At 65.6% G+C, this 115,343-nt stretch carries 80 protein-coding genes, 1 tRNA gene, 1 pseudogene and 1 riboswitch (1 of these 83 running past the window's edge); of the genes and pseudogenes, 38 read left to right on the top strand and 44 right to left on the bottom strand.

The features are described 5' to 3' along the window. The first annotated feature begins 131 nt into the window (after positions 1-131). The 3 genes from hisB (at position 132) to AB0T83_RS04850 (ending at position 2,263) form a co-directional block, all read left to right on the top strand. Entirely contained in the window at positions 132-719 is a 588-nt protein-coding gene (hisB, locus tag AB0T83_RS04840) for an imidazoleglycerol-phosphate dehydratase HisB (protein ID WP_366191921.1), read from the top strand. Positions 720-723: 4 nt separating this feature from the next. Continuing rightward, positions 724-1,362: an imidazole glycerol phosphate synthase subunit HisH gene (hisH, locus tag AB0T83_RS04845; protein ID WP_366191922.1), complete on the top strand. Its 639-nt coding sequence runs from the start codon at positions 724-726 to the stop codon at positions 1,360-1,362. A gap of 382 nt (positions 1,363-1,744) precedes the next feature. After that, on the top strand, positions 1,745-2,263 hold the full coding sequence (locus AB0T83_RS04850) for a VPLPA-CTERM sorting domain-containing protein (RefSeq protein WP_366191923.1): 519 nt from the start codon (positions 1,745-1,747) through the stop codon (positions 2,261-2,263). A gap of 52 nt (positions 2,264-2,315) precedes the next feature. Here the strand turns inward: AB0T83_RS04850 and AB0T83_RS04855 are convergent, their stop codons facing one another. Beyond that, positions 2,316-2,702: a DUF2147 domain-containing protein gene (locus AB0T83_RS04855; protein ID WP_366191924.1), complete on the bottom strand. Its 387-nt coding sequence runs from the start codon at positions 2,700-2,702 to the stop codon at positions 2,316-2,318. Between the two features lie 140 nt (positions 2,703-2,842). Here AB0T83_RS04855 and hisA point away from each other — a divergent pair, with 140 nt between their 5' ends. After that, positions 2,843-3,562, top strand: coding sequence for a 1-(5-phosphoribosyl)-5-[(5-phosphoribosylamino)methylideneamino]imidazole-4-carboxamide isomerase (hisA, locus tag AB0T83_RS04860; RefSeq protein WP_366191925.1), 720 nt, complete (start codon positions 2,843-2,845; stop codon positions 3,560-3,562). A 51-nt stretch (positions 3,563-3,613) separates the two neighbouring features. Next, positions 3,614-4,366 carry a hypothetical protein gene (locus tag AB0T83_RS04865; protein ID WP_366191926.1) on the top strand — a complete coding sequence of 251 codons (753 nt, stop codon included), beginning with the start codon at positions 3,614-3,616 and terminating at the stop codon, positions 4,364-4,366. 3 nt (positions 4,367-4,369) lie between these two features. Here the strand turns inward: AB0T83_RS04865 and ychF are convergent, their stop codons facing one another. Further along, the gene (ychF, locus tag AB0T83_RS04870; protein WP_366191927.1) at positions 4,370-5,467 is read right to left on the bottom strand and encodes a redox-regulated ATPase YchF; all 1,098 of its coding nucleotides are present in this window, start codon (positions 5,465-5,467) and stop codon (positions 4,370-4,372) included. A gap of 205 nt (positions 5,468-5,672) precedes the next feature. Here ychF and trpA point away from each other — a divergent pair, with 205 nt between their 5' ends. Next, the gene (gene trpA, locus AB0T83_RS04875) at positions 5,673-6,464 is read left to right on the top strand and encodes a tryptophan synthase subunit alpha (protein WP_366191928.1); all 792 of its coding nucleotides are present in this window, start codon (positions 5,673-5,675) and stop codon (positions 6,462-6,464) included. Between the two features lie 28 nt (positions 6,465-6,492). Here trpA and AB0T83_RS04880 read toward each other — a convergent pair whose 3' ends face one another. Then, a complete protein-coding gene (locus AB0T83_RS04880) occupies positions 6,493-7,296 on the bottom strand; it encodes an ABC transporter permease (RefSeq protein WP_366191929.1) in 804 nt (267 codons plus the stop codon). Between the two features lie 178 nt (positions 7,297-7,474). On the opposite strand from AB0T83_RS04880, the gene AB0T83_RS04885 reads away from it, so the two are divergent. The 4 genes from AB0T83_RS04885 to cutA all read left to right on the top strand — a co-directional run bounded on the left by AB0T83_RS04885 (position 7,475) and on the right by cutA (position 10,735). Beyond that, positions 7,475-8,068, top strand: coding sequence for a GcrA family cell cycle regulator (locus AB0T83_RS04885; protein WP_366191930.1), 594 nt, complete (start codon positions 7,475-7,477; stop codon positions 8,066-8,068). Positions 8,069-8,379: 311 nt separating this feature from the next. Then, entirely contained in the window at positions 8,380-8,856 is a 477-nt protein-coding gene (locus AB0T83_RS04890; RefSeq protein ID WP_366191931.1) for a hypothetical protein, read from the top strand. Between the two features lie 140 nt (positions 8,857-8,996). Continuing rightward, a complete protein-coding gene (gene rimO / locus AB0T83_RS04895; RefSeq protein ID WP_366191932.1) occupies positions 8,997-10,406 on the top strand; it encodes a 30S ribosomal protein S12 methylthiotransferase RimO in 1,410 nt (469 codons plus the stop codon). Further along, positions 10,406-10,735, top strand: coding sequence for a divalent-cation tolerance protein CutA (cutA, locus tag AB0T83_RS04900; RefSeq protein WP_366191933.1), 330 nt, complete (start codon positions 10,406-10,408; stop codon positions 10,733-10,735). The genes rimO and cutA overlap by 1 nt, the downstream gene beginning before the upstream one ends. Here cutA and AB0T83_RS04905 read toward each other — a convergent pair. Beyond that, complete coding sequence (locus AB0T83_RS04905; RefSeq protein ID WP_366191934.1) at positions 10,717-11,064, bottom strand: YigZ family protein; 348 nt, start codon at positions 11,062-11,064, stop codon at positions 10,717-10,719. The two genes, cutA and AB0T83_RS04905, sit on opposite strands and share 19 nt — an antisense overlap. A gap of 42 nt (positions 11,065-11,106) precedes the next feature. After that, positions 11,107-11,400, bottom strand: a complete 294-nt coding sequence (locus AB0T83_RS04910) for a DUF6455 family protein (RefSeq protein ID WP_366191935.1) — start codon at positions 11,398-11,400, stop codon at positions 11,107-11,109. A 184-nt stretch (positions 11,401-11,584) separates the two neighbouring features. On the opposite strand from AB0T83_RS04910, the gene AB0T83_RS04915 reads away from it, so the two are divergent. Next, positions 11,585-11,872 carry a CBU_0592 family membrane protein gene (locus tag AB0T83_RS04915; RefSeq protein WP_366191936.1) on the top strand — a complete coding sequence of 96 codons (288 nt, stop codon included), beginning with the start codon at positions 11,585-11,587 and terminating at the stop codon, positions 11,870-11,872. 50 nt (positions 11,873-11,922) lie between these two features. Here the strand turns inward: AB0T83_RS04915 and AB0T83_RS04920 are convergent, their stop codons facing one another. Beyond that, complete coding sequence (locus tag AB0T83_RS04920; RefSeq protein ID WP_366191937.1) at positions 11,923-12,636, bottom strand: M48 family metalloprotease; 714 nt, start codon at positions 12,634-12,636, stop codon at positions 11,923-11,925. 158 nt (positions 12,637-12,794) lie between these two features. On the opposite strand from AB0T83_RS04920, the gene AB0T83_RS04925 reads away from it, so the two are divergent. Beyond that, positions 12,795-13,040, top strand: a complete 246-nt coding sequence (locus AB0T83_RS04925) for a DUF8831 family protein (RefSeq protein WP_366191938.1) — start codon at positions 12,795-12,797, stop codon at positions 13,038-13,040. Positions 13,041-13,094: 54 nt separating this feature from the next. On the opposite strand, the gene AB0T83_RS04930 is transcribed toward AB0T83_RS04925, so the two are convergent. Beyond that, the gene (locus tag AB0T83_RS04930; protein ID WP_366191939.1) at positions 13,095-13,325 is read right to left on the bottom strand and encodes a DUF167 domain-containing protein; all 231 of its coding nucleotides are present in this window, start codon (positions 13,323-13,325) and stop codon (positions 13,095-13,097) included. Between the two features lie 115 nt (positions 13,326-13,440). Here AB0T83_RS04930 and AB0T83_RS04935 point away from each other — a divergent pair, with 115 nt between their 5' ends. After that, entirely contained in the window at positions 13,441-14,019 is a 579-nt protein-coding gene (locus AB0T83_RS04935; protein ID WP_366191940.1) for a nitroreductase family protein, read from the top strand. After that, a complete protein-coding gene (locus tag AB0T83_RS04940) occupies positions 14,016-14,714 on the top strand; it encodes an EI24 domain-containing protein (RefSeq protein WP_366191941.1) in 699 nt (232 codons plus the stop codon). The genes AB0T83_RS04935 and AB0T83_RS04940 overlap by 4 nt, the downstream gene beginning before the upstream one ends. 2 nt (positions 14,715-14,716) lie before the next feature. On the opposite strand, the gene AB0T83_RS04945 is transcribed toward AB0T83_RS04940, so the two are convergent. From AB0T83_RS04945 to mce, 3 genes are all read right to left on the bottom strand, one after another. After that, on the bottom strand, positions 14,717-15,469 hold the full coding sequence (locus tag AB0T83_RS04945) for a VPLPA-CTERM sorting domain-containing protein (protein WP_366191942.1): 753 nt from the start codon (positions 15,467-15,469) through the stop codon (positions 14,717-14,719). A gap of 61 nt (positions 15,470-15,530) precedes the next feature. After that, a complete protein-coding gene (locus AB0T83_RS04950; protein WP_366191943.1) occupies positions 15,531-15,815 on the bottom strand; it encodes a DUF1467 family protein in 285 nt (94 codons plus the stop codon). Between the two features lie 30 nt (positions 15,816-15,845). Next, a complete protein-coding gene (gene mce / locus AB0T83_RS04955; protein ID WP_366191944.1) occupies positions 15,846-16,250 on the bottom strand; it encodes a methylmalonyl-CoA epimerase in 405 nt (134 codons plus the stop codon). A gap of 138 nt (positions 16,251-16,388) precedes the next feature. On the opposite strand from mce, the gene AB0T83_RS04960 reads away from it, so the two are divergent. The 4 genes from AB0T83_RS04960 (at position 16,389) to gph (ending at position 19,266) form a co-directional block, all read left to right on the top strand. Then, entirely contained in the window at positions 16,389-17,087 is a 699-nt protein-coding gene (locus AB0T83_RS04960; RefSeq protein ID WP_366191945.1) for a response regulator, read from the top strand. Between the two features lie 233 nt (positions 17,088-17,320). Next, positions 17,321-18,016 carry a ribulose-phosphate 3-epimerase gene (rpe, locus tag AB0T83_RS04965; RefSeq protein ID WP_366191946.1) on the top strand — a complete coding sequence of 232 codons (696 nt, stop codon included), beginning with the start codon at positions 17,321-17,323 and terminating at the stop codon, positions 18,014-18,016. Positions 18,017-18,043: 27 nt separating this feature from the next. Further along, positions 18,044-18,601 (top strand): thioredoxin family protein, encoded by a 558-nt coding sequence (locus AB0T83_RS04970; RefSeq protein WP_366191947.1) that lies wholly within the window; start codon positions 18,044-18,046, stop codon positions 18,599-18,601. Further along, positions 18,598-19,266 carry a phosphoglycolate phosphatase gene (gene gph / locus AB0T83_RS04975; RefSeq protein ID WP_435891140.1) on the top strand — a complete coding sequence of 223 codons (669 nt, stop codon included), beginning with the start codon at positions 18,598-18,600 and terminating at the stop codon, positions 19,264-19,266. The genes AB0T83_RS04970 and gph overlap by 4 nt, the downstream gene beginning before the upstream one ends. A 34-nt stretch (positions 19,267-19,300) precedes the next feature. On the opposite strand, the gene AB0T83_RS04980 is transcribed toward gph, so the two are convergent. After that, a complete protein-coding gene (locus AB0T83_RS04980) occupies positions 19,301-21,259 on the bottom strand; it encodes a bifunctional 2',3'-cyclic-nucleotide 2'-phosphodiesterase/3'-nucleotidase (RefSeq protein ID WP_366191949.1) in 1,959 nt (652 codons plus the stop codon). 247 nt (positions 21,260-21,506) lie between these two features. Here AB0T83_RS04980 and AB0T83_RS04985 point away from each other — a divergent pair, with 247 nt between their 5' ends. After that, complete coding sequence (locus AB0T83_RS04985; protein WP_366191950.1) at positions 21,507-23,054, top strand: tryptophan halogenase family protein; 1,548 nt, start codon at positions 21,507-21,509, stop codon at positions 23,052-23,054. Between the two features lie 3 nt (positions 23,055-23,057). Here AB0T83_RS04985 and AB0T83_RS04990 read toward each other — a convergent pair whose 3' ends face one another. The 10 genes and pseudogenes from AB0T83_RS04990 to AB0T83_RS05035 form a co-directional block, all read right to left on the bottom strand. Continuing rightward, entirely contained in the window at positions 23,058-23,843 is a 786-nt protein-coding gene (locus tag AB0T83_RS04990; protein WP_366191951.1) for a SapC family protein, read from the bottom strand. Between the two features lie 71 nt (positions 23,844-23,914). Further along, positions 23,915-24,727: a hypothetical protein gene (locus AB0T83_RS04995; protein WP_366191952.1), complete on the bottom strand. Its 813-nt coding sequence runs from the start codon at positions 24,725-24,727 to the stop codon at positions 23,915-23,917. Continuing rightward, a complete protein-coding gene (locus AB0T83_RS05000; protein WP_366191953.1) occupies positions 24,717-25,517 on the bottom strand; it encodes an efflux RND transporter periplasmic adaptor subunit in 801 nt (266 codons plus the stop codon). The genes AB0T83_RS04995 and AB0T83_RS05000 overlap by 11 nt, the downstream gene beginning before the upstream one ends. 4 nt (positions 25,518-25,521) lie before the next feature. Then, positions 25,522-27,501, bottom strand: coding sequence for a preprotein translocase subunit SecA (locus AB0T83_RS05005; RefSeq protein WP_366191954.1), 1,980 nt, complete (start codon positions 27,499-27,501; stop codon positions 25,522-25,524). Then, on the bottom strand, positions 27,494-29,641 hold the full coding sequence (locus AB0T83_RS05010; RefSeq protein WP_366191955.1) for a peptidase M50: 2,148 nt from the start codon (positions 29,639-29,641) through the stop codon (positions 27,494-27,496). The genes AB0T83_RS05005 and AB0T83_RS05010 overlap by 8 nt, the downstream gene beginning before the upstream one ends. Before the next feature lie 4 nt (positions 29,642-29,645). After that, entirely contained in the window at positions 29,646-31,502 is a 1,857-nt protein-coding gene (locus AB0T83_RS05015) for a GAF domain-containing protein (RefSeq protein ID WP_366191956.1), read from the bottom strand. A 15-nt stretch (positions 31,503-31,517) separates the two neighbouring features. Then, positions 31,518-31,817 (bottom strand): DUF3467 domain-containing protein, encoded by a 300-nt coding sequence (locus AB0T83_RS05020; protein ID WP_366191957.1) that lies wholly within the window; start codon positions 31,815-31,817, stop codon positions 31,518-31,520. 65 nt (positions 31,818-31,882) lie between these two features. Next, complete coding sequence (locus AB0T83_RS05025; protein WP_366192071.1) at positions 31,883-70,870, bottom strand: hypothetical protein; 38,988 nt, start codon at positions 70,868-70,870, stop codon at positions 31,883-31,885. 57 nt (positions 70,871-70,927) lie between these two features. Beyond that, positions 70,928-71,101, bottom strand: a pseudogene (locus tag AB0T83_RS05030) (LEPR-XLL domain-containing protein); the annotation flags it as partial. A gap of 608 nt (positions 71,102-71,709) precedes the next feature. Continuing rightward, positions 71,710-71,785, bottom strand: a tRNA-Lys gene (locus AB0T83_RS05035). Positions 71,786-71,893: 108 nt separating this feature from the next. Between AB0T83_RS05035 and dapF the strand changes: the two genes are divergently transcribed. From dapF to AB0T83_RS05050, 3 genes are all read left to right on the top strand, one after another. Beyond that, the gene (dapF, locus tag AB0T83_RS05040; protein WP_366191958.1) at positions 71,894-72,736 is read left to right on the top strand and encodes a diaminopimelate epimerase; all 843 of its coding nucleotides are present in this window, start codon (positions 71,894-71,896) and stop codon (positions 72,734-72,736) included. Beyond that, entirely contained in the window at positions 72,733-73,995 is a 1,263-nt protein-coding gene (mtaB, locus tag AB0T83_RS05045) for a tRNA (N(6)-L-threonylcarbamoyladenosine(37)-C(2))-methylthiotransferase MtaB (RefSeq protein ID WP_366191959.1), read from the top strand. The genes dapF and mtaB overlap by 4 nt, the downstream gene beginning before the upstream one ends. A gap of 62 nt (positions 73,996-74,057) precedes the next feature. Next, positions 74,058-74,669, top strand: a complete 612-nt coding sequence (locus AB0T83_RS05050; RefSeq protein WP_366191960.1) for a glutathione S-transferase — start codon at positions 74,058-74,060, stop codon at positions 74,667-74,669. 58 nt (positions 74,670-74,727) lie between these two features. Here AB0T83_RS05050 and AB0T83_RS05055 read toward each other — a convergent pair whose 3' ends face one another. Beyond that, complete coding sequence (locus tag AB0T83_RS05055) at positions 74,728-75,396, bottom strand: outer membrane protein (RefSeq protein WP_366191961.1); 669 nt, start codon at positions 75,394-75,396, stop codon at positions 74,728-74,730. 287 nt (positions 75,397-75,683) lie between these two features. Here AB0T83_RS05055 and petA point away from each other — a divergent pair, with 287 nt between their 5' ends. The 4 genes from petA (at position 75,684) to aroC (ending at position 79,671) form a co-directional block, all read left to right on the top strand. Beyond that, entirely contained in the window at positions 75,684-76,247 is a 564-nt protein-coding gene (gene petA / locus AB0T83_RS05060) for a ubiquinol-cytochrome c reductase iron-sulfur subunit (RefSeq protein WP_366191962.1), read from the top strand. 12 nt (positions 76,248-76,259) lie between these two features. After that, complete coding sequence (gene petB / locus AB0T83_RS05065) at positions 76,260-77,603, top strand: cytochrome b (RefSeq protein ID WP_366191963.1); 1,344 nt, start codon at positions 76,260-76,262, stop codon at positions 77,601-77,603. A gap of 16 nt (positions 77,604-77,619) precedes the next feature. Beyond that, a complete protein-coding gene (locus AB0T83_RS05070; protein WP_366191964.1) occupies positions 77,620-78,411 on the top strand; it encodes a cytochrome c1 in 792 nt (263 codons plus the stop codon). A 153-nt stretch (positions 78,412-78,564) separates the two neighbouring features. Then, positions 78,565-79,671 (top strand): chorismate synthase, encoded by a 1,107-nt coding sequence (gene aroC / locus AB0T83_RS05075; RefSeq protein WP_366191965.1) that lies wholly within the window; start codon positions 78,565-78,567, stop codon positions 79,669-79,671. Positions 79,672-79,806: 135 nt separating this feature from the next. Here the strand turns inward: aroC and AB0T83_RS05080 are convergent, their stop codons facing one another. The 4 genes from AB0T83_RS05080 to ade form a co-directional block, all read right to left on the bottom strand. Further along, positions 79,807-80,685 (bottom strand): DMT family transporter, encoded by an 879-nt coding sequence (locus AB0T83_RS05080; RefSeq protein ID WP_366191966.1) that lies wholly within the window; start codon positions 80,683-80,685, stop codon positions 79,807-79,809. Positions 80,686-80,766: 81 nt separating this feature from the next. After that, positions 80,767-81,054, bottom strand: a complete 288-nt coding sequence (locus tag AB0T83_RS05085; RefSeq protein ID WP_193139446.1) for an HU family DNA-binding protein — start codon at positions 81,052-81,054, stop codon at positions 80,767-80,769. A gap of 122 nt (positions 81,055-81,176) precedes the next feature. Further along, positions 81,177-82,640 (bottom strand): AMP nucleosidase, encoded by a 1,464-nt coding sequence (locus AB0T83_RS05090; RefSeq protein ID WP_366191967.1) that lies wholly within the window; start codon positions 82,638-82,640, stop codon positions 81,177-81,179. 7 nt (positions 82,641-82,647) lie between these two features. After that, entirely contained in the window at positions 82,648-84,444 is a 1,797-nt protein-coding gene (gene ade, locus AB0T83_RS05095; protein ID WP_366191968.1) for an adenine deaminase, read from the bottom strand. 656 nt (positions 84,445-85,100) lie between these two features. Further along, positions 85,101-85,191: riboswitch (TPP riboswitch) on the top strand. Positions 85,192-85,239: 48 nt separating this feature from the next. Between ade and thiM the strand changes: the two genes are divergently transcribed. The 7 genes from thiM to AB0T83_RS05130 all read left to right on the top strand — a co-directional run bounded on the left by thiM (position 85,240) and on the right by AB0T83_RS05130 (position 90,655). Further along, positions 85,240-86,031, top strand: coding sequence for a hydroxyethylthiazole kinase (gene thiM, locus AB0T83_RS05100; RefSeq protein WP_366191969.1), 792 nt, complete (start codon positions 85,240-85,242; stop codon positions 86,029-86,031). Further along, a complete protein-coding gene (gene thiE, locus AB0T83_RS05105) occupies positions 86,028-86,675 on the top strand; it encodes a thiamine phosphate synthase (protein ID WP_366191970.1) in 648 nt (215 codons plus the stop codon). Before thiM ends, thiE begins: the two co-directional genes overlap by 4 nt. Then, the gene (gene thiD / locus AB0T83_RS05110) at positions 86,672-87,505 is read left to right on the top strand and encodes a bifunctional hydroxymethylpyrimidine kinase/phosphomethylpyrimidine kinase (RefSeq protein ID WP_366191971.1); all 834 of its coding nucleotides are present in this window, start codon (positions 86,672-86,674) and stop codon (positions 87,503-87,505) included. The genes thiE and thiD overlap by 4 nt, the downstream gene beginning before the upstream one ends. Next, positions 87,502-88,440 carry an ABC transporter substrate-binding protein gene (locus AB0T83_RS05115; RefSeq protein ID WP_366191972.1) on the top strand — a complete coding sequence of 313 codons (939 nt, stop codon included), beginning with the start codon at positions 87,502-87,504 and terminating at the stop codon, positions 88,438-88,440. The genes thiD and AB0T83_RS05115 overlap by 4 nt, the downstream gene beginning before the upstream one ends. Beyond that, positions 88,437-89,120, top strand: coding sequence for a thiaminase II (gene tenA, locus AB0T83_RS05120; RefSeq protein ID WP_366191973.1), 684 nt, complete (start codon positions 88,437-88,439; stop codon positions 89,118-89,120). The genes AB0T83_RS05115 and tenA overlap by 4 nt, the downstream gene beginning before the upstream one ends. A 70-nt stretch (positions 89,121-89,190) precedes the next feature. Next, positions 89,191-89,913, top strand: a complete 723-nt coding sequence (locus tag AB0T83_RS05125) for an ABC transporter ATP-binding protein (protein ID WP_366191974.1) — start codon at positions 89,191-89,193, stop codon at positions 89,911-89,913. 1 nt (position 89,914) lies between these two features. Continuing rightward, complete coding sequence (locus tag AB0T83_RS05130) at positions 89,915-90,655, top strand: ABC transporter permease (RefSeq protein WP_366191975.1); 741 nt, start codon at positions 89,915-89,917, stop codon at positions 90,653-90,655. On the opposite strand, the gene AB0T83_RS05135 is transcribed toward AB0T83_RS05130, so the two are convergent. The 7 genes from AB0T83_RS05135 to AB0T83_RS05165 form a co-directional block, all read right to left on the bottom strand. Continuing rightward, positions 90,652-92,142 carry a mechanosensitive ion channel family protein gene (locus AB0T83_RS05135; protein ID WP_366191976.1) on the bottom strand — a complete coding sequence of 497 codons (1,491 nt, stop codon included), beginning with the start codon at positions 92,140-92,142 and terminating at the stop codon, positions 90,652-90,654. The two genes, AB0T83_RS05130 and AB0T83_RS05135, sit on opposite strands and share 4 nt — an antisense overlap. A 140-nt stretch (positions 92,143-92,282) precedes the next feature. After that, complete coding sequence (locus AB0T83_RS05140) at positions 92,283-92,678, bottom strand: F0F1 ATP synthase subunit epsilon (protein WP_366191977.1); 396 nt, start codon at positions 92,676-92,678, stop codon at positions 92,283-92,285. A 12-nt stretch (positions 92,679-92,690) separates the two neighbouring features. Then, on the bottom strand, positions 92,691-94,109 hold the full coding sequence (atpD, locus tag AB0T83_RS05145; RefSeq protein ID WP_366191978.1) for a F0F1 ATP synthase subunit beta: 1,419 nt from the start codon (positions 94,107-94,109) through the stop codon (positions 92,691-92,693). Between the two features lie 18 nt (positions 94,110-94,127). Further along, positions 94,128-94,997 (bottom strand): F0F1 ATP synthase subunit gamma, encoded by an 870-nt coding sequence (locus tag AB0T83_RS05150; RefSeq protein WP_366191979.1) that lies wholly within the window; start codon positions 94,995-94,997, stop codon positions 94,128-94,130. Between the two features lie 21 nt (positions 94,998-95,018). Next, positions 95,019-96,557 (bottom strand): F0F1 ATP synthase subunit alpha, encoded by a 1,539-nt coding sequence (gene atpA / locus AB0T83_RS05155; RefSeq protein WP_366191980.1) that lies wholly within the window; start codon positions 96,555-96,557, stop codon positions 95,019-95,021. Further along, positions 96,557-97,117, bottom strand: coding sequence for a F0F1 ATP synthase subunit delta (locus AB0T83_RS05160; RefSeq protein ID WP_366191981.1), 561 nt, complete (start codon positions 97,115-97,117; stop codon positions 96,557-96,559). Before AB0T83_RS05160 ends, atpA begins: the two co-directional genes overlap by 1 nt. A gap of 307 nt (positions 97,118-97,424) precedes the next feature. Next, positions 97,425-98,186: a class I SAM-dependent methyltransferase gene (locus tag AB0T83_RS05165; protein WP_366191982.1), complete on the bottom strand. Its 762-nt coding sequence runs from the start codon at positions 98,184-98,186 to the stop codon at positions 97,425-97,427. A 63-nt stretch (positions 98,187-98,249) separates the two neighbouring features. Between AB0T83_RS05165 and gloB the strand changes: the two genes are divergently transcribed. Next, on the top strand, positions 98,250-99,017 hold the full coding sequence (gene gloB, locus AB0T83_RS05170) for a hydroxyacylglutathione hydrolase (protein ID WP_366191983.1): 768 nt from the start codon (positions 98,250-98,252) through the stop codon (positions 99,015-99,017). A gap of 161 nt (positions 99,018-99,178) precedes the next feature. Then, entirely contained in the window at positions 99,179-101,506 is a 2,328-nt protein-coding gene (clpA, locus tag AB0T83_RS05175) for an ATP-dependent Clp protease ATP-binding subunit ClpA (protein ID WP_366191984.1), read from the top strand. 115 nt (positions 101,507-101,621) lie between these two features. Here the strand turns inward: clpA and AB0T83_RS05180 are convergent, their stop codons facing one another. The 3 genes from AB0T83_RS05180 to AB0T83_RS05190 all read right to left on the bottom strand — a co-directional run bounded on the left by AB0T83_RS05180 (position 101,622) and on the right by AB0T83_RS05190 (position 105,317). Continuing rightward, positions 101,622-103,472, bottom strand: coding sequence for a peptidoglycan -binding protein (locus tag AB0T83_RS05180; protein ID WP_366191985.1), 1,851 nt, complete (start codon positions 103,470-103,472; stop codon positions 101,622-101,624). 3 nt (positions 103,473-103,475) lie between these two features. Beyond that, entirely contained in the window at positions 103,476-104,672 is a 1,197-nt protein-coding gene (locus AB0T83_RS05185; protein WP_366191986.1) for a biopolymer transporter ExbB, read from the bottom strand. A 63-nt stretch (positions 104,673-104,735) separates the two neighbouring features. Next, a complete protein-coding gene (locus AB0T83_RS05190; RefSeq protein ID WP_366191987.1) occupies positions 104,736-105,317 on the bottom strand; it encodes a gamma-glutamylcyclotransferase in 582 nt (193 codons plus the stop codon). A 64-nt stretch (positions 105,318-105,381) separates the two neighbouring features. Here AB0T83_RS05190 and AB0T83_RS05195 point away from each other — a divergent pair, with 64 nt between their 5' ends. Further along, a complete protein-coding gene (locus tag AB0T83_RS05195; RefSeq protein WP_366191988.1) occupies positions 105,382-106,386 on the top strand; it encodes a DUF2125 domain-containing protein in 1,005 nt (334 codons plus the stop codon). A gap of 1 nt (position 106,387) precedes the next feature. Here AB0T83_RS05195 and AB0T83_RS05200 read toward each other — a convergent pair whose 3' ends face one another. From AB0T83_RS05200 to AB0T83_RS05220, 5 genes are all read right to left on the bottom strand, one after another. Next, positions 106,388-107,095 (bottom strand): extensin-like domain-containing protein, encoded by a 708-nt coding sequence (locus tag AB0T83_RS05200; RefSeq protein ID WP_366191989.1) that lies wholly within the window; start codon positions 107,093-107,095, stop codon positions 106,388-106,390. Further along, the gene (locus AB0T83_RS05205; protein ID WP_366191990.1) at positions 107,092-108,009 is read right to left on the bottom strand and encodes a prephenate/arogenate dehydrogenase family protein; all 918 of its coding nucleotides are present in this window, start codon (positions 108,007-108,009) and stop codon (positions 107,092-107,094) included. The genes AB0T83_RS05200 and AB0T83_RS05205 overlap by 4 nt, the downstream gene beginning before the upstream one ends. Continuing rightward, on the bottom strand, positions 108,006-109,094 hold the full coding sequence (hisC, locus tag AB0T83_RS05210; protein ID WP_366191991.1) for a histidinol-phosphate transaminase: 1,089 nt from the start codon (positions 109,092-109,094) through the stop codon (positions 108,006-108,008). Before hisC ends, AB0T83_RS05205 begins: the two co-directional genes overlap by 4 nt. A gap of 140 nt (positions 109,095-109,234) precedes the next feature. Then, positions 109,235-109,855 (bottom strand): 30S ribosomal protein S4, encoded by a 621-nt coding sequence (gene rpsD / locus AB0T83_RS05215; RefSeq protein WP_366191992.1) that lies wholly within the window; start codon positions 109,853-109,855, stop codon positions 109,235-109,237. Between the two features lie 169 nt (positions 109,856-110,024). Beyond that, the gene (locus tag AB0T83_RS05220) at positions 110,025-110,879 is read right to left on the bottom strand and encodes a flagellar motor protein MotB (protein WP_435891141.1); all 855 of its coding nucleotides are present in this window, start codon (positions 110,877-110,879) and stop codon (positions 110,025-110,027) included. An 82-nt stretch (positions 110,880-110,961) separates the two neighbouring features. On the opposite strand from AB0T83_RS05220, the gene AB0T83_RS05225 reads away from it, so the two are divergent. Next, entirely contained in the window at positions 110,962-111,528 is a 567-nt protein-coding gene (locus tag AB0T83_RS05225) for a gamma-glutamylcyclotransferase family protein (protein ID WP_366191994.1), read from the top strand. A gap of 15 nt (positions 111,529-111,543) precedes the next feature. On the opposite strand, the gene AB0T83_RS05230 is transcribed toward AB0T83_RS05225, so the two are convergent. The 3 genes from AB0T83_RS05230 to AB0T83_RS05240 form a co-directional block, all read right to left on the bottom strand. Then, a complete protein-coding gene (locus tag AB0T83_RS05230) occupies positions 111,544-112,884 on the bottom strand; it encodes an MATE family efflux transporter (RefSeq protein WP_366192072.1) in 1,341 nt (446 codons plus the stop codon). A 165-nt stretch (positions 112,885-113,049) separates the two neighbouring features. After that, complete coding sequence (gene gltX, locus AB0T83_RS05235; RefSeq protein ID WP_366191995.1) at positions 113,050-114,369, bottom strand: glutamate--tRNA ligase; 1,320 nt, start codon at positions 114,367-114,369, stop codon at positions 113,050-113,052. Positions 114,370-114,430: 61 nt separating this feature from the next. Beyond that, a complete protein-coding gene (locus AB0T83_RS05240; RefSeq protein ID WP_366191996.1) occupies positions 114,431-114,847 on the bottom strand; it encodes a DUF1801 domain-containing protein in 417 nt (138 codons plus the stop codon). A gap of 87 nt (positions 114,848-114,934) precedes the next feature. Between AB0T83_RS05240 and AB0T83_RS05245 the strand changes: the two genes are divergently transcribed. Beyond that, positions 114,935-115,343, top strand: partial view of a metallopeptidase family protein gene (locus tag AB0T83_RS05245; protein ID WP_366191997.1) — the 5' portion only. The gene runs 2 nt beyond the window's last position; 409 of the gene's 411 nt are visible here — the first part of the coding sequence; the start codon lies at positions 114,935-114,937; only part of the stop codon is in view: it crosses the right edge, with 1 base visible at position 115,343.

Here is a 115,343-nt window from a genome sequence, read left to right on the forward strand (position 1 = left end):
GTTCGATCCGCTGCCCTTCGGGCCACACGCGCAACGCCATTGCGCCCGGTCCAATGCACCCGGTCTGTCGCAAGCCCTTCTCATCCCGTGCCAACCCCCCTAAAAGGCAGGTGAAACGGATGGAGACCCGCATGCGCAAGGCCAGCATCACCCGCAAGACCGCGGAAACCAGCATCACCGTCGAGATCGATCTCGATGGCAGCGGCAGCTACGACATCCAGACCGGTGTCGGCTTCTTCGATCACATGCTGGACCAGTTGGCCCGCCACGCACTGATCGACATGGTGATTCGGGCCGACGGCGATCTGCACATCGACGATCACCACACCGTGGAAGACACCGGCATCACCCTGGGCCAGGCGCTGAGCGCGGCACTGGGCGACAAGCGCGGCATCACCCGGTACGGTGACTGCCTGCTGCCGATGGATGACGCGCTGTTGCGCGCGGCGCTGGATCTGTCCGGGCGGCCCTTCCTTATCTGGAATGTGGATATGCCGACCCAGAAGATCGGCACGTTCGACACCGAACTGGTGCGCGAGTTCTTCCAGGCGTTCTCGACCCACGGCGGCATCACCCTGCATGTGGACGCGCTGCACGGGGTGAACAGCCACCACATTGCCGAGGCCGCCTTCAAAGCCGTGGCCCGCGCCCTGCGCGATGCGCTGGAAACCGATCCGCGCAAGGCCGGCGATGTGCCCTCGACCAAGGGAACGCTGTAGGCCGATGACCACGGTTCTGATCGACTATGAATCCGGCAACCTGCATTCCGCCGAAAAGGCCTTCCAGCGCATGGCGCGGGATGCGGGCACCGGCGAGGTCATCGTCTCGGCCCGCCCCGAGGATGTCGCCCGCGCCGACCGCGTTGTGCTGCCCGGTGACGGCGCTTTCCCGGCCTGCCTGCGGGGCCTGAAAGCCTGCGACGGGCTGTTCGAGGCGCTGGACGAGGCGGTCCGGCACCGCGCCGTGCCCTTCATGGGGATCTGCATCGGCATGCAGATGCTGGCCACCACCGGCCATGAGTACGAGGAAACCCCCGGTTTCGACTGGATCGGCGGCGACGTGGAACGGATCGTGCCCGCGGACCCCAGCCTGAAGGTGCCACACATGGGCTGGAACGATCTGGTCATCGACCATCCCCACCCGGTGCTGGAGGGCGTTGCCACCGGCGATCACGCCTATTTCGTGCACTCCTTCCAGTTCCACGTCTCGGACCCGGCCAGCCGTCTGGCCTATGTGGATTACGGCGGCGAGGTCACGGCCATGATCGCGCGCGACAACATGGTCGGCCTCCAGTTCCACCCGGAAAAAAGCCAGGCGGCGGGCCTGCGGATGATTGGCAACTTCCTGGGCTGGGCCCCCTGAGATCACGCCGGGTCGGGGTCTGGTCCGGGCCTGCAACTCCGCGCCGGAAGCGGATGGGCGCACCCCTTGATGCCCGCGCTTGCGGGGCGCCTCAGCAACCGGACCGCCAGAGTTCGCCCCAAGGTTAACGCAACGTGGATGCGCGGAGCCGTCCGGAACCACCCCGGCCTGAAACGCCAAGCACATGATATTTAGTCAAATTTATCAAAGCCCGCGAAACGGCCGATAGGCTTTCGGGGAATCGAGGCCCCAGGGCACTGCTCCCGCGCCGTCAGGTCTTAACCATCGCCCTCAACTCCGTTGGATTTGAGACAATTCCTTCCGCATCCTTGGATCATGACGCGCCAGATGCGGCGCTGAAGTTGTTTCAAGGAGTTGAAAAGTGAACCTGAAAACCATTGCCCTGGCCGCCATCGTCGCCCTGACGCCTGCCGCCACTCTTGCCGCGACGATCTCGCCCAGTTCCAACATCAGCAACGGCGGCAGCTATGACATCGCCAACGGGCCGTTCTTCTGGGACGCCACTTTTTCCAGAGGCGACGGCGCCGGGTCGGCCTCTTTCACCTTCACCAATTCCACGCTGGGCCGGTTCACGGCGGGGGTCGCGCAGGGCACCGTCCTGCAGTTTTCCGGCAGCTTCAACGGCGTGACCATCGGGTGGGGCAATGGCCAGTCGCAGACGATTGCCCCCGGCCAGAACGCCATCATCAACGTGCGGTCCCGGCTGGCATCGGGTGGCTCGGACACGCTGAACGTCGCTTGGGGCGCGGTCACCGGCGATATGGCAAACATCGACCTGGATATCGCGGCGGTGCCCCTGCCCGCAGGCGCGCTGCTGCTGGGCACCGCGCTGGTTGGTGTGTCCGGCTTGCGCCGCACACGGCGGTCCCGCACCGCGTGATCCAAACCGGCCCGCGTCGCCCTGTGGCACGGCGCGGGCTGGGCAGACCCGGTTACGGCACGCGGGTCCAGACCTGTGTGCGGCAGATTCCGATGACGCAGCCCGAGACCTCCAGCGTGTCGCCTTCCAGCGCCATTTTCGAGGCATAGGTCTTGTCCCGGTCCGGCGCCCAGATCTTGCCCTTGCCATAGCGCCCGCCCCCATGCGCAACCATGTCCCAGACCATGCGCTTGCCAAGGGCGGCACTGCTGCGCGAACCACCCCCGGCGTCGAACGCCTGCACCAGCACGCCGCAGACCTTGCCCTCGCAGGGTGACAATTCCACATAGCCATAGACGCCGTCGTCGCCCGGCTGGGTCTTCCAGGTGCCAAGCACGGGATCCGCGCAAGCGGCCGTCCCCAATGCGGTCAATGCTGCCGCCAGAACCAAGGTCTTCATCTTCGTCTCCTCCCAGGATAGAAGGCTCAGGTGATGTGCAGGTCAGCCTTGTGACAAGTGATACGTTGCGTCGCGCGCCCCTTGGCATTGCCGTCTGCCCGTGACAGACAGCGGCCAAGTTCTGCCAAGGAAGGTGCCCCATGATCCTGTACCCCGCCATAGACCTGAAAGACGGCCACTGCGTTCGCCTGCTGAAAGGCGACATGAGCAAAGCCACGGTGTTCAGCGACAGCCCGGCCAAACAGGCCCGCGCCTTTCAGGATGCCGGCTGCGAATGGATCCACCTGGTCGACCTCAACGGCGCCTTCGAAGGCCAGCCGGTCAACGCAGCGGCGGTCGAGGCGATCCTTTCCGAAATCTCGGTCCCGGCACAATTGGGCGGCGGCATCCGCGACATGGCCACCATCGAGATGTGGCTGACCAAGGGCATCTCGCGGGTGATCCTGGGCACCGTGGCGGTCGAGGATCCCGACCTGGTGCGCGCGGCGGCGGCAGCCTTTCCCGGACAGGTGGCCGTCGGGCTGGACGCGCGCAACGGCTTCGTGGCAACGCGCGGCTGGGCCGAGGAAACCGAGATCGAGGTCACCGATCTGGCGCGCAAGTTCGAAGACGCCGGTATCGCCGCCATCATCTACACCGACATCAACCGCGACGGTGCCATGCAGGGGCCCAACACCGACGCCACCGCCGCGCTGGCCCGCGCCACCACGATCCCGGTGATCGCCTCGGGCGGGGTGTCATCCCTGCAGGATCTGATCGACCTGCGCGACTGCGGCGCGCCCCTGAACGGGGCAATCTCAGGCCGCGCGCTCTATGACGGCGCGCTGGACCTCAAGGCGGGGCTTGTCGCCCTGGCCTGACCGTGCGCGAGGCCGTGGACAGATCTGCCGTCTCTCGTCGATACTATCCGCATGCTGGATGCGATACTCATCATTCTGGGCGTTGTGGGTCTGGCGGGCGGTTACGACAAGTTTTGTCCGCCCGACCGGAAAGCCGCGGTGGCGGAGTATGTCTTCGGCGGCGCGCGGACCGATTTCGGCACCTTCGAGCGCGCGGCGATGGAAGACATCCTCCTGCCCTTTGTCGGTGAGGCGTGGGAGGGTCCCTCCTGGCGCGCCGGTTTCGTGCTTTCGGGGCTCTGCATCCTGGTCCTGGCGCTGCTGAACAATGGTGGCCGGGCAGATCCCCGAAGCTTTTACGACCTTGTGGGACTCGTCGGATTCGGTGGACTGATTTCGCTGCCGTTCGTGATGTTCAGCCTGCATGTTTCCAACTGTATTTTCGTGATGCGAGTATGGCCACGACCGCTGCCGGTTCTGATCGCGGTGGACGCCGGTTTGTCCCTGCTGCCGCTCGTCATTCTCGCAAGCCTCGCCATGGCCTTCTTCGGAGTTTTCGATGAGACGCCCGAATGGCTGAAGCAACTGAGCGTCCCGCTCCTGCTGAGCGCCTTCTGGGCCTTGCCCGCCGTGCTGTTCGTCACCGCGGTTCAGATCGCGGTTCTGCTGTTCGGCACGCTGACCCGGATCATCCTTCTGGCGCTCCGGTCCGCCGGGCGCATGGCCGATCCCAAGAAGCTGTATCAGGCACCGTTCACCGCCATCGGCCTTGTGGCGGGGCTTGTCATCGCACTGCTGAAACTGACCGCCGCCACGCTGGGATAACCGTCAGGCGTTGAACAGGAAGTGCAGGACGTCGCCGTCCTTGACTTCATAGGTCTTGCCTTCCGCGCGCAGCTTGCCCGCGTCCCGGGCACCGCTTTCGCCATTGCAGGTGATATAGTCGTCATAGGCCACGGTTTCGGCCCGGATGAACCCGCGCTCGAAGTCGCCATGGATGACGCCCGCGGCCTGCGGCGCCAGCGTGCCCTCGCGGATCGTCCAGGCGCGCGCCTCCTTGGGGCCGACCGTGAAGAAGGTCTCCAGCGACAGCAGATCATAGCCCGCCCGGATCAGCCGATCCAGCCCGGCTTCCTCAAGCCCCAGATCCGACAGGAACACCTCGGCCTCCTCGGCATCCAGCTGGCTGATGTCTTCCTCGATGGCCGCCGAGATCACCACGGTGCCCGCCCCCTGTGCCGCCGCCATCCTGGCAACCTCGTCGGAGAAGGCATTGCCCGTCCCCGCCGAGTCTTCCTCGACGTTGCAGACATAGAGGATCGGCTTGGAGGTCAGAAGCTGAAGCATTTTCCATGCCTTGAGGTCTTCCTCGCTCACCTCGACCGTGCGCGCCGGCTTGCCGTCTTCCAGCACGGCCAGAGCCTGTTTCAGCAGGCGTTCCTGCTGCACTGCCTCCTTGTCGCCGCCGCGCACCTTGCGCGAGAGGTTCTGTAGACGCCGCTCGATGCTCTCCATGTCGGCGATCATCAATTCGGTCTCGATGGTCTCGGCATCGGCCATCGGATCGACCCGCCCGTCCACATGGGTCACATCCTCGTTCACGAAGCAGCGCAGCACATGGGCAATGGCATCGACCTCGCGGATGTTGGCCAGAAACTGGTTGCCCAGCCCTTCGCCCTTGGACGCACCTTTCACCAGCCCGGCGATATCGACAAAGGTGATCCGGGTCGGGATGATCTCTTTCGAGCCGGCAATCCCCGCCAGTTTTTCCAGACGATCATCGGGCACCGCAACATCGCCGACATTCGGCTCGATGGTGCAGAACGGAAAATTCGCCGCCTGCGCCGCCGCCGTCTTCGTCAGCGCGTTGAACAGGGTGGATTTGCCCACATTCGGCAGCCCCACGATCCCCATCTTGAAACCCATGATACGTCCCTCCTTGGCACCGGCATGCTCTTAGGCGCACGGCCCAGCCTGTGCAAGCGCTGACGCCCTTGCGGCCAGGTCACACGCCCCCGCGCGCCCCGCTTTTTCTTGTCATAAATACTCAACTTGCGGCGCGCAGCGCCGCCCGCTTGCCTTTTCCGGCCCCATGGGCGACACCACCCCGACGACATTCAGAGGGCCCGCCATGACTCGTATCGATCGCAAATTCGCCGACCTTCGTGCCGAGGGAAAGAAAGCCTTCGTGGCCTATGTAATGGCGGGCGATCCGGACTACGACAGTTCTCTGGACCTGATCAAGGCGCTGCCCGCCGCAGGGGTCGACATCATCGAACTGGGGCAGCCGTTCACAGACCCGATGGCCGACGGCCCGACCATTCAACTGGCCGGGCAGCGCGCCCTGAAGGCCGGGCAGACCCTGGACAAGACCCTGCAGATGGCCCGCGCCTTCCGCGAGACCGACGACAGCACCCCGATCGTGATGATGGGGTACTACAACCCGATCTACAATCGCGGCGTGGAGCGCTTCCTCGACGATGCCAAAGACGCCGGGATCGACGGGCTGATCGTGGTCGACCTGCCGCCCGAGGAAGATGACGAGCTGTGCATTCCGGCCCAGAACGCCGGGTTGAACTTCATCCGCTTGGCCACCCCCACGACCGATGACAAGCGCCTGCCCAAGGTGCTGCAGAACACCTCGGGCTTCGTCTATTACGTGTCCATCACCGGCATCACCGGCGCGGCCGCCGCCTCGGCAACCGACGTGGCCCCGGAAGTCGCCCGCATCAAGGCCAGCACCGATCTGCCGGTCATCGTCGGCTTCGGCATCCGCTCGCCGGAAACGGCACAAGAGATCGCCTCGGTGGCCGATGGCGCCGTTGTCGGCTCGGCCATCGTCAAGCTGGTGGAAGAGGGCAAGTCGACCTCCGAGATCGTCGCCTTCGTCAAGGGGCTGGCCGAGGGCGCGCACCGCGCCTGACGGCCTCCACCAGACGCGGCACCGGCCCTTACGGCTTCAGCCGGAAGCCGGTGCGGAACCAGCGCAGGCAGACAGCCAACACCGCCGCGGTGGCCAGCAGGCAGACCGGCAGCCCGATCCAGGGCGAGCTGTCCGAGGTGCCCAGCACGCCAAAGCGCACCCCGTCGATCAGATAGAACACCGGGTTCACATGGGTCAGCACCTGCATCGCGGGCGGCAGCCCCTCGACCGAATAGAAGGTGCCGGACAGGAAGCTCAGCGGCGTGATGATGAAATTGGTGATCGCCGCCATCTGGTCGAACTTGTTGGCCAGGATCGCGGCGATGATCCCCAGCCCGCCCAGAAGCGCACTGCCCAGCACCACGAAGACCAGCACCCAGACCGGATGTGCGATCCCCTGGCCCAGGAAAATCGCCGCAACGATCAGGATGGCCGCCGCCACGAACAGACCGCGCCCGACCGACCCGGCCAGATAGCCCGCCACCAGTTCCGCCGGCGACAGCGGCGGCATCAACGTGTCGACGATATTGCCCTGCACCTTGGCAATCATGATCGCCGAGGATGTGTTGGCAAAGGCGTTCTGGATCACCGTCATCATCAGGATGCCCGGCGCCAGGAACTGGGTGAAGGGCACGCCCATGACGTCGCCCCGCCGGGTGCCGATCGCCAGCGAGAAGATGGCCAGGAACAACCCCGCCGTGATCAACGGGGCCATCAGGGTCTGCGACCAGACCGCCAGAAAGCGCCGCACCTCGCGTTCGGCCAGGGTTGCCACGCCCAGCCAGTTGACGCGGCCAAAGCGCCGTTCGCCCATTCCGGTCATTTCCGTCATGTTCCGCCTTCCATGTTTCGCTGCTGTCTCGGCTTCCGGTCCGTCACACCGGACTCAATCCGCAAGGACACCTTGTATCCGGCGGCACGAAGATTAAAATAGGCATCTGCTGAATTTCTCCAAGGCGTCCGGGTCGACGGGCGCCTTCTCGTTTGACCCATGTCTGCAAGGTGGCCTCATGTCCTGGACCGAAGAACGCGTCGAGATCCTGAAGAAAATGTGGGCCGACGGCCAAAGTGCCAGCCAGATCGCGAAGGAACTGGGCGGGGTGACCCGCAATGCCGTGATCGGCAAGGTGCATCGCCTGGGCCTGTCCAACCGCAATACCGGTGCTGCACCGGCCAAACCGGCGGAGCCTGTGGCCAAACCCGCACCGGCCGCCGAAAAACCGGCCGGCCCTGCCGCTGCAGCGAAACCCGCGCCGCAACCGGCCGCCGCGCCTGCGGCTGCGGCCCCTGCCTCTCCGGCACCGAAACCGGCGCTGCCGGCCCGCAAGGCGATCATACCCGCGGGCCAGCCGCTGCCGCCGCAACCTTCGGCCAATGAAATCTCGCCCGAGGCCCTGGCCTCGCAGCGCGAGGTCGAGAAAAAGGCGCGCAAGCTGACCCTGATGGAACTGACCGAGCGCACCTGCAAATGGCCCATCGGTGACCCCGCGACCGAGGATTTCTGGTTCTGTGGCCTGCCCGTGGAACAGGGAAAACCCTATTGCGAGGCGCATGTGGGCGTGGCGTTCCAGCCCATGTCCTCGCGCCGCGACCGCAAGCGGTAAGCCCCGGCCCAAGGGCCAGGACGCGCCAACCCCCGACCCGATCTGTTCGGGCCGGGGCACCCTGTGCCGGGTCCGGGACGACGGCGCGGCGCCCGCGCTGCCAAGGGGGCGCTTCAGCACTGGAAAATAATGGCGCGCGCAATCACGCCGCCCGGCCACTGCGCAGTTCTTCTTGGGAAAAATACTTCATTCCAAGTCACAACGGGCAAAAATCGTGCATACTCGGGAAGGCCCCGCACCAAGAGTGGACCGGCGGGGCCGCGCGATCAGGATGGCCATCGGTCTGCTCCCCCCGAGAGAAAGTCCCCGGAATGAAACAGATCCTGACGACATTCACCGCCATCGCCCTGACAAGTCCGTTGTACGCCGCAGAGATCCTGCCGGCCAACGGTGTCTGGTCCGGCACGTCCGCCTCGGAAGTCCACCAGATCAACGAAAACCACATGGTTCTTCGTTCGAACTCAGCCTACCTGAGTTTCGACCCCGCCAGCGAAGTCAGCGCCATGGTCGGAATGAGCGGCACGTGCTACGGCGCGGTTGAAATGGCCCCGCCCATGGCAAACGGGACCGGGCATTGCGTGTTTTCGCGCGACGATGGCGATGCGATGTTCTCGCATTGGACCATCACCGCGCTGACTGCCGACGGCGCGGCAACCGGGACGTGGTCCGTCCTGGGCGGCAGGGGCACGCTGGAAGGGGCGTCTGGCGGCGGCAGCTTTGCGTCGAAGACCGATCCTGAAACCGGCGTCTTCCAGAACACCGTCACCGGCGCCGTCGTGATCCCCTAGGACCGGACGGCATCAACAGGGGCGGCCCCCATGGCTGGCCCTGTCCGCCGGGACGCGATTAACCCGGCGCTGCGCCCTTGCAGGTCGCGTCCGACACGGCACTCATTGCACCAGACCGCAGGCTTGCCTATAGCGCCCCCATGACCAGCAATCCGCCCAGCCTCCGCCCCGACCTTGCCCCGCGTGCCAGTTTCGATGGCACCGCCCCCCGTGACGGCCAGCCAACCATCGGCATGGTGTCCCTGGGCTGCCCCAAGGCGCTGGTGGACAGCGAACGGATTCTGACCAGGCTGCGGGCCGAAGGTTATGCCATTTCGCCCGATTACGCAGGCGCCGGCGCGGTCATCGTCAACACCTGCGGGTTTCTGGACAGCGCCAAGGCCGAAAGCCTGGAAGCCATCGGCGAGGCCCTCCACGAAAACGGCAAAGTCATCGTCACCGGCTGCCTGGGGGCCGAGCCCGAATACATCACCGGCGCGCATCCCTCGGTCATGGCTGTCACCGGGCCGCATCAGTACGAACAGGTCATGGATGCGGTGCACAAGGCGGTGCCGCCCAGCCCTGATCCCTTCATCGACCTGGTGCCGGGCACCAGCGTGCAACTGACCCCGCGCCACTACGCCTATCTGAAGATCTCGGAAGGCTGCAATCACGCCTGCAAGTTCTGCATTATCCCCGACATGCGCGGCAAACTGGTGTCACGCCCCGCCGCCGCCGTTCTGCGCGAGGCCGAGCGCCTGGTCACCGCCGGGGTACGTGAATTGCTGGTCATCAGCCAGGACACCTCGGCCTATGGCCTTGACCTGCGCCACGCCGCCAGCAGCTGGAAAGACCGCGAGGTCCGGACCCATATCACCGATCTGTCGCGCGAATTGGGGCAGTTGGGCGCCTGGGTGCGGCTGCACTATGTCTACCCCTACCCGCATGTGCGCAACCTGATCCCGCTGATGGCCGAAGGTCTGGACGCCGCCGGCGGCGGCATCCTGCCCTACCTCGACATTCCGTTCCAGCACGCCCACCCGGACACGCTGAAACGCATGGCCCGGCCCGCGGCGGCGGCGGCGGCGAAAACGCTGGACGAGATCGCCGCCTGGCGCGCCACCTGCCCGGACATCACCCTGCGCTCGACCTTCATTGTCGGCTATCCGGGCGAGACCGAGGCCGAATTCCAGACCCTGCTGGACTGGATGGACGAAGCCCAACTCGACCGCGTGGGCTGCTTCCAGTACGAAAACGTGGCCGGCGCGCGCGCCAACGCCCTGCCCGACCATGTGCCCGCCGAGATCAAGCAGGACCGCTGGGACCGCTTCATGGAAAAGGCGCAAGCCATCTCCGAAGCACGGCTCGCCGCCAAGGTCGGCACCCGCCAAAAGGTCATCGTCGACCTGGTGGAAGATGACGCCGCCACTTGCCGGACCATGGCCGATGCCCCCGAGATCGACGGCAACCTGTTCATCGACGAGGGTTTCGAAACCCTCAAACCCGGCGACATCTTCGAGGTCGAGGTGGACGAGGCCGGCGAATACGATCTGTGGGGCAAACTGGTCTGATGCCCACGATCACCCTGATGCGGGTGACCTGCCCGGACGACGACAGCGCCCGCGCCATCACCCGTGCCGCCCTGACCGAGCGCCTGGCAGCCTGCGCCAACCTGGGCGCCATCACGGCGGAATTTCACTGGGACAACGCCCTGAACAGCGCGGCCGAGATCGTCGTCCTGTTCAAGACCCGCCCCGAACTCGCGGAACCGCTGGCCGCGCAGATCCGCAAGGCGCATCCCTACGATCTGCCCGCGATCACCTGGTGGGAGGTGCAGACCGACGCCGCCACCGCCGATTGGGTGGCAAGCGAAACCGGGGCTCACAGCGCCTCAAGATAGACCCGCACCGCTTCCTGCACATGGCGGAAACGATCGCCGCCCAGATGCTTACCGCCATACCAGCGGGTCACCACGATCACATGGTTGCGCAACTGGGCACGCTCCAGCATCCGCAGGATCACCATCCCGGCCCCGGATTCCCCGTCGTCGGACTTGAGCGGCCCGTCGGCCAGCAGCACCCCCCATGAATTGTGGGTGGCCTTGGCATATTTCTTGGCCCGCTTGAGGTCCTTCAGAAAGGCCTCCACCTCGGCCCGCGAGGTCGCAGGTCCGCCCGACACCGCGTATTTCGATCCGCGATCGGTGATGACGTTTTCGATCTGTCGCATGTCCCCCTCGTGCCGCATGGCACCGCCGGGGTCCAGTCCGGATCAGGCTTCGGATGCGGTCGCCTCGGCCAGCGCATCGAATTTCTGCTGGTTCACGCAGGCGCCCGGCACCTCGGCGCTGCCCGCCTCCTGCAAGGACAGCCAGCGGGTGCAACCGCCGTCGCGCTGCCAGTCGCAGTCGCGGCAGCGTTCCACCATTCCGGCCCAGCCGTCGTGGGTCAGCCGCCCCTCGTCCATGGCGGTCACAAGGTCGACACCGGCCGCGCGCGCCATCTCCAGCACCAGCCAATAGTGGGTGATCGGGTCTCCAAGCGGCTTGGGCGTGTGCAGGGTCATGGGCGGGTCCTTCGCGTGGTTGCCCCGAGATGAAGCGGGCCATTCCGCGCCGCCACCTTGATTCAGGTCAAAATCAGGCGGGAATCCCTGACCGGCGCATCCGCTTTGATCAGGATTCCCAGACCATGCTCAAAATTTGGGATCTGTTAACTTTCGTGAAGACCAACGAGCAAGGATCACACCCATGGAAATCGCCGGCATCATGCTGTCCTGGAAAGACCTCCCCGGCCTGCTGGGATTTGCGCTTTATGCCTGCAACTACGTGTCCCTGTGCTCGGGCCGCCTGACCGGGACCGAGTTGCGGTACTTCGCCCGCAACGGGGTGGCCGCCGCCCTGGTGCTGATCGGCCTGCACCTGGATTTCAACCTGGGCGCTGCGATGCTTCAGGTCTTCTACATCCTTGCCAGTGCCTCGGCGATCCTGACCCGCCTGCGCAAGCCCGCGCAGGACGGGGCGCCGGTTAACGGGTAGGGGTCGGCGCGGTGCTCCCCCGCGCCGACCCCGGTGCGTAACGAGTTTCCTCAGTTCAGCTGCGCCGCCACCTGCCGCACCACCCGCTGACGCTCGGCATTGGGCGGGTGGGTGCCCAGGAACTGGTTTCCGGGGTCAGGGATGCGCGTGAAATAGGCCGACCCGCGCACCGGATCATACCCCGCCTGATAGGCAATCACCGTGCCCAGGGCGTCGGCCTCCAGCTCGTAGTTCTTGGAAAACGCCCGCGATCCCGCCAGCGCGCCCAGATCCTGCGCCGCCTCGACCGAGGCAATATCCCCCCCGCCCGCGGCCACGATGGTGCCGGCCAGGATGGCGCCGAGCACCGCGGTGTTGCTGGTGCGGGTCAGATGCCCGCGAATGTGATGCGCGGCCTCATGCCCCAGAATGAAAGCCACTTCGTCGGCATTGCGGGTCTCGGCCAGCAGCGGCTGGGTCACGATCAGCAGGGGCCGTCCCGACTTGTCGACGGTCTGGAAGGCATTGGCCGGCACGCCGGGCCGGGTGTCCACGACGATGCGATAATCGCATTGCGCGACGTTTCCGCTGCGCCGGCAGGTCTCCTCGGCCACCGGCTCCACCCGCCGCACGATGGCGCTGAAATTCACGTCCTGCGACGGGGCGCGCTTCGGGGCGGCGGTCGCGGGCGTGCTGGACGTGCGTGGCCCCTGGGTCGTCGAGGTCGCGCAGCCCGCCAGCATCAACATCAGCCCTGCAAGGCCCAGCTTGTGCCAGTTGTTCATCCCACCCTCCGTTGCAGTCCATCACCGCGCCATTGAAGCCTGAAACGCGCGGGCTTCACAATGGGTTCCCACCCGTCCTTGCGTCACCTAGGCAAACAGGGCTGGCCGCGCCGCCCGGCCCGGCCTAGCCTGCAAAGAAAACCAGCCGGAGCCTTGCCATGTTCTCGATCGAGCACGATTTCGACGCCACTGTCATCACCCTTGTCGACGATCAGGCCGGGCCGACCTCCGAAGACATCTCGGTGCAGGCCTTCGAGGATTGCGTCACGGTCGAGCAATTCGACCCCCGCCGCAACGACATGGTGCGCATCACCTTCACCCTGCGCCAGATCCAGGATCTCGCCGCCGCCCTCGATCTGCCCGAAGGTGTCTACCGGCTGAAACCCCGCACTGCCCCGGATTGATTTTTCTTGGCGCAAATACTCCCGCCGGAGGCGTCCCGCCCTCTCCGCCCGCGCTTAGGTCAGGCGGAAGAGCTTGTCGCGGGACTTGGCGCCGCGCACCAGGTCCAACCGTCCGGGCGCCACGCCCAGATGCTTGGCCAGCAGTTTGCGCACGGCGGCATTGGCCTTGCCGTTCTCGGGGGCCACGGTGACATAGACCCGCAACCCTTCGGCGGTCTCCTCGACCCGCGCCCGCGACGCGCGCGGCGTCACCCGCACCTGCCATTGCTGCTCCACGTCCGCCATCCGGCCCACCTTTTGCCCCGTTCTTCCCGGTTCAGGCCCGGCAAACCGGTCCCGCCCCTTGCAACTGCGGCAAGAATTGCACAGGTCAGGGGCAGACAAAACGCCGGACCCCTTGATGCCTGACCCAAATCCTCCCGTTCTCGACTTTCTTCTCACCCGCCGCTCGCGCCCCGGCAAGCTGCTGGCAGCGCCGTTTCCGACGCCCCAGGACCTGACCCCGATCCTCACCGCCGCCGCCCGCACCCCAGACCATGGCGCACTGGAGCCGTGGCGCTTCATCGTGCTCACCGGCGCCGCCTTGCCCCGCATCGCCGATCTGATCGCAGATCGCGGCCCGGCCTTGGGAAAAACCCCTGAGGACATCGACAAGCTGGCCGCCGTCTATCGTAGCGCGGGCTGCGTGGTGGCGGTGATCGCCAGTCCCAAGCCCTCGCCCAAGATCCCCGAGATCGAACAGACCTATTCGGCCGGGGCCGTCTGCCTGGCGCTGGTCAATGCCGGGCTGGCCGCGGGCTGGGGCGCCAACTGGCTGTCGGGCTGGATCTCGCATGATGCCGAGTTCCGCACCCGCGCCCTGGACCTGGCCGAACACGAACGGATTGCCGGATTCATCCATCTGGGCACCGAACCCGCCGCCCCGCCCGAACGCCCGCGCCCGGACCTTTCGGCCATCACAAGCTGGGTGTCCGCATGATCTTCAGCGATTTCCTCAAGGCGCTCGGCCAGTTGGGCGACCCTCGCTTCCGCCGGGTGCTGCTGCTGGGGCTGGGCCTGACCTTCGGCCTGCTGCTGGCCGCCTATGTGGCGACGGTCTGGCTGGTGGGGGCGCTGGTGCCCGAAACCCTGACGCTGCCCTTTATCGGAGAGGTGAGCCACATCAGCGACATCGCGTCGGGCTTCTCGCTGATCGCGGTCATGGGGCTGTCGGTGTTCCTGATGGTGCCCGTGGCCTCGGCCTTCACCGGGCTGTTCCTGGACGACGTCGCCGATGCGGTCGAAGACCGCCACTATCCGAACCTGGCCACCGCGCCACGGGCCGAGTTCCTCAAGGCGCTGGCCGATTCGCTGAAATTCCTGGGCGTGATCGTGCTGGCCAACCTGCTGGCGCTGGCGCTCTACGCGGTGTTTCCGCCCTTCGCGCCCTTCATTTTCTGGGGATTGAACGGCTTCCTGCTGGGCCGGGAATACTTCCAGATGGTCGCCATGCGGCGGCTGTCACAGGCCGATGCCAAACGCATGCGCCGCCGACATTCGGTGCAGATCTGGCTGGCAGGCGCGCTGATGGCGGTGCCGCTGACCGTGCCGCTGGTCAACCTTCTGGTGCCGATCCTGGGCGCGGCCACCTTCACGCATCTCTATCACCGTCTGCGCGGCGCCGAAGGCGTTTGATTTCAAGCAGCGGTGCTGCGCCGGCCCAGAAACCCCAGTCCGGCCAGTCCAGCCAGCAACAACAGGCCGGTCGCGGGCAGCGGAACGGCCTCCAGTTCCAGGTCGAAGGGCTTGGGCGGGTTGAAGAAGTCGAATGGTCCGGGTCCGTGGAACCCCTCCAGTTCGATCAGCCAGCCCCGATTGGTCACATTGTGGCTGCCTCCAGTGGAAACGTTGTAGAGGGACCTGCCCTCATCCAGCAGGAAATCGACGAAATAGGTGTCGGTGGCCGGGTCGTGCGGCACTGATCCGCCGATGGATTCGATGGTCTCGACCTGCGGATTCCCGGTACCGCCACCGGTCAGATCGTCGAAATAGAACCGGGGCGCGGCGTCCGGGTACAGGTGCTGCGCCCATCCCGACGCGTCCACCTGCCGGTTCCCGCCGCCATTGGTGCTTTGGGTCAACTTCAGGAAGCCCTGCCAATACTGGCCCATCCAGCTCATTGCGACGCTGGTGCCGGGCTGGATCCGGTCCCCCACGAACAACGCCTTCACATGGTTGGGCTCTTCGCACAGATGCACCTCAAGATGAATGGTCGTGCGTTGCTTTTTCGGTGGAACGTCCAGAACGTCCTCGCCGAAACAGGGCGGCAGGGAGGCCGCGTCGAAGACAACAGCCTGAGCCGGCATCACTGGCAGAAGCAGGGAGGCCGCGCTGGCCGCCATCCCAATGAAAAGTGTCCGTAGCGCCCCGGTGTTCCTCGTCGGTTTCATGTGACTCCTCCCCCTATGCGGGAAGTCTATCACAAAACTGACAAAATGTCGCAGCCCTGAGTTAGTCGCTGCCGGCCACTGGCGGCATCCGCCCCATCACGTCGAAATCGCGCACGGTGATGGTTTCGGTGACGATGATCGTGAAGATCACGATCCACAGCCCCACCGCCCAGATCGTGGTGAGCCGCGCCTTGCGGCCGATGGCGGGGTTGGTGGGTGCCGAGGAATGCGTGCCCGGCACCACCTCGCCGCTTTCACCCTGCGTGGTCAGGCGCAGGGGCAACACGACGAAGAACACCATGAACCAGATCACGGCAAACAGGACGATGGCAGAGGTGATGGACATGGGTCCGCGCTCGCTTTCCTAGGGGTCCGGTCAGACCTGTTCCAGTTCGACCAGACAGCCGTTGAAATCCTTGGGATGCAGGAACAGCACCGGTTTGCCATGGGCGCCGATCTTGGGCTCTCCCGATCCCAGCACCCGCGCGCCCGAGGCTTTCAGATGATCGCGGGCGGCCAGGATGTCCTCGACCTCATAGCACACATGGTGGATGCCGCCCGAGGGGTTCTTTTCCAGAAAGCCGTTGATCGGGCTGTCGTCGCCCAGCGGGTACAGAAGTTCGATCTTGGTGTTGGGCAGTTCGATGAACACCACGGTGACGCCGTGATCGGGCTCGTCCTGCGGCGCGCCGACCTTGGCACCCAGCGCATCGCGGTACTGGGCCGAGGCCGCCTCCAGATCCGGAACGGCAATGGCAACATGGTTCAAGCGACCGATCATGGCAGTATCCTCCAATGGGTTTTGCGGCTTATCCCGTGCCGGACCGGGGCAGGCAAGACACGCGAGCGTCGCAGCCGCCTTAACCGCGCGTTCACCATGTAGGGTCTTTTCTGGGAACAGCCAGAATGGAGAAAAAGGATGACACCAGCCCCTGCAAGACTGATCCCAACATCGGCCCGGCCCCTGCTGGGCCTGACCGTCATGGTCGTGGAAGACAGCCGCTTTGCATCCGAAGCCTTGCGGCAGATGTGTCTGCATGGCGGTGCCCGGATCCGGCGTGCCGATTGCATCGCGTCGGCCCGGCGGCACCTGGCGGCCTATTTCCCCTCGGTCTCGATCGTGGACATGGGGTTGCCCGATGGCGACGGGGCCGAGCTGATTGCCGAAATCCGGCAACGTTGCGGCGACCTTGCCCCGGTGATTGCCACCTCGGGCGACCCGGATCGGGAATTGCCGGCGCGGCGCGCCGGGGCGCATGACTTCCTGCCCAAACCGATCGCAAGCCTTGGCCTGTTCGAACAGGTGATCCTGCGCCATCTTCCCGACAGCGCCCGCCCCAAGGGGCCGCGCATCCTGCGCCAGGACCTGCCGATGCCGGACCGGGCTGCGCTGCGCGACGATCTGGATCATGCGGAACGGCTGTGCCGTGGCGAACCGGATACAGAGATGCGGACATATCTGGGCGCCTTCGTGGCCGGGGTGGCCCGCTGTGCCGAGGATGAACCCTTGGCCCGTGCCGCCGACGACTTGCCCGCCACCGCGGGTTCCGGCGCGCTGCGGCAGTTGCAGGCATTGCTGAAAGATCGTTTGCGCAAGGAGACGCGCGCGCCTGTCTGACCCCCCCAAGCAGGAAACCGGCGTTCCAGTCTTGCGCGGCGGATGTCGTCAATCGCAGGGACGCCCGGCCCGCGCCCCTTGGCCAAGGGGCGCAATCGATCCCGACGGGCGGAATTGCGCCTGCCCCCTCTGGTCCTTGCCGCCGCGCGACGGTATCGACACGGGCAGAACCCGGCTGCCATACTGCCGGATGTCCGCGGCCCGCCGCCGCCCCGGCCAGAGGAAGACCGACCATGTCATTCGACCGTTCGATCAAGATCGCCCCGTCGATCCTGTCAGCTGATTTCGCCAATTTCGGCGCCGAGATTCGCGCAATCGAGGATCAGGGCTGCGACTGGGTTCATGTAGACGTCATGGATGGCCATTTCGTGCCCAATCTGACCTTTGGCCCGCCCGCCGTCAAAGCCTTCCGTCCGCATGTGAAAACGGTGATGGATGTGCACCTGATGATCGCGCCGGTCGATCCCTACATCGACGCCTATGCCGAAGCCGGGGCCGACATCCTGACCGCGCATGTGGAAGCCGGCCCGCATATTCATCGCACCCTGCAAGCCATTCGTGGCGCCGGTATGAAGGCGGGCGTGGCCCTGAACCCCGGCACCCCGGCCGAATCCGTCGCCCATGTGCTGGACCTGACCGACCTGATCTGCGTGATGACCGTGAACCCCGGCTTCGGCGGGCAGAAGTTCATCGACATGACCGGCAAGGTCAGCCAGCTGCGTCAGATGGTCGGCGACCGCCCGATCCATATCGAGATCGACGGCGGTGTCACCACCCAGACGGCCCCGCTGGTGGCCGCCGCCGGAGCCGATGTTCTGGTGGCCGGATCCGCCGTCTTCAAGGGTGGTTCGGTCTCGGCCCCAGAGGTCTACGGCAGCAATATCGCCGCGATCCGCAACGCCGCCCGCGCCTCGGCCACCGCGGCCTGATCCCCTCACTGGAACTGGAGACTCGTCATGGCCACAGAAACCCCGGTTTGCGACTTTGGCTGGCCGGCCCCGGATTTTGCCCTGACCGGCACCGATGGCCAGACCCACAAGCTTGCCGATATCGCCGGACCAAACGGGACGCTGGTGATATTCATCTGCAACCATTGCCCCTATGTTCTGGCGGTACTGGATCGCATCATCCGCGACGCGCGCGACCTGCAGGAACTGGGCGTCGGAGTTGCCGCGATCTGCGCCAATGATGCCACTTCGCACCCCGCCGACAGCTTCGAGAATATGCAGAAGATGGCGGATGAGAAGGGCTTTCCCTTCCCCTATCTGCACGACGCCGATCAGACCATCGCGCGCGCCTTCGATGCCGCCTGCACGCCGGATTTCTTCGGCTTCAGCGCCGATCTCAAGCTGCAGTATCGCGGGCGGCTGGATGCCTCGCGCAACACCACCGGCCCCTCCGACCTGCGCCGCGATCTGTTCGAGGCGATGAAACAGATCGCCGAAACCGGTCAGGGGCCGCGCGATCAGATCTCGTCGATGGGCTGCTCGATCAAATGGAAGTCCCAGGTGTGAAAGCGGTCGTCTTCGATCTGGACGGTACCCTTGTTGACAGTGCCCCGGACCTTCATGCCGCAGCCCTTGCCATGCTGGCCGCCGACAGCCTGCCACCGATCACCTTCGCGCAGACCCGCAGCTTCATCGGCAATGGCGTGCCAACCCTGGTGGCGCGGATCATGGCGGCCGTCGGCCTGCCCGAGGATCCCGACCGTCACGCCGACATGGTGACGGCCTTCCTGCGGTCCTACAACGCCGCGCCGGACAATCTGACGACGCTCTACCCCGGCGCCCTGCGCACCCTGCAGCAGCTGGAAGCCCTCGGCTGCCCGATGGCGCTGTGCACCAACAAGCCCGAGGCCCCGGCGCGGGCGATTCTGGACAGTTTCGACCTGTCGCGGTTTCTGCCGGTGGTCATCGGCGGTGATACGCTGGCGGTGAAGAAGCCCGACCCGGCCCCCTTGCGCGCCGCATTGGACGGCTTGGGCGTCGAAAGCTGCCTGTACGTCGGCGACAGCGAAGTGGATGCGGCCACGGCTCAGGCCAGTGGCCAGCCCTTTGCGCTCTATTCCGAGGGCTACCGAAAATCGCCGGTGGAGCAGATCCCGCACCAGCATCTGTTCGACCATTTCGACGCGCTGCCCGGCATCGTCGAAACCGCGCTGCGCCTGCCGGCCGCGTGAAAGGGGGCACAACCACCCCCTCCCGCGATCCCTGTCACAACGAGATGCGGAACCGCGCAAAGCCGGTGTCGGCCATACCCGCTTCCTCGATGGACACACCCGGCACCTCGGCGGCATAGGCCGCGCCGTTCGGCCCGGTCTCGAAGATGACCGTCGCCCCGTCCACCGGCGCAAAGCGCCAGTTGCCATCGGCGCGCGGGCTGACGGTGCCCTTTTCGACGATATAGCGCACGATCACGTCCCGGTTGGTGTCGGGGCCATCGAACACCACAGTGCTGTCGTTGGCACCGGGGAAATTGCCGCCACCCGAGGCCCGGTAGTTGTTGGTTGCGACGATGAACTCCTGCGCCGGATCGATGGGCTGCCCGTCGAACATCAGGTTCACGATACGGTTGGCCTCGGGATTGATCGGGTTGCCCTTGTTGTCGAATTTAGACGGCTGTGACAGGTCGATCTGGTATTCCACGCCGTCGATCACGTCGAAGTTGTAGCTGGGAAAATCGGGGTTCAGCAGCGGGGCATCCTGCGCGCCCACGTCGATCTGGTTGAACATCCCGGCCGAACGTTCCAGCCAGTCCTTGACGGTCGCCCCGGTGATCCGCACCGCCCGCACGGTGTTGGGATAGAGATACAGGTCGGCCACGTTCTTGATGGCAACATCGCCCGCCGCCACGTCGGTGTAATACTCAGGCCCGCCCCGGCCCCCGGCCTTGAACGGTGCCGCCGCCGACAGGATCGGCAGGCCCTCATGCTCGGTGCCCGCCATCATCTGCGCGATGTACCAGACCTGGGCGTTCGACACGATCTGCACCGACGGATCATCGGCCACCAGCGCGAAATAGCTGTGCAGCGGCGCATCGGTCTTGCCCACGGCCCGGCGCACATAGGCCAGGGTTTCGTCATGTTCCATCTGCGCGGCGGCCAGAACCGCCGGCACATCCTCGGCCAGCGCCGTGGTGGTGCGATCCTCGTTGCGCTTGTAGATCGGCCGCGCCTCCGAGACATGGGACAACACCCGCCAGCCCGCGCCGTCACGTTCCAGCATCAGGTCGATCAGCCCCATGTGCGAACCCCAGAACCCGCCCATGGTGGCCGGCGTTCCCATCAGCGTGCCCTTTTCGATGTCGACACCGGCAAGCTCGGCAAAGGCAGAGGACGGGAACACAAGATGGTTGTGCCCGGTCAGGATCGCATCGATCCCCTCGACCGCCGCCAGCGGCACCGAGGCGTTCTCCATCCCGTCCGAGGCGTCCGCAGCCCCGATGCCCGAATGGCTGAGCGCGATGACGATGTCGGCCCCCTCTTCGCGCATCTGCGGCACCCAGGCGCGCGCGGCCTCCAGAATGTCACGGGCCGCGACATTGCCTTCCAGGTGGCGCCGGTCCCAGGTCATCACCTGCGGCGGCACAAAGCCGATGAACCCGATCCGGATCGGATGGCTGTTGCCCGCGCCGTCGACGATCTCGCGCTCGACGATCACATAGGGCGGCAGGAAGGTCTCGTCCTCGCGCGGGCTGGCGCCCAGCGACTTCGCGATATTGGCGCAGACCACCGGGAAATTCGCCCCGGCCAGCGATTTCACCAGGAAGTCGAGCCCGTAGTTGAACTCGTGATTGCCGAGGGTCGAGGCATCGTAGCCAAGGGTGTTCATGGCGGCGATGATCGGATGGGTGTCGCCCTCCTTCATCCCGCGCTCATAGGCGATGTAGTCGCCCATCGGGTTGCCTTGCAGGAAATCGCCGTTGTCGAGCAGCAGCGCATTGGTCGCTTCGGCCCGGATGCCGTTGATCAGATCCGCCGTCCGCGACAGCCCGACCTGATCCGTCGGACGGTCCGCATAATAGTCGTAGGGAAAGACATGCACGTGCAGGTCGGTGGTTTCCATGATGCGCAGATGCGCCTGGTTGGCGGCAGCCCGGACCGAGAACGGATGCAGGGCAATCATGCCAGCCGTACCGGCCAGAAATCCGCGACGGGTGAGAGTCAGTGACATTGGAGGCCCCTATCGTTTGGAATGTTCCGGGGCACGGTAGCACCCTAAGCGAGTCGTGACAGCCTTGTGTTGCCGTCGTCTTTTCAGACCCATGGGCCAGCGGGCCGCGCGCCCACACGGCAAACGGGTGGTTCCCTGCGGCGCGGTTTCGGTATCTACTCGGCATGACCGCAGCCTGGCAGCAAGGCCGAACCGATGCCCGATCTTCACCCCCCGTCCAACGCGGCGCCGTTCCGGACCCCCGCGTATGGATAACGCGCCCATTCGCCGGATCCTGATCGTCGGCGGCGGCAGTTCCGGCTGGCTGACCGCACTCTATCTCAAGCGGTTCCTGAAGGCCGCACCGGTCGAGATCACGCTGCTGGAATCCGATGCCATCGGCACCATCGGAGTCGGCGAGGCCACGATCCCCTCCATGGTGCGCTATATCCGTCAGTTGCGCATCGACGAGGCGGAGTTCATGCGCCGCTGCTCGGCCAGTTACAAGCTCGGCATCCGGTTCGACAACTGGCACGATGGTGATCACAGCTATTTCCACCCGTTCGGCGTCGCCGGCGGGATGATCGACGGGGTCGATCTGTTCCACTTCTGGCTGCGCAGCCAACAGGACGGCGCGCCCGACCGGCCCTATTCCAGCTATTCGCTTCAGGCGCGGGCGTCCGATGCCCATCGGGCGCCGCGATCGATCCGCCAGGGATCCCCCATCATAGACTCCGGGGCCTATGCCTTTCACCTCGATGCCGGCAAGATGGCCGACTATCTTCAGGAGCTTTCGGTTGCCGACGGGGTGCGACACGTCATCGCCCGCGTCGCCGAGACCGAAAAGGACGCCAACGGAAACCTTGCGGCAGTCCTGACCGAGGATGGCCAGCGCATTCCGGCGGATCTGTTCATCGATTGCACCGGATTTGCCAGCCTGCTGATCGAGAAATCCATGGGCGATCCCTGGGTCGATCTGGGCCACCAGTTGCTGTGCGACCGGGCCGTGGTGCTGCCGCGCAAGCGCGACCGGAACATGGCTCCCTACACGATATCCGCGGCGCAACAGGCGGGCTGGATGTGGAAGATCCCCCTGATGCATCGCATGGGGTCGGGGCTGGTCTATTCCTCGCAGCACATGACCGACACAGCCGCGGCCGATTTCCTGCTGCGCGATGCGGGGGACAGCCGTCTGGAGGGGGCCGAGCCGCGGTTCCTGCGCATGCGCGTGGGCCGCCGCAGCGATTTCTGGCGAGGCAACGTCATCGCCATCGGGCTCAGCGCGGGCTTCGTCGAACCGCTGGAATCGACCGGGCTCTATTTCGTGCACCGGGCCCTGGACCTGCTCAGAACCTTCTTTCCGGACCGCAGTTTCGGCGCTGGTTCGCGCCGTGCCTTCAACCGGCACATGCGCGAAAGTTTTGACGAAGTGCGCGACTTCATCGTGCTCCACTACTTACTGAACGGGCGCAACGATACCGATTTCTGGCGCGACGCGCGGTCGGTGCCCTTGCCCGACAGCCTGGCACAGGCGATGGACAGCTACCATGACAACGGGCTTCCGGACCTGCCCACAGAATGGGTGTTTCGCGATACCAGCTATTATTTCATCCTGTCGGGAAACGGCCGGCTTCCGCGCCGGCCGACGCGCCGGGCGGAACTGGCCGATCCAACGCGTTACCTGGATATCCTAGCGAAGATCGACGCCCAGAACGCCCGTGTTCTGGAAGATCTGCCCGGCCATCGCGCTTATCTGGACTGGCTGGAGGCACAGGGGCGACCCGTTGGTGCGGGGACAGGCCCCGCACCGGACTGAGGATCATTCGACTTCGGCGTCTTCCAGGACCGGCGTTTCGCTTTCGGCGCGGGCCTGGCCTTCCGGAACAGCCCCGTCCAGACGGGCCACCAGCCGTTCGAAGTTCCGCATGCTTTGCAGGTGGATGTAGATCAATTCCAGCTCATCCGCGGCGCAAAGCCCCTTCAGAACATCGGCTTCCAGCGCCTTCAGACGATCCCGGTTGACCGCCTGGAACCCGGTCAATTGCACGATGTCCCCCGCCGGGCCGCGGAATTGCGCCTGCATCGGCTCCAGCAGATCATACTCCAGAAGGCGTGCGCAGAACTGCTCGGTCCGCCGGAAATGCTGCTGATAGCTGCGCGAAAACTCGACCATGCCTTTCAGGTATGTGGTCCGCTCGCCGTCGGAATCGAACAGACGCTCACCCCGGCCATCGGTGTTCACGCCGGTGAATTCCTCATCCAGACACAGGGTCAGGGTTTCGCCATCGTTGCTGGAGGCAAAGACGAAAGGATACTGGCGGATGAAGGCCGGCAGATAGGGCGCCTGCCATTTGCCATCGTCGCTCACATAGAGGTTTTCCTCGGCGCGGGCGCCGCAAACGGCAGTCGGCATGACCCGCCCCTCGGTCCCGGCGAAGACAACCGCGAACTCCTGCGCGGCTGTCGAAAATTCGGTCGCCATCAGCGGCACCGCGTTGATCTTGGCGGCAAAAGAGTAATCCTCTCCCGTCTTGACCGAATGATCCTTGTGGCGGGACACCGTGATCGGGGTCGCCCTTTCGTAGATAAGCAGTTGCGTGGCCATATCTTTTCCTCCCAAAGAGCGGTTCGAACGCCAGCCTGTGACGCCTGTGTCACCCTAGCCAGCGGCTTGAATCATGACAACTCCGGATCGCCTGGCGCGCGACGTTCACGGCGCCGAGCATCCGCATAAATTGTCAAGAATGGGTTGCCGTCGCGGTCCAGTCCCCACGACAGGTGCCCCACAGCGGCGGTCGCCGAAAACTCCGGCAGCGCGGGGTCCTGGCCCATGGCGGAAACCGCCCTGGCCAGCGGATCAGCGATATCGGGCAGGTGCAGGCGCGACTCGTAGAAGCTGAAGTTCAGGCTGGCGCGCAGCGTTCCCGCCTCTTCCACGGTCATCAGGGTCAATTCCTCGGGCGGGCAGCTTTTCGCGGCGATGCGCAGGATCTCGAACAGGGGCGCGGCCAGCGCAGGGGCGGTGGTTTCGGCCATCGGCCACTGGCGGTTGCGCAGCACCGCCGCCACCGGCACCCGACGATACAGCGACCGAACCACCGGGCGGCCGGGTGCGACTTTCCAGGCGATGTAGCGCAACTCGGGAAGGTGGGCGGGGGCCTGCGGGAATTCAAGATAGATCTTGCGCACCGCCGATGCGCCCGCCCCTTCCTGGCCCAGAAGCAGCATATGCGCCTCGGCGAACAGAAGGTCGATCTCGTCCTGCCCCGTGTCCGGCACTCCCAGCGCCCGCGCCGCGCCGATCAGCGCCTGTCGCAACCCCGGACGGGCCTCGTCGCGGTGAATGCCCAGAACCATGCGCGCGGACTCGCGGGCATCGGCGCGGAACTTGACCGAAGGCTCAAGGTAGTAGCCGTCGCACAGCGGCAGGATGCTGTCGCGCAGTCCTGGAATGTCGGGCAGCGCATCGCGCCGACGGTCAGGGGGCACCGAAATCGACCTCGCAACGGTGCCCGGCGGGCAGGACCGCGTCAGGGTTGGCCAGCGACAACCGTACGCCGAAGGTGGCGCTGGCCGGATCGAAGACCTGATCCACCACCACGACCTCGGCCTCATATGTTCCGCCGATCGGCGCGTTGGGCCGCACGGTGGCCGTCATGCCGGTGCGCACTTCGGGATACAGCTCGACGGGCAGGAAGGCTTCCACATGCAGCGGATCGAGCTGCGCGATGATCGCCACGTGGGAATCCGGGTCCACGAATTCGCCGCGGAACATCGTCCGCTCCACCACGATGCCGTCGATCGGGCTGCGGATCACGCGCTGTTCGCGGGCGGTGCGGGCCCGGGCAAGCTCCAGCCCCAGCACCCGCTGGCGCAGTTGCGCCAGTTCCAGCTCCTGCTGGGCCACATCAAAGGACGCCCGCGCCTCGTCCATCTGTTCGGCGGTGGCCACGCCGCGTTCAACCAGCTTGGCCACCCGCTCGCGGTGGCTGGTGGCCAGGTCCAGCCGCACCTGGTACAGCGCGATTTCCTGCGCGCTTTCCGCCTGAAGGACGTACAATTCGATCGCGGCGTCTTCCATGTCGGCATCCAGCGTGGCGATGATCTGCTCCCGGCGCACCCGCTGCCCGCGTGAGATGTCCACCGAGTCGATCAGACCGCTGACGGGGCTGCCGACCGAGACGATCACGGCGGGATCCATCACGCAATCGAAGCTCTCTGCCGCCGCCGGCAGGGCCAGCGCGGCCGCGACGACGGCAATTGTCAGTCTGGACGTCATCTTGTCATTCCTGCTTCCCGGCGAAGGCGAGCATATCGCCCAGAGCCGTGTCAATGCGCAGCAACTCGCGCCGCATGGATTGGTGGCGCCGCTCGGCCCGCCGCTGGGCGTAGCTGAACAGCTGGTCGCCCGCCCCCAAAGCCGCCAATGTGCGCTGCGGCACCATTTTCAGTTCGGCCAGAAGATCGTCTTCCAGTGACAGGAAGGTTTCAACCCGCCCCGGTTGACCCTGCCGGGCCGCGCGCCCGGCAAGCTGGCGATCGATCCGGGCGCTGTCGTGACGCTCGGTGGCGATGACGTGCAGACCTCCCAGATCTTCTGCGCCGGGGCCCAGCTTGATGTCGGTGCCGCGTCCGGCCATGTTGGTGGCCACGGTGACCGCGCCGACCTGCCCCGCGGCGGCGACGATGGCGGCTTCCTCCTCGTCCTGATCGGCGTTCAGCACCACATGGGCCACCCCACGGACCGTCAGCACATCCGACGCCGCCAGAGACGCCTCGACCGAGCGCGTGCCGATCAGCACCGGCGCGCCCCGGTCGTGAATGGCGGCGACACGATCGGCGACCGCCTGCCATTTCTCGGCGGCTGTCGGGAACACGCGCGCGGGCACCACGGTGCGCCGGGGGGGCCGGTTGGTCGGGATCGTCGCCACCCGCAGCCCGTAGGAGGCCAGCAATTCGGTTGCGACCGGGCGCGCGGTGCCGGTCATGCCGGCGATCCAGCGGTAGCGCCCGAAATAGCGCTGATAGGTCATCCGGGCCAGCGTGTCGCGGCCCGCCGTCAGTTCGACCCCTTCCTTCAGTTCGACCATCTGGTGCAGCCCCTCGGACCAGGAGCGGTCGGGCATCAGGCGTCCGGTGTATTCATCGACGATCTGCACCTTGCCCTCGCGCAGCACATAGCCCTCGCCCCGGCGCATGACGTGCAGCGCGGTCAGCGCCTTGCGCACCAGTTCCTCGCGGATCAGCGGCACCCGCCACGGACCCTCGACGCCGTCAGCGTCGCCGGCCAGTATCTCGCGCCCCTGCTCGGTGATCTCGGCCACCCCTTCGGCACGGTACAGCCGGTAGTGCGTCCCCTCGGTCATGGCGCGGGCCAGGTCCAGCGCGCGGGTGTAATCGGCGGCGGCGTCCCCGGTCGCCGGTACCGTGCGCGAGATGATCAGGGGGATGCGGGCCTCGTCGATCAGCACGCTGTCAGCCTCGTCGACGATGGCAAAGGGAAGCCCTGCCTGGGTCAGGGACCCGCGCCGGGGGGTGACCCCATACAGGCCCTCGGCCCGCAGATGGATGTTGTCGCCGCGTTCGCGCAGCACCAGCCGGTCGCGCAGATAGTCGAAGGCCGCTTCCTTGTTGCAGCAATAGGTGATGTCGCTGCGATAGGCGGCGCGGCGGGTGGGCGGCTCCACCCCATGCACCACGACCCCGGTCCGCAATCCGAAGAAGGCATAGATCGGTTCCATTTCCTCGGCATCGCGGGCCGCGAGGTAATCGTTCGCGGTGATCACATGCACCGGGATCCCTGCCAGACCGGCGGTCACCGCCGCCAGCGTCGCGGTCAGGGTCTTGCCTTCGCCGGTCGCCATCTCGGCCACCATCCCGGCCACCATGGCGGCGGCGCCCTGCACCTGAACGTCGTAATGCGGCGTGCCGAACAGGCGTCCAGCGGCTTCCCGCACCAGCGCGAAGGCCGCGGCCTGATCGGATTTGCGCGGCGGCCAGGATCCGGCCCGCAGGCGGTCGGACAGGGCGGCGGCGCGGGCGCGCAACTCATCGTCGCTCAGCCCCTTCGGTGGGGCCGCGTTGCGGGTACGGGCCACCACATCGCGAAAGCGATGCGCCCGCCAGCGGCAGCCCCCGGCCTGCAGCTTCGACAACCGCCAGCGCAGCCAGTGATCCAGCGCCGTGTGATGACGGGTGGTCTTTTCGGGATAGACCTCGGGCTGCGGCAGGCGCAGCGGCGGGGCGGCGGTCAGGTCAGACACTGAACTGGCTCAGGAACAACTGGCGCACGGCCCGGTAAAGACGCGGGGCGATGGGTTCGCTACCGTGATCGAAGCGGACCCAGACCCGCTCTCCGACGCGGGGCGGCACCGCTTCGCCCTCGGCCACCAGATCCATCTGGAACGCCGGGATCAGCAGGCGCTTGCCCTCAGGATCGGTGGGATCGACGGCCAGCGTGCCGCCGCCATCCGGCGACAGCGCGCGCGCGGGCAGTTCGCGGCTTTCCGACAGGCCACGCACCACGACGGCGCGATACACGGTTTCCGGGGTGCCGGCATAGCGCAGGGCGATGCCCTGGTTGCGCTGGCGCACCAGCTCCACACGCGTCTGCGGCACGACGGTGCGCACCACCAGACGCTCTGTGCCCAGCAGATAGCCCAGATCGGCTCCTTTCGGCGCCAGGCGGCCCACGTAGTTGCCGTCGATCCGGGTCAGGAACAGGCCCGGCCCCGGCGCCACGACCACAAGATCCCCGGCGCGGCGGGTTTCGCTGGCCAGAACCTCGCGGATCTGGGACAGCTGGGCACGCAGCGCCCCGGCCTGAACCCGGTCGATCACCACCGCCGAGGCCAGCCGAAGCACGATTTCCTCCTCCTGCGCCCGCAGCACGGCGATCCGCGCCTGGAGCGACGGCTCGGCCAGACGGGTCAGGACGGTGCCGGTCTCGACTCTCGTGCTTCCGGCCACCTCGGGCACCGACAGCACGAAGCCTTCGGTGCCGGTACGCACCACCGCCCCCTGCGGCGGCAGCGCCACACCTTCGGCCATGGTGGCATAAGGCAGCGGCACGGTCAGAACGCCCGCCAGCACCGCCAGAACAACGCCTGCGGTGATGGCAATCGCGCGCTTGCGCTGGCGATGCAGGGCACGGTTGGTCAGCACGAACCACAACCCCTTGACCAGCGGGAAGACGAACATGTTCGACAGCGCCCAGATCGCCAGCAGCACCCCCACGAAGAAGAACTTCTGCGCGATGAACAGGGCGATCGAGACGGAAATCCCGACGCGGTAGAAGAAAGACGCGATGGCATAGAACAGGAACCAGCCGCGCTCTCCCGGGGCGGTGACCGGGCTTTCCACCTCCTCCATGTTGAACAGGCGGGTCTGGATCAGATAGGTGAAATACCGGTTGGACCGCTGGCCCAGGTTGGGGATCTCGACCAGGTCGGCCAGCACATAGTAGCCGTCAAAGCGCAGCAACGGGTTGCCGTTGAACAGCAGAGTCGACACGCCGCCGATCAGCATCACGTTGAAAGCGATGGCGCGGGCCAGCCCCGGTTCCGCATAGATCCAGAAGATCATCGCCGCCGAGGCCAGCGCCAGTTCAACGAAGATCCCGGCGGCCCCGACCAGCGCCCGGTGCCACTTGGTCGCAAAGGCCGAGGCGGCGCTGGCGTCCACATAGGGGATCGGCATCAGGACAAGGAACATGATCCCCATCTCGTGCACCTCGCCGCCCGCGGCCTTGGTGGCGAACCCGTGCCCCAGTTCGTGCAACGCCTTGACCGCCGGATAGACCAGCGCCAGCAGCAGCAGGTTCTCGGTGGCCAGCACCCGGTCGGCCACATTGGCCGCCAGCAGGTCGAAATTCATCACCGCCAGCGTTGCGCCGGTGCCCACCAGCGCCAGCCAAAGCAGCGCACCGAACGGGGAGAACAGCCAGCGCACCAGCGGCAGCAGCGTGGTCAGCAGGCGGTCCGGGTCCAGCAGCGGGAAACGCAACGCCAGCGGGTTGCGGATGCGTTGCAGCAGGGCGCGGGTCTCCTGCTTGACCGCGCGGCGCTCGATCTCGACAAAATCGGGCGCGGTTCCGGTCAGAAGCAGGTCGGCCTGATGCAGTTGCGACAGCAGCCGGATGGCTTCGTCCTGGGTTGGCGGATTGTCGGGAAAGCGCTCGCAGGCGTTCAGCCAGAGATCCTGCATGGAGCGGCGCCCGTCCATCAGGCAGATCATCAGGTTGGCGGCGGGCGAAACCCGGAAGAATTTGCCGCTCTGGTGATCCTGCAGGATGTGCCAGGTCTGGCCGCGAAACCGTTGCCGGTGCATTTCGGCCTGGGCCTTCAGGCGTGGCGCCAGGTCAGCCACGCGGTACCAATGGGCACTCAGGAAGGTCTTGGCCATTCCGCTACAACCCCGGCGCCCAGCGCCACAGCGTCAGCCGCGCCCAGTCCACCATGGGCTGGGTCCATATGCCGATCAGGCGGCGCTCTCCCAGGGCGATCTTGGCCACGCCTTCCATGCCGGGGCGCAGCCCGTCGGCGGGCGATGTCAGACGCGCATCGACCCGGAACACGTTGCGCCCGTCCACGGCACTGGCGATCGGAGTGATCTTGGTGACCTCGAAACCGAAATCCGCCTCGGGCAGCGAGGTCAGCACAAGGGTGCCGGTCTGTCCCAGCGCGACCTCGTCGATGCGCCGCTCGTCCACCTCCAGAACCAGCCGGTAGTCGCCCTCGGGCGCGATCTCGAACAGGATCTCGCCCCGGCTGGCGGAGGCGCCAATGCGCTGCGACAGGTCGCCCGAGACCACGAGACCGGCGAATGGCGCGAACAGCCGGGTCCGCGCAAGGCTTTCATCGGTCAGGGCAATCTGGGCGTCATACTGCGCGATCTTGGTGCGCGCCACCTGCGCCGCGGCGCGATCGCGTTCCGCCAGCGCACGTTCGTATTCCAGGGTCTGGCGCTGTTTCTCGGTGGTCCAGCGCAACCGCTCCAGCACCAGTTCACGGTCGTCGAAAGCCAGCATCAGCGCGCCCTCCTCGACCAGGTCGCCGGCGCTGTAGGGGGCTTCGCGGATGTAGCCGTCGAATTGCGCCACCAGTGCCCGCTGAACCGAGCCTTCCAGACGTGCTTCGGCCGGGATGTTGTCGGGCGCGTTGGTGAACCAGAAGAAGGCGCACAGGCCGAGCAGCCCCAGCACCGCCAGCTTGCGCTTCAGATGCACCGGCCCGAACAGCCGCCCCAGATGCGCCATGGCCACATCGGCGGCCTTGGACATCAGCCAGCGATCCTCGCGCCGCCGCGTGTCCAGCACCGGGCCCACAAGGGCCGCCGCCCCGTCGACGAGATCCAGATCCTCCTGCGAGAACGGGCGGTCCGCCGCGCGCTCCAGCACCATGGCGCCGAACAGCCGGTCCTCGGCCAGAAGCGGCACCGTCAGAACGCTGACCCCGCCCGCCGCGCGCGACAGCGCCTCCTGCGCCCGCCGTGCCAACTGCCGGTGGTCGCCTTCGGGCGGCTGCAGGATGGCCGCGCGCTGATCGAGGGCTTCATCCATGGCAGCGGCCAGTTGGCCCACAAGGCTCATCTTCTTGCCGAAAGCCGCGCTGTGCGAGATTGCCACCACGCGGGTGCGGCCCAGCTTGCGGACACCGATGCTGACCCGTTCGGCCCCCAGCTTGTCCGCCATTTCCGAGGCCACCCCCCGGCAGGCCGACTGGAAGCCATCGGCGACAAGGGCCGTGGCCTGCAGCGACAGTGCGGTGCGGGCGGTGGCCAGGGCCATATCGCGTTCTGCCAGCTGCGCCTCGCGCAATTGGTCGCGCAGCCAGCCCAGTCCCCATTGCAACTGCCGCAGGCTGAGCTTGATCCCCGCTTCGCCCGCCGCGCCGATATCGACCAGGACGGCGCCATGCAGGCTGCCATCCATCATCAGCGGATAGCCGACGACCTTGGTGTCCTGCCCGACGGCAACACCGGCCTCGCGCTCCACCACGGTGCGCAGGGCACGCTCCATCGTGGCGGTGCGCGCCTGTTCGCCCGGCCAGAAGGTGACCGGCGACAGTCGGTCCGCCTCTCCCAGGAAGACGCCGCCGCCCATTGCGCCCGAAATCTGCTGACACTGCAACGCCAGCCAGGCCGAGACCGCTTCGGTCAGGTCGTCCGACTGGGTCAGCTTCTGCCAGAAGGCGGGTTCCAGAAACGCGACATCCGCGGGGCTTTGCAGTTCCCTGGTTTCGGGTTCCAGCCCCCGGCTTTCCATTGGCCCGCGTCCGCCCTATCGGTCCAGGTCGAGCGTGCCGTGGCGGGCTTCATGCTCCCGCAGCACCGAATTGAGCATCAGGCTGAGCCGTTTCGCCGCCAGCGGCGACAGCATGATCCGGTGCAGCAGGTCGACCTGCACCGTCGGATCCTCGCGCAGGTTCCATGTCTGATTGACCCCGAAGAACAGGTCGACCTGTTCCCGGGTGCTTTGAACGTTGACGACATTGGCAAAACTGCTTTCCATCTTGTCGTCGTTCCACCGCATCTTCGGCGTGGTCTTCTCCTTGACCGCGCCTGCGTCGGTTTCCGTCATGAGATCCTCCGGGCTATGCCGGATCATCTTGGGCGCCGCCGTGGCGTGGGTCAAGCGCCCGCCAGTCAGGCCGAGGCAGAATTTCCCTTCACTTTCTTACCATTGCCGGTTGGCGCCGTTTCGACCCAGATATCCGGCGCCACCTGTTGCAGAACCGTATCCGTGCTGGACCCGCTCAGGCTGCCGTCCTCTTCTTCCAGGATCAGGACATCATCCGGCAGCGTGTCGCCCCCGGTGTTGTCGTCCCCGACGCTGATGCTCACCTCGTTGGTGTCCAGCAGCGAGATCACCGGGTCGTCGTTCAGACCCAGCGCCGACAGATCGAAGAGGATCGGATCGCCCGAGTACCGCCGGCCGGTCTCGATGACCGGATCCATCAAGGTGTCGCTGCCCGCGGCATCATGTTCCAGACCCAGCGCATGGGCGATTTCGTGCAGCATGGCGGACATCAGGTCGACGCCGCTGTCCGCACCGCTTCCGGCAATGGCATTGCCCGCAGCGTCGAACTCGGCATCGTCCAGCGGCGTCGCGTCGACGAACCACCCGGCGCCCGCGGCGTCGATGTCGATCACGATCCGGTCACCGGTCCAGCGGCTGACCACGGCCCCGCCGAGATCGGCGATTTCATAGACCAGCGTGTCCACCAGGGCCGCCTGTTCCGGGGACAGCCCGGCCTTCAGGCGGCGCTTGGCCTCTGCGAAGATTGGTGCGGCCTGCTCCATGGTCAGGGTCTGGGCGGCGGTGATGGTGTCCAGGCTGCCGGTCGCGAGAACAAGATTGCCGCCATTCGACCCCAGCGCGGCAAGTGCCGGATCGCTTGTGGCCATCGTCACATCGCCGAACCGCGCCCCGGTTTCATAGGCCAGCAGGCCAAAGCCGCCATCCACCGTCACTGCGTTATAGACATGGCCCAGTACCGCCTGGCCATCCACGGTCACACTGGCCGTAGTGCCCTTGAGCGACAGGTCCACGGTATAGCCACTGCCGGACTGCAGGTTGAAGCTGGCGCTGGATTCGATCACCACACCGCTGCGCGCGGTGTAATAGCCGAACAGCACGGCGTCGGCGTTGTAATCGAGCAGGACCATCTTGTAGCGGTCGACATCGGCGGCGTCGAAGATCAGCCCGGCCATGTCCGTCGCCTCGACTGTGGCGCTCAGTTGCAGCAGCGAGTCGCTGGCAATGGTCAGGTCATACAGCCATTGCGCCTGCCCGTTGGACAGGGACATCACTTCGGCCGCGGTATTGGCGCCATTGCCAGTGATCTGGAAGCTGCCGCTGACCGGAGAGATGTCGAAGAAATCGCCGACCCCGTCCGTGAAATCCTCGACATCCGTGAAGGTGGTGTCGGGCCGCAGGATCTGGACTACGAAATTGTCGATCTGCGCCTTGGAATTGTTGCCGGCAACACCGATCCCGCCCGCATTCAGGTTCAACGGCAGGCCCTCGCTGTCCAGCCGCGGGGCGAAGGCATGGCTGAAGTACTGCGTGCCGTCGATCACGACCGTGGCCGTCAGCCCGTTGATCGCGACCAGCATGTCGTAATCCTGGTTCGGCTTCAGCCGCGCATTGGTCTGATCCACCACATGCCAGCCCGCGGCATCGCGATATCCGATTTCCAGCTTGTCGTTGGACACATCGACACCCGCGAACTTGAAGTTCTGTGGATCCACATAGTCGAACACCATATAGGCATTGGCCTTGAAGCCGCCGACCGGCTTGACCGCGTTGATCTTGGCGACAAGCTCGAAATAGCTGGGCAGGTACTGGTCCACATGAACCACCGCCACGGCATCGCCGCCAACCTGCGTCGGAGCAACTTGCAGCGCGCCGTTCTGGACCGACCAATTCCCCGTATCGGGCGAGAATCCGTCCGCCCCGATGGTGCCATCGAAGTTGGCGCTGCTGCCACCGCCACCGCCCTGGACGTTGTTGAAGTTCGACGACCGCAGAACATCGCGCGGCCCGCCGGGAATATTGCCCGGCTGCGGATCGTCCGGCGCGCCGGTCTGATCCTGCCAATCGCGGTCCTTCTGGATCACCATGCCCAGTTCGCCCTCGGGCTCGCCGTTGCGGCCGGCGGTATCGCCGGTGTCGGTATCGCGGGTGAAATCGGCGCCATCGGCTTCGGAAAGATCCAGCAGGAACTGCTGCAATTGCGGGTTGACCCCGCGCGACACCGTGGCCAGGCCGAAGGGCGCGAAGGGCACGATGTACGAGTTGAACTCGCCCGCCCAGTCGATGGTGCGATCACCGCCGGTGTTGGCCATCAGAACGTCGCGGCCGGCCCCGCCATAGGCGCGGTCCTCATAGCCGGCGTCGGGATCGGGCGCGTCGTTGAGCCCGCCGTTGGTCGACAGATCGTCGTCGATGTTCAGCAGGTCGTTGCCATAACCGCCATAGACGTTGTCGCGCCCGGTGCCACCGACGATCCAGTCGTTGCCCAGATCTCCGAAGATCCGGTCGTCGCCATCGGTATATGTGACGATGGACGGATCGACATCCACGACCGAGCGCGCATCCAGCGGCGCGTTCAGGTCGGTCTCGTCAAAGTTCAGCAGGAACTGATGGATGGTGGTGCCGTCGTCCAGCTCGATCCGGCTGCGCGGGTTGTATTCGTCGTAAAGGAAGAACTCCTCCACCCGTGCCGGATCCAGCGCGAAGCCCAGTTCATTTCCGGCGTTCGACGGGCGGTCATAGCCGCTGATCATCAGTTCGCCGACCTGCACCACGCCGTCGCCGTTCGGGTCCAGCCAGGTGGCAACAACCGGCAGCGCTTCGGCCCCCGACATCGCATCATCGCCGGCACCGCCGTGCATGAAGTCGTCGCCGAGGCCGCCATAGAGGATGTCGTCATGCCCCTGCGGGTCCGACAGCGCCAGGCTGGTCACATCGGCACGATCCTGATCCGGGTCGAAGGGAGTCAGATGGGCGTATTTGGTCAGCTCGCCAGTCACGTTGATGGTGGCTTGCTGCACGTTGCCCGGTGTCGAAATGAAGCTCTCGGTGGTGGCGACTAGACCATAAAGATCCTCGGCCGTGCCGTTGCGGGCGGTCAGGATCCGGCCGTCGTCGCCCAGGATGCCGTCGATGCCGGTACCGCCCGAAATCCAGTCGTTGCCGACGCCGCCGATGATGTCGTCGTCCTGCGCTTCGCCGAACACCACGTCGTCGCCCAGCATGGCGTTGATCGTGTCATCCCCGGATTCGCCGTGGATCTCGTCCCCGGCCCCGATATTTTCCGCCACCAGCTCATCATCCCCACGCGCGCCATCGAAATCGATGCCGCCGGCGGTGTAGTCCAGCAATTCCTGCGCCCGCGGCACGATTTTGAGCGCCGGGTCGTAGCTGTCATAGGCGAAGGTCAGATAGGCGCCCGACCCGATGCCGTTCACCCCCACGAGGCGATAGATGTTGCCGTTGTCCCCCATGATCGAATCCGCATCCGCGGCATGGATGGTGGAGGCCAGCGACGCCTCGTCGACGAACTGCGCGTTCGGCACCCCGAAGTTGTTGCGCTCGATCAGTGTGCCCGAGCCGCCGAAGATGGTGTCGGAACCATCCGGACGCTGGGTCCGCAGCAGCAGGCTGAACTGATCGGAACTGCCGCCGATGATGTCGTCCTGGCCCATGTTGCCGAAGATCAGGTCGTCGCCGCCGTTGCCCTCGATATAGTCGTCGCCGTCTGCGGTGGTCGAGAACGACGGGTTGAAGGCGGTCGGATCGATCACGCCGCTGGCGTCGCGGCCAAAGTCCACGTCCGGCAGGCTGGTGCCCGCGAAGACATCCTCGATGGCGCCGTCGCCCTGGATCACGTCATCGCCCAACTGGCCGAAGATCGTGTCATCCTCGGTGCCGCCGGCGATGTAGTCGTCGCCGAAGCGCCCGAAGGTGGCCGGATCGACGATCAGGGTCGGGTCCGTGGCGCTGACGGTCAGGGCCGTGTGATCCTCGATCGTGGGATCATAGGCGGCCCAGTCCGGCGCGGTGCCGGGGGTGTCATAGACGCTTGAGGTGACCAGCACTTCGCCCGCGATGCCCGGTGCGATATTGGCCAGGCTGTAGATCTGCGTCCCGCTGAGCGCCCGGAAGCGCGGGCTGGTCTCATCGCCTGCCACCAGGGTCAGGTCGACGTTGTCCCCGAAGATCAGGTCCTGCTCGCTGCCGCCATCCAGACGGTCGTCCAGGGTACCGCCGACAAGGATGTCGTCGCCGGCCCGGCCGAAGATGATGTCATTGCCGCCGATGTCATTGTCGGTGGTTTCGATCAGGACCGCCACGCCCCCCGAGAAGGTGATCTGGCCGTTGTCGCCATGGCCGAAATCGGGCCCGCTGCCCAGGTCGATGCGGTCGCCGCCGGCGCCGCCGAAGACCCGGTCGCGATTGCCGCCGGTGGTGATGACGTCGCCGCCGCCGATGCCCGGTGCGGTTGTCTCGACGAAGGTGATGACCCCCGCGGTGGTGAACAGGGCCTCGCCGCTGTCGCCCAGCACAAGGTCCATTCCGGTGTCGCTGCCCGCATCGGTGCCTGCGTCGATGATATCGCCCGCCGCCCCGCCGAAGACGATGTCGCCGCCGTCGCCTGTGAAGATCGTGTCGATGCCGCCGATGGCTTCATTGCGGCTGGTCAGCCGAATCAGGATGCCGGTATCGGTGAAATCCGCCTCGCCCTCATCGCCCAGCACGATGTCGGCGAAATTGCCCGCGCCGGTATCGATCCCGTCCGCATCGGTGCCGCCGAAAACGATGTCGCCGCCGCCGCCGGTGGTGATGGTGTCGACCCCGCCCACATCGCTGGCGGTCGTGGTGGCGTAGGTCAGAACCCCGGCCGTGGTGAAGGTCAGCGCACCGCTGTCGCCCAGCACGATATCGCCGGCCACATCCGCCGGACCGGTATCCTCGCCGGCACTGATGATGTCATCCCCGGCGCCGCCCAGGATGATGTCGGCGGAAATCCCGGTCGAGAGGATATCGCCGCCGCCCTCGCCCGCACTGGTCGAGGTGATGGTGTCCGGATGGGTGATATCACCGTCCAGCGTGTTGAAATCGATGACCCCGTGATCGCCCAGCACAATATCCTCGGCATCCGCGGTGGTGACCACGTCCATGCCGATGGTCTCGCTGCCGGTGGACAGGGTGTAGTTGTGACCGGCCAGGATGATGTTGCGTTCGGTCCCGGCGCCCCCGACCAGCACGTCGGAAATCATGTCCGCGCCGCCATCGGTTTCGTTCACCGTGAACACCCGCTGCACCAGATGCTGGTCGATCAGGCGGACCGTGTCGGTCAGCAGTTCGATCACCCCGTCGTCGCCAAGAAGGATGTCGTTGCCGCGCCCGCCGAAGATCATGTCCTCGCCACGGGTTTCACGTCCGACCACCGCCGTCAGCTTGCGCAGACGGGTGTCGAGCGCATAGGGCACGGTGTCGGGATCGAGGCTCTCGTCCAGGGGCGTGCCCGGCGCGATGTCGAAGCCGCCATCGCCGTAGACATGGTCATCGCCATCCTCGGCCATGATGGTGTCATTGCCTTCGCGACCGGCAATCTGGTCGTCGCCCTGGCTGCCGGTGATGATGTCGTCGCCGAAGCCGCCGTCGATGACCACGCCCGCCGTCGACAGGCTGGCGTCGATGATATCGGCGCCGGGGTTCTGGAACTGGACGCCGTTGCCGTTGGGTGCGTCCGAGGCCGCCGAATAGCGCACCCCGTCCGCCGAGGTGTCGCCGAAGATCACCAGCGGCGACAGGTCGCCGCCCGAGGCCGCACCGCCGCTGACGATGATATGATCGTCGCCGCCGCCGCCATGCACCACGGTGATGCCGCCATGGGTAGACCCCAGGGTCGGCGCAAGCGTGCTGGTGATGCTGATATCGTCGTCCCCGCGGCCATTGAGAACCTCGAGGATCTCGATATCGCCATAGGTGATGCCCGCGTCGAAGGTCACCGTCGAAGTGGTGCCATCCGATTGCAATTCCTGGAACACCACCGCGTCGTTCATGCCTTCGAAGAAGACATTGGTGGCGCTGATGGTGACCGTCTCATCGGTCTCGCTGGTATCGTTGTAGATGTTGAGCCGGTCGATGCCGGTGGCCTCATCGAAGCTGGTCGAAACGCCGAACAGGTCGCCGTCTGTCTCGCCGGGCAGCTTGATCGCCGCTTTCAGCGAACGGTCGGCATCGGTCTCGCCGCCGATGATCTCGATCGGGCCGCGGATCTTGTTGACCAGATGCGGTTGCGGCGCGAAGACCTTGCGCGGCTGCGCGTTGGGATCGGGCTGGAACAGCGGGTTGGCTTTCAGGATCACCGTCTGCTCGGTGAACCAGTCGAGGTCGGTGAAGACCAGCGTGGCCACGGCATTGCCGTCGACGAAGCTGGCACCGCCGTCGGTCGAGGCCAGCACCTGACCGTCCGGCGCCACATTCACCGTCACCGTCTCGCCGGTGCCGACCGGCGCGGTCAGGCGGATGGTATAGGTGTCGGTCGAGGTGATATCGATGGCATCGACCACAGTGTCGCCGTTGCTTTCCTGCACCAGCACGCCGGGCGCGTCGTTGTCATACAGCGTGACGTCGATATCGGCGCGTTCCGCGAACAGATAGTTGGCCGGACCCGAAATGACCGAATGCGCGATCAGATCGGTGAACGGGCTTTCCTCGATGCCGTCGTCGATCGCGGCCACGTTGAGGATCACCTCGGCATTGCTGCCGGCCAGGAACGTGATGGTGTTGGTGACCGCATCGAAGCGCAGATCGGCGCTGCTGATGTCGATCTGTGTGGTGTCGAATTCCAGTTCGACGGTCACATCCGACGCCGGCGGCGTGCTCAGCTTCACCGAGTAGCTGTCGGTGATGCCGTGGGTCGCGCCCTCCAGCAACAGCAGGTCGCTCTTCTGGATGACGATGGCCGGGCGTTCGTTGTCGAACAGGGTGATCAGCACGTCCTTCACGTCAACCTGATCGTAGTTGACGAAATCATCCACCAGCGGATCGGGATCGGCATCGAAGATCGACCCGTCCGAGGTGATGACCGAATGGCTGATGGAAATGTCGCGCGTGCCCTCGGCCCGCAGGTCGTCCTCGGCCCGGACCCAGACTTTCTGGATCGCACCGGCCTGGGTGAAGGTCAGCGTTGCCGCGTTCAGCCATTGCACGACGCCAAGCGACGGGTCGGAGGTGGCGATCAGCACACTTGCGCCGGTCACGCCGGCCGCGTTGAAGGCATCTGCCTCGCCATCCCGCTCGCGGACCGGCGACAGCGCCGCCGAAACGGTGACATAGACGGGGGCGCCCAGCAGACCGGCCCCGGCCAGGCTGACGTCATAGCTGACATAGGCATTGGGGGTCGCCTCATCCAGCACCAGGTCTCCGCCGGTGTCGATCTTGACCAGGCCATCGCGGGAATCCGCGATGTTCAGATCCAGCCCCGGCACGAACAGCGTGTCGAAATCCGTATCGCGGTTCGGGTCGTCGGTGTTGATGCCGTGCAGCACATAGGCCGACCGGCCCTCAAGATCCCGCGAGACCACGCCCGCCTCATCCACATCGCCCGAGACCTCGAACAGGTCATGGCCCAGGCCACCGATGATGGTGTAGCCGACGCCCACATGGGTCGACAGGATATAGAAGGTATCGTCGCCTTCCAGACCGTCCACCTCGATGGATTCCTCGCGGCCCGAAAGCTGGACGTTGAGTCCCGCGCCGAAGACGCCGTCCTCGGTGATGACGAAGGCGTCGCCCAGTTCGGTGCCCAGCACGACCACCTCGTCGAAGCCCGAACCGCCGTCGATGTTCACCGGGGCATTGATGTTGTAGCGGATCTCGTCGTTGCCGGCGCCGCCCAGAACCTCGGTGCCCTCGGCGATCGAATTGCCGCTTTGCAGGACGAAGGCGCGGACCACGAAATCGTCGTCGCCATCGTTGCCTTCCAGCCGGACCGCCGACTTGTTGGAATAGATGGTGAAGGTGTCGTTGCCGATATCGCCCTGGATCAGCATGGGCAGGCTGGCCCCGCGCGACAGGTATCCGCGCGTCGTCAGTTCGGTCGCATCCGCGAAATCGTCGAAATCGGCCACCGCGTTATAGTCGCGCTCGGTGCCGTACAGCTGCCCGACCTGGAAGTCGTCATTGCCGGCGCCGCCGTCGATGGTGGTGATGGCGGCATTGTCGTCGACCGCGACCACATCGTCGCCCGCGCGGGTGTTGACCTGCAACCGGCCATTGATCGACCGGTCATAGTTGATGCGCTCCACCGGAGTGCCGGCGGGTTGACCCAGACGGATCGCGTCGACGGTGCCATGCAGCAGCGCCACGAAGGCCGCGCCCGGGCCCTTTTCGGTGCTGTAGGCGGCGGCATTCGGCAGATCGAATTCCGGGTTGTAGGACATGCGCCGCAGCAGGAACACATCCTCGGCACCGGTGCCGTCGATGGTCAGCACATCCTCGCCTTCGTCGGGCAGACCGCTGTCCAGAACGTCGATGGTGTAATTCAGCGCCACATAGCCGACCTGTCCGGTCTCGGCGACACTGCCCGCCGTCTGGATGAAGACGGAATCCGACCCCGCTTGCCCGTCGATCAGCATCGAGTCGCGGGCCGCCTGGCTGGCCAGACGGTCGACGGACATGGTGTCGTCGCCGGTGCCCAGCCGCACCTCGACCGCGCCCGACAGGACCGCGACCGGGGTGACGGTCACAGTGTCATTGTCGGCGCCCGTGTCGAAGACGATCCGCTGGGTGTCGGCCAGATCGGCGCGGCGTGTCGCCGGGGTGGTGTCGGTGTCGTCCGGCGTGGCGGTGGCGGTGATGTCGCCCTCGACCAGCAGCGTGTCATCGCCGGCCCCAGTCTCCACCCGCACCCAGGCCCCGCTGGCGGTCGAGCCGTCCTCGAACTCCACCAGATCCTCGTCCGAGCCGAACAGCAGCGACAGCGAGCCCACCGCGACCAGCGCGGCGCCGGTCTTGACCAGAACGTCGTTGTCGCCGTTGCCGCCGGTGATGTCGATGGTGGTGCCCGCGCTCAACAGGGCGCCGGTCTCCAAGGTGATCGAATCGTTGTCGGCGCCGGTGGTGACGGCGATCTGCCCGCCGGCCTGCAGGGTTGCGTTGGTGTCGAACAGGATCGTCGAGCCGACCCCGGCATCGGGATCCACAAGCTCGCCATCCGCCGTGATCAGGATCGATCCTGTGGCGATCAGCGACGCATCGGCCTGGATCGTGACATCGTCCCCCGCAAGGATCACGATATCCTGCCCGGCCAGCCCGCCGGATCCGGCTTCGACCAGAAGACCGGCCAGCACCACGAAATCATCATCGGCCGTGGCGCCCGCCAGGGTGCCATCGTCCAGCCCGTCATCCGAGGTCACATACAGCACCGACCCCAGTGCATCCACGTCTTCGGTAATCACGATGGGGCTGGAGGCCGTGACCTCGATATCGCCGCCGGCCTGCTGGCCCCCGGCCTGAACGGTCACCGCCGCGGTGGAGTCGATGACCCCCCCGACGGTCAGCGCGCCACTATTGAACACATAGGTGCTGCCCAGTTGCGACCAGCTTTCCAGACCGGCGGTCGCGGCCACGATGCGCGCCGCGCTGGTGCCGATGTTGTCCAGCGCGAACAGCCAGACCTTGCCGGACAGGATGTTCGGCGTGGCCTCATCTGCATCGCCGTCGAAGATCGACCCGTCCGGCGCCCGGATGAAGGCAGTGTCGCCGGACACATCGATGGTGATGGTGTTCAGCAACAGGTCGCCCAGGTTCTCGGTAATCCGCTGGCTGGCCATCGACCGCGTCGTCAGCACCCCGCCCAGATAGGCGCGGCTGTCGATTTCAAGGTATTCCAGCGCCTCGCCGATGGACCCGACGGTGCCGGTCTGCTGCTGGTTGATGTCCAGGAACCCGGCCCAAAGGGTGATGTTGGTGCCGATGATGTCGGTCAGCGGTCCGCCCGGCAGGCTGTCGGACACCGCGTCCACCAGATTGCCGTTCATGACGCCGATGGTCACATCGCCAAAGGCGGACTCCACCCGGTCAACCGCCAGGTTGCCGCCCAGGAAGGTCTCGCGCACATGGATGTCGCCCTGCGCGACGCCGGTGATGGTGCCGTCGTCCAGGCCAAGGCTGTCGACCAGCTGGATATCGAACATCTGCGACGACGAACCCACATCCCCGGCCACGTCGAACACGAAGTCATTGGTGGTCAGCACCGGCGTGGCATCGGCAAACAGCGTGCCCTTCAGCAGGTCGCCCTTGGTCGTGGTCAGCGTCACCACGTTCTGGGTGAAATTGTCCAGGGCCGAGACATCCCGCACCAGCAGGTCGCCCCGGTCGCCGGTTTCGCCGGCCAGCGTGTTTTCCGTGATCCAGATCGACCCGGCGGAACGCGCCGTCAACTCGCCGTCATTGTCCAGATCGATGACCAGCGCATCGGTCGAGGTGCCGATGTCGCCGATGTCCCCTTCGACGATCAGCGATTGGGCCACGACGCTGGCACCGCTGCCCGGCTTGACGTCGTAGACGCCGTTGGAGCTCTTGATCTGGGCTTCCTTGCCGGCAATCAGCGACAGGATGCGCATGCCGAGAGTGCTGTCGGACCCGATGAAGACCTCGCCGTTGATCGCGTGGGCGGTGATATGGCCGCTGGCGGCGATATCCAGATCCTCGGCGGGATCGATGCGCACATAGACCGCCGTGGCATTCGGGTCCTCGCTGTCGATCGGCACCATGTTCGCGTCAAGGAAGAAGATCTCGCTCGGCTCGGCTGCCGCCAACTGCTTGATTAACGCGGCGAATTCGGCATTCAGCACCGGATTCGACGAGCCGCGCTTGGCCTCGATGTCGGCGATGGCGATGTCGATCTGATCCTTGCGCGACCCGATGTCCGCATCGGCGCCATTGGCATAGATTTCGACGTTGTGACCCAGGAAATTGTGCTGTTCGCGGGTCAGAGTCGTGCCCGGAACCGCCTTGGGCCGCAGGATCGAGGCCGAGATGGTATTGTCGAGCTGGCTCTGGGTCCATTCGGCCCGTGCCCCAAGGGCTGCGCCTTCCGACAGGCGATGGCCGGTGCCGGTGCCGATGGTGTCGTCCAGCGTGACGATATTGGCGCCGTCACTGGTCGTGGACAGCGACAGCTTGGTGCTGTCGGCGGGATCGAGGACCACGAAGTAGAACTCCAGGTCAGTTAGGCCACCGATGGCTGTGCCGCCGCCGGCGCTGTATTGCACCTGCCGTCCGGTGACGAAGGTATTGATCCCGAAGTCGATCAGGTTGCCGGTCACATCCGCCGTGCCGAACGGCCCGTGCAGATTGTCGGTCGAGGCCGTTGTCCGGTCGCCGGCGTCATATTGGAAGGTCGCGTCGAACACATCCGCGCTGTAGGGGTTTCCGGTCTGGATATTGCCGACATCGCCGTAAGTTGCGTGCAGCACCGCGAATTCCACGGCGCGGCTGGCTTCCAGAACCGCGATCCGGTTGCTGATCTGCTGCGGCGTCAGCGACCCCGTCAGGCTGTGTTCAACGCCGGTTGCCGCGCTGGGATCCAACACGATGGTCAGCCCGTAGATCACGGTCAGCGCGGCGGTGTCATTGGCAGTGTTGCCATCGGCCAGATCCGCCATCGCCGCATCGAACTGGGCCTTGTCGGCAATGTCGATCAGCTTGACCCGCTCGTTGTTGGTGCCCGCGAGATAGGTCAGATAGGTTCCGCCCTCGACCAGCCCGCCGATGGCGGTCGCCGGAGTGCCGTCGGTGTTCAACCCGGCGCTGTAGACCACCTGGGTGCCATTTTCGAAGCCGTGCCCGCCCAGAGCGATGGAATAATCCAGCGCGTCGCCGTTCACATCGCCGTTGATGTCGGTCGCGGGCGTGAATGTGCTGACGCGATCGGTGCTGTAGAAGGCGGTAAAGGACGCCAGTTCAGCCGCCGACAGCGTCGGGACGAAGGTCGGATCGTAATACAGATGCATGTAGCTGACGGCGGTGCCGCGGGCCAGGCCGCCGCTGAGGATCAGCGAATCCGAGGCATCATCGAAGGCCCCGACCCCCGCTGTGGGATCGAAGGCCGCGATCAGGCTGTTGTCGTCACGATCCGCAGTGGGGACTGCGCTCTGGAAGAACCGGTGCAGCGCCTTGCCGGTCTGGAAGGTGTGCGCATCCGTATCCTGCGCTGCGCCCTGCGCGAGGGCGATCAGGTTGGTGCCCGCCAGCGCGTCGGCATGGGTGGCGGCAAGTTGCAGGGTGGTATCGCCCGATCCAGAGACCACCGCATAGTAGATGCCGCCATCGGTCAGGCCCGAAATCGCGGTCGCCCCGTTCGAGGAATAGACGATCTCCTGCCCCAGATAATAGCTGTCCGCCGCCACCGGAATATATCCGGGGCTGGTTGCCGACAAGATGGAACTGGGCGTGATCGCCGTCACCGTGGGGGCCGCGCGCCCCTGCGAGATGCTCAGATCGACGGCGATGGGAATGAAACGTTCCACATTCTCGACGGAATCCGCGAGCTGCACCCGGTCGCTGCCGATCACATCAAGGCGCATCAGCGCCACAAGGCTGTTGCTGACGTCCATGGACACCAGCGCGTTGCTGCCGTCGCGCAATTGCAGCGCACCATTCGACAGGTCAACCGTGTAGGTTGCGCCGTCCACCAGCCCGCCGGCATTGGCATTCAGCGCGCGCCATTGCGAGATGTCCGAAAAATCTTCGGCGGTCAGATCGACGCCCGTGTCCGGCGAACCGAGCCACCCGTACAGAACGCCGCTGTCCTCGACCACGCTTCCTGTGGACAGGTCCGCATTGGTGTCGGTCGATTGCAGGGCCGTCACCGCGCCCAGCCAGCGCGTTGTATCGGTGAAATCTTCCGCCTTCAGGTCGATGTTCGCACCGCTGGTGTCACCGCCGACATAGGCATAAGCCCCTGTAGTCGCAGCAAGAACCCAATCGGTGTTGTTGCGGAAGGTCTCGCCGCTCAGATCCAGCGTTCCGCCCATCAGATCGGCCCCGGCATAGCGGTAGACGACCCCGCCCACCGACACCAGATCACCCGCGACGACCGCCGCCGCGGCATCACTGCTGTTGAAATCGGACACGATGGAGACCAGGTCTCCGGTGCTGACCGAGACAACGCCATCCTGCGTGGTCATCGGCGTGTCGCTGCTGGTGATCACCGGCGAGAGCGCATGGAACACCACCTGATCGCCCTGTTGCAGCCCGGATGCGGGATCGTAGACCGCCGCATCCGTGGTGGTGACCACCCGCCAGCGGGAGCCGTCGCCGAAGTTCTCGGAGGTCAGATCCACATCGGCATCATCGACCGGGCCGCCATTGTCGTCGGTCTCGCTGACCAGCGTCCAGCGGTTGGTGTCGGTGTAATCCTCCAGCGACAGATCGACGGTCACATTGCTCCAGCGCGAGGTGTCGGACAGATCCTCGCTGGCGAAGTCGAAGCTGACGCGCACCCAGCGGCTGGTGTCGGAATAATCCTCGCCGGCCAGATCGACATCGGCGTCATCCACCAGCGTACCGGTTCCGTCGTCCTCGCTGACCAGCGCCCAGCGATTGGTGTCGCTGAAGTCTTCGCCGCCCAGATCGACGCCGAATTCCTGCCCGATCTGGAAGCTGTAAAGCGCGCCGACCTGCCCGCCGGCCAGATGGCCCGCGGCCACCCGCACCACCATGGTGTTGTCCAGATCCTGCCCAACGCCCACGTCCGAGGCGAGATCCGCCGCGTCCGCGAAGGCATAGATCGCATCGTCGGTGCCGCCGTTGCTGTGGCCGCTGACCACCCGCACCAGGGTGCCGGCGCTCAGATCCTGGTTCGACCCGATATCCGAAGCCACATCCGAGAAATCCTGCAGCGCGTAGAGCTTGTTGAGACTGCCGCCGGCCGGATTGGCCGCGCCCGCGCGCACCAGCGCGCCGACAACCAGATCCTGCGGGCCAAGCGCCGCGAGGGATCCGGTCACGAGATCGGCGATTTCCACCACCTCGTAAACCGCATCGGCGGTGCCATTGCCGCTGTGGCTGGCCGCGACCCGCACCCGCGTGCCCGAAACAAGGTCCGAATTGGGCGCCGCATCCGAAGTCACATCGGCGATGCCAAGGAATTCATAGACCACATTGCCCACGGTGACGCGGGTGCCTTCGGTGATGTCGAACAGGCCCGCGGTCGCGGAATCCAGATCGCCCAGGGCCACGAACCCGTCCCTGGCCAGTTCCACAACGTCGCCGATGGCATAATAGACGCCGCTGTGTTCCAGACCGCCGAGGGACTCGTCCTGCTGGCGGCGCAACTCCCAATAGGCGTTGTATTCCTGGACCCGGGCGGATTCGAACGACTGGATGGTCAGCGCCACCCCCGCATCGTTGTTCAGGTTGCTGCCCAGAAGCCGCTCGAACACCGCCTGCACCTGTGCGTCGGTGCGCGGATCGGTGGTTTCGGCGGTATTGGCGTCGATCAGGTCACCCGACAGGATCCGCAGACGGATGTTGCGGTTGGTGCCCACATCGTCGGTCGACGGATACAGCCCCGGATCCAGCGTCGCCGGATCGATGCCGCCGGCGGTGTCGATGCGTTCAAGGCGCAGATCGCCTGCGATCTCGGTCACATTCACATCGCTGGTGGACGACAGCCGCACAAAGTCGGTGTCATTGTCGCCGCTGTCGATCCGCACGGGGATGTCACCCGCGTAATTGCCGATGCCGCCGGACTGCGCGTCCAGGATGATGCGCGAGCCCTTGATCAGGTTGCCCGCGTCGAACCCGACGATGCCGCGTTCCGCGGTCACGGTGGTGGTGTTGCCGAAGCCCGAAGTGATGCGGTCGAACCGCAAATCGCCATCGACCTCCGTCACCTGGATGTCGCCGCTTGTGGTCACCACGTTCACCAGACCCAGGACGTTGGATCCATTCTGCGTCTGGTCGATGCGCACCGCCTCGGTCGCGCCGATGCCCTCCTGGGCGCGGATTTCCACGCTCTTGCCGGTGACAACGCCGGTGCCCGACTGGATCACCTGGCCCTGTGTGACGATCTGGGTATAGCCAGCCTCGTTGAAGATGCTGCCACCCAGTTGCACATCGCCGACCGAGCGGATTGCCACCAGGGCCCCGGCCGAAGCGGCCGGTTCGGCGGCGATCAGGTCCACGCCGTAGAAATCGACGTCATCGGCCGCCGCGTCATAGCCGATGAAGTTGATGGCGATATTCTTGTCGGCGTCGATCGAATGCGTGTAGATGTTCTTCCGGTACTCGACCTCGGTCTCTTTCATGTAATAGGTCGTGGTGCCGTACCAGGTCGTCTTCTTGCCGTCCTTTTCCTGCTTGTAGAAGTACTTGTTCAAACCCTGAAGCTGACCGGCCTCACCGGCGGGCGCAGGGGTCAGCGAGGTGAACTTGGCGAAGGTGCCGTCGCTCTTCTTGTAGTTCAGTTCGATGATCGTGGTGTCATTGACGGTATCGCGGGTGACCGAACGGACCTTGTATTCGGTGCTGTCCGAGGTGGTGTCATTCGCCACCAGGCCGATGCTGGTACCGCCGCCGGGGACATAGCGCACCTGGTCGCCGGGCTGCACCGCGATCGACGCGCCGTTCAACGTGATGGTGTCATTGGTCGCGTTGATCCCGGTGTGGGGATCGAAACTGAACTGATCGGCGATCCGTTCGTATTCGAACAGGTAATCGGAGTTCGAAGCCTGCTGTTCGAAATAGGAGCCGTCTTCCAGCTGGACCGGCGTGCCGGCAGTGCGGGTGGGACCGGTGACCACATCGTCGGGATCGGGCGCCCAGCTGTCCAGCCCCAGCCAGGACGAGGTACCATAGCGGGTGACCGTCTTGACCGACAGGTCCTGACCCGTGGTCCAGTTGTAGCGGAAGTCGTCGGACCGGGTGTCATAGCCGCCGGTCACCGACCGGTTGCCGACATTCGCGGAATAACCGGTCTGCCCGGTCGGCACCTCGGTCAGATCGGCGCTTGCCGTGCCATTCGCCGTCAACTGGATGGTCGCGCCGCCCAGCGTGGACTTCAGCGAGACATAGGTGACATCGGTCAGAGGATCGCTGCCGGTCGTGCGCACCGAGGCGACGTAATAGACGCCATTATGGGTCAGCCCGCCAACCGGCGCGCTGCCATCCGAGACCTTGTAGAGAACCTTGTCGTTGACCGCATAGTCCAGACCGATGCCCTGCAGGAGGATTTCATCGGTGTTGCTGTCCACATCCGTGGCAGGATCGAATCCGCCCTTGCCGGGGCTTTCAAACAGCGTGACCGTCTTGGCAATCTGGGTGCCGATACGCTCGTAAGTGGTGGTCCAGATGCCGTTCGAGGTCGAATCCGCGCCAAAGTCCGTAATCTTGATGACCCCGGCAATGTCGTTGCCGGTGTTCAGCGTGTCGATGTAGATCGGAATGTCGATCTGGTTGTCGATCAGGATCCGGCCATAGCCGTCCACGGCGCGCAACTCACCATTGCCCGACGACAGGATCTGTCCGGTCAGGGACAGGTAGCCGCCCTTGACCCGCGCGGCCGACACTTCGATCCGGTTTTTCAGGACGTTGTAATAGGCGTTGATCACGTTCTCCGAGATGTCAGCGTATCCGGGAACGGCCTGATCCACGCCCAGTTCCTCGCCGATATCAACCTCGGCCGCCTGGCCCACATCCAGCTTGACCAGAACCTCGTCGGTCGAGCTGCCGAAGGTGTTCTCGGCATTGGCAATGTCCTGCAGCACACCCGCGCCGATGGTCAGCTTCTGATCCGCCAGACCGGATTGGATCACGCCGTTGACATTGATCCGCGACGCGGTGATCTGCACGATATTGCCGGCAATCAGGTTGCCGATCTTGGACGTATCCGCCAGGGCCGCGGTCAGCGCTGCATCCACGGCGGCATTGTTGCCGTAGTAATCCTGGTAGTTCGCTCCGAACAGAATCGCGAGGATCGCCGGCGGAATGTTGGGGAACACCGCGGTCCAGTCGCCGATATCGGCCGCATCGGTTTCCGGCCAGGAGCGGGACGCGCTGGTCGCGATCCCGTCCTGCAGCTGCTTGGCCACCGACGCGAAGCGCGAGGCGCTGCCCGCCGGGTCACCGCCCGAATGCAGGGTCTTGCCAAGCGCGCTCAGCACGAAATCCTGCTTGGCGAGAATGTCCAGCTTGGAGGCGTTGATCGAGGCAAAGGCCAGAATGCTGCCTTCGCTGCGCATCCGCACCGTACCGCCCAGATTGTTGATATCCGCCGTCACCTCGATATTCGGCGACAGGATGAAATCATCATAGGGCGCGCTTGCCGGGTCGTCGGCGTTGAACGTGTTCTCGATGTTGACCAGCGATGTACCGGTCCCCGAGGTCTGAACCGTACCGCCCGAATACTCCCCCGCCAGCAGGTCGGAATTGTTCCACAGGACACGGCCACCCTGACTGTCGGGCACTTCGATCCGGCCCAGGCGCAAGGCCGCCGGCGAGTCGTTCTGGATATCGACCAGCACATCGGCCGGGGAATACAGATGACCGGAGCCCGCCAGACCGGCCCCGTCGATCCGAATCACCCCGGTCTGGGCGTAGATGTCGTCGAGGTTGATAACCGGATAGACCAGTTCGACGAAATCACTCGTGCCAAAGCCGTCGTCGGTCTCAAGCCCGTAATCGCGCAGGGTGCGTTCGATCCGGTCCAGATCGGCGGTATAGGCCGCCACGGATTCATCGTCCCCCTGGTATTCCTCGATCAGGAATTCAAGGCGCGCCTTCTGCTCGAACAGATTGGCGGCCAGAGACTCGTAGGTCACGGTAAAGCCGGTGCCGGAGGTGTTGATCGAATTGTCGATCAGGTCGGATTCGCTGGCCGGGTTCGCCTTGCGGTCGAAGCGGATAGTCTGTTCGCGGAACAGCCCGGTCTGGATGAACCCGTCGACCGTGACGTTGCTCAACGACGATTTGTTGACGGTGCCGCCCACCAGTTCCTCGGCCACCCCGTCTGACCCGAACAGCGCATCGATGCCGTCGGCGACGGCGGTCAGCCAGTTGTGACCGGTGCCATAGGCCAGCTTGTCGCCGCCATCCAGGGTTTCGGCCGCCAGCGTGACATCGCCGCCGGCGTTGATGCCGGTCAGGATGGTGCCCGCGGGTTCCGAACCCGGCGTCTTGCCGGTGTTGTCCGAGGATTCGACGATCACCCGGTTCAGGATATCGAGATTGATTTCCGATTTCAGATCGTCGATCGGGACCGCCGAGGCGTTCAGCGCGTCACCATGCGAGGTCAGGACCAGGTTGTTGACATTGCCGAACCGGTCGCGGCCGGCCAGCAGGTTCACATTGCCCACCGCAACCAGCACCGCATCGGTGCCGACACGGGTGATGTTGACGATGTCCATCGCCACTTCGCTGTCAATGACCGCCCCGGCCGCCAGCCCGTAGGTGTTGACCTGCGGCTCGACTTTCAGATCGGCCGCGGTGCGGGTCTGCAGGTCGATGTTGCCCACCGTGGTCAGTCGGGTGCGAGCCCCGATCTCGACCGTGGCATCGGCCTGGCGCACCTTGATGTTCGAGGTCGCCCCGGCCCCGGAAATCAGCCCGCCTGCGGTCAGATTGGTGTCATCGGTGCCGTAGAACTCGTTGACGGCATCCAGCAGCAGATCGCCCGGATCGAAGACGCTGCCGATCACATCGATGATGGCGGCGTCGCCGATCGCTGCGGTGGTGTCGTAGTAAAGGAAGTGCTCGCTTTCACCGGCGTTGCCGGCAACCACGCCGCCCGAGGCCGCCTCGACGTTGTATTCATTGGCGCCCAGCAGGTTCTTGTCGGCGATGTTCTCGGCATAGATTTCCAGATCGCCGGTCTGCACCGACACGAAATCCCCGATACTGGCCTCGACATCCGCATCGATGTTCGAGGTCAGCCAGGCTCCGGAGCCGCCGACCAGCGCCACATTTGTGGAATTGGTGGCACCGTCGAAATTGCTGGTGTGCGAAGCGCGGATGGTCAGGCTCTCGACCCGAAGATCGCGCACGCCGCCATCGTCCGAGTAGTCGGCGATATAGGCTTTGGTGGTGGAATCGTCCGAGATGTTCACCTGCGAGGCCGCGCCCGAGAAGCCCACCGAGACGCCAAGCGCATTGGCCTTGCCCAGGTTGGTGTCCTGCCCGATGGCCTGCACCGTCACATTGGCCCCGCCCGAGCGGTTGTAGACGACCGCCTGCCCGGACAGCAGGTTGAAATCGGTGGGCACCAGCCGCCAGCGGGTGATGTCCGAGTAATCCTCGCTGCCCAGGACCACCACTTCCGGCACCGTCGGGCGGAATTCGTAAAGCGCCCCGATGGTGCCGCCAGCGCTGTGTCCGGTCAGAACCTCGACGGTTTCACCCTGGCTCAGCGTGCGCGAGCCGTTCGAGGTCGTCCAGTCGCCCGAGAAGTCCAGGCCGTCGCCGAGATTGATGAAATTCGAGGCGACGCTGGCATTGGGATCGAAGTTGAAGCTGCCCGACTGGATCGAGGTCGTGGGTGTCAGCGAATGCACCAGCCCCTGGGTCGCATGCGGCGTCAGGGTCTTCACGGTCGGAGATTCGGTTTCGGTCGCGTCGCGCAGGGTATCCACCAGCCCGACCTGGCGCGGATCCAACAGGCGCAGATCATGGCCACTGGCCGCAACCGATCCGCTGAGCGACACCGTGCCCGCGTTGAAACCGCCGACGCCATTTTCGCGGCGCAGACGGAAGTTGCCGGTCGAAACCTCGACCAGCTTGTAGCTGACGCCGTTTTCCAGCCCACCGATATCGGCGCCCATGGTGGTGTTGCGGTACACGACCACATCGCCGTCACGAACATCAAAGACGGTGCTGAGCGCGACGGTGTTCGCCCCGGTGCTGTAGCTGGAAACATTGACCAGATCCTGCACCACGATGTAATAGACCTGCCCATCGACAAGACCGCCCAGATCGGTGCCGTTCAGGATCGAGACATCGGCGCCGATATAGGCCTCGGTATCGACATCGGACATGGCGGTCACCACATTCGCCCCGATCCCCGCCAGTCCCGCAATCACGGCGCTGTCGGAATCGGCGAATTGGTCGCTCTGCGAATTGGCCCGGATGTTTATTTCGCGCCCCACGTCCAGGGTGGCATTATTGGCAACCCGCGCCGTCACGGCCCCCAGGCTTTTCGAGGTGGTCACGGCGCCGTTGACCCCGATCAGCGAACCGCTGGAAGCGGAAGCAAGGGTCTGTGCCGCCGACTGGCCGTTCAGCAGCAACAACGCGGCATCCACGTTCAGCGCGCCGTTCACGACGACGGTGCCGCCGACATAGGCCTCGACCGTGGGGGTGCTGATCGCCGTGGCGACAGAGGCGCCGACCGCCAGTGCACCGCCTGCCACCCCATAGGCGGTGGCGACGGCCCGCGGCGTGGCTTCGGCCCGGACCTCGAGGTCGCCGCCGACGAAGACGTCGCCGCCCCGGACATAGGCCTTGACCGAGGGCGTGACCGTCGAGGTCGCCGCCGATCCGTTGGCCGCGAACGAGAAGATCCCCCCGGCAATGCTGGCCGATCCGGTCAGGGTCGTTGCCTGGGCCGTGTTGCGCGCGGTCACTTCGGTATCGCCGGTGATCGACACCGACTTGCCGCGGCCGTGCAGATAGGCCTCCACATCCGTGGTGTTGAGGCTGTTGGCCACCGCCGCACCGCCCGAGATCGCAACGCTGCCCAGGCTGAGGCTGGCCGAGATCGACGCCGCCGCCGCAAGCGTGGTGATGCTGGCGTCTTCCAGCGCTTCGATCACCGTGGTCCCGGCGACGTTCAGCGCGACATTGTCCACATGGGCCTTGACCACATTGTCGATGTGGTTCTCCGAAAGCGACTGGCCCATGCTGACTGCAGCCCCGGCGATACCGGCAAACGCGGCGACCGAGGCGGAGACCACATTGGTGTCGATCACCGACTGATCGTCGGCGCGCACCACCAGCGAGCCAAGATCATAAGTGCCCGTACCATCGATGATTTCCGCCGTTGTATCGAACCCGATCAGGTTCACCGCCTCGGCAAAGCTGCCCGACAGGCTGGCGCCGACGCTGCCGGCGGTCAGGGCGACCGAGGCCACCCCCATATCCGCCGAGATTGTGTTGCGGGTGACGGCCTCGACCCGGACCCGACCGCCGGCATCGACATGCGATCCGCTGATCTTCGCGGTCGCCTGCGCCTGCCCCGGCATCCGGAACCCGAGCGGGTTGTAGCCGATGAAGTTCAGCGCCACGCCGCCGCCGATGGATGCGCCCACCGCGTTGCCGAATCCGATCGACAGGGCCGCCGATGCCGAGACCACATCCGCATTGATGGTCGCGGTCTGGTCGGCGTCCACATGTACATTGCCGCCCGCCGAAACCGTGCTGTCCACGATCTGCGCGTCCAGCGTCGTCAGGATCACGTTCTGCGCCAGCGCCCCCGCGCCGGTAAACGCGTAGGACTGTGCACCAAAGGACGCCGCGACCGAGGCCGCTGCCGCCAGGGCATTGATCACAGAGGTTTCTTCCGCCAGGACAACGACATTTCCGCTGACGGTCATCAGGTCCATGTCTTCGATGCTGGCCGCCGTCGCGCTTTCGATCACGTTGAGCGCCGTGTTGACCGCCAGGCTCATCGCGGCGCCGAAACCGCCCAGCCCGGCGGAGACAGCGGCCGTCAGGGCAAGGGCATCGATTGAACTGTCGTCGGTCGCGGCCACGCGCACCGCGCTGGCATCGGCGGTGTCGGTCGCATCGGTGTCACCGCTGGCGGCCGCCCCGTCGATCTTGGCCAGCGTGTCGACCCGGATGTAATTGACCACATTGGACCCGGCACCGGCGCCGCCGGCTCCGGCGCCGCCCACACCGACTCCGACGGCCAGCGATTCCACCAGCGCGTCGATATCCATGTCCGACAGCGCCTCGACCGTGATCTTGCCGGACGCGATCAGGTCGCTGTCCTCGATATAGGCATGGGTCTGGGCCGTGAGCGCGGTGTTCGGATTGCCGATGTTGACGCCATCGCTCTGGTTTACGACGCTGACGCCGAAGCCCACATAGTTGTGCGCCACGGCCACGCCTACCGCCACGCCAACGCCCACGCCGCCACCGCCGACTGCGGCTGCATTGGCCCCGATCAGGGAATTGACGGTGGCGTTATTGGTGGCCAGAACGTCGATGGTGCCTGCGGAATCCAGGTCGCTTGAACTGACGAAGGCCAGCACATCAGAGTTTACGATGTTGACCGACGCCGCCCCGGCACCGGCCACCGCGACACCGACCAGCCCGAAGCTCGCCGCCAGCGAGGCGGCCAGAGCCAGGGAATTGATCGTCGCCGTCGAAGAGGCATCCACCGTGATGCCGCCCACCGTCGAGGCCACTTCGGTCATGTCGGTGATATAGGCGCGGGTCGTCGAGCCCAGGTTGTTCAGCGCCATGGTGCCGGCCAGCGACACCGACACCCCGACCATTCCGGCCGAGAAGGTGATCGCAACCGCGCCGGCCTGCGAATTGATGGTCGACGTGTCCGACGCCGTCAGCGTGACGGATGCCGCCTCGACCCGCTCATCCGCGCCGGAGTTCACATCCGTGCGGTTGTCGTTGGCACTGCCATCGATGAAGGCGGCGGCATCCACGGCGATGTTGTTGATGACCGACACGCCCGAGCCTGCGGCGGCAACGCCGACCTGGCCTGCCGCGATCCCGATCGACGCCGCGTCCACGGCGGAATTGATGGTCTGGTTCGACGTGGAGTCCAGAGTCAGATCGCCGGCGATGGTCAGATCGCTGTCTTCGACATAGGCGTAGACCACAACCGGGTTCAGTGTCGGTATGCCTTCGGGATCCAGGCCCGGCACGAACCCGATATTGTTGATCGCCACCGCGGCGCCCACAGCCACGCCGACCCCGACCTGGCCCCCGGCAATGGCCGCCGAGGCCGCACCGGTGATGGCGTTGATGGTGCTGGTGGAACGGGCGTCGATATCCACGTCGCCCGCGATGGAGCTTGCATCGCTGTTGCGGATGAAGGCCTCGACACTGGACAGGATCACGTTGGTGGTGATCGCGCCCGCGCCCGACACCGCAACCCCGACTTGACCGAATCCGGCCGCCAGCGACGCCGCAGCGCCAATGGCATCGATTGTGCCTGTCTCGGCCGCGCTGATCACCACGTCGGGATTGTCGTCGCCGCCATCGGTGGTGATGTCGGTCACGCCGTCGAACCCTGCGCGGGTGCCACCGGTGATGAGGTTGCGCGCGAAGGCCACGCCGACCGAGACGGCCACCCCGACCTGCCCGACCGCCGCCGCCACGGCCGCCGCACCCGCAAGGGCCATGATCGAGGCGTTGTTGGTGGCCTCCAGCGTGATCGTGTCCGCGCCGACCGTCGTGGTGGTGCCGGTGCTTTTGACCACGGCCTCGACATTGGCGGAAATGTTGTTCTCGACGAACACACCGGACCCGCCGACACCAACGCCGGTTTGGCCGCCCGCGATGGCAACAGCCCCGGCTGCAACCGCAGCATCGATAGACTGATCCGCGTCGGCCTCGACCACCAGATCGCCGTCGGTATCGACCACGCTGTCACTGATTGTCGCCGAAATATCCGCTGTATTCAGCAGCGATGGCCAGGTTTCGAAGGCCGTGTCAAAGCTGATCAGCTCGTACCCGAGGTTGTTCTGGGCGATGGCCGCGCCAATGGCGACGCCAACCCCTGTCTGCCCGGCCCCGACCGCCGCGGCGACCGCCAGCACAAGGGCGTCGATATCCCCGTCCGACAGCGCCCGCACCAGGATATCGCCGTCCGCGTTCACGCCGCCATTCTGGCCCGATCCGGTGATATGGGCGCTCAGATCCGTCAGGATCGTGTTCAGGGCGAAGGCCGCGCCGCCGCTGACCGCGATCCCCTGCGAGCCGATGCCGACCCCGATGGAGGCCGCCGCCACATTGCTGGTGATCGTCGCCCCGTCCCGCGCCGTGACTGAAATATCCGGCAGCAGATCGACATCGGTCGTGGTCACGCGGTCGACATTCAGGATCCCGGCCTCGATCCGGCCATCGATCCGGTTGGTGGAGAACGCCAGCCCGATGGACACCGCGACCCCCGTGGACCCGAGTGCCGCCGCGACCGCCGCCGACCCGGCGTTGGCGGTAATGGTCGAGGTGTTCTCGGCGCTCACCACCACGCGATCCGCATCCACGGTGGCGTCAGAGTTGCCCGTCGCCGTGCTGCCGTCGATCAGGGCTTCCACGTCGGCCCCGATATTGTTCATGGTCAGAACGCCCGATCCGGCCACGCCGACCCCGGTCGATCCGGCGGCCAGCGCCACCGAGGCCGCAACCACATTGGCGTTGATCGTCCGGTCGCTTTCGGCGGAAACCTCGACGATGCCCGTGGCATCGACAGTGCTGTCGGTGATCGCAGCGCGGATACCGCCGCCGCTGCGGGTCACGCCCCAGGAATTCTGATCGGCACTCCAGGTTGCGGGATTGGCGCCCGACCCCCGGACGCCAACGAAGCCCATGTCGTTGATGGCAAGCGCGGCGCCGATGGCCACGCCGACCCCGGTCGAGCCGCCGCCGACCGCAAGCGCGATGGCGACATTGCTGGCGTCGATGGTGGCGGAACTGTCGGCACGCACCCTGATATCGCCGGTCGCATCGACATCGCTGTCGGATATTTCCGCGGTCAGGCTCGACACGACCTGGTTGAGACCGATGGCCCCGCCGCCCGAAACGGCAACACCGGTGGAGCCGATCGCCACCGCGAAGGAGGCCGCCGCCGTGATCGCCGAGATCGTTGCATCCTGAAGGCCTTCGACCAGAACCGTACCGGAGGAATTCAGCAGGTCGTCGACGCCAAGGATTTCCGCCCGCGCGTCGGTGTCGATCTGGTTGACCGCCGTGGCCAGCCCGATGGAAATGCCCACAGCCGTGTTGCCGAAGGCCGCCGCCGCCGCGCCGCCGAAAGAGATGACCTGGATGCTGCCGCTGTCGCTGGCGCGCACGGTCACATCGCCGGAACGGATGCCCGCGCCCTGCCCGGTGCCGTCGCCCGAAATGAAAGCCCGCACCGAACTGCGGATGGTGTTGCTGGCAGCCGACGCGCCCAGGCTGACGCCGACGGCATTGCTGCCGCTGCCGGCCAGGGCCATGGCGGTGGATTCGACGATGGCCCGGATCGCAGCGTCGGAGTCCGCCTCGACCGTGATGTCCGAGGCGTCGATCTTGCTGTCCTGCACATAGGCCCAGATCTTGTTGCGCGCCCCGTCGCTCTGGATGTCGTTGAGCGCGATTGCGGCCCCTGCGGCAACCCCCACCGCGTTGTTGGAGCCAAGCGCCGCCGACGCGGTGACCGCCGCCACGATGGCGTCGATGGACCCGTCGAACGTGGACCGGACGACCAGTGACCCACTGTCCAGATCCACCCCGTCCACATAGGCGATCACATCGTTGTCGATGTAGTTGGCAACCAATGCGCCCCCGGCAGAGACCGCGACGCTATTGCCGCCAAGACCGGCGGCGGCCGAGATCGACACAGATGCGCCAATGGCCTCGATGACCGAGGTGTTGTCCGCCGCCACGGTTATGGCGCCCGCCGCCTGCACCAGGGTCGTGCCGTCGATATAGGCCTTGATGTCGTTTTCGATATTGTTGAATACCAGCGCCAGCGAGACCGAAACGCTTGTCGCATTGCTGCTGCCGATGGCCGCCGTGCCGCCGACCGCCGCTGCCGCCGCCCGAATCGTCGCGGTGTCACTGGCGGTAACCGAAATGCTTTCGTAAGTGCTCTTCACCAGCGAGCCGCCGGAAATATAGGCGTTGGAATCGCGGCCGATGCTGTTTTCGGCGCCAAGTCCCCCGACCGCAACGCCGGTGGCATTGCCCGAGGCGCTGGCCGCCACCGCCAGCGAGATCGAGGCCAGCAGCGCGTCGATCTGGGTGGTGGTGGTGGCGCTGACGGTGATGTCCTCGTCAGCGGTCAGCGTGGTGTTTTCGATATAGGCGTTCACGCCCGACGCCGGGCTGGATTTCGGCGACAGCGGACTGCCGAAGTTGTATTCATCCCAGCCAATCAGGTTGCGCGCGATGGACACACCGATGGCCACCCCGGTGGCATTGCCCGCCGTCGATCCCGAGAAATTGAAGCTGAGCGCCGCGATCACCGCATCGATATCGGCGCTGTCCGAAGCCGACACGGTGACACTGCCGATGTTGTCGTCGCTCTGGTTGCCCACGGTCAGGGAACTGTTCGCCACGAAGGCATCGGTGCGGCCGCCGATCTTGTTGACCGCTGTGGCGCCGCCGCCCGAAACCCCGAACGAGGTCGAACTTGCGGACGCACTGACCCCGATGGCCGCCGCCGCCGAGGAGGCGAAGATCGTGGCGCTGTTGGAGGCGGTCACCGACAGGTCGCCGTCGATCGATCCGGTGGTCACATTCTGGATGCTGGCGCTGGTGTTGCCGACAGATTCGTTGCGGGCGATGCTGATGCCCACGGCGATGGATGTGCTCTTGCCGCCGGCCGAGGCGCCTATGGCCACCGCCGGCGCGATGACGTTCGACACGATGTCGCCCGTGCTGGTGGCCGCCACCGACAGATTGCCGCCGGCCGTCAGCGTCGAGGCTCCGTCAATGGTCGCGGTGGTGTTCAGGGCCAATCCGGTGCGCGCCACGTTGCCGGTGATCGAGATCGCATCGCGGTTGCCCACGAACCCGGGGTTCAGGGACACCGCCGAGGTCAGGATGTTCGACGTCAGATCCGCCGCGTTGGTGGCGGTCACGGTTATCGACCCCGCCGGGTCAAGATCCGAATTGAGGACACTGACCGCCACCGAGGCCGGATTCAGGGTCGCGATCCCGGTGCCGAAGACCGTATCCACCAGGTTGAACAGGAAGTTCTGCGGATCGTAGCCGATGGTGCTGAAGGCCAGCGTCACCCCGACAGCGGTCCCGTTCGCCGTGGTCTGGTTGTTGATCTCGGCATCCAGGACCGAACTGTTGTCCCCGGTGACCACAATGTCGCCAGAAGTGGCCGTGGTCAGATCGCTGTTGGTGACCGTCGTGGTCGCCGAGGACAGCAGCACGTTGGTCGCAATGACCCCGTTGAACGCGGTCGAGGAGCCGTCGGCGAAATAGCTGTTGCCGTCGGATTCGACGACGCTGTCATTCATCGCCGTCAGCGTGGCGGTTTCGCTGGCCGAGACCTCGATCGGGCCGGTGGTGCTGTCCAGGTCGATGTTCGTGACCAGTGCCGAGACGCCGCCGCGCAGATCGTTCAGGCTGATCATCCCGCCCACTGCGGTGCTGTCGGATTCGGTGATGTTGGTGTTGACCAGTTCGGTCAGATCCGACAGGCCGAAATTGACGATCTCGATCCAGTCCGCGGTCTGGAAATCGACAAGATTCATGTTCGACAGATCAATGTCGAAGCCCAGGTCCGGCGCGATGCCGGCCGCCGGCGTGATGCCGTTGTAAAAGGCCTCGATGGCGTCTTCGAAGGTCAGGTCCACGTTCAGCCCGGCGGGATCCTGCAACAGGCCCGTGAAGCGGAAGAGCCGGCCCTCGTCTGTGCCGAAACCGCTGCCCAGGCGCACCTTGTCGCCGATCAGCACATTGCGGGTGCCGGACAAGGTGGTGAACTTGTAGTCCTGCGCATAGCTGTCGATCAGATCCGCCGCGATCGAGATGCCACCATCGTTCTGAACCGTCGAGATCGCCTTCAGCACCACCTCTGCGTCGATGGTCGCGGTCTCGTCGGCCGTTACCGATACCCCCAGCGCGCCCTGGATCCGGTCAGCGTTCAGCGCGTCCGGATTGGCTTGGGAATGCAGGATCGAGGCCTCTGTATTGGCCGCCACCTTGTTCGAGGTCACGATCGCGCCGACGGCCGTGCCCGATGCATCGACCAGCGCCGAGGCCGCGGAACTGGACTCGTTGCTCATGTCGGCGATGATGGCGGCGTTGTTGACCGCTTTGACCGTCACGGCCCCCGCGGTAGAGATCACATCCGAATTGTTGATCTTCGCGATGGTGTCCACATTGGTCTGACCGCCAAGCGCGCCCGAGACGACAGGATCGCCCAGCACCGTGTCGATCAGCGTGATGAAGGTCGCCGTGGGTGCCCAGCCGACGCTGTTGAAGGCGAAGGTCAGGCCGACGCCGGTATCGCCGGTGGTGGTCGTGCTCTTGATCAGCGCGTCCAGAACCGTGTCGTTGCGCGCCTCGACCGACACCTCGCCGACCGAGAATATATCGCTGTTGTCAATCAGGGCCAGCGCGTCGGCATTGACGATATTCGTCGCCAAAACAAGGTTGTAGGCGTCGCTGCTGCCGCCGCCGGTGGCCGATCCGCCCGAGGAGGTGACGGCGCTGTCGATCTCGGCCTTCATGGTGGCGGTTTCATCCGCCGCGACACTGACCCCGCCGGCCCCGGCAGTGATGTCCGCGCCAGTGATGGTGGCCGAAGTCGCGGCGATCAGGTCGTTCAGCACCACCATGCCGCCCACGGCAAGCGACTCCGACCCGGTGATGTTCAGCCCTTGCGGAACCGCATTGGCGACCGGCTCTTCCTTCCAGAGGTCGAGATCGAGGTAGTTGGTGTTGTCCAGATCCACCTGCGCGGCGGTTGCGCCCATGAAGGTGTAGATGCTGCCGGCATTGCCCGCGCCGGTGGTGGTGGTGCCGAAATCATCGGCCAGGCGCACCCGGTCGCCATAGACCAGATCCCGCAGCTGACCGGCCCCGTCGGCGGCGGCATATTGCACCGGAAGCAGGTCGTTCAGGGTTTCCTGAACCACCGCCGCCCCGCCATCGTTGGTGACCGTCGAGGAGGACACCAGCTTGGTGTTGGCGAAGTTCTGGCTCAGGTCACGGGCCTGCACCACCACCGCATCCCCGGCAATGATCAGGCGCGCCGCGCTTTCGCTGATATAGGCAACCGCGCCGCTGTTGACCTTGTTCGAGGTGACGATGAACCCGAGGCTCTTGCCCTCTGCGTCGTACAGCGCCGAGGCGGTGCTGTCGGCGGCATTCGTCGTGGTGGCGTTGAAGGCCGCGGTGTTGTCGGCGATCACCCGCAGGTCGTCGCCCGCTGTCACTGTCGAATCCGAGACATAGGCTGTCGCCGTGGCGGCCTCGGAATTGTCGAACCCGTTGACCGAGGACGAGGCCGACTGGATCAACCCGCCCAGAAACACATCGAACAGGTTGAACAGAACGTTCTGGGTGTCCCAGCCCAGCGTGTTGAAGGCCAGGGTCACGCCATAGCCATCCGCGCCCGTATTGGTGGCCGATTCAAGCCGGGCATCCATTTGCGCGTCCTGCACCGCATGTACCAGAACGTCGCCTTCGGTGGTGCCGCCATCTTCGGCGTCCACCGGTCCGGTGTCATTGCTGTCGGTCTGCGCCGTGATCGTGGAGTCGGTAATATAGGCTTCCGCCGAGGCCATCAGCCCGTTGGTCACGATCTGTCCGTTGGCGGCCAGGGATGTCCCGGTGCCGAAGGCCGATCCGCCCGAGGAAGACACACTGGCCAGCACGTTGGACGACAGTGCCGCGCTTTCCAGCGCGGTGACCGACACCGCGCCGTCGGTGGTCGTAACCGATGCGCTGTCGATGCGCGCACTGACCCCCGCCCGCGCCTTGTTCAGCAGCACCAGCCCGCCGTAGGATTCGCTGTCGCTGTCGGTCAGATTGCCGATGTTCGGGAACAGGATGTCGGCGTAGTCGGTCGCCGTCACCTCGGTCCAGGCCAGTTGCTCCGCCAGCCAGGTAGCGTCATTGACGTCGCCAACCACGCTCAGATCGTACAGTTGCCCCGGCAGCAGCCCCAGACCGGTGTATTCGTAGATCTTGCCGTCGACCCCCAGCACCATGGTGCCGCGCAGCGAGGCATTGCTGATCGCCCCGAAGTCGAGACCTTCCTTGATGCTGGCCGGATTCAGGGGATCGGTCTGCCAGAATTCTTCCGAGATCGCGTTCACCGTCTGCACAAGCTGCGTGCCGGACCGGTGGGTAAAGTCGTATTCGGTGCCCGCAAAGCGGTTCACGACCCCTGCCAGAGCGTTGATATTGTTGGTGGAGGCCTGTTCGGCCACCATGGTGCTGTCGGCCTGGATGAAGGCGGTCTCGTCGGCGCGCACTTCCACATCGCCGCCCGCGATCACCGTGGTGGTGTCGCCCGCCTGACCGATCCAGGCCTCGGTCGCGCTGAGCATCCGGTTCGAGGCCAGAAGCCCCACCGCGGCCATGCCCGAGGCTTCGTATTTCGCGTTGATGGCGAATTCATTGGTGGAGGTTACCACGTTGGACGCACCGACCACCGCATGGGCCTGCACATCGTTGACGGCGATCACCCGCACGTTGCCATCCGCCTCGACATTGGCATCGGTGATATAGGCCTGCGCGAACGTCTCCGGACCTTGCCCCAGCCCCATGTCGATCAGATCCGAGAATATGTCGTCGCCGATCAGGGCCTCGAAGGCGTTCAGGAAGGTGTTCTTGACCGGCGATCCATAGCCGATGGCGTTGAAGGCAACGGTGAACCCGAAATTCTTGCCGGCCTTGCCCGTGACGTTGGACGTCGTCGAGGTATCGAAGATGCTGGTATTGTCGGCGCGCACCAGAACGTCGCCACCGATGCCCGAGCCATCCGCCTCTTCAATGTTGGTATCATTGACGAAAGCGCGGGCCCCGCCTTGCAGGTAGTTGGTGGTCAGGATGCCGTTGACGGCCCCGAAGGTGCCGACGTTCTTGCCTTTCAGCTCTCCGCCCTTGCCGCTGGAAGACACGGTGGAATCGTCCACCGCCTCGTGCCGGACCGACAGATCCGCATGAACCAGGACACCGCCGCTGCTGGTGTCGATATTCGCATCCGTGATCCAGGCAGCGGCCCCGGCGCGCATGTCGTTGAACGAGATCAACCCGCCGAAGGCATTGCTTTGCCCCGTGCCCAATCCCGCCGATTTCAGGGCCGCCTTGGCGATGGCCGTCGGGATCAGATTGTCATCGACCACCTCTTTCCAGTAGTCGGCATCGGCAAAGTCCTGCGCCGCGCCGCTGTGCAGCGTCGACAGATCGGTCGCCGCGCCGCTGGCCGCAGTGCCCATGTACTGGAAGACCTTGCCGACCAGTGCGCTGTCCGCGAAGCCGCTGTCGATGAACACAAGGTCGCCGAATTCCAGATCCACCGTGGCGGCATTGGCGTCCTCGCTGAGCGTCGTATAGTCGTAGTCGCGTGCCAGATCGTTGATGAAATCGTTCAGGATCCCCGCGCCGCCATCATTGCTGGCGGAAGAAATCGACTTGACCAGGGTCTCGCTGATCAGCGCGCTGTCATCGAAGGCGGTGACCGTGACCGCGCCCGCCGCTGTGATGGTGGTGTCATGGGTCAGCAGTGAACCATCGCCGGTGCCGCTGCCATCGCCGATCCAGGCCGCGGCCCGGGATGCTGCCTTGTTGCTGGCCATGCCGGCCGCCAGGCTGGAACCGTTGGCACCGTAAAGCGCCGAGGCCGCGGTGGTCGCGGAATTGCCCATGCTGGCGTCCAGCACCGCCGAATTCAGCGCATCCACCGACACGCCGCCGCCCGAGATCACCGTGCTGTCGGTGATATAGGCTTCGGTCGCGATCCCCGGATCGCCGATCGAGATCAGCCCTTCCTGTTCCAGCGCGCTGTTGCCCAGCAGAACCTCGATGCCCTGGATGATGAAGCTGCGCAGTTCCAGACCGAGATTGTTGAAGGCCAGGACGATGTTGATGCCATCGGCCCCGGTTTCGATCATCACTTGTGTGTTGGCGGTCAGCACGGCGGAATTGGTGGCATCCACATCCACACCGGCGGTGCCCGCGTCAATGTCGGAATCCTCGATATAGGCCTTCACGTTGGCGGTCAGCGAATTGGTGCTGAGCGCGCCGCTGAAAGCCTTGCTTTCGCCGCCGCCAAAGGCGTCGCCGCCCGAGGAGGTGGTGGTGCCGTCAACCTCGACATTGAAGGTCGCGTTTTCCAACGCCTCGACCTTGACGCCGCCCGTGGCCCCCGTGGTGACATCCGCGCCGGTGATATGGGCCAGTGCATTGCTGCGCATGTCGTTGACCGCCAGCATCCCCGACAGGGCCTTGCTGTTGGACGGGGTGACGTTCAGGCCCTGCGGAATGACCTGGGCCTCCAGAACCTCTTTCCAGATGTCGGTATTGGCGAAATTCTCGCCGTCCAGCGCGATTGTGGTGCCGGTGCCGGTCAGGTCCGGTCCGAGGTATTCGTAAACGCTGCCGGCATTGCCGCCGGCACCGCTGAAATCATCGGCCAGCCGCACGCGTTCGCCGAATCCGACTTCCACCGGACCGATGTTCTGCCCGGTGACATAATCGACGGCGAAAAAGTCGTTGGCGGTCTCCTGATACAGCGAGGCGCCGCCGTCGTTGCTGGTCGAGGACGCCGTGATGATCTTGGTGTTGGCATTGGCGAAAGCCGCGTCATTGGCGGTGACGCTGACCCCGCCGGTCGCATCGATGGTGCGCGAGGCGGATTCGGTGATCCAGGCTTCGGCGTAGGTCGAGATGCGGTTCGACGACACCACGATGGCCTGCCCCTCGCCACCGGCGTTGAACAGGGCCGACGCGGCTGAGGTCGCGGCATTCGAGACGGTCGCATTGAAGGCGGCGGTATTGTCGGCGGAAACGCTCAGCACCCCGGCGGTGGAGACGGTGCTGTCCTGCAGGCTGGCGCGGGCGCCCGAGCCGATGTCGAGGTTCAGCAGGTCCGAGGCGAAATTGTCGCCGATGATGGTTTCGAAAGTGTCGAACAGGATGTTGTTCGACTTCCACCCCAGCGTGTTGAAGGCCAGCGCGCCGCCGCGCGCCGTGTCGCCGGAGTTCAGCGCGTTCGAGGTTGTCGCGTCCATGATCGCGGCATTGGTGGCGCTGATGGTGATCCCGCCGACGCCAACACTGTCTGCGGTCAGCGTGCTGTCCTTCACCATCGCCTCGGCCGAGGCCAGCGTCCGGTTGACCGAGATTACCCCGCCATAGGCCAGCGAGGTGCCCTTGCCGTCGAAACTGCCGCCCGACGACGAGATGTTGTTGGTGATCAGCGCCTTCATCTCGGCGGATTCCGAGGCATTCACGGTGATCCCGGACGAGATGCCTGTGTCGGTCACGGTGGCGTTGATGATCTGCGCCGTGGCCCCGCCCCGCAGGTCGTTGAACACCAGAAGCCCGCCCAGGGCCTGGCTGTCCGAGGCGGTCAGGTTGCCGATATTGGGAAACAGCAGGTCTTCCAGGTTGTTGACGGTGACCTGACGCCAGACATTGGTGTCGCTGTAGGTGGCGGTGCCCAGATCCATCTTCAGGATGCCATCTGTGTCCAGCACCAGGGTGCCGCCGCCCAGATACTCATAGAACTTCTGGTCGGCCTCGTTGTAGACCACGGTGCCAAGCGCCGGGGCCGACAGCATTTCGCCGCTGACCGTATCGAAAATGGCGCCGAAATTGCCGGTCACGATCCCGCTGCCCGGCACCCCGGCCGGACCAGGGATATCGACCGAGGTCAGCAGGTTCTGCAGGCCGGAATTCGACGTGAAATCATAGCTGTCCAGATCCTGAACCGTGGATTTCAGCGCGTCCAGATTGCTGGTGGTTTCCGAATTCGCCACCACGGTACTGGTGCTGTCCAGCTTGACCAGGTCCACGGCCTCGACCGTGACGCCATCGCCGGCATCGACGGTGGTTGTCACCCCCTGCGCCCCGATCCAGGCGTCGGCGGCGCCATTGACCTTGTTGGTGCCGTACAGGAAGCCGCCGGCCATGCCCTTGGCACCCATCTTCGCATTGATCGCCAGGTCGCTTTTCTTGACGGCCTGCTGTTCGTTGCCGGTCACGGCGGTCATCTCGGAGGCGCTTTCGGCCCGCACGACCACCGCGCCGTCGGCATCTACATCGGCTTGCTGGATGAAGGCGCTGGCCGCCGAGAAGGGGGTGAAATAGCCGCCCGTCACATTGCGCCAGCGGGTCTTGTCGCTGAAATCCTCAAGCGTCAGGTTGACGGTGCCCAGGGGCGGCAGACCGACATAGCGGTACAGGTCGCCCGGCACGCCATTGGTGCCGTTTCCGGCCACAAATTCAACGACTTCGCCCAGAGACAGAGCCGCGGCGGCGTCATCGGACTGATGATCGGCGCCCGGTGTGTCCACGAAGGTTTCGATGAAGGGATCGACCACCGGCTCCAGCAGGTCGACCAGAAGATTGTCGGCCTCCCACCCCAGCGCGTTGAACGACACGATGAAGTTGACCGGCACCTTGCTGCCGGGGGAACCGTCGCCCAGAGTCACGGTCTGCTGCTTGCCCGCCTTCGAGTTGGACAGGGCTTCGGCCATGACGACCGCATCATTGGTGGCCAGCACCGAAACGCCGCCGCCGGTGCCGGCGCCATCGGTCGCATCCACCGTGGCATTCACGATCCAGGCGTCGGCGCCGCTGACCAGATTGTTGGTGACGACCACCCCGCCGGCCCCACCGCTGGCCTTCATGGTCGAGGTGTCGCGGGCCGACAACTGGGCCGATTCCGCCGCGCTGACACTGATGTCGGCGTCGGCGTTGACGACGGAATTCTCGATATAGGCACTGACGCCGCCCACCACGTCGTTGCGGGCGATCAGCAGGCCGAAGGCCTGGTTGCTGCCCAGGGCGTCCTTGATGCCGGACTCCTTCAGCACCAGCTTGGACAGGGACTTGGGCAGTGCGTTGGACGTATTCACCTCCTGCCAGAAGGCAATATCGTCGTAGGTCTGCAGCCCCAGGTCGCCGCCGCTGGGCGCATTGGCCGACGTGCCCATATAGCGATAGACCGCGCCCGGCGTGCCGCCGTTGCCATAACCGCTGGCGACGCGCACCAGGTCGCCGAAACGCAGCGTCTGGACACCGGAATTCGAGGTATAGGCGTAGCTGTTCTCCAACTGCCCAAGGATATCGTTGGCAATCCCGAAGCCGGCGTCGTTGTTGACGCTGTTCTCAAGCGTCAACTCGCTGACGGCGGTCATCGTGGCGCTGTCCACGGCGCGCACGGTCACACCGGCGTCGCCGGTGACATTCGAGTTGGTGCTGATATAGGCCTCGGTCTGCGCCGACAGGCTGTTGCCCGACAGCACCCCGCCATAGGCGGCCGCGGCAGCCTTGAAGAAGGCCGAAGCTGCGGTCGAGGCGGCGTTGGTCAGGCTGGCATCGATGCTGGACCGGCCCTCGGCGATCACCGAGACCGAGCCGTCGGAATCGATGGTGCTGTTGGTGATGCGGGCGGACAGTTCCGCGCCCGGCTGTTCCACGTCGAAGCCGCCGATCAGGGCGTTGAACGTGCCGCCCAGCAGGCCCAGGACGTTCTCCCAGCCCATGGTGTTCAGCGCCAGCCCGACGATATAGCTGTTGGCCCCCGAGGTGACCGCATTGGCATTCTCGGCCAGGATGGAATTGTCGTTGGTCGCCTGCACCAGAACATCGCCGACGCTGCCGGTGTTGGGTGCCACGGTGCTGCCGTCGACATAGGCTTCGACCTTGCCGTTCAGCACGTTCATGGCCACGATGCCCGACGCCGAGATCGAGGCGCCGTCACCCACCACATTGCCGCCCGAGCTTTCGGCGCTCACATCCGCCCTGGCGCGGATGGTCGCCACCGTCGCCGCCGCCACGGTCAGCCCCAGCGCCGGATCCTCGATCGTCGCCGCGACGACGCGGGCCACGACATTGACGTCCACCTCGTTGCTGACGATGGCGCCGCCGATCCCGGCACTGTCCGACGGCGAGATGTTGTTGCCTTCCGGGATCAGGTTGGTGCCCAGCGGCGGCTTCCAGTAGTCGAGATTGAAGAAGCCATAGACCGTGTCCGGGTCGGGCGCGCCCGGCAATTCGAACAGCGTATCGGTCGGCCCCGAAGTCACCATGCCGGTGTCGAAATCGACGGTCAGCGGAGTGCCGCCCATATACGTATAGACACTGCCCTGTTCGCCCAATTCGCCGGGCCAGTCGCCGCCGACGCGGACCGTGTCACCGTAGTTGATGATCGCCGAACCGCCGTCGGAGGTGTCGAAATCCGCCGGATAAAGGCGGTTCACCGCGGCGTCGAGCACACTGGCCCCGCCGTCGCTGGAGGTCGAGGCGCTGTTGACCACCTTGATGTTGGCCGCAAGGCGCGACATGTCGTCGGCGGTGACCGAGACCAGCCCGCCCGCCGTGGTCACATTGTCGATTGTGGCGTTCGATCCGGCGGCCCCCAGCCCGAGGATTTCGGCCAGCACGTCACGGTCGATACGGGTCAGCGACAGCACGCCGCCCACCGCAAGACTTTGTGCGCCATAGGCGGAGACGGCGGTCGATTCCGCCACGCTGGACACGGTGGCGTTGATCGCCGCCCGCGACAGCGCCTGCACGATCACGTCATCGGCGGCGGTGATCGTGCCACCGTCGATGCGGGCCACGACGTTGCCCCAGGCAGTATCATCCACGAACAGGTTCGAGGGATCGAACCCGAGCAGCACGTCGAAGGTGACCGAGAACGGCTCGACATTGCTCAGCCCGATGGCGTTGAAAGCAATGGCGCCGGCGCCGGTCAGGGTGGAACCGCCCTGCGATTTTGCCCCGGCAGAGGCACGGGCGTCGATCGCACTGGTGTCCGTGGCGATGACCATGATGTCGCCGCTGCCGGTGGTGGTCAGGGTGCTGTCCAGGGCTTCTGCTGTCACCGCCACCCGGATCAGGTTCGAGGCATAGGTGGCGGCCACGCCGAAGCCACCGAAGCTGCCCAGCGAATTCTGCACCGAAGCGGTCGCGGCTTCATGATAGGCGGCCACCTGCGTGGCGTTGGTTGCCGACAGCGCCACATTGCCGGCCGTGGCCGACAGTTGCGACGTGTCCGCCGTGGCGGAAATTACCCGCTCGACCTCGTTCACGGCGAAGACGATATCCACGGCAAAGCCCAGCGGCGAGGTGCCCAGGGCGTTCAGGCTGGTGCTGGTGCGCAGGTCGCTGCTGGCAGGATCGAAATCCGAGGCCATCGCGCGCGCTTCTGAAATGGCGATGGTGCTGTCCTGCGCCGTCACCGACACATCGCCGGCCGAGGCCGTCAGCGCGGAATCCGCCACCGCGATGGTCGCGCCGCCGGTCAGGCCCTGGTAGCTGAGGTTGGCCACGGTCGCCGCCACCGAGTCATTGCTGGCCCCGGCGTCGACAGAAGTCCCCGAAATGCCCACCTGGTCGATCTCGACCCGCGCGGTATCGCCCAGGCTGGTGCCCGCGATGCCGAAGAAATCCGCCAGCGACTTGGAGCCGACGAACGTCCAGTTCGAAACCGGCAGACCGGTCAGCGGATCGGCATACGCCTCGTCATACAGGTCGACGACGACACCGTTGCCGCCACTCCATTCATAGACGCCATTCGACACGCCGCCGTTGCCGTAGCCATCGGCAAGCACCACGGTGTCGCCGTCGTTCAGCGTCACCGGCTTTTGACGCTGGCCCGGTTCGGGCACGGTGTCATGGGTGGCGGGCAGGATGCGGTTGCCGATCCCGCCGGTGTTCTCGGCGACAATCTCCACCGCGCCGGTGGCGCTCAGGAAACTGGCGTTCTGGCTGCCGGCACCGGCATCGCCCAGCAGGACCTCGGTCGTACGGGTCAGGTCGATGGTCGACAGGATGGCATCCAGAGGCGACGCCGGAAGGATCCCCGGCAGCACGCTGCCCGCCGTGACGGCATTGTCGATCACATAGTCGATCTCGGACAGGTCGCGGGCGGCCAGCGTCACGCCATTGGCGCCGCCGGACAGGATCGCGGTTTCCTCGATATCGACCGAGGTGAATGTGGTGACATCGGTATCATTCACGAAAATGCCCACGGTCTCGGACACATGGGCATCAAGGTCGATATTGGTTGTCGCTTCCAGGGACACCCCAGCGCCGGAAATCTGCGCGGCGCTTCCCACCGACAGGGACGCCGTACTCAGGACATCGATATCGGTATAGCCGCCAAGGGAGTTGGACGGCAGCAGCGCGTTGTTCAGGCCGCCCTCGAAATCAAGATCGATATCCGCATGCGCGGTGGCCGAGATTGCCACGTCTCCGGTGGCGCTGATCTGTCCGTCAATGGCAATGCTGGCCGACAGAACCTCGTCGATCAGCGTGAAATCCACCGGCGACAGCGGCACCGAGCTTTGGCTGTCGGTGAAACTGTCGAACGCCGACAGGGTGACATTGTTGAAACCGATGAGCGTCGCAAACGTGGACAGGCTGATGGACCCGGCGGACACATACAGGTTGACACCGCTGCCCCCCAGCGCGGTCAGGTCGAACGCGCCATCGATCTGGACGTGATCCTCGCTGCCGAAATCCAGCCGGATTTCCTGCGTGCCAGCCGTCAGGGAGAAGCCCTGGGATTCCGAATCCGACCCGGCCAGCACGAACCCCGTGCCCGAACCCGACAGGGTAAAGGTTTCGACCAGGCCATCGCCCGGACCGCCGATGCCGTCGATGAAGGAGAACTGGTTGGAAATGTTCAGATCGACCGGCTCAAGCCCGGAATAGCTGTAGCTGCGGCCATCGCGCACGACGATGCCGGACGAGGAATCCTGTGGAATCGACAGGGTGCTGTTGGGCGCCGCGCCGGCAAAGGCGAGGGTGTCGAAGCCGCGGTCGCCGCCGATGACGCCGCCTTCCAGCAAGGCCGTGTCATGGATGGTGAACGTGTCGTCGTTGTCCGCCGCCCCTTCCAGGGTCTCGACATTCAGGAAGCTCAGATCGACCCCGCCCGTGGCGGTGCCGGAGTTGTCCGCGATCACGTCCCAATCGGTATCGGCCGCCCCGGCGAGGGTAATGCGGTCGGCCCCCTGCCCGGCATCGATGTGGATGCCCGGCACGGTTTCCAGCCCGAAGGAGGCCACGTCGATGGTGATGGCGTCATCACCGGTGCCGGTCAGGATGTCGATCGACGACACCGTGTCGAGATCGCCGATGGCAAGCTGGGCTCCGCCGGTGCGATCCAGGATCTCGACTCGCTGCACCAGGGTGGTCTGCTGGTTGACGGTGCGGGCTTCCTCGATCATCCGGACCAGAAGATCTTGATTCGCATCGCCTTGGGGAGAGGCGGACAAATCGACGGTCAACGGGTCTGCGGAAAGCAGCAGGCGGGGCTCAAGCGGGTCGAATCGTAACGAACTTTCGGCCTGATAATCACCCCGTCGCGCCAGATGGGTCAGACGCCGCCGCATCCATCTGGGAAATTTCGGTCGTACATGTTCCCCAACAACGCCTTTGAAATCAAATGGGTACGACATATCGAAACCTCCCCTAAAGGCGCGTTGGGGAGCCCACCCGACGCGACCTTTGATGTTTGATCCCCAACCATAAGCCGAAAAGACGCATCCATGGACAACTCTTTGCTATTGACAGCAGGGCTTTCCCGCAATTTTTCAGGCCGCCTTCTAATCTACTTTAAGTTGTATTTGGGTGAACGGGCCAAACCGCCGCGTCGCCGCCCGTGCGCCGGCCATGCAGGCGCTTGATCACAACCGGGAATCCAGCACTTACCGAAGCGCCATTGCCGCGCATCTGCACCCGGCACGCGCGATCCGAAAGCCTCGACGGGGACCGCCCCCGCGGGTCTCTGCCCTGCCCTTCCGCGGGTCTCCGACACTGCCTGATGCGTGAAAGACCCCGGCCAGATACAGCTTTGAACTGCCGGCGCTGCGCATCCCGATTGCGCCGATGGCCAGTGCCGCCCTTTGAGCAGTGGCACCCGCGGACAGTCCCCCAGACATGCTAAACCACACGGCAAAGGTCGCGACACAGGCGGGCCTGACAGGTCGTATGAGGGATGGTTGACAAACCGAAAACCGCCAAGCAGAGGCTTGGCGGTTTTTCGTTTCCGATCAATCTGTTCAAGTGGTGAGCCGTGCAGGATTCGAACCTGCGACCCACTGATTAAAAGTCAGTTGCTCTACCAACTGAGCTAACGGCCCACTTGAGGCCCCCTCCTATAAATCCCCACCGGGGGGGTCAAGCAGCTTTTCCGACTTTTTTCGCGGCATCTTTATTTTTTTCCGGGGCGGGTCTATATGCCCGCGATGATGAACAGTTCCCCTGAGTTTCCAGCCGGCTTGCCCTTCGTGAAGATGCACGGGCTGGGCAATGATTTCGTGGTCGTCGATACCGCGCAAAGCGGCGTGCCGGTGACCCCGGCGCTGGCACGGGCCGTGGGCGACCGCCATCGCGGCGTGGGCTTCGATCAACTGGCCGAGGTTCTGCTCAGCGAGCGGGCCGATCTGAAGCTGCTTTTCTGGAATTCCGACGGCTCGCGCTCGGGCGCCTGTGGCAATGCCACCCGCTGCGTGGCCGAGCGGGAAATGACCGCACGCGGCACCGACTGCCTTGCCATCGAAACCGAGCGCGGGCTGCTGACGGCCCGGCGCGGGGCCGAGGGCATGGTCTCGGTCAACATGGGCCAGCCGCAGCTGGACTGGCGCGATATCCCGCTGGCGCGCGACGTCGACATCATGGCGCTGCCCCTGCCCGGTCGCCCGGCGGCGGTGGGTATGGGCAATCCCCATTGCATCACCGTTGTGACCGATGCCGAGGCCGTGGCGCTGGACGTAATCGGCCCGAAGCTAGAACACGACCCGCTGTTTCCCGAACGCACCAACGTCGAATTCATCGAACACCGCAAAGACGGCACCCTGCGCATGCGGGTCTGGGAACGCGGCGCCGGGGTAACGTTGGCCTGCGGCTCGGGCGCCTGCGCGGTGGCGGTGGCCGCCCATAAACTTGGGCTGACCGGGCGTGAGGTCCGGATCGAACTGGACGGCGGCTGGCTGACCATCGACTGGCGCGAGGATGGTGTCTGGATGACCGGCCCCACAGCCGAGGTGTTTTCCGGCACCCTGTCGCCCGGCCTGCTGGCGGCGCTGTCATGACCGCCAAACCGCCGGTGTTCTCGACCCACGGGTGCCGCCTGAACGCCTATGAAACCGAAGCCATGAAGGATCTGGTGGCACAGGCCGGGCTGGACGATGCGATCATCGTCAACACCTGCGCGGTGACCTCGGAAGCGGTGCGCAAGGCCCGGCAGGACATCCGCCGCCTGCACCGCGACAACCCACAAGCCAGGATCATCGTCACCGGTTGCGCCGCGCAGACCGATCCCGACAGCTTTGCCGAAATGGCCGAGGTTGCGCGCGTCATCGGCAACACCGAAAAGATGCAGCCCGAGACCTGGGCCGGGCTGGCCGGGGCCGACTGGATCGGCGAGACCGAGAAGGTGCAGGTCAATGACATCATGTCGGTGCGCGAAACCGCCGGCCATCTGATCGACGGCTTCGGCACCCGCTCGCGCGCCTACGTGCAAGTGCAGAACGGCTGCGATCATCGCTGCACCTTCTGCATCATCCCCTTCGGGCGCGGCAACTCGCGCTCGGTGCCCGCGGGCGTGGTGGTCGATCAGATCACACGGCTGGTGGACAAGGGCTATAACGAGGTGGTGCTGACCGGGGTCGACCTGACCTCCTGGGGGGCCGATTTGCCGGGCGGGCCGCGTCTGGGCGATCTGGTGCGTCGCATCCTGAAGCTGGTGCCTGACCTGTCGCGCCTGCGCATCAGTTCCATCGACTCGATCGAAGCCGACCCGGCGCTGATGGAAGCCATCGCCACCGAGCCCCGGCTGATGCCCCACCTGCACCTGTCATTGCAGGCCGGTGACGACATGATCCTGAAGCGGATGAAGCGCCGCCACCTGCGCGACGACGCCATCGCCTTTTGTGAAGAGGCCCGCCGCCTGCGCCCCGACATCACCTTCGGCGCCGATCTGATTGCCGGATTTCCGACCGAGACCGAGGCGATGTTCGAAAACTCGCTGAAACTGGTCGAGGAGTGCCACCTGACCTGGCTGCACGTCTTTCCCTATTCGCCGCGTCCGGGCACCCCGGCGGCGAAAATGCCCCCCGTGAACGGCGTTGCCATCAAGGACCGCGCCGCGCGGTTGCGGGCGGCGGGCACCAGCGCGGTGACCCGGCATCTGGAGGCGCAACTGGGCCGTGACCATCCGGTGCTAATGGAGGCGCCCGATCTGGGCCGCACCCCGCAATTCGCCGAGGTGCGCTTTGCCACGGCCCAGCCCGTGGGCCAGATCGTGACGGCCCGGATTTCCGGCCATGACGGAACCCGCCTCGCCGCCTGACTTGAGGAACCGCTCAAACAGTCCTAGGGTTCGCGCGACCGCAACCAGAAGGATCGCGTCCCATGCGTCTGCACGGCTCCCTCACCTCCCCCTATGCTCGCAAATGTCTCGTGCTGCTGCGTGAGACCGGCCAGATCGACAGCGTCGAGTTTGTTTTGACCGGCGGCACCCCGCTGGACAGTTCGGCCATGCCGCTGGCCCAGAACCCGCTGGGCAAGATCCCGGTGCTGGAACGCCCCGAAGGTCCGGCGCTGTATGACAGCCGCGTCATCACCCAGTACCTCGATCATCGGGCCGGGGCCGGGCTGTACCCCGAGGCACCACACCGCTGGGACGTGCTGACACTGGAAGCCACCGCCGATGGCATCCTCGATGCCGCCATCACCATGGTCTACGAGGATCGCATCCGCCCCGAGGGCACCTCGGTCGATGCCCTCAAGGATGCCTGGTGGGCCAAGATCGCACGCTCGATCGACGCGCTGGAAGCGCGCTGGATCGGTCATCTGGCTGGGCCGATGACCATGGGGCAGATCGCCGTGGGCAGTGCGCTTGGCTATCTGGACTTCCGCCACGACGCCCGCAACTGGCGCGCCGAGGCCCCGGCCCTGTCCGACTGGTACGCCGGTTTCGCCGAACGCCCGTCCATGCTGGCCACGGTACCGCCGGCGGGGTGACACGAAAAAGCCCCCGGCGCTGCAACCGGGGGCTTGAAGCCTGCAAGGTGAAGATGGCTCAGAAGCGGAAGCCGACACCCAGGTTCAGCGCGTTGGTGACGATGTTGGTCTCCAGATTGCCGCCGCCCTTCAGATCCGCCTTGTTCATCGAATAGGTGCCCTTGTATTCGCCGAAGACCGACCAGCTCTCGGTGAAAGGATAGGACACGCCGGCCACCCATTGCACCGCCGGGCCGGTTACCTGGTAGCCGAAGGTCTTGCCGCCCGAGGACGTCACATCCACATGCGGGATCGCCACACCGGCGCCGCCGCCCACATAAGGCGTCCACTTGCGCTCAAGGCTGGGGAAACGCCGGAACACATTGGCGGTCAGGATGTTCAGCCCGTCGGTGAACTCCAGCCGGTCGAAGCCGCTTTCATCCAGGGTCTCGTCATCGGCATAAACCTTGGCGTGGTTGAAATCGACACCGAAGCCCAGAACCTCGTCGCGCCACCAGATGCCGCGCACGCCCCAATAGGGCGGTGCCTCGAAGGACTTGCCCTCCCACCCGGCGGTGAAGTTGAAATCGCCGACGCCGTTCGGGTCCGACCCCTTGACGGTGCTGTGCGGGGAGGTCTGAAATCCGCCGTAGGCCTGCAATTCGAACTCGGCCGCTGCGGGCAACGCGGCGACCGACAGGGCGGCGCCCAGGATCGGGGCGGCGAGAAGCGTTGAAATCTTGCGCATGTCAGGTTCTCCGGCCCCCGATGTGTCGCGTGCGATGATCCGGGGCATGGGCGAGGCGTGAAACTGACCTCGGATCTGGCAGTCAACCGAAGCCGGTGCAATCCCTTTTCACATAATGTCGCCGTTTGAGACCGCAAACAGGGCAATAATGCGGCATTTCGCCCGTCATGCGCTAGATTGTCCGCTGGACCCGTACCGGGCAGAGGTCTACCTACCGGCGGTGAGGCTGCGTAACATGCGGCCAGGGTTTGCGTCGGTCATTCCGACGAAAATGATGGAGAATTTCCGTGTCCCACGCAGAAGATCACGAAGGCACCCGCCGGGATTTCCTTTACTACGCGACCGCCGGGGCCGGTGCGGTTGCAACCGGCGCCGCTGTCTGGCCGCTGGTCAACCAGATGAACCCCAGCGCCGATGTTCAGGCGCTGTCGTCGATCCGCGTCGACATCAGCGGCGTTGAAAGCGGCACCCAGATCACGGTTCAGTGGCTGGGCAAGCCGGTGTTCCTGCGCCGCCGGACCGAAGAAGAGATTGCCGAGGCCCAGGGCGTCGAGATGAGCGAGCTCATCGACCCTCTCGCCCGCAACTTCAACCTCGACGCCTCGACCGATGCCGAAGATGCCAACCGCGCGCTGGACGAAAGCGGCGAATGGCTGGTGATGATGGGCGTCTGCACCCACCTGGGCTGCGTCCCGCTGGGCGATGGCGCCGGTGACTACGGCGGATGGTTCTGCCCCTGCCACGGGTCGCACTACGACACCTCGGGCCGGATCCGTCGCGGACCCGCTCCCGAGAACCTTCATGTTCCCGTCGCCGCCTTCGCCGACGAAACAACTATCAAACTCGGCTAAGGGAGAGCCCGTATGTCCGGAATACCTCACGACCATTACGAGCCGTCGACCAAAGCTGAGAAGTGGGTGGAAAGCCGCCTGCCGATCATCGGCCTGCTCTACACCACCCTGATGATCCCCACTCCGAAGAACCTCAACTGGATGTGGATCTGGGGCATCGTCCTGGCCTTCTGCCTGGTGCTGCAAATCGCCACCGGCATCGTGCTGGTGATGCACTATGTACCGTCGGAAAGCGCGGCCTTCGCCAGCGTCGAGCACATCATGCGCAACGTGAACGGTGGCCACATGCTGCGCTACCTGCACGCCAACGGCGCCTCGCTGTTCTTCGTTGCCGTCTACCTGCACATCTTCCGCGGCCTGTTCTACGGGTCGTACAAGGCCCCCCGCGAGATCACATGGATCATCGGGATGCTGATCTACCTGTGCATGATGGGCACCGCCTTCATGGGCTACGTTCTGCCCTGGGGTCAGATGTCCTTCTGGGGCGCGACCGTGATCACCGGCCTGTTCGGCGCCATCCCCTTCATCGGCGAACCGATCCAGACCTGGCTGCTGGGCGGACCGGCGGTGGGCGGCTACACGCTGAACCGCTTCTTCTCGCTGCACTACCTGCTGCCCTTCGTGATTGCCGCCCTCGTGGTCGTGCACATCTGGGCCTTCCACACCACCGGCAACAACAACCCGTCGGGCGTGCCGGTGCGCACCGACAGCAAGGACGCTGTCAAGAAAGACACCCTGCCGTTCTGGCCCTACTTCGTGATCAAGGATGTGTTCGCGCTGTCCTTCGTGCTGGTGATCTTCTTCGCCATCGTCGGCTTCATGCCGAACTATCTTGGCCACCCGGACAACTATCTTGAGGCCAACCCGCTGGTGACGCCCGCGCACATCGTGCCCGAATGGTACTTCCTGCCGTTCTACGCCATCCTGCGCGCCTTCACCGCCGACGTCTGGGTCGTGCAGATCGCCAACTTCCTGTCCTTCGGCATCATCGACGCCAAGTTCTTCGGGGTTCTGGCCATGTTCGGCGCCATCGCGGTGATGGCCCTGGTGCCCTGGCTTGATACCTCGTCGGTGCGCTCGGGTCGCTACCGCCCCATGTTCAAGTGGTGGTTCTACCTGCTGTGCTTTGACTTCATGGCCCTGATGTGGCTGGGCGCCATGCCCGCCGAAGAGCCCTATTCGTCGCTGTCGCTGATCGCCTCGGCCTACTGGTTTGCCTACTTCCTGGTCATCCTGCCGCTGCTGGGCGTGATCGAGAAGCCAGAGCCCCAGGTCGCCACCATCGAAGACGACTTCAAGGCCCATTACGGCAAAGCGAAATCGGCGGATGCCGCTGCCACGACCCCGGCCGAGTAAGAGGACTAGAGACCCCATGTTCAAGAAAACCGTTCTTGCATCGCTCGCTGCCCTGGCCGTTTCGGCCAGCGGTGCCCTGGCAGCCGGTGGCGGTGGCCATGTCCACGACTACAGCTTCTCGTTCGAAGGGCCGTTCGGCACCTACGACGAGCATCAGCTGCAGCGCGGCCTTCAGGTCTTCACCGAGGTCTGCTCGGCCTGCCATGGCCTGCGCTACGTCCCCCTGCGGACGCTGGGCGACGAAGGTGGCCCGGCCCTGCCGGAAGACCAGGTCCGGGCCTATGCCGCGCAGTGGGAGGTCTTCGATCCCGCGCTCGACGACTTTCGCCCGGCGTCCCCGACCGACCACTTCCCCGGCAGCAACCTGGAAAACGCCCCCGACCTGAGCCTGATGGCCAAGGCCCGTGCCGGGTTCCACGGCCCGCTGGGCAGCGGTCTCAGCCAGCTGGTCAACGGCATCGGTGGTGCCGAATACATCGCCAGCCTGCTGGTCGGCTATACCGGCGAGGAAAAGGAACAGGCCGGATCGCTGTTCTATGAAAACGAGGTCTTCGCCGGCGGCTGGATCGCCATGGGCCCGCCGATCGAGGACGGTCTGGTGGAATACGCCGATGGCTCGCCCAACGACGCCGAATCCATCGCCCAGGACGTGGCCGCCTTCCTGATGTGGGCCGCCGAGCCGAAGATGATGGCGCGCAAGGACGCCGGCCTGACCGCCGTGCTGTTCCTGACCGTGCTGACGGTGCTGCTGTACCTGACCAACAAGCGCCTCTGGGCGCCGGTCAAGAAGGCCGCCAAGGAAGATTGATCGGTCTTTCCCACGCTCTTTTGAAACGCGCGTCCCCAAGGGCGCGCGTTTTGCATTGGTGGCCCGGCATTGTGCCCGCGCCCCGAAAACTGCAGCTTCCGGCTTGAGCCCCGCCCCCGCCCCGGCTAATCCATCGGGCAAAGGAGCCTGCCCATGTCCCTCAACACCTTCGGTCACCTGTTCCGCGTCACCACCTGGGGCGAAAGCCACGGCCCCGCCCTGGGCGCCACCGTGGACGGCTGCCCGCCCGGCGTGCCGATCGAGGCCGAGGCGCTTCAGGTCTGGCTCGACAAGCGCAAACCGGGCACCTCGAAATTCACCACCCAGCGGCGCGAGGCCGACGCGGTCGAGATCCTGTCGGGCGTCTTCGAGGGCCAGAGCACCGGCACGCCGATCCAGCTGATGATCCGCAACACCGACCAGCGGTCGAAGGACTATGGCGACATCGCCGAGAAGTTTCGCCCCGGCCATGCGGATATCACCTATTGGCAGAAATACGGCATCCGCGACTACCGCGGCGGCGGACGCTCTTCGGCGCGCGAAACCGCGGCACGGGTGGCCGCCGGGGGTGTGGCGCGGGCGGCCCTGGCCACGCTGGTGCCGGATCTGAAGGTCACCGGCTACATGGTGCAGATGGGTCCGCACAGGATCGACCGCGCGCGGTTCGACTGGGACCAGATCGCGCAAAACCCCTTCTGGGTGCCCGATGCACAGGCGGCGGAGGATTGGGCCGCCTATCTGGACGGGCTGCGCAAGGCCGGTGAAAGCGTCGGCGCGGTGATCGAACTGACCGCCAGCGGCCTGCCCGCCGGGCTGGGCGCGCCGGTCTACGGCAAGCTCGACACCGATCTGGCCGCCGCGATGATGTCGATCAACGCCGTCAAGGGCGTCGAGATCGGCGAGGGCATGGAGGCCGCCGCCCTGACCGGCAGCGCCAATGCCGACGAAATCTTCATGGGGCCGAACGGACCGGAGTATTCCTCGAACCACGCCGGCGGCATCCTCGGCGGAATCTCGACCGGGCAGGACGTGGTGCTGCGGTTCTCGGTCAAGCCAACCTCCTCGATCCTGACCACGCGGCGCACCATCACCCGCGACGGCGAAGAGACCGAGATCATCACCAAGGGGCGCCACGATCCCTGCGTCGGCATCCGCGCGGTGCCGGTAGGCGAGGCGATGATGGCCTGCGTGCTGCTGGACCACCTGCTGCTGCACCGCGGCCAGAACGGCGAAGGCCTGCGGGGCCGGATCGGGACATAGCGGACGGAAGGGGGGCTCCCGCCCGTCCTTGCTTCGTGCCGAAGCGCGTCCCGTTGGGCCGGGCGCCGCTGCGCGGCGCCTTTCGAGTATTTCAGCCAAGAAAAAGCGGGGTTGGGCGGTGTCCAGAGGGCCGGGTCAGGCCGGTTGCAGGGGCCGCTGCCGGGAAAGTTGCACCGCCAGGATGCCCAGGGTCACGATCATCACCCCGATGACGTCGGTCAGCCGGATCGGCTCGCCCAGCACCACCGCAGCGACCAGAACGCCGAAGACCGGGTTGAGGAAGTGGAAGGTGGCAGCACGGGTGGCCCCCACCCGGTTGACCAGCCAGAACCAGACGATCGTCGCCAGCAGCCCCGGCACCACCGTGGTATAGGCGAAGGCCGCGCCGAGGCGCCAGGTCACGGTCACAGGCTCGAGCCCGGTGATCAGCACCGGCACCCAGAGCACCGCCGAGCCCACGAGCATCTGCAGCCCGACGATCATCAGCAGGTTGCCGCCCGAGGTCGCACCGCGCACCATCAGCGTCGCCGTGGTCAGCGCCAGCATGCCCAGCACGCAAAGCCCGATGCCGAAAGGATCGGCGCCGCCGCTGATCCGGGCGCTCATGATCACCACCACGCCGATCAGCCCGGCCACCAGCCCGGCGATGGCCTGCCGGCCGAGCCGTTCGCCCATGGCGAGCCAGCCGAAGGCCGCCACCGCCAGCGGCATGGTCGAGGCGATGATGGAGCCCACCGAGGCCTCGACCGTTTGCATGGCCACGAAGTTGAGCCCGAGGTAGAGCGCGTTCTGGCAGACGCCGAAGATCAGCGTCGCCTGCCATTGGCGCCGGGTCAGCCGCCATGTCTGGCCAAGCGCCAGCGCGATGGCCACCGCGATGCCGCCCGAGATCAGGAAGCGCAGGGCCAGCGCCGCGATGGGCGGCGCTTCGGCCACGATGATGCGGGCCGAGGTGAAGGCCGAAGACCACATCAGCCCGAAAGCCAGCCCCGCCAGAATTGCCTTGAGATCCATGTCGCGCTCCAACGAAAAAGGGCCGCACCGGGCGACCCTTGATCATGATGTGCCGGCAAGGGCAAGCGCCCTGTGACCGGGTCAGTCGTTGACGCTGTCTTTCAGCGCCTTGGCGACGGTGATCTTGACCACCTTGTCGGCCTCTTTCTTGATCTGCTCGCCGGTCGCGGGGTTGCGCACCATACGCTCGGGACGCTCGCGGCAGTAGAACTTGCCGACGCCCGGCAGGGTCACGGCACCGCCGCCCGAAACTTCGCGGGTGATCAGCCCGGTGATGGCGTCCAGCGCCGCGGTTGCGGTCTTCTTGTCTGCCCCCATTTCATCGGCGATTGCTGCCACCAGTTGTGCCTTGGTCATCGGTTTGCTCATTCTAGCCTCCAGAGCCTGCCTTTTGTCATTGGCCTCAGTCTAGCGGCAAGCGATTCAGCGGCACAATGGTTTTCGCCTGCTTTCCTTGGCAAAAAGGCAAGTTTTCAAGGCTTTTTCGGGTCTCAGAGAAAGGCCGTCTCCTCGAAGGAGCGCAGTTTGCGCGAATGGATGCGTTCCAGCGGCATGTCGCGCAGCAACTCCATCGCCCGCACCCCGATTTCCAGGTGTCGCGACACCTGCGTCTTGTAGAAATCACTGGCCATGCCCGGCAGCTTCAGCTCGCCATGCAGGGGCTTGTCGGAGACGCAGAGCAATGTGCCATAGGGCACACGGAAGCGGAAACCATTGGCGGCGATGGTGGCGCTTTCCATGTCCAGCGCGATGGCCCGGGACTGGCTGAGGCGATGTACCGGGCCGGTGGGGTCGCGCAATTCCCAGTTGCGGTTGTCGATGGTGGCCACGGTGCCGGTGCGCATGATGCGCTTCAGCTCGTACCCTTCCAGCCGGGTGATCTCGGCCACCGCCTGTTCCAGCGCCACCTGGATCTCGGCCAGCGGCGGGATCGGCACCCAGACCGGCAGATCGTCGTCCAGCACGTGATCCTCGCGCAGATAGGCATGGGCCAGCACGAAGTCCCCCAGCCGTTGCGAGTTCCGCAGCCCGGCGCAATGGCCGACCATCAGCCAGGCATGCGGGCGCAGCACGGCGATATGGTCGGTGGCGGTCTTGGCGTTCGACGGGCCGACCCCGATGTTGACCAGAGTGATCCCCGAGCCGTCGGCGCGGGTCAGGTGATACGACGGCATCTGCGGCAGCTTGCCGGGGTGCAGCAGGTCGTCCTTGGGGCCGGTGATCGTGGCATTGCCCGGCCCCACGAACGACGTGTAGCCGCTGTCCGGGTCGCCCAGCACCTGCCGCGCGAAGGCTTCGAATTCATCGACGTAGAACTGGTAGTTGGTGAACAGAACGTGGTTCTGGAAGAACTCGGGATCGGTGGCGGTGTAATGGCTGAGCCGGGCCAGCGAATAGTCGATGCGCTGTGCGGTGAAGGGCGCCAGCGGCGACACCGCGCCCGGCCCCGCCGACACCATGCCATTGACGATATCGTCGTTGGTCGAGCCCAGGTCGGGCACGTCGAAGGCATCGCGCAGCGCGAAGGTCAGCGCGCCGTCATGGGGCACCGCCTTGCCGGCCATGGCGAAATGCAGCGGCATCGGCGTGTCCGAGACCCCGATCCGCACCGCCGTGCCATGGTTCTTGTGCAGCAGCCCGATCTGCTGCTTGAGATAGTTCTCGAACAGGTCGGGCCTGGTCACCGTGGCCGCGAATTCGCCCGGATGGCCCACATGGCCAAAGCTCAACCGGCTGTCCACCGGGGCGTAGGACCCCATGACCACCCGGATCTCGGGATAGTATGCACGGTAGCGGCCCGAGGGTGCGCCCGCTTTCAGCGCCGCCTCGAACCCTTCGGCCAGATGCATCCGCGCCTGGTCGTACAATTCCTGCAGATAGGCCACGGCCTGCGCGGGATCGGTGAATTCGCGCGCCGGCATCTCGGGCGGCGTCAGAAGGGATACGTCGTTCATCAGGGGTTCAGCTTTCAATCAGATCGGTCAGTTCGAAGCGGGTGACATCCACCAGCCCCATGTCGGAAATGCGCAGTTCCGGGATCACCACCAGCGCCAGCAGCGAATGCTGCATGTAAGCGTTGTTCAGGGTGCAGCCGCAGGTCGCCATGGCCTCGACCATGGCCTGCGCCTGTGCGGCCACCTCGGCCGCCGGGCTGTCGGACATCAGCCCCGCCACCGGCAAGGGCACCGAGGCCAGTTCGACCCCGTCGCGGAACACCGTGATGCCGCCGCCCAAATCGCCCAGATGGTTCGCTGCCGCCGCCATATCGGCGCGCGCGGTGCCCACCACGATCATGTGATGGCTGTCATGGGCCACGGTCGAGGCGATCGCCATGTTGCCCTGATACCCGAATCCCGACACGAAGGCATTCTGCACTTCGCCAGTGGCGCGATGACGCTCGACCAGCGCGATCTGGCAGACATCCTGCGCCGCATCACCTTCGATCCGGCCATCAACCACCGGCAGTTCGCGCACCAGCGCCTTGGTCGGGGCCTGGTTCTCGACCACGCCGATGACCTTGGCGGTGACATGATTGGCGCCTTCGGGGGCCGGGATCTCGAAATCAGTATCCGCAAGGGTCTTGCCCAGATGCACCGTGGCGCGGGCGTCCTCGGGCCAGTCCAGATGCGGGCAGTCCACGGTGATCTGGCCGTTCTCGGCCACCACCTGCCCGCGCGCGATCACCGTCTCGATGGGCAGCGCGGTCAGATCCGAGGTCAGGATCACATCCGCCCGCCGACCCGGCGCAATGGATCCCAATTCACGCTCCAGCCCGAAATGGCTGGCGGTGTTGATGGTGCACATCTGCAAGGCCACCAGCGGGTCGCAGCCACAGGCAATGGCATGGCGCAGCACCCGGTTCATGTGGCCGGCGTTGACCAGCGTACCGGAATGGCAATCGTCGGTACACAGGATGAAGTTGCGCGGGTCCAGCCCCTTTTCCGTCACCGCCGTGATCTGGCTTTCCACGTCGTACCAGGCCGAGCCCAGCCGCATCATCGACCGCATGCCCAGACGCACGCGGGCGATGGCATCGGCTTCGCAAGTGCCCTCGTGGTCGTCCGCCGGACCGCCCGCCGCATAGGCGTGGAAGGCCGGGCCAAGGTCGGGGCTGGCGTAATGGCCGCCCACGGTCTTGCCGGCGGCTTGCGTCGCGGCGATCTCGGCCAGCATCTTGGGGTCGGCGTTGACCACGCCGGGGAAATTCATCATCTCCCCCAGCCCGATGATACCGGGCCAGCCCATGGCCTCGGCCACATCCTCGGGGGTGATCTCATAGCCGGTGGTTTCCAGCCCCGGCGCCGAGGGCGCGCAGCTGGGCATCTGGGTGAAGATGTTGACCGGCTGCAACAGCGCCTCGTCATGCATCAGCCGCACGCCGCGCAGGCCCAGCACATTGGCGATCTCATGGGGGTCGGTGAACATGGTCGTGGTGCCATGGGGGATCACCGCGCGGGCGAATTCCGCCGGGGTCAGCATGCCGCTTTCGATGTGCATATGCGCGTCGCACAGGCCGGGGATCATGAAGCGCCCGGCGACCTCGATCACCTGCGTATCCGGCCCGATGCAATGGCTGGCGTCAGGGCCGCAATAGGCAAAGCGCCCATCGGCAATGGCCAGATCATGGTTATCAAGGCATTCGCGGGTGTGAACGTTGACCCAGGTGCCGCCTTTCAAAACAAGGTCGGCAGGGGCGCGACCGGCGGCGACGGCAATCAAACGGGGGGCACTGTCGGCCCAGGAGGAAATGGTCTGCATGTCCAAGGCTGACACAAGCCACGGGGGAACGGCAAGTGATATTGCGGTGACAAACCGGGGGGTTGCCGGGCCGTGCCGCAGCGTTGTGCAAGGCCATGCGGCCTGCGAATATCCGCGCCGGGTGGGGATTTCCAGACCCTGTTGCCGGGCCGCGCGGGTCCAGCGTCAACAATTTGATGAGATTCGGCTGCTAGACCGAGGGCTGCCGGAACTGGTGCCGGAAACGGCCGGTGCAAGATGCACTCACCATGTCATTCGGATGACCCGTGGGGAGACTTCCTTGCCCCCGCGGGTCCGGCGGCGGCGCGCGCAGGACGCCAGCGCAGGTGCGCGCCGCCCCGCTTCCAGCCCGGTTCAGGGGTCTGCCCTAGCGCACAGCCCAAGCAACCCCGGTGCGCGCCCGACTTTCCCTCCCAAGCGCCTTGCCCTTCGGCCACGGCACAGGGCACTCAACACTCTGCCGTGGCGCCTGCCGGCACCGCCCGCATGGCACGCGCCGCTGCCAGCACCCCGCCGGTTTCTCAGCCCTTGCACAGCGCACGCGCCAGCCGTGATTCCGCGCCGAACACGCCCGATCCGGCACAAGCGGCCCCGCGCCCCCTGCCCCTGCGCCGATTTTCGCCCGTGACACAGCCGCAAGCCTGTGGTTTACCCCCAGCCCGAGACAGGGGCGCCCGCACGGGCTGAGACGTACCCTTGGAACCTGATCCGGTTGATCCCGGCGTAGGAAGTCTTGCGGAGCCGCCCCGTCGCCGATCCGCATCGCCTCCTGCGTCTTGAGAGGAGGCGCAAGACGTGACCACCCCCCCTGCCGAGGCCCTGCGTGCCCTGCGCGCCCAGACTCCGCTGGTGCAATGCATCACCAATTTCGTGGCCATGAACTTCTCGGCCAACGTCCTTCTGGCGGCGGGCGCCGCCCCGGCCATGATCCATTGCGCCGAGGAAAGCGGCGATTTCGCCGGTGTTGTCGGCGCGCTGTCGATCAACATCGGCACCCTGTCGCCGCCCTGGGTCGACGGCATGCGCGCGGCCATCGCCGGGGCGCAGGCCGCGCACACCCCATGGGTGCTGGATCCGGTCGGCCATTTCGCCACCCCCTACCGCGCCCGCGTCGCCCAAGACCTTGTGGATCTGCGCCCGACCATCATTCGCGGCAACGCCTCGGAAATCCTGGCGCTGGCAGGCGAGGCGTCCGACGGGCGCGGCGTCGACGCCAGCGATCCAGTGGCCGCCGCCGAGGGTGCCGCCCGCGCGCTGGCCGCCCGCACCGGCGGCACCGTGGCCATCACCGGCGCGGTTGATTTCGTCACCGACGGCGCCCGCGCCCTGCGCATCCATGGCGGCCACCCGCTGATGCCGCGCGTCACCGCCACCGGCTGCGCCCTGTCCAGCCTGGTGGCCGCCTTCGCCGCCGTCACCGAGGACCCGTTCGACGCCGCCACAGCCGCCCTGACGCTGTTTGCCGCCGCCGGTCAGCGCGCCGGCCCCTGCGCCGCCGGACCGGGCAGCTTCGCACCCGCCTTTCTGGATGCCCTGTATCTTGCCAGGCCCGAAGATCTGGACTGGATCGAAAGGCACGCCGCATGAGCCGCCGTCCCCTGCCCGACCTCTCGGCCTATCTGGTGCTCGATCCCGGCCTCTGCGGCGGCCCCGAGGGCATGATCGCCACCACCCGCGCCGCGCTGGCGGGCGGCATCACGGTGGTGCAACTGCGCGACAAGACTGGCGGCACCGAAGCCCTGATCGACACCGGCCGCGCCCTGATGCGGCTGCTGGAGGGCACCGATGTGGCCCTGATCGTCAACGATGACATCGCGGCCGCGCTGGCCATCGGCGCCCATGGGCTGCACATCGGTCAGGGCGATCTGCCGGTGGCCGAGGCCCGCGCCCGGCTGGGCGCGACCCCGCTGCTCGGCCTGTCGGTAGAATCCCCCGAGCTTGCCGCGCAGGTGGACCCGGCCCTTGTCGATTACGTCGGCTGCGGCCCGGTCTTCGCCACCCCCACCAAGACCGACCACAAGACGCCCGTGGGGTTCGACGGTCTGGCCCGCATCGTCGCCGCCGCGCCGGTGCCCGCCGTGGCCATCGGCGGGCTCAAGCCCGAACACGCGCCAGACGCCCTGAGAGCCGGCGCACAGGGCCTTGCCGTGGTTTCGGCCATCTGCGGCCAGCCCGACCCGCAGACCGCCACACGCGCCCTTGTCACCGCTCTCTCGGAGGCCCGCCCATGATCCCCAACGTGCTGTCCATCGCCGGCTCCGACCCCTCGGGCGGCGCCGGCATCCAGGCCGACCTCAAGGCGATCTCGGCGCGCGGCTGCTACGCCATGGCCGCGCTGACCGCCCTGACCGCGCAGAACACCACCGGTGTGACCGGCGTGCACCTCGTGCCGCCGGACTTCGTGGCCGACCAGATCGCCGCCGTCTTCGCCGATGTGCGCGTCGATGCGGTGAAGATCGGCATGATCGCCACCGCCGAGATTGCCGAAGCCGTGTCCCGCGCCCTGACCCCGCATCGCGGCATTCCCGTGGTGCTGGACCCGGTGATGATCGCCAAGGGCGGCGCGGCCCTGCTGGACCCAAACGCGGTGGAGGCGCTGACCCGCCACCTGCTGCCGCTGGCCACCCATCTGACGCCCAACCTGCCCGAAGGCGCTGCGCTGCTGGGCGCGGCCCCCGCCACCACCCGTGCCGAGATGGAGGCGCAGGCCACCGCCCTGCGCGCCCTCGGCCCCCGCACCGTGCTGCTGAAAGGCGGCCACCTGCCCGGCGACCAAAGCCCCGACCTGCTGGTTTCGGACCACGGCCTGCGCTGGTTCGAAGCTGCCCGCATCCCCACCGCCAACACCCATGGCACCGGCTGCACCCTGTCCTCGGCGCTGGCCGCCGAACTGGCCATGGGCGCCTCGGACCCCGAAGCGGTGCGCACCGCGAAATCCTATGTCACCGGCGCTGTTGCCAAGGCGGGCGATCTGTCCGTCGGCCACGGCCACGGCCCGACCCATCATTTTCACGCCTATTGGCCGCCCGCGGCCACCTATCCTGAAAGGACCCAAGGATGAGATCCCTTGCCGCCTCTGCCCTCGCCCTGATGCTTGCCCTGCCCGCGCAGGCCGCCGACGAGATGACCCTGATTCTCGACTGGTTCGTGAACCCCGATCACGGGCCGATCATCGTCGCGCAGGAACTGGGCTATTTCGAAGGTCAGGGCCTTGAGGTCGAGATCATCGCCCCCGCTGACCCTTCCGACCCGCCCAAGATGGTGGCCGCGGGCCGCGCCGATCTGGCGGTCTCCTACCAGCCGCAACTGCATCTTCAGGTGGCCGAAGGCCTGCCGCTGATCCGCGTCGGCACGCTGGTCGCCACGCCGCTGAACTGCCTGCTGGTGCTGGAAGACGGCCCGGTCAAGACCATTGCCGATCTGGACGGTCGCAAGGTCGGCTTTTCGGTCGCCGGTGTCGAAGAGGCGCTGCTGACCAAGGTCCTGTCGAACGGCGGGCTGACCATGGACGACATCAAACTGGTCAACGTCAACTGGTCGCTGTCGCCCGCCCTGATGGCCGGTCAGGTGGATGCGGTCATCGGCGCCTTCCGCAACTTCGAGCTCAACCAGATGGAGATCGAAGGCATCGCGGGCCGCTGCTTCTATCTGGAAGAGGAAGGCATCCCCGCCTATGACGAGCTGATCTATGTGGCCAATCCCGACACCATGGATGCCGACATGCTGCGCCGCTTCCTGACGGCGACCGAACTGGCCACCCAATACATCATCAACAACCCCGAAGCCGCGTGGGAGGTGTTCTCGGGCACCGCCAAGGAGCTTCAGGACGAGTTGAATGCCAAGGCCTGGGTCGACACCTATCCGCGTTTTTCCCTGACCCCGGCCGGTCTGGACGCGGGCCGCTACGCACGGTTCGAGGCCTTCCTTGCCGACAGCGGTCTGGTCGAAGGCACCCGCCCGGTGTCGCAACTGGCCGTGGATCTGGGCGCGCAATGACCGCGCCCGACTATGGCCGCGCCTTCGCCCTGTGGCGGCAGGGCGCGGCCGCGCCTTGGCAGGCCTACACCCGGCACGCCTTCGTCGAAGGGCTGAAGGACGGCACCCTGCCGCGCGAGAGCTTCCTGCACTACCTGGTGCAGGACTATGTGTTCCTCGTGCATTTCTCGCGCGCCTGGGCGCTGGCCGTCACCAAATCCCGCACCCTGGACGAGATGAAGGCCGCCGCCGCAACGGTGAATGCACTGGTCAACCACGAGATGCAGTTGCATGTGACCACCTGCGCCGAGGCGGGCATCCCCGAAGACGCGCTGTTCACTGCCACCGAACGGCCCGAGAACCTCGCCTACACCCGCTACGTGCTGGACGCCGGGCATTCCGGCGATCTGGCCGACCTGCTGGCCGCACTGGCGCCCTGTGTGCTGGGCTATGGCGAGATCGGCACGCGGCTCGCCGCCGAACGCGCCCCCGACACCCCCTATGGCGATTGGATCGAGACCTATGGCGGGGCTGAGTATCAGGATCTCTGCCGCGACACCGGCGCGATGATCGATGCCGCCCTTGCCCGCCGCATCGGACCGGAGTTCGCCGCTGCCCCGCGCTGGCCCGAGTTGCAGGCGCAATTCACCCGCGCCACGGTGCTGGAGGTCGGCTTCTGGGACATGGGGATGACCCCGTGACCCAGCCGCCCAGCAGCCATACGCCAGCCATACCTTTTCCAGACGTTTTCCAGACGCGGGTTTTGGCGCCATGAGCGCCCCGGCGATCCGGGTGTCGGGACAAGCCGAAATCGGCGGCGCACCGCTGTTCGGCCCGCTGGATCTGACGCTGGAACCGGGCGGCTGGACCTGCCTGCTGGGGCCCTCGGGCGTGGGCAAATCCACCATCCTGCGGCTGATCGCGGGGCTGGACACCGGCGCCACGTTCACTGGCCAGATCACCGCCAATGGCGGCCCGCTCGCGCCTTCGCAGCTGGCCTATATGGCGCAGGACGATCTGCTGCTGCCGTGGCGCAGCGTGCTGGGCAATGTGATGCTGGGGGCCGAGTTGCGCGGCCAGAAAGCGGAACGGGCGCGCGCCGAAAAACTCCTGTCTGACGTTGGGCTTACGGCCCATTCCGACAAGCGGCCCGCAGCCCTTTCGGGCGGCCAGCGGCAGCGCGTGGCGCTGGCCCGCACACTGATGGAAGACCGCCCCGTGGTGCTTCTGGACGAGCCCTTCTCGGCGCTGGATGCGCGCACCCGCGCCGACATGCAGGATCTGGCCTTCGGCCTGCTGGCCGGGCGCAGCGTGCTGCTGGTCACCCATGATCCGGCCGAAGCCGCGCGACTGGGACATCGCATCTTCGTGCTCGAATCCCATGGGCTTGCGCAGATGCCCACGCCCCCCGGTGCACCGCTGCGCGCGGTGGACGACCCCGCCCTGCTGACGGCGCAGGCACAGCTTCTGCAACACCTGCGCAGGAAGGCGTAACATGGCCGCCCGGATCCTGAATTGCCTGTTCGTGACCGCTGTGCTGCTGGGGCTGTGGCAGGCGCTGGTGACGCTGGCCGATCTGCCGCCCTTCATCCTGCCCGGCCCGGGACGGGTGGCACAGGCCCTGTGGACCAACGCCGGGCTGATCGGCTGGCACGCGCTGGTGACATTCTCCGAAGTGCTGGCGGGGCTGGTGCTGGGGTCGGCGCTGGGGATCGTCACCGCGCTGCAACTGGCCACCTCGGGGCTGGCGCGGCGGTTGATCCGCCCGGCGCTGGTGCTGACACAGGCGCTGCCGGTCTTCGCGCTGGCGCCGATCCTGACGCTGTGGCTGGGCTATGGGCTGTGGTCGAAGGTGCTGATGGCGGTGCTGATCATCTATTTCCCCGTCACCTCGGCCTTCTTCGACGGGCTGATGCAGACCCCGCGCGGCTATCTGGATCTGGCCCAGACCATGCAGGCGACACCGCGTCAGAGGCTCTGGCGCATCCGCGTGCCCGCCGCCCTGCCGGGGCTGGCCTCGGGCCTGCGACTGGCGGCGGTCTATGCGCCCATCGGCGCGGTGATCGGAGAATGGGTCGGGGCCAGCAACGGGCTGGGCTACCTGATGCTGCTGGCCAATGGCCGCGCCAAGATCGACCTGATGTTCGCGGCCCTTGTGGTGCTGGCCTGCCTGACGCTGGCCTTGCACGTGCTGGTCAGCCGGGCCTGTGACCGGCTGACCGCGCGCATGGTTTAGGTGTCGTCGGTGCTCTCGTCAGCGCCCTCGTCGCCGGACTTGAAGTCCGGCGCACCCTTGGCCCGGCCAAGCCCGTGGTCGCCCTCCACTGCAACCGGGGCGACGCCCAGCAAAGGCGCCGGTGCCATGCCCGAGGCCACGTGCAGATGCATGTCGGTCTGCGGGAAGGGAATGGAAATTCCGCCCTCGTCAAACGCCTCTTTGACCTGACGGGTCAGATCCCAATAGACCGTCCAGTAGTCCGCGCTGTTGACCCAGGGCCGGCAGATGAAGTCCACCGAGCTGGCTCCCAGCGCGCTGACCCGGATCACCGGCGCCGGATCGCTCAGAACCAGCGGATGCTCTTCCACCACCCGTTCCAGGATGGCCTGCGCATCGGCAATGCTGTCGTCGTAGCCGATGCCGAAGGTCAGATCGACCCGGCGCGTGGTCGAAGCGGTGGTGTTGGTGATCACGTCGCCCCAGACCTTCGAGTTCGGGATCACGATGATCTGGTTGTCCGGCGTGTTGATGGTGGTGGACACCACCGAGACCGATTTCACCGTGCCGCCCATACCGGCGATGGTGACATAGTCGCCCTCGTCGAAGGGACGGTTGAACATGATCATCAGGCCGGCGGCGAGGTTGCCCAGCGTGTCCTGGAAGGCGAAGGCAATGATGAAGGAGGCACCACCGACCAGGGCGAACAGCGGGGTGATGTCCACGCCCAGGGCCGACAGCACGACCATCAGCCCGACCGCGATGGTCAGCCAGTAGACCACCATCGCAAGGAAGGCCTGCAACAGCCGCGACAGGTTCGGCACCCGGCCAAGCGCGCGGCGCACGAAGCGGCGCACAGTGCGGCTGACAATCATCAACAGTATGAACGCGCCGACGATGGTCACCACCTGGATCGCAAGAGCGATGCCGCCTTCGCGGTCCTGCGCCCACGTGAGCGCGAGACTGACCAGCGTCTGCCAGTCCGCGTTCTGTTTTTCATCCACGAGGATCGCGTTGCGATAAGCGCGATACGACGCCACGGCGGCCTCGTCGCCCCCCTTCTTCTCGAACCCGTCCACCACGGTGATGTAACGGGTGAAGGCATGGCCTCGCTCGGTGTTCAGTTTGGCAAGCCGGTCGCGCATCTCGTCGCTGGCATCGCCGTCGGCCTGAAGGATCGCGACCTGCTGGTCGATGACCGCCGATGTCTGGCGCTGGACGATCTCCAGCCAGGCATCGGCCAGAACCTGCAACTGGTCCGCCGTCAGGGGAATGACCCGCAGCTTCAGCTCTTCCAGCGAAATTCCGGTGCTGTCCAGACCCTCGGGGAAGGTCGGGCCTTCCTCGGCGGGAGCCTCTTCGGCGGGGGCGGCATCGCCCTCGGCCGGGGCATCCGCCGATGCGGCAGCGCCCTCCGGGGCGGCGGGGGTCTGTGCGAATGCGGGCGCGGTCAGGAGCTGACCCGAGACCGCGACGAAAAATAGGATCACGAGAAGGCGGCGAAGCATCTGTAAGGCAATCTTTCCTGTTGAACACGGGGGCACGCCCGAACCGGCGCGCCATATCCGTCAGAGAAATAGCGCATTGCAGACACAAGAAAACCCCCCGGATGTGATCCGAGGGGTTCAGAACACGCAGAAGGCCTGCGTTATTCCATGTCTTCCAGAAGCTTGACCAGATCGGCGACCAGCTTGGCGGCCACGTCCTTGTGCTCGCCCGACGCGCCCTCATGGGTGCTGCGGGCGGCTTCCAGATGTTCCTCGACCGCCGGTTTGGAATCGGCGTGGCGGGGGAAGGCCCGCTCGGCCAGAACCGTGGTGGCCTCGGCGGTGATCTCGGCAAACCCGCCGGTGACGGCGAATTCGCTGGTGCCGTCCGGCCCGGTTACCTTGAGGATGCCGGGGCGGAGCGTGGTGATCAACGGCGCATGGTTCGGCATGGCCGTCAGGTCACCTTCGGCGCCCGGGATCTGGACCGAGGTCGCGGTGAGCGAAGCCAGGCTCCGCTCGGGCGACACAAGGTCGAATTGTAGGGTATCAGCCATGCGCCTGTTCCCTTAAGCCGCGTCCGCGGCCATCTTCTCGGCCTTGGCGATCACCTCGTCGATGTCGCCAACCATGTAGAAGGCGGCCTCGGGCAGATGATCGTATTCGCCGGCCACGACGGCCTTGAACGACTCGATGGTCTTTTCCAGCGGAACCTGAACACCGTCCGAACCGGTGAACACTTTCGCAACGTCGAAAGGCTGCGACAGGAAGCGCTGGATTTTCCGGGCACGGGCCACGGTCAGTTTGTCTTCTTCCGACAGTTCGTCCATGCCGAGAATGGCGATGATGTCCTGCAGCGACTTGTAGCGCTGGAGGATCCCCTGCACTTCACGGGCAACGTCGTAGTGTTCCTGGCCCAGAACCGCCGGGTCCATCAGACGCGACGAGCTGTCCAGCGGGTCCACGGCCGGGTAGATGCCCAGTTCCGAGATCGCGCGCGACAGAACGGTGGTGGCGTCCAGGTGGGCAAAGGTGGTGGCCGGGGCCGGGTCGGTCAGGTCGTCCGCGGGAACGTAGACGGCCTGGATCGAGGTGATCGAACCGGCTTTGGTCGAGGTGATGCGTTCCTGCATCGCGCCCATGTCGGTGGCCAGCGTCGGCTGGTAGCCCACGGCCGACGGGATCCGGCCCAGCAGGGCGGACACTTCCGAACCGGCCTGCGTGAAGCGGAAGATGTTGTCCACGAAGAACAGAACGTCGGTGCCGGACTGGTCGCGGAACTGCTCGGCCAGGGTCAGGCCGGTCAGGGCCACACGGGCACGTGCTCCCGGAGGCTCGTTCATCTGACCGTACACCAGGGCCACCTGCGATTCTTCCAGGTTGTCCGGCTTGATCACGTTCGATTCGATCATCTCGTGATACAGGTCGTTGCCTTCACGGGTCCGCTCACCCACACCGGCGAACACGGAATACCCCGAGTGCACCTTTGCGATGTTGTTGATCAGTTCCATGATCAGAACGGTCTTGCCCACGCCGGCGCCGCCGAACAGGCCGATCTTGCCGCCCTTGGCGTAGGGCGCCAGAAGGTCGATCACCTTGATGCCGGTGACCAGAATGTCGCTCGAGGTCGACTGCTCGTCGAATTGCGGAGCGGGCTGGTGGATGGCGCGGGTCTCGCTTGCGGTGACCGGTCCTTTTTCGTCCACCGGCTCGCCGATGACGTTCAGGATGCGGCCCAGGGTGGCGTTGCCAACCGGGATCGAGATCGGAGCGCCGCTGTCCTCGACCGCCTGGCCGCGAACCAGACCTTCGGTGGCGTCCATCGCGATGGTCCGGACGGTGTTTTCACCGAGGTGCTGGGCCACTTCCAGAACCAGTTTCTTGCCATTGTTTTCGGTGGTCAATGCGTTCAGAATCGCCGGCAGTTCGCCGTCGAACTTGACGTCAACGACCGCGCCGATGACCTGGGCTACCTTGCCTTGTGCCATGTCGTGTCTCCGGTTCCTTTAGAGCGCCTCGGCGCCCGAGATGATTTCGATAAGCTCGTTGGTGATGACGGCCTGACGCGAGCGGTTGAACTCGATGGTCAGCTTGTCGATCATGTCGCCAGCGTTGCGGGTTGCGTTGTCCATTGCCGACATCCGCGCGCCCTGCTCCGAGGCGGCGTTTTCCAGCAGGGCTGCGAAGACCTGCGTGGCAACACCCCGGGGCAGAAGGTCGGCCAGGATGCCTTCCTCGCTGGGTTCGTAATCGTACAGCGTGCTCGCTTCCGCGGTTTCTTCAAAGCTCGCAGGGATGATCTGCTGTGCCGTCGGCACCTGGCTGACCACGCTTTCGAACTGGGCGTAGAAGATGGTGCAGACGTCGAATTCGCCGCCGTCGAAACGGGACAGCAGATCCTGGGCCACCGACAGGGCGTTGTCATAGCCGATGCGCTTGACATGGCTCAGGTCAACATGGGCGACAAACAGATCCCCCAGATCGCGCTTCAACTGCTCGCGGCCCTTCTTGCCGACGGTCAGGATCTTCACGGTCTTGCCCTGCCCGCGCAGCTTTTGCGCATGGGTGCGGGCCAGTTTGGCGATCGACGAGTTGAAGCCGCCGCACAGGCCCCGCTCGGAGGTCATCACCACCAGAAGGTGGGTCTGGTCCGCGCCGGTGCCGCTGAGCAGTTTCGGCGCACTCGGGGAGCCGCCGACCGACGCCGCCAGCCCACTCAGAACGGCGTTGAACCGTTCTGTGTAGGGCCGGGAAGCCTCGGCACTCTCCTGGGCGCGGCGAAGTTTCGCCGCCGCGACCATCTGCATGGCTTTCGTGATCTTGCGAGTGCTTTTGACACTCTCGATCCGATTTTTGAGATCCTTAAGGTTAGGCATGTGCGCTCTCCCTCAAGGTGCTCAAGCGAAGCTAGCAGCGAATTCGTCGAGCGCAGCCTTGATCTTGTCTTCCAGCTCACCTTTGACCTTGCGGTCATTCTCGGTGATGTCGGCCAGCAGGTCCGATTTCTGGTTCCGCAGGAAGGCCAGCAGCCCCTGCTCGAAGCGGCCCACGTCAGAGACCGCGATCTTGTCCAGGTAACCCTTGGTGCCGGCAAAGATGACGCAGACGATTTCCGCGTTGGTCAGCGGCGAATACTGGGATTGCTTCATCAGCTCGGTCAGACGGGCACCCCGGTTCAGCAGGCGCTGGGTCGCGGCGTCCAGGTCGGAACCGAACTGGGCGAAGGCGGCCATTTCGCGGTACTGCGCAAGTTCCAGTTTCACCGGGCCGGCAACCGATTTCATCGCGTCGGTCTGGGCCGAAGAGCCCACACGCGACACCGACAGACCGGTGTTCACGGCCGGGCGGATGCCCTGGAAGAACAATTCGGTTTCCAGGAAGATCTGGCCGTCGGTGATCGAGATCACGTTGGTCGGAATGAAGGCCGACACGTCGCCGCCCTGGGTTTCGATGATCGGCAGCGCGGTCAGCGAGCCGGCACCGTGATCCTCGTTCAGCTTGGCAGACCGCTCAAGCAGGCGGGAGTGCAGGTAGAAAACGTCGCCCGGATAGGCTTCACGTCCCGGCGGACGGCGCAGCAGCAGCGACATCTGGCGGTAGGCGACGGCCTGTTTGGACAGGTCATCGTAGATGATCAGCGCGTGGCGGCCGTTGTCGCGGAAGTATTCCGCCATGGCGGTCGCGGCGTAAGGCGCCAGGAACTGCATCGGCGCGGGGTCCGACGCGGTGGCGGCGACGACGATCGTGTAGTCGATGGCGCCGGTTTCTTCCAGCTTCTTCACCAGCTGTGCCACGGTCGAACGCTTCTGGCCGACGGCAACATAGATGCAGTACAGCTTCTTGCTTTCGTCGTCGCCAGCAGCGTCGTTGTAGACTTTCTGATTCAGGATGGTGTCCAGCGCCACGGCCGTCTTGCCGGTCTGACGGTCACCAATGATCAGTTCCCGCTGGCCGCGGCCGATCGGGATCATGGCGTCAACCGACTTCAGGCCGGTGGCCATCGGTTCGTGCACCGATTTGCGCGGGATGATGCCCGGCGCTTTCTGGTCGGCAACGCGACGCTCGGTGGTTTCGATCGCACCCTTGCCGTCAATCGGGTTGCCCAGACCATCGACAACGCGGCCCAGCAGAGCTTCGCCTGCAGGGACGTCCACGATGGCGTTGGTCCGCTTGACCGTGTCGCCTTCCTTGATGTCCTGGTCTGTCCCGAAGATCACGACGCCGACGTTGTCGCTTTCCAGGTTCAGGGCCATCCCGCGGATACCGCCCGGGAACTCGACCATCTCGCCGGCCTGGATATTGTCCAGACCGTAAACGCGCGCGATGCCGTCGCCGACACTCAGCACGCGGCCTACCTCGGCAACTTCTGCTTCCTGTCCGAAGTTCTTGATCTGCTCCTTAAGGATCGCAGAGATTTCGGCTGCCTGGATTCCCATTATCCGACCTCTTTCATTGCATTCTGGAGGTTTGCGAGCTTGGCCGCGATCGACGTGTCGATCATCCGCGAGCCCACCTTGACTACAAGACCGCCGATGAGGCTCTCATCCACGGTCGCCTTGATCTTGATATCCTTGCCGATCTTCGCCTTCAGCGTTTCTGCAAGGCGTGCTGCCTGCGCGTCGGTCAGCGCGGCTGCCGATTTCACATCGGCGGTCACTTCGCCTTTTTCCTCGGCGATCATCTCGTGCAGGGCGGCGATCAGCTGCGGCAGCACGAACAGACGGCGTTTCGACGCCATCAGGGCCAGCGTGTTGCTGGTCAGAATCGACAGACCCATTTTCCCGGCAAGCGCCACGATGGCATCCTGCTGTTCCTGGCGCGCGTACAGCGGCGACCGCACCATGGCCCCGAACTCGGCACTTTCGCCAAGGGCGGCGCCCAGGGCGTCCGCGTCGGTTTCAAGGGCCGCAAGCTGGCCTTCTTCTTTTGCCAGATCAAACATGGCAGTGGCATAGCGCTCGGCAATGCCTGAGGAGATCGAAGCTGGTTCGGACACGTCCACCCTTTCGATGTCATTGGCCGGAACTCACCCGCAGGCGGCACCGGTCGGGGCCTGTGGCTCGTGTGCTCACGCAGCCGTCAAAATCAGCGCGGGTGTAGCAAAGCAGGTATTCGCAGGCAACAGCGCAACATGGCTCAGATGACGGTGCAAAGCCAGAAAATAAGGGGGTTTGGGCAGGTGCGACGGTTTGTGCAATGCATGTAAACCAGACATGTCATTTCCCGGCCAGCCCGATTGCCCGCTTCTGTCCCGTTTTCGAGACCTTGATTCTCATAATTATATTCTCGAATACCGCGCCGAGTCAGTCCGGGGCGGAGCGCGTCGCCACCGGGCGCGCCGGGGTCATGCCGCCCAGCACCCGGATCGGATCGGGCAGCACGTCGCGCACCGCATTGCCGGTGGGGCGGAAGACTTCCTTGCAGGCCTCGACCATCAGGACACCGCCGGCATAGCGATTGGACAGGCTTTGCCCCACCCGCTCGCAGAACGGCCCGGCCTTCAGCCAGAACCGCTTGTGTGAGGGCGGCTGGAACAGGGCCACCTCGTGGCGCTCGGCCGAGAACCCGTGACGCTTCATCTGCGCTTCCAGTTGGCCCAGGCTGTAGGGGCGGCCATAGCCGAAGGGCGTCTGATCCGAGCGCGCCCAGATCCCCGCCCGGTTCGGAACGATGAACAGGATGCGCCCGCCTGGCCCCAGGACGCGGCTGCATTCGTCCAGCAGTGCCGAAGGATTTTCCGAGGTTTCCAGCCCATGCATCAGCACCAGCTTGTCGACCATGCCGGTGGGCAGCGGCCAGCGCGCGTCCTCGCACAGCACCGAGACATTGGGCATCCCCGCGGGCCAGGGCATCACCCCCTGCGGCCCCGGCATCAGGCCGATCACCCGCCGCGCCTCCGGCAGATAGGGACGCAGCAGCGGCACGGCAAAGCCGAAGCCCGCCACGGTCTGGCCCTTGGCCTCGGGCCAGATTTCCAGAACCCGGTTGCGGATCGCGCGTTGGGCTGCCCGGCCCAGACGGGTCCGGTAGTAGAAGGTTTTCAGGTCCTGCACATCAAGATGCATTGCACAGCTCCATCCGCAGGGCGTAGCGTCGAGGAAACCTTACCGCATCATTGCAGGAACACCATGCCCCTTGAACTCGTCACCGTGCCCTGTCTGTCCGACAACTATGCCTACATCCTTCACGATGCGGACAGCGGGGATACGGCGGTGGCGGATGTGCCCGACGCCGCGCCGATCGAGGCCGCGCTGAAAAATCTCGGTTGGTCGCTGAGCCATATTCTGGTGACCCATCATCACAACGATCACATCGGCGGGGTCGAGGCGCTGCGCGCCGCCACGGGCGCCAGGGTCGTCGGGGCCGCCGCCGATGCCAGCCGCCTGCCCCGACTCGACATTGCCGTCAGTCCGGGCGATACGCTGGCGTTCGGCACCGACACACTCCAGATCCTGGATGTCTCCGGCCATACGATCGGGCATATCGCCTATTTTTTCAGCAACGCCCACGTTCTGCTGTCCGGTGACAGCCTGATGGCCCTGGGCTGCGGGCGCCTGTTCGAAGGCACGCCAGCGCAGATGCACGCCAGCCTGATGCGCATGGCCGCCCTGCCCGACGACACGAAAATCTGTTCGGGACATGAATATACGCAGGCCAACGCGCGCTTCGCGCTGACCGTGGATCCGGACAATCCAGACCTGAAGGCTCGTGCAGAAAAGGTGGATCGGCTGCGCAAGGACGGTCATCCCACGGTTCCCAGCACTTTGGCCGAAGAAAAAGCCACCAACCCGTTTCTGCGCGCCGACGACCCGGACATCCGCCGCAGACTGGGGATGGAAACGGCAACAAACACTGAGGTTTTCGCCGAGATTCGCGCCCGCAAGGATCGCTTCTAAGGGGGCGGTTAGGGCCCTTCGCACGGCCCGGAAACACAGGTCGGTGCCAATAGGTTGAAGAAAAAACACTTGAAGACGCTGTCAGAAAACCAAAACTTAAACCTGTGAGCCCACGGTCGAAGCGGGTTCCCCTTCGACCCAATGTGAAAGGAGCACGCCACGTGCCGTCGTTTTCCAACACACTAGAGCAGGCAATTCATGCGGCACTGGCCATGGCCAACACCCGCCGCCACGAACTGGCGACCCTTGAGCATCTGCTGCTCGCCCTGATCGACGAACCCAATGCCGCCAAGGTCATGCAGGCCTGCGGCGTTGATCTGGATGTTCTAAAATCCACCCTTGAATCCTTCATCGAGGAGGAACTGACCTCGCTTGTGACCGATGTGGAAGGGTCCGAAGCCGTGCCCACCGCCGCGTTCCAGCGGGTGATCCAGCGCGCCGCGATCCATGTGCAGTCCTCGGGCCGCACTGAAGTGACCGGCGCCAACGTGCTGGTGGCGATCTTCGCCGAGCGCGAAAGCAACGCTGCCTTCTTCCTTCAGGAACAGGACATGACCCGCTATGACGCGGTGAATTTCATCGCCCATGGCGTCGCCAAGGATCCCAGCTATGGCGAAGCGCGCCCGGTGACAGGGGCCAGCGACTATGAAGAAGAGGCCGCGCAAGCCGCCCCAGAGGCCGAAGCCAAGGATTCCGCGCTGGCGAAATACTGCGTCGACCTGAACGCGAAATCAGCCAAGGGCGATGTCGATCCGCTGATCGGCCGCGAACAGGAGGTCGAACGGTGCATCCAGGTGCTCTGCCGCCGCCGCAAGAACAACCCGCTGCTGGTGGGCGACCCTGGCGTCGGCAAGACCGCCATCGCCGAGGGGCTGGCGCGCAAGATCGTGCAGGGCGAAACCCCCGAAGTGCTGTCCGGCGCCACCATCTATTCGCTCGACATGGGGGCGCTGCTGGCCGGCACACGCTATCGCGGCGATTTCGAGGAACGGCTCAAGGCGGTGGTGTCGGAACTGGAAGACCATCCCGACGCGGTGCTGTTCATCGACGAGATCCATACGGTGATCGGCGCCGGCGCCACTTCGGGTGGCGCGATGGATGCCTCCAACCTGCTGAAACCGGCGCTGCAGGGCGGCAAGCTGCGCTGCATGGGCTCCACCACCTACAAGGAATTCCGCCAGCATTTTGAAAAGGACCGCGCGCTGAGCCGCCGGTTCCAGAAGATCGACGTGTCGGAGCCTTCGGTGGAAGACACCGTGAAGATCCTCAAGGGCCTGAAGCCTTACTTCGAGGAGCATCACGAGATCAAATACACCAGCGATGCGATCCGCACCGCGGTAGAACTTTCGGCGCGCTACATCAACGACCGGAAACTGCCGGACAAGGCCATCGACGTGATCGACGAGGCTGGTGCCGCCCAGCATCTGGTCGCCGAAAGCCGCCGCCGAAAGACCATCGGCGCGAAAGAGATCGAGGCCGTCGTTGCCAAGATCGCCCGCATCCCGCCCAAGAACGTCTCGAAGGACGATGCCGAGGTGTTGCGCGATCTGGAAACCACCCTCAAGCGCGTGGTCTTCGGTCAGGACGAGGCCATCGTGGCCCTTTCCTCGGCGATCAAGCTGGCCCGTGCCGGTCTGCGCGAGCCCGAGAAACCCATCGGCAACTACCTGTTCGCCGGCCCCACCGGCGTCGGCAAGACCGAGGTCGCGCGGCAACTGGCCGACAGCCTGGGCGTCGAACTGCTGCGTTTCGACATGTCGGAATACATGGAGAAGCATGCGGTCAGCCGCCTGATCGGTGCCCCGCCGGGCTATGTCGGCTTCGACCAGGGCGGCATGCTGACCGACGGCATCGACCAGCACCCGCATTGCGTGCTGCTGCTGGACGAGATCGAGAAGGCGCACCCGGATGTCTACAACATCCTTCTGCAGGTGATGGACCACGGCAAGCTGACCGACCACAACGGCCGGCAGGTGGATTTTTCGAACGTGATCCTGATCATGACCTCGAACGCCGGGGCCGCCGAACAGGCCAAGGCCGCCATCGGTTTCGGCCGCGACCGGCGCGAGGGCGAGGATACCGCCGCCATCGAACGCACCTTCACGCCGGAATTCCGCAACCGGCTGGATGCGGTGATCAGCTTCCGTCCGCTGCCGCAGGAGGTCATCCTGCAGGTGGTCGAGAAGTTCGTGCTGCAGCTTGAAGCTCAGCTCATGGATCGCAATGTCACCATCGAGCTGTCTCCGGCGGCAACCGCATGGCTGGCCGAGAAAGGCTATGACGACAAGATGGGCGCCCGCCCGCTGGGCCGCGTGATCCAGGAATACATCAAGAAGCCGCTGGCCGAGGAACTGCTCTTCGGCAAGCTGGCCAAGGGCGGCGTGGTCCATGTGACGGTGGAAGACGGCGCGCTGAAACTGACCAGCGAGCCGCCGGAAAGAGCGCGCCTGTCCAACAACAAGCGCCCGCCTCTGCTGACTGCTGACTGATCCAAGTTGCCCTTCGACACAAAAACCCCCGCCATCGCGCGGGGGTTTTTCATTGCGGGGGACAGGTTCGGGTCATCGGGTGGGCGACCAATTGGGTCGCACTGACGGGGGTCACCTACCGCTCTGTCAGCTTCAACTCGATCCGCCGGTTGCGCGCCCGCGCCTCGGGCGTGTCGCGCGGATCGACGGGCTGGTATTCGCCGAACCCGGTGGCGGCCAGGCGCTGGGGCGGAAACCCGAAGGCATCGACCATGAAGCGCACCACCGACAGCGCCCGCGCCTGGCTCAGTTCCCAGTTGTCCTGATAGCTGCCGCCCGAAATCGGGATGTTGTCGGTGTGCCCATCGACCCGGATCACCCAGTTGATTTCGGGCGGGATGATCGCGGCCACGTCCTGCAGCAGTTGGGCGATCTTGGCAATCTCGCCACGCCCCTCGGTGGACAGTACCGCCGAGCCGGAGGCAAACAGCACCTCGGACGAGAACACGAAGCGATCCCCGACAACCCGGACGCCTTCCTGATCCCCCAACAGATCCTTCAGAAGGCCGAAGAACTCGGACCGGTAGTTCTCAAGCTCTTTCTTCTCGGCCTCGACCCGCGCCCGCTCTGCCGCTTCCAGTTGCGCCGCGCGCAGGGCCTCGGCTTTGGCCCGTTTGGCCTCGGTGGCGGCCTGCGCCAGCGCCGCGTTCAGACGCCCGCCCAGGTTTTCCAATTGGATCTGCGCGGCGCTGTCGCGCGCCTCGGCGTCATCCAGAAGCGCCTGCAGATTGCCCAATTGATCCTGAAGGCCGGTCAACTGGGCGTTCAGCAAGGCCAAACGCCGCTGATCCGCAGTCGAGACCTCTTCCATCTCGGTGATCTGGCCACGCGCCTGCGCCAGCAACCGTGCCTGACGTTCGGTCTCGCTGAGCAGCGCCTCGGCCCCGGCTTCCGCCACGGCCCGCGCCGCCAGAGCAGCGGCCAGCTTGTCGCGCAGATCCTCCTGGCTTTCGCCAGCCCGGTCCAGTTCGGCGCGCAGCGCCTCCAGCGCCGCCTCGGCGGTGTCCAGCGCCCCGGCATTCTCCTGCCCCTGCAGCAGGGCAGCGGCAAGCTGCGCCTCAAGATCGTCGCGGGCTTCCCGAGCGGCGGCCAGAAGGGTCAGGGTCTCTTCCGCCTCCTTGCGCTGCGCCTCCAGCGACAGGGTCATGGCGGTCAGTTCCGCGTCCGAGTTGCGCAGCCGCTCCCGCAGCGCCTCGGCCGCCGCGACCTCGGCCAGACGGGCGGCTTCTTCTTCACTCAGGGCGGTTTGCGTTTCGGCCAGATCTTCAGCCAGGGCGGCCCGCTGCGCTTCGGTCAGCTCCAGTTGTACGGCCGTATCCTCGGTCTCGCGGCGCAGATCGGCGACCAGGGCCTCCAGCGCCTCGCGCCGGGCCGCGGCCAGACGGGCGGCTTCCTCTCCGGCGTCGACCTCTTGCCGGGCGGCGGCCAGTGCCAGTTCCAGCGCATCGCGGCGGTCATCCAGCGCGTCAACCTCGCCTTCCAGATCCCCGATGCGCTGTTGATCCGAGGCGCGATCGGCAAGCAGCGCGGCCACCTGCGCCTCGTAGTCGGATATCGCCGAACGCGCCTGCGCGATGACGCTGTTGCGCCGTTCGATTTCCGTGGACAGCGTGTCGATCAGCCGGGCCTGGAATTCCTCGTTGGTCTCGGCCTCCTGCAACTCCAGTCCCAGCTCGGCAAGGTCTTCCTCCAGCGCGAAACTGCGCTGCTGCTCGGTTCCCAGAGCAACGGCCAGTTGGTCCAGTTCTCGCGACAGCCGGTCAAGCTGGCTTTCCTGCCCGGTGATGGTTTCGGTCTGGATCGACTGCACCACCATGAAAATGGTCAGCACGAAGATCAGCACCAGCAGCAGCGCCGTCATCGCATCGACGAAGCCGGGCCAGATGTTGGCCTCGAACCGACGTCCGCTGCGGCGGCTCAGCGCCATGAATCAGCGCCCCGCCCCATTGGGATCGGCAGCAATCTCGATCACGCGGGTCAGCCGCGCCAGATCGCGGCGCAACTCGGTGGTGCTTTCCTGCCGTCCGGCGGTGAGTTCTTCCAGGATCTTCAGAAGCTGCACGTCGATGGAGCGCAGGCGCGAGCGGGTCTCGGCCTCCAGCGCGTCCTTCTCGCCGGCGGGCTTGGCGGTGACCGTGTTGATCGCCTCGATCAGGTTTTCCTGCCCCTGGGCAATACGGTTCAGCGCCGAGGTCATATGGGCGTCTTCGGACACACGCGTCGCCAGCTTCTCGACCGAGGCCGCGATCTCGCCTAGCCGGGCATCCACCGCCGCGCGGCTCTGGTCGCTTTCGATGAAGGTGGTGTTGAGCGCGTCGAACTGCTCGGTCATCTGGTCCATCAGCGTGGCCAGCATCGAGTTTTCGGCGCTCATCTCGCCGTCGCTGTCACCGGCCGAGAATCCGACGCGGGTGATGGTCGACAGCCATTCCTCAAGCTCGCGGTAAAACCGGTTCTGCCCGTGGCCGGCGAACAGCTCCAGAAGCCCCACCACCAGCGAGCCCGCCAGCCCCAGCAGCGACGAGGCAAAGGCGGTGCCCATACCGCCCAACTGCTGTTCCAGACCACCGATCAGGCGCCCGAAAACCTCGGTCGAGCTTTCCGTTTCCGAAGGCGCCAGCGAGCGGATGGTGTCCACCACCGCCGGGATCGTCGTGGCCAGACCATAGAAGGTGCCCAGAAGGCCCAGGAAAATCAGAAGGTTGACGATATAGCGCGTGATGTCGCGCGCCTCGTCCAGCCGGGTGGCGACGGAATCGAGGATCGAACGCGCCGAGGACGCCCCGATCTGCATCCGCGCCCCGCGCGTCCGCAGCAAAGCCGCCAGCGGCGCCAGCATGCGCGGCGGGCGCTGGATGTCGAAACCGGGACGGTCGCGGGCAAAATCCTGGATCCAATGCGCCGCCGAGAACAATTGCGCCACCTGCCAGAAACAGGCGGCAACGCCGACCACGAAGACCACACCGATGGTACCATTCAGCCACGGGTTGGCGGCAAACACCGGCGAGACCCGTGGATAGGCCACGTAGACGCCGACGCCAAAGGCCGCCATCACGATCAGCATCGACAGAATCTGGCGCACCGGCTGGGAAAACTGCGCCCTGACCTCCCGCGTTGTGATCGCCATATTCCCGCCTCTTTCCTTGGTGTTGTGCAGCATAGGAAGCCGCCGTCTGACTGCCAACCGGTTTTAAGTGCCCGTGGTTGCGCGCAATTCCGCCACGCGCGCCTCCAGCCAGTCCAGTTCCGGGTCGCGCAGGCCCAATTCGCGCAGATGGCTCGCGGTGTTGGTCAGATACTCGTGGTTGGGACCGCGCCCGCCGACAGCCCGGGCGATGACCTGTGCCTGTTCTTCCAGCGGCAGTGCGCCGCAATACTGCACGTGGTCGGGGTCGATCACATAGGTCACGGCCTTCTCCACGCGGCCGTCGCGCAGGCGGATCTCAAGGTGCTTTTCCAGGTAGGCCGACGAGATCAATTCCCGCGCGCGCAGCTCGTCCAGGGTTTGCGCGGCATGATCGGGATCCACGCGGAAAGCCACCCCGGCGCAGGTGGCCGCGGTGCCCTTGTCCAGCGCCAGCACCAGCCCCGGCGCCGCCTCGGTGCCGCGATGGTGGATCGAGCGCATGCAAAACGACCGGTGATAGCCGTCCAGATCCGCCAGCACCCGCTCGGCCACCGGAAAGCCGGGGTTCCACACCAGCGAGCCATAGCCGAAGACCCAGAACGGCGTCGGGGGTTCGGCAAGCAGGATGGCGGCGGTGTTGATCATGGTCTGGCCCTTCCGGTTCGCGTCGTTGTAAACACACAAGCAACTGTGCGGAAAAGGGCTGCCAATGCGAATTCTTCTGATCGTGGTTATTTTGGCAGCCGCCGCCTGGGCGGGATACTGGGTGCTGGGCAGCCGATCCGTGGAGCGCGGGTTGCAAGGCTGGTTTGCCGCGCGCGAGGCCGAAGGCTGGTCGGTGCATGTGGATGGCATCGACACCGTCGGCTTTCCCAGCCGTTTCGACACCACCCTGACGGCGCTGGACATCGCCGACCCCGAAACCGGCGTGGCCTGGTCGGCGCCGTTCTTCCAGATCCTCGCGCTCAGCTACAAGCCGCACCACGTCATCGCCGTCTGGCCCGACCGTCAGCGGCTGGCGACGCCGAACCAGAAGATCGACATCACCAGCGAGACCCTGCGTGGATCTGTTGTGTTTGAACCGGGGCCGTCGCTGGCGCTGGACCGCAGCACGGTTGAGTTTTCGCGCATCGGGCTGGCCTCGACCGCCGATTGGCGCGCGGCGCTGGATGGCGGGCAACTGGCGCTGCGGCGCACGCCGCTGGCCGAGAACTCCTATGATCTGTCGTTTGAGGCCCGCGACCTGACCCTGCCAACGCGTCTGACCGAGATGCTGGCCCGCACGGGGCTGGGCAGCGATACGGCGCAGGGCGTGCGGCTGGAGGCCAGCGTCGTCTTCGACCGCCCCTGGGATCGCTTCGCCATCGAGGATCGCCGCCCGCAGCCCACGAAAATCGACCTGAAACTGGCCAGTGCCACCTGGGGCGAGCTGGATCTGAAGCTTGCCGGCGAGCTGGACGTGGACGCGCGCGGCCTGCCCACCGGCGAGATCACGGTGAAGGCCACCAACTGGCGCGAGATGCTGGATCTGGCAGAGCATTCCGGCCTTTTGGCGCCGCAGATCCGCCCGCTGATGGAGCGCGGATTGCAGACCCTGGCCGGGCTTTCAGGCAACAAGAAGACGCTGGATCTGCCGCTGACTTTCCGCGACGGGCAGGTCGTGCTGGGCGGGTTCCTGCCCGTGGGTCCGGCGCCGGTGCTGCGCCTGCGCTAGGCTACTTGCAGTAGGGTCCGCTGCGGTAGCGCGCGGTGTCCAGATGGAAATGGTCACGGTGATGGCGGTTGGCGCGCGGCCCCAACACGGTGCCGAATGGTCCGCAGGCGGCCTTCAGCGCGGCTTTCAGCGCCGGGCCGTGAGCCTTGCTGGGCCATCCCGACTGCACCGAAACATATGTGCCATCGGCCAGGGTGAAGCCGCCGATGTCCACCGCGCGGCCCTTGCCGTGTTCGGACACTTTCGCGCCCTTCTGGTTGTTGCGGGTGCGGCAGGCGTAATGGCCGTAGATCTGCACTTCGGCCAGGCCGCCGCCGGTGTCGCCGATCAGCGGTTTGACCGCCTGATCGACCCAGGCCGCCAGCGCCCGCGCCGTAGGGCAGTCGATGCGGGTCGGTTGCGACAGGGGCACGCCGTAGACCGCCGTGACCTCGACCCCGTTCTTCAGGCCACAGCCCTTGCGGGCGCCCTTGATCGGCGCGATGGGTTTGCCTTCGATGCCCGTTGCGCCGCAGAGTTTCGGCCCCTTGCCGAACAGTTTGGACAGGCCTTTCGGGGCGGCCACACCAATGGCCTGCACCAGCACATCGCCAACCGGGGCCTTGGGGCGCGGCTCCGGCGCCGGGCTGTTGCGTGGCGCATTGGCCAGCCCCCCCTGGGTCGCGAGCAGGAGCAGCAGCCCCGCCAATCCCGCGACCCGGCGGCTCACTTGCTGCCCCCGCGGCCAAAGTCCGGCGCATCCGTGTCCTGCCCGGCCTCGATGATGCCGCGACGGATGGCGCGCGTGCGGGTGAAATAGTCGAACAGCTCTTCCCCCTCGCCGGTGCGGATGGCACGTTGCAGGGCGAACAGCTCTTCGGTGAAGCGGCCGAGGATTTCCAGCGTGGCATCCTTGTTGTTCAGGAACACGTCGCGCCACATGGTCGGGTCCGAGGCCGCGATGCGGGTGAAGTCCCGGAAACCGGCCGCCGAGTATTTCACCACCTCGCTGTCGGTCACCCGGCGCAGATCATCGGCCACACCGACCATCGTATAGGCGATCAGATGCGGCACATGGCTGGTGACGGCCAGCACCAGATCATGGTGATCGGCGTCCATTTCCTCGACGTTCGCGCCCATGCCTTCCCACAACGCCCGCAGTCGGGCGGTGGCGGCGGGATCGGTGCCCTCGACCGGCACCAACAGACACCAGCGGTTGTCGTAAAGCTCGGCAAAGCCTGATCGTGGCCCCGAATGCTCGGTCCCGGCCAGCGGGTGCGCGGGGATGAAATGCACGCCCTCGGGGATAAGCGGGGCCACCGCGTCGATGACCGCGCGCTTGACCGAGCCGACATCCGACACCGTGGCGCCGGGTTTCAGGTGCGGCGCAATCTCGGCCGCCACCGCGCCCATGGCCCCCACCGGCACGCAGAGCACCACCAGGTCGGCGTCTTTCACGGCTTCGGCGGCGGTGTCGGTGACGCGGTCGCACAACCCGTCCAGACGGGCGATCTGCCGGGTTTCGGGCGAGCGGGCGGTGCCCACGATCTCTCTGGCCAGACCGCGCCGCCGCATGGCATGCACCATCGACGAGGCGATCAGCCCCAGCCCGATCAGGGCGACGCGGTTGTAGATGACGCTCATGCCGACCCGTCCTTGAAGGCCGCAACCGCTGCCACCACGCGTTGGCAGGCGGCCTCGTCCCCGATGGTGATACGCAGGCATTCGGGCAGGCCATAGCCCGCCACCCCGCGCACGATCAGCCCGGCGGCTTGCAGCGCGGCGTTGCAGGCCTGCGCCTCCTCGGCATCGGCGAAGCGGGCAAGGATGAAATTGCCGAACGACGAGTCCGACGGCACCCCCAGCTTGTCCAGTTCCGCCGCCAGCCACGCCCGCAGGCGGGTATTTTCCGACAGGCTGAACGCGGTGTGGTCGTCATCGTCCAGCGCCGCGACCGCCGCCTTGATCTGCACCTGCGAGACGTTGAACGGCCCGCGCACCCGGTTCAGCGCATCGATAACATGCGCTGGCCCATAGCCCCAGCCTACGCGCAGCCCGCCAAGCCCGTAAAGCTTGGAAAAGGTGCGGGTCATGACCACGTTGTCGAACTGGTCCACCAGCCCGGCGCCGCCGTCGAACCCATCGACGAATTCGGCATAGGCCCCGTCGATCACCAGCAGCACATGGCCCGGCAGACTTTCGGCCAGACGCCGCAACCCCTGCCCGCCGACCATGGTGCCGGTGGGGTTGTTGGGGTCGGCCACGAACAGGATGCGGGTGCGATCGGTCACCGCCGCCAGCAGCGCGTCCACGTCCGAGGTGCGGTTGCGCTCGGGCGCGGCGACCGGCGTGGCGCCCGCGGCCAGTGCCGAGATCTTGTACATGGCAAAGCCGTGTTCGGAATACAGAACCTCGTCACCCGGCCCGGCATAGGTCTGGCACAGGAACGAGATGATCTCGTCGCTGCCCGCACCGCAGATGATGCGATCCGCCTCTAGCCCGAACTTGTCGGCAATCGCCCGGCGCAATTCGATGTGATCCCCCGGCGGATAGCGGTGCGCGGTCACACAGGCCTCCTGCGCGGCTTTCACCGCGGCCGGGGACGGACCGAAGGGATTCTCGTTGGACGAGAGTTTCACCACATCGGCCACCCCTTCCACCTTGTCGGCACCGCCCTTGTAGGGGGCGATTTCCAGAATGCCGGGCTGGGGGACGATCTGCTGGGTCATGGCGCTCTCCGTTTGCGCTGTTCTAACCACGGCTGCGGGCCAAGGCCAGCCGCCAAAATGACAGGGGTACGAGGCCCCGAAAAACGAAAAAGGCCGCCCCGGTTTCCCGGCGCGGCCTTTCGAATGGATACGGTCGGAACTTAGTTCTGAGCGTAGTATTCGATCACCAGGTTCGGTTCCATGTGGACCGGGTACGGCACGTCGCCCAGACCGGGGGTGCGCACGAAGGTGGCGGTCATCTTCGAATGATCCGCTTCGATATAGTCGGGCACGTCACGCTCGGCCAGTTGAACAGCTTCCAGCACGACGGCGAGTTGCTTGGACTTCTGGCGCACCTCGACCACATCGCCTTCCTTGACGCGATAGGACGGGATGTTGACGCGCTTGCCGTTCACGGTGACATGGCCGTGGTTCACGAACTGGCGGGCGGCGAAAACGGTCGGCACGAACTTGGCGCGGTAGACGACGGCGTCCAGACGGCGCTCCAGCAGGCCGATCAGGTTTTCACCGGTGTCGCCCTTCACACGCTCGGCTTCGGCGTAGATGCGGCGGAATTGCTTTTCGGTCATGTCGCCGTAGTAGCCCTTGAGCTTCTGCTTGGCGCGCAGCTGCAGACCGAAGTCCGACATCTTGCCCTTGCGGCGCTGACCGTGCTGGCCCGGCCCGTATTCGCGGCGGTTCACCGGCGACTTGGGACGGCCCCAGATGTTTTCGCCCATGCGGCGGTCGATCTTGTACTTGGCAGACGTGCGTTTGGTCACGGCTGATCTCCTTCTTTGGGCCCTTGCGGGCGTGAAGGGCGTTGTCCTATGCCTTGCGGCCGACAGGCATCCCCTTGCGGGGGCCACCAACACCAATTGTTCCGCAGCAAGCGGAGAGCGCCGTTTAGGGCGGCTTGAATGGGGAGTCAAGCCGCCCCCCGCGCGAAACTCAGAAGGTCGAGCGCAGCACGGTGATCTCGACCCGGCTGTTGCGCAGATCCATGCGGTTGTCCAGCACCGGCTGGCTGTCGCCATAGCCGGTGACGCGCTGGATCCGCGCCGGATCCAGCCCGGCCTTTTCGATCAGCTTGCGCGCCGCCAGCGCCCGGTCGGTCGACCGGTCCCAGACCGGGTTGTCGGCCAGCACCACGGGGCGCGCGGCCAGATGCGCGGCGACCGAGACATCGTTGGTGACAAGCTGGATCAGCGCCGTGACCTGCCGCAGCAAGGCCTTGAGTTGCGGCGTCGGCGCATCGTCATCGCCAAACAGCCGCGACTCGGGCAGTTCCCAGATTTCAAACACCAGCCCGGCGTCGGACAGCCGCGTCACCACATGGCGTTGTTCCAGCAGGCGCGCCATGCTTTCGCCGCCGCGCAGCTTGAGCGTTTCCAGCAGGTCCTCGGACTCGGGCGGGACCACATTGGTCTGGTCCTGCACGCGGGTCTCGCGGCTGCCCAGCCCGGTTTCCCCCTTTGCCTGATGCTGATCGGTCGGCTGCAGGTTGGCCGCGCCATTGCCGTTCTGGGCCAGTTCCTCGGTCGAGAACACGCTGTCGCCGTAGAAGGATCCGTCGCCGCCGCCCGAGACGCGGTTGATCGGAATCGTCGGCGAAAAGTAGTCCGCCAATCCCTTGCGCTGTTTTTCCGTGGTGGCATTGAGCAGCCACATCAGCAGGAAAAAGGCCATCATCGCGGTCACGAAATCCGCATAGGCCACTTTCCATGCACCGCCGTGGTGGCCGCCCTCTACCACCACCTTCTTGCGCTTGATTACAATCGGGGCCAGAGACTCATCTGACATCACACACCTCACATTCACCCGATGAAAGAGATAGCATCCGGCGGGTGAAGGCAGGATTAATCGCCACAGGAGGCCCGCGCCGCCCATGCACCAGCAGTATTTCTTCGGTTACGGATCGCTGGTGAACCAGCGCACGCACAGCTATCCCGAAGGCCGCCCGGCGCGGCTGAAGGGCTGGCGGCGGATGTGGTGCCACACCGAGGCTTCGGACCAGGTGTTCCTGTCGGCCCATCCGGTGACCGGCGGCACCATCGACGGGCTGATCGCACAGGTGCCGGGGCAGGACTGGCACGCGCTGGATCATCGCGAAACCGGGTATCTGCGCCAGCCGGTGACCGATCAATTGGACCACGATCATCCCGCACAGCCGCATGTGCAGGTCTACGCCATCCCCCGCGACCGGCATCTGTCCGAGACCGGCGGGCATATCCTGCTGAGCTATCTCGATGTGGTGGTGCAGGGCTTCCTGCAGACCTATGGCCCCGATGGCGTGGCCGGGTTCTTCGACAGCACCGACGGCTGGGATCGCGTGGTGCTGGATGATCGCGCAGCACCGCGCTATCCGCGTCACCAGCAGTTGACGCCTTCGGAAACCGCGCTGGTCAACGGCTATCTGGACCGGTTGCCGGTGCGGGTCCGGCGGACGGACTAGCGACGGGGTCCGCCCTTAGCGCCGCCCGTAGAACAGCTGGATCAGGCGGCGTTGCTGGCGAAAACCGGTGTCATCTTTGGGTGGTTTGCCCGGACGGTGCGAGATCAGCCGCAGGGTCAACCAGATCGACAGCCCGGCAAAGACCACACCCCCCGCCGCCTGCCCGATCAGCACCCCCGGTGCGCCTGCGATGGCCGCCCCCACGATCACGAAGGGGATGGTGCCCAGCGTGTGGCGGCCCCAGTTCATCGCCGTGGACAGGAACGGCCGCCCGGTGTTGTTGAAGGCGGCATTCGACACGAACAGCGCCCCGTTGAAGAAGAACACCAATGCCAGCGGGCCGCAGAACAGATAGATCAGGATGCGGCTGTCCCCCTCGGCCCGGAACAGATCGGCGATGGGCACACGCAGGACGAACAGCAGGGCGGTCATCCCCAGCACGAACAGCGCGGTGAACAGCAGCCCGTCGAGATAGGCCCGCCGCACCCGCGCCGGGTTGCCCGCCCCGAAGTTCTGCCCGATCACCGGGCCGACCGCGCCGGACAGAGCAAAGATCACCCCGAAGGCCACCGGGATCAGGCGGCTGATGACAGCCATGCCCGCCACCGCGTCCTCTCCGAACTGCGCCATGGAGCGCGTGACATAGGCCTGCCCCACGGGGGTGGCCAGTTGCGTCAGAATTGCCGGCAGCGCGATGGCGAGGATGGCGCGGAAATCCCGGCGCAAGTCGGCGGCACCGGGCCAGGCCAGCCCGCCGTGGTGCCGAAAGATCGGGCGCAGGGCAAAGAAGGCCATCGCGGCGCGGGCGGCAACGCTGGCCAGCGCGGCCCCGGTCAGATCCAGCCCCAGCCCGAAGATCAGCAGCGGATCCAGGGCGGCGTTGACCGCCCCGCCGATCACCGTGGCCTGCATCGACCGACGGGCATCGCCATGGGCGCGCAGGATCGCACCGCCGACCATGCCGATCAGCAGCAGGGGCAAGCTGGGGATGATGATGCGCAGGTAACCCACCGCCAGATCCTGCGTGGCGCCGCTGGCCCCCACCAGCCGCACCAGTGCCGGCAGGTTGACCCAGACCACGGCGGCGAACAGCGCCCCGAACAGCACACCGTAGACCAGCGTCGTGGCGGCCTTTTGCCGGGCGGCCTCGACCGCGCCGGCACCAAGGGCGCGGGCCACCAGCGCCCCGGCGGCGATGGCCATGCCGATGCCGAAAGAGGATGTGAAGAACAGCAGCGCCCCGGCATAACCGATGGCGGCGGCCAGTTCATCGCGCCCCAGCATCGAGATGAAGATCATGTCGACAAAATCGACGATGAACACCGCCATCAGCCCGACAGAGGCGGTCAACGACATCACCGAGATGTGCCGGAACAGGTTGCCGGACAGAAATTTGGCTCTCTGGTTCACATCCGCTCTCCACACCGCCAGCGCGCCCCGTGTCCCCACAGAGTGCGGTTTTCCCTTCCGGTGGTGTGTTACGCAACCGGGACGCTTCTTCCGCCCCGGCCCCCACCGGATCTATTGCTTCGGCAGCGCCCGCATCAGCGGCAGGAAATCCGCCATTTCCGGTCCCCGCGCCCGCCCGGTCAGCGCCTTGCGCAGCGGCATGAACAGCCCCTTGCCCTTGCGCCCGGTCTCGGCCTTCACCGCGTCGGTCCAGCTTTTCCAGGTGGTGGCGTCGAAGGGCAGCGGCGGCAGCAGGGCCATCGCCTGCGCCACGAAGTCCGCGTCTTCCTCGGCCACATCCGGGGTCGCACCTTCGGACAGGATCTGCCACCAGCCGGCCAGGTCGGCGCGGGTGGTGATGTTGTCGCGGATCACCTCCCAGAATTGCGGTGCCAGATCGTCGGGCACGCCCGCGGCGGCCACATCTGCGGCGGCGGCCTCATAGGGCAGCGCGCCCAGATAGCGGGCGGTCAGCGGGAACAGGTCTTCGACGTCGAACTTGGTGGGGGCGGCGCCGAAATGGGTGATGTCGAATCCCTCGATCAACTCGTCCAGCGAGGTCCGAAGCTCCACCGGGTCCGACGAGCCCAGCCGTGCCATCAGCGACAGCAGCGCCATCGGCTCCACCCCCTGCTCGCGCAGATCGCGTAGGGCCAGCGTGCCCAGACGTTTCGACAGCGCCTCGCCCTGCGGGCCGGTCAGCAGCGAATGGTGGGCAAAGCTGGGCACGGTGCCGCCAAGCGCCTCGATGATCTGGATCTGGGTGGCGGTGTTGGTCACATGGTCCGAACCGCGCACCACATGGGTCACGCCCATCTCGGTGTCATCCACCACCGACGCCAGCGTATAGAGCACCTGCCCGTCGCCCCGGATCAGCACCGGGTCCGAGACCGAGGCCGCGTCGATCGACAAGTCGCCGAGGATCTGGTCCTCCCATTCGATCCGGGTCTGGTTCAGCAGGAACCGCCAATGGCCGCCACGCTCGGCCCGCAGCGCCTGTTTCTCGGCTTCCGACAGGTTCAGCGCCGAACGGTCATAGACCGGCGGCTTGCCCATGTTCAGCTGCTTCTTGCGTTTGAGATCCAGTTCGGTGGGCGTCTCGAAGCATTCATAGAACCGCCCCATTTCGCGCAGTTTGTCAGCGGCCTCGGCATAGCGGTCCAGACGCTGCGACTGGCGCTCAACCCGGTCCCAGGTCAGGCCCAGCCATTCCAGGTCTTCCTTGATGGCATCGACATAGGCTTCCTTCGACCGCTCGGGATCGGTGTCGTCGATGCGCAGGATGAAGGTGCCGCCGGATTTGCGGGCGATCATGTAGTTGAACAGCGCGGTGCGCAGGTTGCCAACGTGGATATAGCCCGTGGGCGAGGGCGCGAAACGGGTGGTGGTCATGTGAATCTCCTGTCGGCGTTTCGTGTTCCACACCGCAGGGATTTTGTCGAGAGGCGGCGCCTCAGGTCGGCTGGATTGGCCAGCGCGTCGCCAGATCCTTCAGCCCGGCGCGGATCAGGCGGCGCAGGGCGTCCTCGTTCACACCGCTCAACCGGCCCAGGTACAGGCAGGACTTGCCCAGCTTGTGACGGCCCAGATCGTCCAGGATATCGGCGAACTCGCCATAGCCCGGCATGATATAGACCACCATGTTGGCCTTGCGCGGGGCAAACCCCGTGGCCAGCGTCTGACCGCTGTGGCCGGTGGCATAGGTGTAGTCGTAGCGCCCGTAGCCGATGATCGAGGTGCCCCAGAGCACCGGCTTGAACCCGGTTTCCTCGCGAAAGATCCGGTCCAGCAGGACGGCATCCTCGCGCCGGCCGGCAGGTTCCACCCGCGCCAGATATTCGGTCACATCCGCATCGCTGGGCTGTGTCATGTTGGTTCCCATGGGGACAATCATATCATGCGTCCGCAATTGGGCCGAGGGCTTTCCCCCCGGCCCGCCAGCGGTCATACCTTGGCCATGACGCAGGAATGGACCGGGGCCGTCGCGCCCAGCCTTGAGCAGATCGAAACCATGGGCCGGGCGGCGCTGGAGGCCCTGCCCGCCGCCTATCGCGCGGCGGCCCGCGACGTGCTGCTGCGGGTCGAGGATTTCGCCGACGACGCCATGCTGGACGGTGTGGGCCTTCAAGACCCGTTCGAGCTGACGGGCCTTTATGACGGCGTGCCCCTGACCGAGAAATCGGTCAGCGATCAGCCCTATGGCCCGGACATGATCTGGCTGTTCCGGCGCCCGATCCTGGACGAGTGGGTGGCGCGCGGCAACGTGGCGCTGGATCATCTGGTGGCGCATGTGGTGGTGCATGAACTGGCCCATCATCTGGGCTGGTCGGATGCGGACATCGCCCGTGTGGATCGCTGGTGGGAGT

Origin of the sequence: Meridianimarinicoccus marinus (assembly GCF_040689105.1) — a bacterium.
Lineage (GTDB): Bacteria > Pseudomonadota > Alphaproteobacteria > Rhodobacterales > Rhodobacteraceae > Meridianimarinicoccus > Meridianimarinicoccus marinus.

What these genes read in the sequence shown, in the direction of transcription:
- hisB (WP_366191921.1), top strand. Translation starts at nt 132, where the DNA reads ATGCGCAAGGCCAGCATCACCCGCAAGACCGCGGAAACCAGCATCACC.
- hisH (WP_366191922.1), top strand. Translation starts at nt 724, where the DNA reads ATGACCACGGTTCTGATCGACTATGAATCCGGCAACCTGCATTCCGCC.
- AB0T83_RS04855 (WP_366191924.1), bottom strand. Translation starts at nt 2,702, where the DNA reads ATGAAGACCTTGGTTCTGGCGGCAGCATTGACCGCATTGGGGACGGCC.
- hisA (WP_366191925.1), top strand. Translation starts at nt 2,843, where the DNA reads ATGATCCTGTACCCCGCCATAGACCTGAAAGACGGCCACTGCGTTCGC.
- AB0T83_RS04865 (WP_366191926.1), top strand. Translation starts at nt 3,614, where the DNA reads ATGCTGGATGCGATACTCATCATTCTGGGCGTTGTGGGTCTGGCGGGC.
- ychF (WP_366191927.1), bottom strand. Translation starts at nt 5,467, where the DNA reads ATGGGTTTCAAGATGGGGATCGTGGGGCTGCCGAATGTGGGCAAATCC.
- trpA (WP_366191928.1), top strand. Translation starts at nt 5,673, where the DNA reads ATGACTCGTATCGATCGCAAATTCGCCGACCTTCGTGCCGAGGGAAAG.
- AB0T83_RS04880 (WP_366191929.1), bottom strand. Translation starts at nt 7,296, where the DNA reads ATGACGGAAATGACCGGAATGGGCGAACGGCGCTTTGGCCGCGTCAAC.
- AB0T83_RS04885 (WP_366191930.1), top strand. Translation starts at nt 7,475, where the DNA reads ATGTCCTGGACCGAAGAACGCGTCGAGATCCTGAAGAAAATGTGGGCC.
- AB0T83_RS04890 (WP_366191931.1), top strand. Translation starts at nt 8,380, where the DNA reads ATGAAACAGATCCTGACGACATTCACCGCCATCGCCCTGACAAGTCCG.
- rimO (WP_366191932.1), top strand. Translation starts at nt 8,997, where the DNA reads ATGACCAGCAATCCGCCCAGCCTCCGCCCCGACCTTGCCCCGCGTGCC.
- cutA (WP_366191933.1), top strand. Translation starts at nt 10,406, where the DNA reads ATGCCCACGATCACCCTGATGCGGGTGACCTGCCCGGACGACGACAGC.
- AB0T83_RS04905 (WP_366191934.1), bottom strand. Translation starts at nt 11,064, where the DNA reads ATGCGACAGATCGAAAACGTCATCACCGATCGCGGATCGAAATACGCG.
- AB0T83_RS04910 (WP_366191935.1), bottom strand. Translation starts at nt 11,400, where the DNA reads ATGACCCTGCACACGCCCAAGCCGCTTGGAGACCCGATCACCCACTAT.
- AB0T83_RS04915 (WP_366191936.1), top strand. Translation starts at nt 11,585, where the DNA reads ATGGAAATCGCCGGCATCATGCTGTCCTGGAAAGACCTCCCCGGCCTG.
- AB0T83_RS04920 (WP_366191937.1), bottom strand. Translation starts at nt 12,636, where the DNA reads ATGAACAACTGGCACAAGCTGGGCCTTGCAGGGCTGATGTTGATGCTG.
- AB0T83_RS04925 (WP_366191938.1), top strand. Translation starts at nt 12,795, where the DNA reads ATGTTCTCGATCGAGCACGATTTCGACGCCACTGTCATCACCCTTGTC.
- AB0T83_RS04930 (WP_366191939.1), bottom strand. Translation starts at nt 13,325, where the DNA reads ATGGCGGACGTGGAGCAGCAATGGCAGGTGCGGGTGACGCCGCGCGCG.
- AB0T83_RS04935 (WP_366191940.1), top strand. Translation starts at nt 13,441, where the DNA reads ATGCCTGACCCAAATCCTCCCGTTCTCGACTTTCTTCTCACCCGCCGC.
- AB0T83_RS04940 (WP_366191941.1), top strand. Translation starts at nt 14,016, where the DNA reads ATGATCTTCAGCGATTTCCTCAAGGCGCTCGGCCAGTTGGGCGACCCT.
- AB0T83_RS04945 (WP_366191942.1), bottom strand. Translation starts at nt 15,469, where the DNA reads ATGAAACCGACGAGGAACACCGGGGCGCTACGGACACTTTTCATTGGG.
- AB0T83_RS04950 (WP_366191943.1), bottom strand. Translation starts at nt 15,815, where the DNA reads ATGTCCATCACCTCTGCCATCGTCCTGTTTGCCGTGATCTGGTTCATG.
- mce (WP_366191944.1), bottom strand. Translation starts at nt 16,250, where the DNA reads ATGATCGGTCGCTTGAACCATGTTGCCATTGCCGTTCCGGATCTGGAG.
- AB0T83_RS04960 (WP_366191945.1), top strand. Translation starts at nt 16,389, where the DNA reads ATGACACCAGCCCCTGCAAGACTGATCCCAACATCGGCCCGGCCCCTG.
- rpe (WP_366191946.1), top strand. Translation starts at nt 17,321, where the DNA reads ATGTCATTCGACCGTTCGATCAAGATCGCCCCGTCGATCCTGTCAGCT.
- AB0T83_RS04970 (WP_366191947.1), top strand. Translation starts at nt 18,044, where the DNA reads ATGGCCACAGAAACCCCGGTTTGCGACTTTGGCTGGCCGGCCCCGGAT.
- AB0T83_RS04980 (WP_366191949.1), bottom strand. Translation starts at nt 21,259, where the DNA reads ATGTCACTGACTCTCACCCGTCGCGGATTTCTGGCCGGTACGGCTGGC.
- AB0T83_RS04985 (WP_366191950.1), top strand. Translation starts at nt 21,507, where the DNA reads ATGGATAACGCGCCCATTCGCCGGATCCTGATCGTCGGCGGCGGCAGT.
- AB0T83_RS04990 (WP_366191951.1), bottom strand. Translation starts at nt 23,843, where the DNA reads ATGGCCACGCAACTGCTTATCTACGAAAGGGCGACCCCGATCACGGTG.
- AB0T83_RS05000 (WP_366191953.1), bottom strand. Translation starts at nt 25,517, where the DNA reads ATGACGTCCAGACTGACAATTGCCGTCGTCGCGGCCGCGCTGGCCCTG.
- AB0T83_RS05010 (WP_366191955.1), bottom strand. Translation starts at nt 29,641, where the DNA reads ATGGCCAAGACCTTCCTGAGTGCCCATTGGTACCGCGTGGCTGACCTG.
- AB0T83_RS05015 (WP_366191956.1), bottom strand. Translation starts at nt 31,502, where the DNA reads ATGGAAAGCCGGGGGCTGGAACCCGAAACCAGGGAACTGCAAAGCCCC.
- AB0T83_RS05020 (WP_366191957.1), bottom strand. Translation starts at nt 31,817, where the DNA reads ATGACGGAAACCGACGCAGGCGCGGTCAAGGAGAAGACCACGCCGAAG.
- AB0T83_RS05025 (WP_366192071.1), bottom strand. Translation starts at nt 70,870, where the DNA reads ATGATCGAGGAAGCCCGCACCGTCAACCAGCAGACCACCCTGGTGCAG.
- dapF (WP_366191958.1), top strand. Translation starts at nt 71,894, where the DNA reads ATGAACAGTTCCCCTGAGTTTCCAGCCGGCTTGCCCTTCGTGAAGATG.
- mtaB (WP_366191959.1), top strand. Translation starts at nt 72,733, where the DNA reads ATGACCGCCAAACCGCCGGTGTTCTCGACCCACGGGTGCCGCCTGAAC.
- AB0T83_RS05050 (WP_366191960.1), top strand. Translation starts at nt 74,058, where the DNA reads ATGCGTCTGCACGGCTCCCTCACCTCCCCCTATGCTCGCAAATGTCTC.
- AB0T83_RS05055 (WP_366191961.1), bottom strand. Translation starts at nt 75,396, where the DNA reads ATGCGCAAGATTTCAACGCTTCTCGCCGCCCCGATCCTGGGCGCCGCC.
- petB (WP_366191963.1), top strand. Translation starts at nt 76,260, where the DNA reads ATGTCCGGAATACCTCACGACCATTACGAGCCGTCGACCAAAGCTGAG.
- AB0T83_RS05070 (WP_366191964.1), top strand. Translation starts at nt 77,620, where the DNA reads ATGTTCAAGAAAACCGTTCTTGCATCGCTCGCTGCCCTGGCCGTTTCG.
- aroC (WP_366191965.1), top strand. Translation starts at nt 78,565, where the DNA reads ATGTCCCTCAACACCTTCGGTCACCTGTTCCGCGTCACCACCTGGGGC.
- AB0T83_RS05080 (WP_366191966.1), bottom strand. Translation starts at nt 80,685, where the DNA reads ATGGATCTCAAGGCAATTCTGGCGGGGCTGGCTTTCGGGCTGATGTGG.
- AB0T83_RS05085 (WP_193139446.1), bottom strand. Translation starts at nt 81,054, where the DNA reads ATGAGCAAACCGATGACCAAGGCACAACTGGTGGCAGCAATCGCCGAT.
- AB0T83_RS05090 (WP_366191967.1), bottom strand. Translation starts at nt 82,640, where the DNA reads ATGAACGACGTATCCCTTCTGACGCCGCCCGAGATGCCGGCGCGCGAA.
- ade (WP_366191968.1), bottom strand. Translation starts at nt 84,444, where the DNA reads ATGCAGACCATTTCCTCCTGGGCCGACAGTGCCCCCCGTTTGATTGCC.
- thiE (WP_366191970.1), top strand. Translation starts at nt 86,028, where the DNA reads ATGAGCCGCCGTCCCCTGCCCGACCTCTCGGCCTATCTGGTGCTCGAT.
- thiD (WP_366191971.1), top strand. Translation starts at nt 86,672, where the DNA reads ATGATCCCCAACGTGCTGTCCATCGCCGGCTCCGACCCCTCGGGCGGC.
- AB0T83_RS05115 (WP_366191972.1), top strand. Translation starts at nt 87,502, where the DNA reads ATGAGATCCCTTGCCGCCTCTGCCCTCGCCCTGATGCTTGCCCTGCCC.
- tenA (WP_366191973.1), top strand. Translation starts at nt 88,437, where the DNA reads ATGACCGCGCCCGACTATGGCCGCGCCTTCGCCCTGTGGCGGCAGGGC.
- AB0T83_RS05125 (WP_366191974.1), top strand. Translation starts at nt 89,191, where the DNA reads ATGAGCGCCCCGGCGATCCGGGTGTCGGGACAAGCCGAAATCGGCGGC.
- AB0T83_RS05130 (WP_366191975.1), top strand. Translation starts at nt 89,915, where the DNA reads ATGGCCGCCCGGATCCTGAATTGCCTGTTCGTGACCGCTGTGCTGCTG.
- AB0T83_RS05135 (WP_366191976.1), bottom strand. Translation starts at nt 92,142, where the DNA reads ATGCTTCGCCGCCTTCTCGTGATCCTATTTTTCGTCGCGGTCTCGGGT.
- AB0T83_RS05140 (WP_366191977.1), bottom strand. Translation starts at nt 92,678, where the DNA reads ATGGCTGATACCCTACAATTCGACCTTGTGTCGCCCGAGCGGAGCCTG.
- atpD (WP_366191978.1), bottom strand. Translation starts at nt 94,109, where the DNA reads ATGGCACAAGGCAAGGTAGCCCAGGTCATCGGCGCGGTCGTTGACGTC.
- AB0T83_RS05150 (WP_366191979.1), bottom strand. Translation starts at nt 94,997, where the DNA reads ATGCCTAACCTTAAGGATCTCAAAAATCGGATCGAGAGTGTCAAAAGC.
- atpA (WP_366191980.1), bottom strand. Translation starts at nt 96,557, where the DNA reads ATGGGAATCCAGGCAGCCGAAATCTCTGCGATCCTTAAGGAGCAGATC.
- AB0T83_RS05165 (WP_366191982.1), bottom strand. Translation starts at nt 98,186, where the DNA reads ATGCATCTTGATGTGCAGGACCTGAAAACCTTCTACTACCGGACCCGT.
- gloB (WP_366191983.1), top strand. Translation starts at nt 98,250, where the DNA reads ATGCCCCTTGAACTCGTCACCGTGCCCTGTCTGTCCGACAACTATGCC.
- AB0T83_RS05180 (WP_366191985.1), bottom strand. Translation starts at nt 103,472, where the DNA reads ATGGCGCTGAGCCGCCGCAGCGGACGTCGGTTCGAGGCCAACATCTGG.
- AB0T83_RS05185 (WP_366191986.1), bottom strand. Translation starts at nt 104,672, where the DNA reads ATGGCGATCACAACGCGGGAGGTCAGGGCGCAGTTTTCCCAGCCGGTG.
- AB0T83_RS05190 (WP_366191987.1), bottom strand. Translation starts at nt 105,317, where the DNA reads ATGATCAACACCGCCGCCATCCTGCTTGCCGAACCCCCGACGCCGTTC.
- AB0T83_RS05195 (WP_366191988.1), top strand. Translation starts at nt 105,382, where the DNA reads ATGCGAATTCTTCTGATCGTGGTTATTTTGGCAGCCGCCGCCTGGGCG.
- AB0T83_RS05205 (WP_366191990.1), bottom strand. Translation starts at nt 108,009, where the DNA reads ATGAGCGTCATCTACAACCGCGTCGCCCTGATCGGGCTGGGGCTGATC.
- hisC (WP_366191991.1), bottom strand. Translation starts at nt 109,094, where the DNA reads ATGACCCAGCAGATCGTCCCCCAGCCCGGCATTCTGGAAATCGCCCCC.
- AB0T83_RS05225 (WP_366191994.1), top strand. Translation starts at nt 110,962, where the DNA reads ATGCACCAGCAGTATTTCTTCGGTTACGGATCGCTGGTGAACCAGCGC.
- AB0T83_RS05230 (WP_366192072.1), bottom strand. Translation starts at nt 112,884, where the DNA reads ATGTCGTTGACCGCCTCTGTCGGGCTGATGGCGGTGTTCATCGTCGAT.
- gltX (WP_366191995.1), bottom strand. Translation starts at nt 114,369, where the DNA reads ATGACCACCACCCGTTTCGCGCCCTCGCCCACGGGCTATATCCACGTT.
- AB0T83_RS05240 (WP_366191996.1), bottom strand. Translation starts at nt 114,847, where the DNA reads ATGACACAGCCCAGCGATGCGGATGTGACCGAATATCTGGCGCGGGTG.